The sequence below is a fragment of the Paraburkholderia sp. BCC1876 genome (assembly GCF_902833695.1).
Taxonomy (GTDB): domain Bacteria; phylum Pseudomonadota; class Gammaproteobacteria; order Burkholderiales; family Burkholderiaceae; genus Paraburkholderia.
Map to the genome: position 1 here is coordinate 632,917 of NZ_CADFGI010000001.1, position 115,060 is coordinate 747,976.

General features: G+C 63.0%; 103 protein-coding genes (2 of these 103 running past the window's edge). 54 read left to right on the top strand and 49 right to left on the bottom strand.

Features of this window, described 5'->3' with window-relative positions:
• The 16 genes from HWY05_RS02660 to HWY05_RS02740 all read right to left on the bottom strand — a co-directional run.
• On the bottom strand, positions 1-3,651 hold the 5' portion of the coding sequence (locus HWY05_RS02660; RefSeq protein WP_176057301.1) for a type VI secretion system protein. The gene continues 759 nt to the left of window position 1, outside the view; the window shows 3,651 of its 4,410 coding nt (coding positions 1-3,651); it begins with the start codon at positions 3,649-3,651; its stop codon lies off the left edge, out of view.
• The gene (locus HWY05_RS02665; protein ID WP_176057302.1) at positions 3,648-4,592 is read right to left on the bottom strand and encodes a DotU family type IV/VI secretion system protein; all 945 of its coding nucleotides are present in this window, start codon (positions 4,590-4,592) and stop codon (positions 3,648-3,650) included. The genes HWY05_RS02660 and HWY05_RS02665 overlap by 4 nt, the downstream gene beginning before the upstream one ends.
• Positions 4,579-6,150: a type VI secretion system baseplate subunit TssK gene (gene tssK, locus HWY05_RS02670; RefSeq protein WP_176057303.1), complete on the bottom strand. Its 1,572-nt coding sequence runs from the start codon at positions 6,148-6,150 to the stop codon at positions 4,579-4,581. The genes HWY05_RS02665 and tssK overlap by 14 nt, the downstream gene beginning before the upstream one ends.
• A gap of 82 nt (positions 6,151-6,232) precedes the next feature.
• On the bottom strand, positions 6,233-6,676 hold the full coding sequence (locus HWY05_RS02675; RefSeq protein ID WP_176057304.1) for a hypothetical protein: 444 nt from the start codon (positions 6,674-6,676) through the stop codon (positions 6,233-6,235).
• 35 nt (positions 6,677-6,711) lie between these two features.
• Complete coding sequence (locus HWY05_RS02680; protein WP_035558061.1) at positions 6,712-7,098, bottom strand: PAAR-like domain-containing protein; 387 nt, start codon at positions 7,096-7,098, stop codon at positions 6,712-6,714.
• 4 nt (positions 7,099-7,102) lie between these two features.
• Positions 7,103-7,672 (bottom strand): DUF3540 domain-containing protein, encoded by a 570-nt coding sequence (locus HWY05_RS02685; RefSeq protein ID WP_176057305.1) that lies wholly within the window; start codon positions 7,670-7,672, stop codon positions 7,103-7,105.
• Positions 7,669-8,790, bottom strand: a complete 1,122-nt coding sequence (locus HWY05_RS02690) for a pentapeptide repeat-containing protein (RefSeq protein WP_176057306.1) — start codon at positions 8,788-8,790, stop codon at positions 7,669-7,671. The genes HWY05_RS02685 and HWY05_RS02690 overlap by 4 nt, the downstream gene beginning before the upstream one ends.
• Positions 8,787-11,543, bottom strand: coding sequence for a DUF2169 domain-containing protein (locus HWY05_RS02695; protein WP_176057307.1), 2,757 nt, complete (start codon positions 11,541-11,543; stop codon positions 8,787-8,789). Before HWY05_RS02695 ends, HWY05_RS02690 begins: the two co-directional genes overlap by 4 nt.
• Positions 11,544-11,550: 7 nt before the next feature.
• Positions 11,551-14,259 (bottom strand): contractile injection system protein, VgrG/Pvc8 family, encoded by a 2,709-nt coding sequence (locus tag HWY05_RS02700; protein WP_176057308.1) that lies wholly within the window; start codon positions 14,257-14,259, stop codon positions 11,551-11,553.
• Positions 14,256-15,719: a type VI secretion system baseplate subunit TssG gene (locus HWY05_RS02705; RefSeq protein WP_176057309.1), complete on the bottom strand. Its 1,464-nt coding sequence runs from the start codon at positions 15,717-15,719 to the stop codon at positions 14,256-14,258. The genes HWY05_RS02700 and HWY05_RS02705 overlap by 4 nt, the downstream gene beginning before the upstream one ends.
• Positions 15,683-17,527 carry a type VI secretion system baseplate subunit TssF gene (gene tssF / locus HWY05_RS02710; protein ID WP_176057310.1) on the bottom strand — a complete coding sequence of 615 codons (1,845 nt, stop codon included), beginning with the start codon at positions 17,525-17,527 and terminating at the stop codon, positions 15,683-15,685. Before tssF ends, HWY05_RS02705 begins: the two co-directional genes overlap by 37 nt.
• A complete protein-coding gene (gene tssE, locus HWY05_RS02715) occupies positions 17,524-17,934 on the bottom strand; it encodes a type VI secretion system baseplate subunit TssE (RefSeq protein WP_051980875.1) in 411 nt (136 codons plus the stop codon). The genes tssF and tssE overlap by 4 nt, the downstream gene beginning before the upstream one ends.
• A 50-nt stretch (positions 17,935-17,984) precedes the next feature.
• Entirely contained in the window at positions 17,985-18,551 is a 567-nt protein-coding gene (locus tag HWY05_RS02720) for a type VI secretion system tube protein Hcp (RefSeq protein ID WP_035558075.1), read from the bottom strand.
• 25 nt (positions 18,552-18,576) lie between these two features.
• Positions 18,577-21,123, bottom strand: coding sequence for a type VI secretion system contractile sheath large subunit (tssC, locus tag HWY05_RS38145; RefSeq protein WP_208459072.1), 2,547 nt, complete (start codon positions 21,121-21,123; stop codon positions 18,577-18,579).
• Between the two features lie 520 nt (positions 21,124-21,643).
• The gene (locus HWY05_RS02735; protein ID WP_176057311.1) at positions 21,644-21,889 is read right to left on the bottom strand and encodes a hypothetical protein; all 246 of its coding nucleotides are present in this window, start codon (positions 21,887-21,889) and stop codon (positions 21,644-21,646) included.
• A 49-nt stretch (positions 21,890-21,938) separates the two neighbouring features.
• Positions 21,939-22,940 carry a sigma-54 dependent transcriptional regulator gene (locus HWY05_RS02740; RefSeq protein WP_035558078.1) on the bottom strand — a complete coding sequence of 334 codons (1,002 nt, stop codon included), beginning with the start codon at positions 22,938-22,940 and terminating at the stop codon, positions 21,939-21,941.
• An 870-nt stretch (positions 22,941-23,810) separates the two neighbouring features.
• Between HWY05_RS02740 and HWY05_RS02745 the strand changes: the two genes are divergently transcribed.
• Complete coding sequence (locus HWY05_RS02745) at positions 23,811-24,161, top strand: hypothetical protein (protein ID WP_176057312.1); 351 nt, start codon at positions 23,811-23,813, stop codon at positions 24,159-24,161.
• 65 nt (positions 24,162-24,226) lie between these two features.
• Here the strand turns inward: HWY05_RS02745 and HWY05_RS02750 are convergent, their stop codons facing one another.
• From HWY05_RS02750 to HWY05_RS02760, 3 genes are all read right to left on the bottom strand, one after another.
• Positions 24,227-24,736: a low affinity iron permease family protein gene (locus HWY05_RS02750; RefSeq protein WP_035558081.1), complete on the bottom strand. Its 510-nt coding sequence runs from the start codon at positions 24,734-24,736 to the stop codon at positions 24,227-24,229.
• Positions 24,737-24,858: 122 nt separating this feature from the next.
• The gene (locus HWY05_RS02755) at positions 24,859-26,205 is read right to left on the bottom strand and encodes an MFS transporter (protein ID WP_244146468.1); all 1,347 of its coding nucleotides are present in this window, start codon (positions 26,203-26,205) and stop codon (positions 24,859-24,861) included.
• A 369-nt stretch (positions 26,206-26,574) separates the two neighbouring features.
• Complete coding sequence (locus HWY05_RS02760) at positions 26,575-26,880, bottom strand: hypothetical protein (RefSeq protein ID WP_176057313.1); 306 nt, start codon at positions 26,878-26,880, stop codon at positions 26,575-26,577.
• A 785-nt stretch (positions 26,881-27,665) separates the two neighbouring features.
• Here HWY05_RS02760 and HWY05_RS02765 point away from each other — a divergent pair.
• The gene (locus HWY05_RS02765) at positions 27,666-27,992 is read left to right on the top strand and encodes an H-NS family nucleoid-associated regulatory protein (RefSeq protein WP_081936234.1); all 327 of its coding nucleotides are present in this window, start codon (positions 27,666-27,668) and stop codon (positions 27,990-27,992) included.
• 8 nt (positions 27,993-28,000) lie between these two features.
• Here the strand turns inward: HWY05_RS02765 and HWY05_RS02770 are convergent, their stop codons facing one another.
• From HWY05_RS02770 to HWY05_RS02780, 3 genes are all read right to left on the bottom strand, one after another.
• Positions 28,001-28,474, bottom strand: coding sequence for a protein-tyrosine-phosphatase (locus HWY05_RS02770; RefSeq protein ID WP_051981358.1), 474 nt, complete (start codon positions 28,472-28,474; stop codon positions 28,001-28,003).
• Positions 28,475-28,722: 248 nt separating this feature from the next.
• Complete coding sequence (locus HWY05_RS02775; RefSeq protein ID WP_176057314.1) at positions 28,723-28,926, bottom strand: hypothetical protein; 204 nt, start codon at positions 28,924-28,926, stop codon at positions 28,723-28,725.
• 213 nt (positions 28,927-29,139) lie between these two features.
• Complete coding sequence (locus HWY05_RS02780; protein WP_176057315.1) at positions 29,140-30,711, bottom strand: MFS transporter; 1,572 nt, start codon at positions 30,709-30,711, stop codon at positions 29,140-29,142.
• A 368-nt stretch (positions 30,712-31,079) separates the two neighbouring features.
• Here HWY05_RS02780 and HWY05_RS02785 point away from each other — a divergent pair, with 368 nt between their 5' ends.
• Entirely contained in the window at positions 31,080-31,745 is a 666-nt protein-coding gene (locus HWY05_RS02785; protein ID WP_035558096.1) for a gamma-glutamylcyclotransferase, read from the top strand.
• A gap of 4 nt (positions 31,746-31,749) precedes the next feature.
• Here the strand turns inward: HWY05_RS02785 and HWY05_RS02790 are convergent, their stop codons facing one another.
• On the bottom strand, positions 31,750-32,502 hold the full coding sequence (locus tag HWY05_RS02790) for a J domain-containing protein (RefSeq protein ID WP_176057316.1): 753 nt from the start codon (positions 32,500-32,502) through the stop codon (positions 31,750-31,752).
• A 79-nt stretch (positions 32,503-32,581) separates the two neighbouring features.
• Between HWY05_RS02790 and HWY05_RS02795 the strand changes: the two genes are divergently transcribed.
• Positions 32,582-32,866, top strand: a complete 285-nt coding sequence (locus HWY05_RS02795; protein WP_176057317.1) for a hypothetical protein — start codon at positions 32,582-32,584, stop codon at positions 32,864-32,866.
• A 210-nt stretch (positions 32,867-33,076) separates the two neighbouring features.
• Here HWY05_RS02795 and HWY05_RS02800 read toward each other — a convergent pair whose 3' ends face one another.
• Positions 33,077-33,334, bottom strand: a complete 258-nt coding sequence (locus HWY05_RS02800; RefSeq protein WP_176057318.1) for a hypothetical protein — start codon at positions 33,332-33,334, stop codon at positions 33,077-33,079.
• Between the two features lie 215 nt (positions 33,335-33,549).
• Here HWY05_RS02800 and HWY05_RS02805 point away from each other — a divergent pair, with 215 nt between their 5' ends.
• The 6 genes from HWY05_RS02805 to HWY05_RS02830 all read left to right on the top strand — a co-directional run bounded on the left by HWY05_RS02805 (position 33,550) and on the right by HWY05_RS02830 (position 41,733).
• Positions 33,550-36,309, top strand: a complete 2,760-nt coding sequence (locus HWY05_RS02805; protein WP_176057319.1) for a TonB-dependent receptor — start codon at positions 33,550-33,552, stop codon at positions 36,307-36,309.
• 388 nt (positions 36,310-36,697) lie between these two features.
• The gene (locus tag HWY05_RS02810) at positions 36,698-37,372 is read left to right on the top strand and encodes an NAD(P)H-dependent oxidoreductase (RefSeq protein WP_176057320.1); all 675 of its coding nucleotides are present in this window, start codon (positions 36,698-36,700) and stop codon (positions 37,370-37,372) included.
• A 332-nt stretch (positions 37,373-37,704) separates the two neighbouring features.
• On the top strand, positions 37,705-37,920 hold the full coding sequence (locus tag HWY05_RS02815; RefSeq protein ID WP_035558106.1) for a hypothetical protein: 216 nt from the start codon (positions 37,705-37,707) through the stop codon (positions 37,918-37,920).
• A gap of 277 nt (positions 37,921-38,197) precedes the next feature.
• Positions 38,198-39,652, top strand: a complete 1,455-nt coding sequence (gene iaaH / locus HWY05_RS02820) for an indoleacetamide hydrolase (RefSeq protein WP_176057321.1) — start codon at positions 38,198-38,200, stop codon at positions 39,650-39,652.
• Between the two features lie 145 nt (positions 39,653-39,797).
• The gene (locus HWY05_RS02825; protein ID WP_176057774.1) at positions 39,798-40,526 is read left to right on the top strand and encodes a CDP-diacylglycerol diphosphatase; all 729 of its coding nucleotides are present in this window, start codon (positions 39,798-39,800) and stop codon (positions 40,524-40,526) included.
• Between the two features lie 154 nt (positions 40,527-40,680).
• Complete coding sequence (locus HWY05_RS02830) at positions 40,681-41,733, top strand: fatty acid desaturase (RefSeq protein WP_176057322.1); 1,053 nt, start codon at positions 40,681-40,683, stop codon at positions 41,731-41,733.
• Positions 41,734-41,814: 81 nt separating this feature from the next.
• Here HWY05_RS02830 and HWY05_RS02835 read toward each other — a convergent pair whose 3' ends face one another.
• The 4 genes from HWY05_RS02835 to HWY05_RS02850 form a co-directional block, all read right to left on the bottom strand.
• Positions 41,815-42,366 carry a hypothetical protein gene (locus HWY05_RS02835; RefSeq protein WP_176057323.1) on the bottom strand — a complete coding sequence of 184 codons (552 nt, stop codon included), beginning with the start codon at positions 42,364-42,366 and terminating at the stop codon, positions 41,815-41,817.
• Positions 42,367-42,510: 144 nt separating this feature from the next.
• On the bottom strand, positions 42,511-43,203 hold the full coding sequence (locus HWY05_RS02840) for a hypothetical protein (RefSeq protein WP_244146469.1): 693 nt from the start codon (positions 43,201-43,203) through the stop codon (positions 42,511-42,513).
• Between the two features lie 129 nt (positions 43,204-43,332).
• Entirely contained in the window at positions 43,333-44,148 is an 816-nt protein-coding gene (locus tag HWY05_RS02845; RefSeq protein ID WP_176057324.1) for a TlpA disulfide reductase family protein, read from the bottom strand.
• On the bottom strand, positions 44,145-45,539 hold the full coding sequence (locus HWY05_RS02850; protein ID WP_176057325.1) for an FAD-dependent oxidoreductase: 1,395 nt from the start codon (positions 45,537-45,539) through the stop codon (positions 44,145-44,147). The genes HWY05_RS02845 and HWY05_RS02850 overlap by 4 nt, the downstream gene beginning before the upstream one ends.
• A gap of 352 nt (positions 45,540-45,891) precedes the next feature.
• On the opposite strand from HWY05_RS02850, the gene HWY05_RS02855 reads away from it, so the two are divergent.
• Both HWY05_RS02855 and HWY05_RS02860 read left to right on the top strand, forming a co-directional pair.
• Positions 45,892-46,311 carry a DUF302 domain-containing protein gene (locus HWY05_RS02855; protein ID WP_176057326.1) on the top strand — a complete coding sequence of 140 codons (420 nt, stop codon included), beginning with the start codon at positions 45,892-45,894 and terminating at the stop codon, positions 46,309-46,311.
• A gap of 208 nt (positions 46,312-46,519) precedes the next feature.
• The gene (locus HWY05_RS02860) at positions 46,520-47,503 is read left to right on the top strand and encodes a LysR family transcriptional regulator (protein ID WP_176057327.1); all 984 of its coding nucleotides are present in this window, start codon (positions 46,520-46,522) and stop codon (positions 47,501-47,503) included.
• A gap of 83 nt (positions 47,504-47,586) precedes the next feature.
• Here HWY05_RS02860 and HWY05_RS02865 read toward each other — a convergent pair whose 3' ends face one another.
• From HWY05_RS02865 to cynS, 4 genes are all read right to left on the bottom strand, one after another.
• Positions 47,587-48,603 carry a hypothetical protein gene (locus HWY05_RS02865; protein WP_176057328.1) on the bottom strand — a complete coding sequence of 339 codons (1,017 nt, stop codon included), beginning with the start codon at positions 48,601-48,603 and terminating at the stop codon, positions 47,587-47,589.
• Positions 48,604-49,150: 547 nt separating this feature from the next.
• Complete coding sequence (locus tag HWY05_RS02870; protein ID WP_176057329.1) at positions 49,151-50,596, bottom strand: catalase; 1,446 nt, start codon at positions 50,594-50,596, stop codon at positions 49,151-49,153.
• A gap of 69 nt (positions 50,597-50,665) precedes the next feature.
• Positions 50,666-51,376, bottom strand: coding sequence for an HD domain-containing protein (locus tag HWY05_RS02875; RefSeq protein WP_035558128.1), 711 nt, complete (start codon positions 51,374-51,376; stop codon positions 50,666-50,668).
• Between the two features lie 280 nt (positions 51,377-51,656).
• The gene (gene cynS / locus HWY05_RS02880; RefSeq protein WP_035558130.1) at positions 51,657-52,127 is read right to left on the bottom strand and encodes a cyanase; all 471 of its coding nucleotides are present in this window, start codon (positions 52,125-52,127) and stop codon (positions 51,657-51,659) included.
• A gap of 330 nt (positions 52,128-52,457) precedes the next feature.
• Between cynS and HWY05_RS02885 the strand changes: the two genes are divergently transcribed.
• The 6 genes from HWY05_RS02885 to HWY05_RS02910 all read left to right on the top strand — a co-directional run bounded on the left by HWY05_RS02885 (position 52,458) and on the right by HWY05_RS02910 (position 56,683).
• The gene (locus HWY05_RS02885; RefSeq protein ID WP_035558133.1) at positions 52,458-52,790 is read left to right on the top strand and encodes a DUF2282 domain-containing protein; all 333 of its coding nucleotides are present in this window, start codon (positions 52,458-52,460) and stop codon (positions 52,788-52,790) included.
• Positions 52,791-52,855: 65 nt separating this feature from the next.
• A complete protein-coding gene (locus HWY05_RS02890; RefSeq protein WP_176057330.1) occupies positions 52,856-53,797 on the top strand; it encodes a DUF692 domain-containing protein in 942 nt (313 codons plus the stop codon).
• Positions 53,794-54,771 carry a hypothetical protein gene (locus HWY05_RS02895; RefSeq protein WP_176057331.1) on the top strand — a complete coding sequence of 326 codons (978 nt, stop codon included), beginning with the start codon at positions 53,794-53,796 and terminating at the stop codon, positions 54,769-54,771. The genes HWY05_RS02890 and HWY05_RS02895 overlap by 4 nt, the downstream gene beginning before the upstream one ends.
• A gap of 7 nt (positions 54,772-54,778) precedes the next feature.
• A complete protein-coding gene (locus HWY05_RS02900; RefSeq protein WP_176057332.1) occupies positions 54,779-55,660 on the top strand; it encodes a DNA-binding domain-containing protein in 882 nt (293 codons plus the stop codon).
• A gap of 80 nt (positions 55,661-55,740) precedes the next feature.
• Positions 55,741-56,157: a DoxX family protein gene (locus HWY05_RS02905; protein ID WP_244146470.1), complete on the top strand. Its 417-nt coding sequence runs from the start codon at positions 55,741-55,743 to the stop codon at positions 56,155-56,157.
• A 70-nt stretch (positions 56,158-56,227) separates the two neighbouring features.
• Positions 56,228-56,683, top strand: coding sequence for a DUF3331 domain-containing protein (locus tag HWY05_RS02910; RefSeq protein WP_244146471.1), 456 nt, complete (start codon positions 56,228-56,230; stop codon positions 56,681-56,683).
• Positions 56,684-56,696: 13 nt separating this feature from the next.
• On the opposite strand, the gene HWY05_RS02915 is transcribed toward HWY05_RS02910, so the two are convergent.
• Positions 56,697-57,635, bottom strand: a complete 939-nt coding sequence (locus tag HWY05_RS02915) for an AraC family transcriptional regulator (protein WP_035558140.1) — start codon at positions 57,633-57,635, stop codon at positions 56,697-56,699.
• Between the two features lie 311 nt (positions 57,636-57,946).
• Between HWY05_RS02915 and lpdA the strand changes: the two genes are divergently transcribed.
• Positions 57,947-59,341 (top strand): dihydrolipoyl dehydrogenase, encoded by a 1,395-nt coding sequence (gene lpdA, locus HWY05_RS02920; protein ID WP_176057334.1) that lies wholly within the window; start codon positions 57,947-57,949, stop codon positions 59,339-59,341.
• A 50-nt stretch (positions 59,342-59,391) separates the two neighbouring features.
• On the opposite strand, the gene HWY05_RS02925 is transcribed toward lpdA, so the two are convergent.
• On the bottom strand, positions 59,392-61,044 hold the full coding sequence (locus HWY05_RS02925; protein WP_035563472.1) for a Na+/H+ antiporter: 1,653 nt from the start codon (positions 61,042-61,044) through the stop codon (positions 59,392-59,394).
• A gap of 238 nt (positions 61,045-61,282) precedes the next feature.
• Between HWY05_RS02925 and HWY05_RS38600 the strand changes: the two genes are divergently transcribed.
• Genes HWY05_RS38600 through HWY05_RS02940 form a run of 4 tightly spaced genes read left to right on the top strand, consistent with a single transcriptional unit; the run spans position 61,283 to position 64,352 of the window.
• Positions 61,283-61,405, top strand: coding sequence for a hypothetical protein (locus HWY05_RS38600; protein ID WP_279614068.1), 123 nt, complete (start codon positions 61,283-61,285; stop codon positions 61,403-61,405).
• A 42-nt stretch (positions 61,406-61,447) separates the two neighbouring features.
• On the top strand, positions 61,448-62,191 hold the full coding sequence (locus HWY05_RS02930; protein ID WP_035563476.1) for a (Fe-S)-binding protein: 744 nt from the start codon (positions 61,448-61,450) through the stop codon (positions 62,189-62,191).
• Positions 62,188-63,771, top strand: a complete 1,584-nt coding sequence (locus HWY05_RS02935) for a lactate utilization protein B (RefSeq protein WP_176057335.1) — start codon at positions 62,188-62,190, stop codon at positions 63,769-63,771. Before HWY05_RS02930 ends, HWY05_RS02935 begins: the two co-directional genes overlap by 4 nt.
• Positions 63,768-64,352, top strand: a complete 585-nt coding sequence (locus HWY05_RS02940) for an LUD domain-containing protein (RefSeq protein ID WP_176057336.1) — start codon at positions 63,768-63,770, stop codon at positions 64,350-64,352. Before HWY05_RS02935 ends, HWY05_RS02940 begins: the two co-directional genes overlap by 4 nt.
• Before the next feature lie 31 nt (positions 64,353-64,383).
• On the opposite strand, the gene HWY05_RS02945 is transcribed toward HWY05_RS02940, so the two are convergent.
• The gene (locus HWY05_RS02945) at positions 64,384-65,361 is read right to left on the bottom strand and encodes an AraC family transcriptional regulator (protein ID WP_244146472.1); all 978 of its coding nucleotides are present in this window, start codon (positions 65,359-65,361) and stop codon (positions 64,384-64,386) included.
• A gap of 308 nt (positions 65,362-65,669) precedes the next feature.
• On the bottom strand, positions 65,670-66,560 hold the full coding sequence (locus tag HWY05_RS02950; protein ID WP_035558154.1) for a LysR family transcriptional regulator: 891 nt from the start codon (positions 66,558-66,560) through the stop codon (positions 65,670-65,672).
• 122 nt (positions 66,561-66,682) lie between these two features.
• On the opposite strand from HWY05_RS02950, the gene HWY05_RS02955 reads away from it, so the two are divergent.
• The 6 genes from HWY05_RS02955 to HWY05_RS02980 all read left to right on the top strand — a co-directional run bounded on the left by HWY05_RS02955 (position 66,683) and on the right by HWY05_RS02980 (position 70,203).
• Entirely contained in the window at positions 66,683-67,435 is a 753-nt protein-coding gene (locus tag HWY05_RS02955; protein ID WP_035558156.1) for an SDR family oxidoreductase, read from the top strand.
• 31 nt (positions 67,436-67,466) lie between these two features.
• Positions 67,467-68,060 carry an NAD(P)-binding domain-containing protein gene (locus HWY05_RS02960; RefSeq protein ID WP_176057338.1) on the top strand — a complete coding sequence of 198 codons (594 nt, stop codon included), beginning with the start codon at positions 67,467-67,469 and terminating at the stop codon, positions 68,058-68,060.
• Positions 68,061-68,332: 272 nt separating this feature from the next.
• A complete protein-coding gene (locus HWY05_RS02965; protein WP_176057339.1) occupies positions 68,333-68,746 on the top strand; it encodes a hypothetical protein in 414 nt (137 codons plus the stop codon).
• Positions 68,743-68,952 carry a hypothetical protein gene (locus tag HWY05_RS02970; protein ID WP_176057340.1) on the top strand — a complete coding sequence of 70 codons (210 nt, stop codon included), beginning with the start codon at positions 68,743-68,745 and terminating at the stop codon, positions 68,950-68,952. The genes HWY05_RS02965 and HWY05_RS02970 overlap by 4 nt, the downstream gene beginning before the upstream one ends.
• A 161-nt stretch (positions 68,953-69,113) precedes the next feature.
• Positions 69,114-69,392: a DUF1488 family protein gene (locus HWY05_RS02975; protein ID WP_035558165.1), complete on the top strand. Its 279-nt coding sequence runs from the start codon at positions 69,114-69,116 to the stop codon at positions 69,390-69,392.
• 19 nt (positions 69,393-69,411) lie between these two features.
• Complete coding sequence (locus HWY05_RS02980; RefSeq protein WP_176057341.1) at positions 69,412-70,203, top strand: PhnD/SsuA/transferrin family substrate-binding protein; 792 nt, start codon at positions 69,412-69,414, stop codon at positions 70,201-70,203.
• Between the two features lie 16 nt (positions 70,204-70,219).
• On the opposite strand, the gene HWY05_RS02985 is transcribed toward HWY05_RS02980, so the two are convergent.
• The 4 genes from HWY05_RS02985 to HWY05_RS03000 all read right to left on the bottom strand — a co-directional run bounded on the left by HWY05_RS02985 (position 70,220) and on the right by HWY05_RS03000 (position 76,002).
• Positions 70,220-72,244 carry an acetyl/propionyl/methylcrotonyl-CoA carboxylase subunit alpha gene (locus HWY05_RS02985; RefSeq protein ID WP_176057342.1) on the bottom strand — a complete coding sequence of 675 codons (2,025 nt, stop codon included), beginning with the start codon at positions 72,242-72,244 and terminating at the stop codon, positions 70,220-70,222.
• Between the two features lie 100 nt (positions 72,245-72,344).
• Complete coding sequence (locus HWY05_RS02990; RefSeq protein ID WP_035558173.1) at positions 72,345-73,130, bottom strand: enoyl-CoA hydratase/isomerase family protein; 786 nt, start codon at positions 73,128-73,130, stop codon at positions 72,345-72,347.
• 42 nt (positions 73,131-73,172) lie between these two features.
• Positions 73,173-74,780 carry a carboxyl transferase domain-containing protein gene (locus HWY05_RS02995; protein ID WP_176057343.1) on the bottom strand — a complete coding sequence of 536 codons (1,608 nt, stop codon included), beginning with the start codon at positions 74,778-74,780 and terminating at the stop codon, positions 73,173-73,175.
• 40 nt (positions 74,781-74,820) lie between these two features.
• A complete protein-coding gene (locus tag HWY05_RS03000) occupies positions 74,821-76,002 on the bottom strand; it encodes an isovaleryl-CoA dehydrogenase (protein WP_035558179.1) in 1,182 nt (393 codons plus the stop codon).
• A gap of 314 nt (positions 76,003-76,316) precedes the next feature.
• Here HWY05_RS03000 and HWY05_RS03005 point away from each other — a divergent pair, with 314 nt between their 5' ends.
• The 3 genes from HWY05_RS03005 to HWY05_RS03015 all read left to right on the top strand — a co-directional run bounded on the left by HWY05_RS03005 (position 76,317) and on the right by HWY05_RS03015 (position 79,257).
• Positions 76,317-77,039: a TetR/AcrR family transcriptional regulator gene (locus HWY05_RS03005; RefSeq protein WP_035558182.1), complete on the top strand. Its 723-nt coding sequence runs from the start codon at positions 76,317-76,319 to the stop codon at positions 77,037-77,039.
• Between the two features lie 170 nt (positions 77,040-77,209).
• Complete coding sequence (locus tag HWY05_RS03010) at positions 77,210-77,989, top strand: DUF72 domain-containing protein (protein WP_244146524.1); 780 nt, start codon at positions 77,210-77,212, stop codon at positions 77,987-77,989.
• Positions 77,990-78,138: 149 nt separating this feature from the next.
• Positions 78,139-79,257, top strand: coding sequence for a 3-deoxy-7-phosphoheptulonate synthase (locus HWY05_RS03015; RefSeq protein ID WP_176057345.1), 1,119 nt, complete (start codon positions 78,139-78,141; stop codon positions 79,255-79,257).
• A 169-nt stretch (positions 79,258-79,426) separates the two neighbouring features.
• Here HWY05_RS03015 and HWY05_RS03020 read toward each other — a convergent pair whose 3' ends face one another.
• A complete protein-coding gene (locus HWY05_RS03020) occupies positions 79,427-79,705 on the bottom strand; it encodes an HU family DNA-binding protein (protein ID WP_006049832.1) in 279 nt (92 codons plus the stop codon).
• A gap of 638 nt (positions 79,706-80,343) precedes the next feature.
• Between HWY05_RS03020 and HWY05_RS03025 the strand changes: the two genes are divergently transcribed.
• A complete protein-coding gene (locus tag HWY05_RS03025; protein WP_176057346.1) occupies positions 80,344-82,320 on the top strand; it encodes an EAL domain-containing protein in 1,977 nt (658 codons plus the stop codon).
• Between the two features lie 89 nt (positions 82,321-82,409).
• Here the strand turns inward: HWY05_RS03025 and HWY05_RS03030 are convergent, their stop codons facing one another.
• Complete coding sequence (locus HWY05_RS03030; RefSeq protein ID WP_176057347.1) at positions 82,410-83,141, bottom strand: DUF899 family protein; 732 nt, start codon at positions 83,139-83,141, stop codon at positions 82,410-82,412.
• Positions 83,142-83,494: 353 nt separating this feature from the next.
• Between HWY05_RS03030 and HWY05_RS03035 the strand changes: the two genes are divergently transcribed.
• A complete protein-coding gene (locus HWY05_RS03035; RefSeq protein ID WP_176057348.1) occupies positions 83,495-84,406 on the top strand; it encodes a LysR substrate-binding domain-containing protein in 912 nt (303 codons plus the stop codon).
• 119 nt (positions 84,407-84,525) lie between these two features.
• Positions 84,526-85,776: an MFS transporter gene (locus tag HWY05_RS03040; RefSeq protein ID WP_176057349.1), complete on the top strand. Its 1,251-nt coding sequence runs from the start codon at positions 84,526-84,528 to the stop codon at positions 85,774-85,776.
• A 132-nt stretch (positions 85,777-85,908) separates the two neighbouring features.
• On the opposite strand, the gene HWY05_RS03045 is transcribed toward HWY05_RS03040, so the two are convergent.
• A complete protein-coding gene (locus HWY05_RS03045; protein WP_176057350.1) occupies positions 85,909-86,514 on the bottom strand; it encodes a peroxidase-related enzyme in 606 nt (201 codons plus the stop codon).
• Positions 86,515-86,806: 292 nt separating this feature from the next.
• On the opposite strand from HWY05_RS03045, the gene HWY05_RS03050 reads away from it, so the two are divergent.
• The 3 genes from HWY05_RS03050 (at position 86,807) to HWY05_RS03060 (ending at position 89,647) form a co-directional block, all read left to right on the top strand.
• A complete protein-coding gene (locus tag HWY05_RS03050) occupies positions 86,807-87,826 on the top strand; it encodes a VTT domain-containing protein (RefSeq protein ID WP_176057351.1) in 1,020 nt (339 codons plus the stop codon).
• 100 nt (positions 87,827-87,926) lie between these two features.
• A complete protein-coding gene (locus HWY05_RS03055) occupies positions 87,927-88,460 on the top strand; it encodes a MarR family winged helix-turn-helix transcriptional regulator (RefSeq protein ID WP_176057352.1) in 534 nt (177 codons plus the stop codon).
• Positions 88,457-89,647 carry an MFS transporter gene (locus HWY05_RS03060; protein ID WP_176057353.1) on the top strand — a complete coding sequence of 397 codons (1,191 nt, stop codon included), beginning with the start codon at positions 88,457-88,459 and terminating at the stop codon, positions 89,645-89,647. Before HWY05_RS03055 ends, HWY05_RS03060 begins: the two co-directional genes overlap by 4 nt.
• 26 nt (positions 89,648-89,673) lie before the next feature.
• On the opposite strand, the gene speB is transcribed toward HWY05_RS03060, so the two are convergent.
• The 4 genes from speB to HWY05_RS03080 all read right to left on the bottom strand — a co-directional run bounded on the left by speB (position 89,674) and on the right by HWY05_RS03080 (position 93,587).
• Complete coding sequence (speB, locus tag HWY05_RS03065) at positions 89,674-90,645, bottom strand: agmatinase (protein WP_035558215.1); 972 nt, start codon at positions 90,643-90,645, stop codon at positions 89,674-89,676.
• Between the two features lie 137 nt (positions 90,646-90,782).
• Positions 90,783-92,276, bottom strand: a complete 1,494-nt coding sequence (locus HWY05_RS03070; RefSeq protein ID WP_035558218.1) for an aldehyde dehydrogenase — start codon at positions 92,274-92,276, stop codon at positions 90,783-90,785.
• 89 nt (positions 92,277-92,365) lie between these two features.
• Positions 92,366-92,917 carry a cupin domain-containing protein gene (locus HWY05_RS03075; RefSeq protein ID WP_035558221.1) on the bottom strand — a complete coding sequence of 184 codons (552 nt, stop codon included), beginning with the start codon at positions 92,915-92,917 and terminating at the stop codon, positions 92,366-92,368.
• A 223-nt stretch (positions 92,918-93,140) separates the two neighbouring features.
• Positions 93,141-93,587 (bottom strand): hypothetical protein, encoded by a 447-nt coding sequence (locus HWY05_RS03080; RefSeq protein WP_176057354.1) that lies wholly within the window; start codon positions 93,585-93,587, stop codon positions 93,141-93,143.
• Positions 93,588-93,862: 275 nt separating this feature from the next.
• Between HWY05_RS03080 and HWY05_RS03085 the strand changes: the two genes are divergently transcribed.
• The 11 genes from HWY05_RS03085 to HWY05_RS03135 all read left to right on the top strand — a co-directional run bounded on the left by HWY05_RS03085 (position 93,863) and on the right by HWY05_RS03135 (position 107,659).
• Entirely contained in the window at positions 93,863-94,657 is a 795-nt protein-coding gene (locus HWY05_RS03085; RefSeq protein ID WP_035558224.1) for a gamma-glutamyl-gamma-aminobutyrate hydrolase family protein, read from the top strand.
• A gap of 31 nt (positions 94,658-94,688) precedes the next feature.
• Positions 94,689-96,023 carry a glutamine synthetase family protein gene (locus tag HWY05_RS03090; RefSeq protein ID WP_035563483.1) on the top strand — a complete coding sequence of 445 codons (1,335 nt, stop codon included), beginning with the start codon at positions 94,689-94,691 and terminating at the stop codon, positions 96,021-96,023.
• Between the two features lie 28 nt (positions 96,024-96,051).
• A complete protein-coding gene (locus tag HWY05_RS03095; protein ID WP_035558226.1) occupies positions 96,052-97,488 on the top strand; it encodes an aspartate aminotransferase family protein in 1,437 nt (478 codons plus the stop codon).
• A 71-nt stretch (positions 97,489-97,559) separates the two neighbouring features.
• The gene (locus HWY05_RS03100) at positions 97,560-98,681 is read left to right on the top strand and encodes a polyamine ABC transporter substrate-binding protein (protein ID WP_035558229.1); all 1,122 of its coding nucleotides are present in this window, start codon (positions 97,560-97,562) and stop codon (positions 98,679-98,681) included.
• Positions 98,682-98,891: 210 nt separating this feature from the next.
• A complete protein-coding gene (gene potA / locus HWY05_RS03105) occupies positions 98,892-100,055 on the top strand; it encodes a polyamine ABC transporter ATP-binding protein (RefSeq protein ID WP_176057355.1) in 1,164 nt (387 codons plus the stop codon).
• Entirely contained in the window at positions 100,052-101,023 is a 972-nt protein-coding gene (locus tag HWY05_RS03110; protein ID WP_176057356.1) for an ABC transporter permease subunit, read from the top strand. The genes potA and HWY05_RS03110 overlap by 4 nt, the downstream gene beginning before the upstream one ends.
• Positions 101,020-101,931, top strand: a complete 912-nt coding sequence (locus HWY05_RS03115; protein ID WP_035558238.1) for an ABC transporter permease subunit — start codon at positions 101,020-101,022, stop codon at positions 101,929-101,931. Before HWY05_RS03110 ends, HWY05_RS03115 begins: the two co-directional genes overlap by 4 nt.
• Before the next feature lie 38 nt (positions 101,932-101,969).
• Complete coding sequence (locus HWY05_RS03120; RefSeq protein WP_176057357.1) at positions 101,970-103,559, top strand: DUF3138 family protein; 1,590 nt, start codon at positions 101,970-101,972, stop codon at positions 103,557-103,559.
• 56 nt (positions 103,560-103,615) lie between these two features.
• The gene (locus HWY05_RS03125; RefSeq protein ID WP_176057358.1) at positions 103,616-104,908 is read left to right on the top strand and encodes an FAD-binding oxidoreductase; all 1,293 of its coding nucleotides are present in this window, start codon (positions 103,616-103,618) and stop codon (positions 104,906-104,908) included.
• The gene (locus tag HWY05_RS03130) at positions 104,908-106,230 is read left to right on the top strand and encodes an FAD-binding oxidoreductase (RefSeq protein ID WP_176057359.1); all 1,323 of its coding nucleotides are present in this window, start codon (positions 104,908-104,910) and stop codon (positions 106,228-106,230) included. The genes HWY05_RS03125 and HWY05_RS03130 overlap by 1 nt, the downstream gene beginning before the upstream one ends.
• Before the next feature lie 418 nt (positions 106,231-106,648).
• A complete protein-coding gene (locus HWY05_RS03135; protein ID WP_176057360.1) occupies positions 106,649-107,659 on the top strand; it encodes a DUF2891 domain-containing protein in 1,011 nt (336 codons plus the stop codon).
• Between the two features lie 182 nt (positions 107,660-107,841).
• Here HWY05_RS03135 and HWY05_RS03140 read toward each other — a convergent pair whose 3' ends face one another.
• Positions 107,842-108,267, bottom strand: coding sequence for a PRC-barrel domain-containing protein (locus HWY05_RS03140; RefSeq protein WP_035558253.1), 426 nt, complete (start codon positions 108,265-108,267; stop codon positions 107,842-107,844).
• 171 nt (positions 108,268-108,438) lie between these two features.
• On the opposite strand from HWY05_RS03140, the gene HWY05_RS03145 reads away from it, so the two are divergent.
• Positions 108,439-110,814, top strand: a complete 2,376-nt coding sequence (locus tag HWY05_RS03145; protein WP_176057361.1) for a DNA polymerase II — start codon at positions 108,439-108,441, stop codon at positions 110,812-110,814.
• Between the two features lie 98 nt (positions 110,815-110,912).
• Positions 110,913-111,899: an LLM class oxidoreductase gene (locus tag HWY05_RS03150; protein ID WP_176057362.1), complete on the top strand. Its 987-nt coding sequence runs from the start codon at positions 110,913-110,915 to the stop codon at positions 111,897-111,899.
• 31 nt (positions 111,900-111,930) lie between these two features.
• Here the strand turns inward: HWY05_RS03150 and HWY05_RS03155 are convergent, their stop codons facing one another.
• Entirely contained in the window at positions 111,931-112,761 is an 831-nt protein-coding gene (locus HWY05_RS03155; protein ID WP_051980892.1) for an inositol monophosphatase, read from the bottom strand.
• A gap of 395 nt (positions 112,762-113,156) precedes the next feature.
• On the opposite strand from HWY05_RS03155, the gene HWY05_RS03160 reads away from it, so the two are divergent.
• From HWY05_RS03160 to HWY05_RS03170, 3 genes are all read left to right on the top strand, one after another.
• Positions 113,157-113,903, top strand: coding sequence for an SDR family oxidoreductase (locus tag HWY05_RS03160; protein WP_176057363.1), 747 nt, complete (start codon positions 113,157-113,159; stop codon positions 113,901-113,903).
• 91 nt (positions 113,904-113,994) lie between these two features.
• The gene (locus HWY05_RS03165) at positions 113,995-114,849 is read left to right on the top strand and encodes a DJ-1/PfpI family protein (RefSeq protein WP_244146473.1); all 855 of its coding nucleotides are present in this window, start codon (positions 113,995-113,997) and stop codon (positions 114,847-114,849) included.
• Between the two features lie 129 nt (positions 114,850-114,978).
• Positions 114,979-115,060 carry the beginning of an SgcJ/EcaC family oxidoreductase gene (locus HWY05_RS03170; RefSeq protein ID WP_176057365.1) on the top strand. Its footprint extends 401 nt past the window's final position, so only the first 82 of its 483 coding nucleotides appear in the window; the start codon lies at positions 114,979-114,981; its stop codon lies beyond the right edge, outside the window.

Sequence of the window (115,060 nt, forward strand, 5' to 3'; positions counted from 1 at the left end):
AAACTTCTGATCGTCGTCGAGCTGGTCGAGGAACGCACTGGCCGCCGTGCGCTGCGTTTTCGGCAGCCGCGTCAACTGCGCGCGCAGCACCGCGCTCTGTTGCGCATAGACGGAGAAAAAGTCGCGCACCGCGAGCGGCGACGCTTCCGGCGCGCCCGCGAGACCGAACGGATAACGGCCGCCTAACGTCGCGTCGAACAGCGAGAACAGGTTCTGGAACGCCACGGCGTCGCTACCCTGACACAGCGATTGCGCCACCTTGACCAGGTCGCGGCGACGCGCGGCGAACAGATCGTTGGCGCCGTCGTCGGTGGAACTGGCGGGGTCCTGCAGACGCGCGTTGCAATTCTGCGTCGTCATGCCGTTCAGCCGGTCGACGAACAGCGACGCCAGTTGTCCCATCTGGCTGGCCGGATCGGCCGACGGCACGTAGCGGTTCACTTCGGCGATCGAATTGCCCCAGTACGCGGCGGTCTGCACGTTCGGACTGTTGGCGGGCGCATTGCCGGAGTTTTGCGCAAGCGTCGCGAACGGCGCGGCGTACGCGGCCAGCACCTGGGAACGTGCGACCTGGCGCGCGAGGTAATCGCGCGTCACCGGCACCGTGCCGAGATCGAAAAATTCGCCGCCGGTCGTGTCGCTCTGCGGCTGGTACAACTGGCTCTGCACCGCGAGACTGCCGACCGTGGACAAGCGGTCCGCCGCATACTGCTGCAGGCAGCCGGACAACGCACTGAAGCCCTTGCTGAAGCCGAACTCGCTGTACGCGCGCTCCACCTGGATCAACGGCCCGAGCGTGCGCGACAGATCGCGGCTGGCCTGCGCGAGCGCCTGTTCGTCGAACGGCACCGCACTCAACGCGTTCGACGTCGTCGCGGCCGGCCACACATCCGGGCCCGGCGGCAGCGGACTTTGCGCTTCGAGCAACGCGTCGTTGAGCGCGTTTTCCAACTGCGTGGCGGCGATCTGCGCATACAGCGGACGCGGCCCCGCTGAAGACACCCCCCCCGACGACGTCGGCACCTTGGCCGGCTGAAATCCGAACCGCTGCGCGAAGCGCCGGTATTCGTCGATGTAGGTGGCGGCATCGCCGAGCGGGCCGGCATTCCAGCTACGCGCGCCAGTAGCGCCCGCGCCGTTGATCGAGCACGCGAATGCCGTGCGGCGCTTCGTGACCTGCATGAAATGCAGTTGCGACAGCGCGGCAAGACCGGCGAATTCCTGCATGAACGACGCATTGAACGCGCGCCGACCCTGGTCCCGCACGATCAGCGGGTTATACGGCGGCACCGAAAGCGCGTCGAGCTTCTGATAGACCTCGTCGTCGCATTCGGCCGCGGAGAAGGTGCTCGCGGTCGTCTCCAGCAGTGCGGCGTAGGGTGACGCGCGCGCGGCATCCGTCGCGGTGGTGCCCGGCACATAGCGTCCCGACGACGCATCGACCAGTACCAGTTGACGGATCTGTTGACGCAGGTCGGTGCGAATCTGCCCGCACAGATTGCGTTGCGCTTCCTGCTCGACCGCGCCGAGCCAGTTGTCGCGCGTCCACGCGAGCCACGCGACCAGTTGGCGCGTCTGCGCGGCGGGGTCGCCGTGGCCGGTCTGCAGATTGACCAGCAGTTGCTGGCCGGAGCCGGCCTGCGTCACCAGCGCGTCGCGCAGATCCGTTTCCATCTGCGCAAGCTGGTTCCGGTAGCCGGCGGCAAGATTCTCCGGCAGATCGGGCCGGTAATCGGTCGAGGCCGAACTGAGCGACGCGGCCAGCAACCCGCTGTCGCCGTCGCGCATCACGAGCGACACCGGCAGTCCGTACGCGAAGTTGACGAGCCTCGCGAAGCGCACCACATCCTGTTCGGTCGAGGCGCCGGAAAACGGCTCGGCGATCTTGTAGAAGGTGCCGAGCCCGGCTTCGAGATCGGTCACCTCGCGCAGTTGCCGGTTCAGGCGGCTGCGCGCGTTGCGGGCGTCTTCGCCGGGGTCGCCGGTCATGCGGGGCGCGTCCGTGCCGCGCAAACTCAACGCTTTGGCGCGAACCGCCAACTGGCAACCGAGCCCCGGCAGCACCAGGCCCGCGAAAACGCGCCCTGCCACCACCTGCGCCGCACCGTCGCGCAACGGATGCCAGAACCACGGCCAGGACCACGGATTGGCGAGGTCGAATGAGCGCGTATTCAGTTCGTGCACCGACATCAGCACCGTCGAGATTTCGCTCGCACTCGGACACACGCCGCCGCTGTATGGGCGGATGGTTTGCAACTGGACCAGCGCGCGATCAAGCTGGCCGACCGTCGTGTAAAGCCGCGCGCCGGCAAAACCCAGCGCGATCGTAAGCGCGGCGGCCACGCCGAGCGCGGCGACCTGGAAGCCGCGCAGATAGCGATTGCGCGACCATGCCGAGGCGCGTACCACGCGCGCGTTGCCGCGCTCGGCGAACACCTTGTCGTCGAGCAGGCCGGCCACGAACGAGACGTTCGTGCTCGCGCCGACTCCGGCGCCGTCGAGGTCGCCGGTGAAATAGACGCCGCGGCACAGGTGGCCGGGCCGGTCGAGCGTCGCACGGAACGCGCCCGCGAGCCATTGCGCGAGCGGCGTGCGCAGTTGTTCGAGACGGGCGGGAAACAGCAGCATGCCGTCGCGGTCAACGTCGTTCGCGACCGCTTGCACGCTGGCCGCGGTCGAAATCTGCAACGCGCGCAATTGTTCGATCACCACCCGGAACGCTTCATGACACCAGTCCTGCGGCGTGTCGTTGCTGGCCAGCACCGGCGCGGACCAGCCGAACATCTGCTGGCGCAGCGCGTCGGGCTGCGCACGCCAGAACGGCGCAAAGCCGTCGATCCGGTCGCATTGCGTGACCACCACGCTGACCGGCTGCACGAAGCGGAACGCGTCCTGTACGTCGCACAACTGGCGGTAGGCGTCCGCGGCAAGTCGTTCCCGTTGATCGGGCGTGGCGCTCAGCAGGCTGCGCGCCGATACCGTCAGCACGATGCCGTCGGCCGGCCGTTCGGGACGCAGATCGACGAGCGTGCGCAGCAGCGTCTCCCAGCGCGAACGTGCTTTCTTCGCGTTTCGGGTGGTGACGGGCGGGGTTGGCGATGCGCTCGCGGCGGGGCTTGCGGGCCGGCTTGCTGGCGTGCTCGGGGAGGCGGTGGCGGCGACGTTTGCAGCGGATGCGCCTGAGGCGGCGCTTAAGGTGGCGCCCGCGCTTGCCTGGCCCGTTGCCGCAACGCTCGTCGCCACCGCCGCATGCGCGCCCTCGGACGACACGCTGCCGTCGATATCGATCAGCACGCCACGATTCATCACCGACACCGCGCTGCCCGGAATGCGCAGCGACGCGTAGCGCCGGTCCGGGTTCGACTGCGCGAGCCGCACCGCCGCCGACAGCGCGAAGCTGGTCTTGCCCGCATCGCGTTCGCCGAGCATCAGGATCCACGGCATGCGATAGCGCCACTCGCGACGCGTGCGCGCGTAATCGATCGCGGCGAGCGCGGTGCTGATCCAGCCAGGCGCGACGCTATTGTCCGCATCCGCCGACGACGCGGCGGCGGCCGTGCGCGGCGCATTGCGCGCGCGCCAGATCAGCAGCGCGGCGATCACGCCGAGCACAAGGCCGATAGCCAGCAAGATTTTGAATACCGCACTCACAACACATCTCCCCGTGGCGTGGGCTTCGACGCCGCCGCGTTTGCACCCACACTTGCACCCGCGTTCGCACTCCCCGGCGCCGCGCTGATCGCGCCCGACGTCTCGGTCGGACTGGACCCGGCTTCGCCATCCGCCAACGCCGCTTTACCGATCTGCTGTTCGGCGCGCACGCGCTGCGCGGTAGGGTCGTCGGCGACCAACTGCGTGAACGGACGCATCACGATGAACCAGATCGCCGCCGACATCAGCAGATACGCGACCAGCGCAAGCCGCGCCGCGTTGAACCACGGCGACAGCGGCGCGAGCCGGCAACTCGCCGGCTCGGGGTCCTGCGGGCCGATGGTGTGTTCGTAGGCCTGCTCGAACGCGTGGCCGCCGGCGTCGTCGCCGCGCACGTCGGTGACGAACTTGACCAGTTCGTCACGGCGGGCCGACAACGCGGCCGCTTCATGATCGCCGCGCAGCGCGCCGCGAAAACCCACTTCGAGCGCGCCGAGCAGCACCAGTCCCAACTCGGCGTGCGCCTGCGTCGGCAGCGCCACGACCAGCAAACTATCGATCAACCGATAGAACCGCACGCCCGCATTGCGCGTGTCGAACAGCGTGCTTTCGAGCATCAGGTTGAGCCATTCGCCGCTGCCGGCCCAGCTGACTTCGAGCAGCAGTTGCTCGTCGGCGAGCGCGGCCATTGCGTATTCGGCGTCGCGATAAATCTGCAGCAGATCCGGCGTGCAATCGCGCTGCACCGTGCTGGTTTGCTCGCGCAAACATTCCACGAGGCGTGCGTGGACCACCGCCGCCGTCAGTTCCACGGGCACGGCATGGCCGGCCGGCAATGCCGCCAGCCCATGCTTGATCTCCACCAGCAGCCCGTAGAAATCGCAGAAATAGGTGTAGAGCGGCAGCCGCGTGCGCAGCGCTTCGCGCTCAGTTGTGTGCATGCCCCGCATCCTCGCCGTTGCCGGTTGCCCTTGGCGGCTGCGGCTGGCCTTGCTGCCCTTGCTGCGCCGGTTGCGCCATCTGCCGCGCCGGGTCGTTGTGCGTGACGTGCGTGCCGTGCGTACTGTGCCCGCCATGGCGCCCTTCGCGACCGCCCCGCGCGTCGTGGCTCGCCTGCGCGCCGCCCGGCTCGCGATACAGCACGATCCCGCCCGGCGCATGCGTGGCCGCATAGCGGCCACCGCCGCGGATCGTCAGCGTCTCGCCCGGCGTAAACATGTTGCGCATCACGTTGTCGAAATCGAACGCGGCGTTGCGGATCTCGTAGTACAGCCCCGCCGGATTCAGGCCCTTGCGGCGCGTGTCCGACGACTTCACCGACGCCCCCGGCATGCGCCGGCTGTCGAGCGGATCGAGCAGTTGCGGCTGGCTGATCGTGCAGCTCTCGAGCCAGCGTTCGAGGTCGGCGCGGCTCTGCGCGGCCGACGGCACCACTTCGACCAGCAGGATATCGCCCGCGTCGAGCGGCAGGCGCAGCGAAAATTCGCCGCCGTCGTCGCGCAGGAACGGCAAGCGCTCGAAACTCGGACGGATCGCCTTCACGTGGTCTTCGACAAAGCTGAGCGCGGCATCGAACCCCGGCTGGCAGTCGAAATGATCGTACGGCGGCAGCACCGGCGGATCCGGCAGCGGATCGAGCGCGGCCATCTCGCCGGCCGCGCGCGCGAGCGACAGATACAGCGCGCGCGGCGCGACGTCGGTGCCGAGCCCGAGCACGTCGAGATCGGGCAGGATCGCCGCGAGCCGGCGCGCAGCCAGTGCAAGGAAAGCGTCGCCGATCGCGGCGTTCAGAAACGCGCCCTCGCCGACCTGCGCGATCTCGCGCAGCTTCATGCGCACGCTGTCGCGCAGCGCGCCGACCCGGCGCTGCAAGCTCCTGTCGCGCAAGAATTCCGCAGCGCCGAGCGACGCCATGGGCGGCAGATAGTCGGTGCAGCGATAGGTGCCGAGCGACGTGCGTTCGAGCTGGAACAGCGGGCAGCCGGCCAGCAGATTGGTGCCGCGCGTCCAGCCGGTGTCGAGTCGCAGCGCCGGCTTCAGCCGCGGCACCAGCACCGGCACGCGGCCGGTGTTTTCATCGACAGCGGCCGTGCCCGGCACCGACTCGTAGCGCCGGTTCAGGCTTCCCGTGGTGGCCGCCGTGTCGCCGCGCAGCGGCAGCACGAGGGCGATCTGCGCGCGGTCGCCGGTGGTGGTCAGCGTGCCGCTCACGTCGAGTTCGAGCGCGTGGTCGCGGGACTTGTCGAGCACGATCGGCGTGCCGTCGTCGAGCACGCATTCGAGCGCGCGCACCGTCACGCGTCCCTTGCCGAGCAAGCCCTCGTCGAGTTCGAGATGCCGCACGCCGACGAAATCCGGATTGGCGCGCTCGATCAGATAGCGCAGTTGCGCATGCCAGAAGCGATCGTTCTGTTGCAGATGCTGCGGAGACAGCAACAGCCCTTCCGACCATTGGATGCCATACGGCAGGTCTACGGGCGAGCTCGACTGGGTCATCATTTCCTCGATACGGCAAGTGCTGCGACGATGTTCATTACGGGCGGTTCAGCGGTTCAACATTCCAACGGCGCGAGGCGCGCGATCACTGCGCGCCGTCATACGTGACGGTCTGCGGACCCAGCGTGATCACCACGCGCTTGTACTGCGTCAGATCGGCGACGCCCTGGCCCGCGGGCGCCACGAAATTCACATAGCAATAGACCACCAGCGCCTTCCTGTAACGCGCCGGCAACGGCACCGGCGCGCTGCTCTGGTTCGGCGGCAATTGCACCGACACGGCGTCGACCTTCGGACCGAGCGAGGTCAACAGCGCCGCGCGATGCGCGAACCAGTCCGGCCCGGTGCGCGGCAGCAGGGCGGCGCTGGTCGCGTCGTACACGAAAACGAAGTCGAGCGCGGTAGCGCTGGCGTTGTTCGCGCCGTTCTGCGCGATTACCGTCACGCCGCGCAATGCGGTCTTCGTCGGACCGAACCAGCTACAGCCCGCTGCGAACAGCAGGCACGAACAGACCAGCAGGCGGACCATCGGCCACCCGTTCGCGTGCGGCGTCCACCGGCGCCTCATGACAGCAGGATCACGCGAAACTGCGCCGGCGTGATCGACATGCCGACCGCGTTCGGCGGCATGCCGTTCTGCATCGTCATGGTGGTGAGGCGGGTGGCGAACATCACCCCGACCATCACCTTGAAGCTGCCGAGCAGCGGCCGGTCCGGGCCCATTTCGATCTGCGACACCACGCCGCCTGCCGAGATGTCGCCGAGGCTCAGGGTGCCTTGCGTCATCAGATTTTCCGCAAGACCCCCGCCGAAGATCACGTTGAACACCGACGGAATATGCGTGAACGACAGCGCGAAATTCGGAAACGGAAACGGGATCGGAATGGGCAGCAGTTTGCACACGTCCGGGAACGCAAAATTCAGCACGCCGAGATTGGTATTGGCGAACATGGCATCAACCCATCGAAATGCGGTCGGCGTCGACCTTGACGTCTTTTTCCGCGGTGACCATCACCTGCTTGCCGTGCTGGCGCAGCAGTTGATCGACGTCGAGCAGATAGTGTTCGCCGTGGCCCACGTAGTCCTTGAACGCGTCCACCACGCTCTGCGCGACGCTGCGGAACAGGTCGTTCGCGGTGACGCTCAGCTTGCCGGTGGCGGCCACGATGTCGGCGTCTTTCATCGAGCGCAACGCGGCCCGTTCGGTCGCGACGATATCGATCGACGCCTGCGCGATGGTCAACTTCCGCGCGCCCGGCACGCTCAGCGTCGCTTCGCTTTCCACCGAGCCGGCTTCCGCGTTGCGCGCGAGAATGTGCACGATGTAGCGGCTCGTATCCGCGCGCTCGACCACCAGCACGGCATCGCCGACCCGCGGCTCGATCAGGCAGGTGAGCGCGGTCGACGCGATCCGTCCGTCGTCGAGCAGCACGCGTCCGCTGTCGAGTTCGACCGCGACCGCCGCCTCCTGCAGATGCGGTGCGAGCGGCGCCGCCGGCCGGTGTTTCAGCAACTCGTCGTTCATCTAAGGGTCTCCAGTTGCAACGTAGGGCGCTCGGCATCGAGCAGCGCCGTATCGGTCGACTTCATCCGGTACGTATGCGCGCCCGCGAACGACGCCTGCTCGAAGCACGCGTCGTGCAGGCTCGCGTGTTCGAGCCACGCGCGCTCGAACGAGACGCGCGCGCCGCGCGCATGATCGAATTGCGCGTACGAGAGCCGCGCGTCGTCGAAACTCACGTCGATCAGGCGGCTGTTGTGCCACACCGTCTGTTCGAGTTGCGCGCCGTTCAGACGCACCCGCGTGAGCTGCGCCTTCGCGAGCATCGCGCCAGTGAGCGTGGTATGCGACAGATCGACGTCGCTCAGTTGCGCGTCGAGCAGCAGCGCACGTTCCGCGCGCAAACCGTCCACCCGCGTGCGCGCGAAAATCGCCTGACGGCAATTCGCCTCGGTCAGCGTGGCCTCGCGCAAATCGGCGTCGGTGAAATTGCAGCCTTGCAGCGTGCAGCGCACCAGACTGATCGCGGGCAACGCGAGGCCCGAGAAGTCGCAGTCCATCAGCACGGAGGTTTCCGCACTCAGACCGCTCAGGGTCACGGCGCGCAGATCGGTTTTCGCGAGCGCCGCCTGATCGAGCCGCGCGCCGCTGAAATTCGCGCCCCCGACCTTGCAGTCGAACAGCACGCTGCGCAGCAGCATCGTGCCGTCGAAGCGCGCGCCGGTCAGCGTGGTGGCGGATAGCGTCGACTGTTGCAGGGTCGCGCCGCGCCAGTCGGACCCGGACGCGTGGCATTGCATCAGCGTCAGGTACTGCGCGCTGGCGCCGACCATCTCCAGCGCCGCGCAATCGCAGCCGATCAGCGCGGTGCGCATCAGCGTCGCCGTACCGAGCCGCGCGCCGGACAGATCGCAGTCCAGGAACCTGGCGGCGCTCAGGTTCGCGCCGCTCAGGTCGGCCGCGGCAAGGCAGACGTCCTTGAACACCAGGCCGGACCAGTCCACGCCGCGCAGATCGGCGCGCGTGAGATCGAGGTCGGTCACCGGACGGCCGAGCGAGCGCTGCTTCGCGATCGCGGCGAAGGCGACTGCAAGCGCGGCGGCCGACATCGGCGCATTAACGGACAACGGCTGCGCGCTCATGCGATCGCCCTCCTGCCCGCTTCGAGTTGGACGTCGCGCAAATCGGCGCGGGTGAACAGCGCGTCGCTGGTGTCGGCCTGATAGAGACAGGCGCCGACCAGCGACGCATCGGTGAAATTCACCTCGCGGCACACGGCGCGAAACAGGTTCGCGCGCTCGGCACGCGCGCCCGTCAGCGTCGCCGCGGTGAACAGACAGCCGCTGAACTGGCCGTCCGACAGTTGCGCGCCGGACAGATCGGTGCGACCCAGATCGCACGTGGCGAGCGTTGCACCGCGCCAGTCGCTGCCGCGCAGTGTTGCCCGTTGCCAACTGCAATGTTCGGCGCGCAGACCGGCCATGCGTACGTTCGACCAATCGGCGTCGGCGCCGCCCGTCGGCACGTCGACGAGCGTCGCGCCTTCGAACGAGGCATCGATCAGCTTCGCATCCATCAGCACGGTTTTGCGCAGCGTCGCTCTGGCGAAGCTCGCGCCGCTCAGATCCGCGCGCATCAGCACCGTGGCCGCCAGTTGCGCGGCCTGCCAGTCGCTGGACGGCGCGCTCGCATTGAGCAGCACCGCCTGGGTCGCCGTCACGCGTTGCAGCCGTGCACCGGCGAGACCGATACCCGAGGCGAGGCAATGATCGAGACAGGCGTCGCTCAGATCGGCTTGCGGCCATTGTGCGTCGAGCGCCCACGCGCGCGTCAGATCAGCGCCGCCGAAACCGATCCGCGCGCCGCTGCTATGACACAGGTTCGCGTCAGCCAGCGTGGCGCGGGTGAAGTCCGCGCCGTCGAGTTGCGCGCCGCTCAACACCGCGCGATCGAGGCGTGCGCCGCTCAGCCGCGTATTGCGCAGATCGGCGTTTTCCAGTTGCACTTCGCGCAGATCGGCGTTGGACAGATCGAGACCCGACAGGTCGATGCCGGCCAGGTCGCGGCCCGCAAGCAGCACGCCGGCGCGATGCCATTGCTCGACCTGCATGCCGAGCCAGCGCGCGAGGTCGGGCGCCAACGGACCGTCGGGATCGGTGTAGCGCAAGCTCGCGCGGCGTGCGGCGCGCGCTTGCGCGGGTTGTGCCGCGAGCGCGGCGTCGAGTTGCGGGACGCCGGTGCTTTCCGGTGCGGCGGCGGCGGCCGGAACCGGGGACGCTGCGTTGCGGCTCGGCGGTACGAGGCCGATCACGGGATCGAGCGGTACGAGGTCGACGGCCGCGACGCTGACTCGCGCCCAGGCGGCTTCACGGCGCGCGGCGGGGTCCTGCGTGGCGGTGGTCATCGTGGGCAGTTCCGGTAGCGAAGCCCGCAGGCGGTCTGCTTGCGCGCGTGCTTCGGCGATCATGGTCCGCGCGCCGTCCAGCATCGGCGCAAGGTCGAAATCCGATTCGGCGATGGCCACGCTGTCGAGGCGCGGCAAACGGGTCGGCTTGGCGGGCGCGGTTGGAGCGTCGGTGGCGGCGATCGTCGTGGCCGTGGTGGTCATCGTGGCCGTGGCAGTTGCCGCGCCCGTCGCAGCCGTCCCGGCCGTAGCCTTCGCCACGATCGCGGCCGTGGGCGTGATCCCACTCACCGCGTGAAACTCAGCGAGTTGCGCATCGAGCTGCGCCTGTTCCGCCGCAGCCGCCTGGTCCGCGCGCGCGGCGCTCGCCGCAGCACGCGCGATACGGGTCGGCGCATCAAAATCCGCGGCCAGATCCGACTCATTGAACAGATGCGCGGCGGCCGTCGCCGGATCGGTGCGCCGCGCGAACACCTCGGCGTAATGCGCGAACGAACGCGGCCGGTCGCGATGCTCGTAACCGACCATCACCGCATCGATATCGAAACCGAGCGAATGCGCGTGCGGCGTCTCGCCGTGATACATCGCCACGCCGGTCAGCAGATCGGGAAAGAACCACACCGTGTCGAACCTGAGCGCGACTTCTTCGAGCGACGCCGCGCCGCTGCGCTGAATGAAACCCCGCGCGACCAGCGGCGGCACCTGCCCTTCGATCACCGCGCGCTGCGGATGCATGCCGCACAAACGGTACGGCTCGCCGCCTTGCAGATACGCGGCCAGCCACTGGTCCACCGGTGCGCGCTGGAACAAGGCCGGTGTCGCGCTCGACGAAAACCCCGGCGCTTCCTGCGCTAGCCACTTCGCGCCGTAGCGCCCGGCGTGACGCGAACGCGCCTGCCAGTCGAACGCGAGCGGACCGAAGCCGGCCGGCGCATAGCGAACCCAGTGACGCCGCACCGGCGTGCCCGGCAGTTCGAGGTTCGGCATCGGCCGTGTATTGACGCCCGCCAGCGCGGCGAAGCGGTTGCGCTCGTAGCCGCAGCCCACCGGATTGTCCGGATGGTGCGCGCCGCCGAACGCCTGCGTATACGCGAGCGGCATCGATACGAACGGCTTCGGCGCGTCGATCCGCAACCACGGCGCGTAACGCCACACCCGCTCGCCGATCACGTCGAGCGTCTTGTCGACGCCGGCCGCGCTCAGGCTCACCTGCATCCGATCAACCGGCTTACCTTGCGGCGCATACGCATTGCCGCACAGCAGCAGTTCCGCGCGCGACTTCGGCAGCACTTCGTCGAGCGGCTGCGTGACGCCTTGCGCGGCCAGGGTCTTCAGCACGCCGGGCCATTGTTCGTTTTCCATCGCGAACCGCTGGACCGCTGCCTCGCCGAGCGGAAAAAAGCCCAGCGCCGACACGACGAAACGCCGCTCGCCGCCAATCTGATACGAGCGGGTCAACGTGCCGAGGCTTAACGGTTTGACGATTTTCATCGGCGGCTCACAGGTAGATCTGGATCACGCCGACGATCGTGATCGTCGCATTGGACATCTTGATCTCGGGCACGGCAGCCTCCTCGGAGATCCGCAAGCCCGGACCGGCCAGTGAAATCGTGTGACTCTCCGACGAGATCGTCACCTGGCTCTGGATGCCGGCCAGCGTCACGTCCGACGTCACGCCGGACATGTTGATGCGGCTCGACGCGCCGACCATGCTCACCGAGTTCACCGCGCCCTGCATGTCGACCGAGTTCGACACGCCGACCATGTTGGTCGACGTTTGCACGCCAGTCATCGACATCGACGACGAGATGCCCGTCACGTTGGTGGTGTCCAACATGCCGGTCACGCTCGTGCTGTTCTGGCTGCCGGTCAGCGAACTGGTGTGCGATTTGCCGGTGGTCGAATTCTCGGTCGACGAGCCGACCACGTTAGTACCATGCGATTCGCCGGTGATATTGCTGTTGATCGAGACGCCGGTGGTGTTGCTGCTGGTCGACTTGCCGGTAAGCGAGGTCGACTGGTTTTCCGTGATCGTCGACTTCGACGCGCTAATGCCCGTCACCGTATTCTCGGACGATGAATTGCCGGTCACCGTGCTCAGATTCGTCACGTTGCCGGTGCTGGACGAACTGCCGTAGGTGTCGCCGAACACGTCGTTCACGCTGACGCTGACCGCTCCCGGATCGGGCGACGGTGACGGCTGCACCGCATCCGGACTCGACTTGCCCACCACGCTCTGGTTATACGTGCTGCCGACCGCCGAAAAATTCTGCTGCTGCAACGCCCAGCTATGCCCGTAGCTACTGCCGTAGGAATACGACTGGCTCAGCAGACCCTGCTCCTTTTTTTCCGAGGTCGCATGGCTGTAGCTCGCGCCTTGCGAGAAGCTCGCGTCGCGATACTGCCCGCTCGCATACGCGCTCGTGACCGTATCGATCGCGGTGTCGAGCGTGCTGTCCGTCACATCCGACGACGCCCCGAAACGAATGCTCTTGCTATCGCTGTACGAGGTCGAATAATTGTTGCCGACCGAGGTGTTCGCGGTCCAACCCGACGGCGTGACCACGCGTGAACCGTTCGCGTGCACGATGCTCTGGATCTCCGGCAACTCGGACTCGTCCTGCGCGCGCGCCACCACCACGGTAACGCCCACTTCCGGCACGGTCTGCATATGGCCGGCGAGTTTCACCCACACCGGCTGGGTGGACGCGTTGACCGCGCGGTCGGTCGCGAAGTTCACGTAGACGCCCTTCGCGTTCAGCGTCGACGGGCTCGCATCGCGATCGGTCTGATTGCTCGTGACCATCTCGAAGTTCTGCTTCGTGTAGTAGCGCCAGTCTTTCGGCGCGGTGCTGCCGTCCGAGTCGACCACGATCGCGAGCAGCGAGCCCTGCTGCGTCTGTTCGATCGAGAACGGCGTGATCAGACTCGACGGATCGGTCGCGCTGAAGGTGTTCTGATAGTCGCCGTCGAGGCTCGCTTCGTGCGACACCTGGGTCAGCACGAAGCGTTGTTCGTCGAGCGACGGCTGGATCGTCATGCCGGCCGCGCCGCCCTTCGGCATCTGCAGCGTGAAGTTGTGGCCCACGCGCATTTGCGCGCAACTGCTGGTGCCGGAAAAACGCTCGGCGGAACCGCGCCGCGACGCTTCCGACAAACCTTGCGTCTCGCGCGCCTGCCAGTCGCTCACGCCGTACTGGAACTGACGGTATTGCGTGAACGGCAATGCGCCCGGCTCGGTGGCGCCGGCCGTGAAGGTCTGGAAGGTCGGAATCGCGTCGACGTCCCACGATTCCTGCTGACGCGCGAGCACACACTCGACGCCGGTCGTGACCAGCGACTGCTCGTACGTGTATTGCGACACCACGTCCGCTTGCGCGAGACCGAGCGCGCTGGTGTCGGTCGACGTGTAGCGCAGCGGCCGGTCGAACGGAATCGACGGATATTGCGCGCGGTTCGAGAACACCACCGTGTGGCTGTTGCCGGTGTGCGTGAAGCAGTAGTAAATCTGCGCCTTGCCCATCAGGCGCTGCAATAGCGCGTAGTCCGATTCGCCGGCCTGCATCCAGTCCTGCAGGCGAGTCTGCGCGAGGTTGTGATTGCCGCCGATCCCGTTCAGCGAAAACGTCACGTCGTGCTCGCGCATCAAGGTTTCGATCGCTTGCGCGACGCTCTGCTGCACCAGCATCCGGTAGCGGTTGGTGAGCGTGAGTTTCCACAGCGCGGGTTTGATGCCGGCCTTGTAGACGCCGGGCTCGCTCATCGAGAACGACGTGACGATGCCGTTGAACAGCGACAGCGTCGGGTCCGGCGCGCCGCCATCGAGCGCCGCGGCGAAGCGTTCGTTCGAGGCGCCGGTCAGCGCTTCGAGTGTGCTGTCGGGTGTGCTGTCGGGTGTGCTGTCGGGTGTGCTGTCGTTAGGGAGCCGAAAATCCGGCCGGTCGATGCCGACCGTCACCGGCCGCCCGATCAACTGATCGAAGCGCATGATCGGTGCACCCGACGCTTCCGTATTCGCGCGCAGGTCGAGCTGGAATTCGAACGGCTGCGACACCTGTTCCTGGCCGCTGATTTTCGTCGCGCGAAAGGTTTCCGCGCCGACGGTGTAGCCGCCGGGCAGGAAGATCGCGACGTGCAGGAAGACGGCCGGCGCGGGCCGCTCGACCTTATCGATACGCGTGACGCCGATCGTGTCGAGCGTGCTCATTGCAGGGGTCCTTGCGGGTCGCCCGCGATCGCGTAGCTCACGGTGCGCAGGTCCGAGTTTGAGTCTGACGTTGCGTCGGTCCCCGCGTCGCCGTTCGCCTCCGAGCGCACTGCCAGCCATGCGGTCTGACCGAGACGCAGGCCACGATAGCGCACGCCCGGCGGCAACGCGGCGGTCACGAGCGGAATCGCCGGCGCCGTGACGCCGCTGCCGGGCGTGGCGCTCAGCAGCGACTCCGGCAGATTCGCCGCGGCAATGCTCAGGTCGACGGTGCAGTCGACGCGGCGGTCGAACAGCAGTCGCACCATATCGGCGAGACCGGTGTAACCGTTGAGCGGCGCGTCGTTGTCGGCGGCTGCCTCGGCGGCGCTCTGGTGGTGATGCGGATGGGTTGGCGCGGTCTGGTTGAACGGATCATGCGGCGTTTCCGGCTGCCACGGCGGCGGCAGCAGATTGCACAGCCGCTCGTAATCGACCGCGGGCACGGTCAGGCGCACACCGGCCATCTGATTCCACACCTGCGTGCCGAGCACCGCATCGCTGCCAAGCGTGCCCTGCTTGCCGAGCCCCGACCATTGCGCGGACGACAACGGCCGCCAGTCGCCCACCAGTTGTTCGAGCTGCGTGTCCGGCATGCCAAGGTACTGACGCAACGCGGTGAGCGCTGCGGTGGCGCTGCGGCGCGGATCGGCCAGCGTCGCAGTCATGCCGAGCCATGCGCGGCGCGGCAGCACGATCTGCGCCTCCGCGTCGAGCGACGCCATGCCGGCGATGCTCGCCAGAAAATCGGCCTGCAACGTGTCTTGCGGCAACGCATAGTCGAGCGCGACGTCCTGGGTCGCCTTCAACTGATGCCGCAGCACGTTGATGCGATGATTGAACACGTCGAGAAACGCGGCGAAAGTCCGGTCGTCGTCGCGCAAACGGTCACGCACCCACTCCAGAAACGGCTCCGGCAGCGGCCCGAGTTCGCTCGCCACGCTGTAGTTCGGCGTGCAGATCTCGACCACCTCGCCGTTCTCGACGCTGGTCAGCGCCGTGGTCAACGCGGCGCCGAGCGTCGCGGCGAGCGGCGCGTTGACCGCTGCGTTCACCGGCTCGTTCAGCAGCGCATGCATGGCGCCGTCCGGCAAATGACGCATCGCGGCCCGGCCGCCCGGCGTATCCAGCAGATCGGCGGCGTCGAGGCGGCGACAACCCGTCACCTCGACACCCGGAAACGCCGGCGACAGATCGGCGGTAAAACGCAAGCGGCGCGCGAAGCCGGCGAAACTGCGCGTGTCAGCCTCGCCGCTCATGAGCCGCCACGTCAACAACACCTTGAGGCGTTGCTTCACCGACGGCCGCGACGAATCGCGCACGCGCAACAGGCGCACGAGTTGAAACACGTCGATACGTTCGGGCCGATCGAATAGCAGTTCTTCTACAGAACCGGCTGGAGGCCGACTAGCTGAGGCCATTCGCGCAAAATTCCCTTGATATCGTTGACGCTGATCCGCAGCGCGACCCCGGCGTTGACCGCACCGTACAACGCGAAGAAATGCCGCAGCACTTCACCGAACAGAATCACGCTGCCTTCCGCGAAGCTCGCGCGATCGAGCCATAGATCGACCCGCAAACCGTCGACGAAACCGCGCCATGCATCGTCGCCACGGCGCACCATCACGCGCGCGGTGCGCATGTCGCGGATGCCGTCGATCTGTTTGAAGCCGCTTTCGCCCCGCATGCCGACGTGCTGCTTGAGCAGATCTTTCAAGGCCGGCAGTGCGTGCTGGCCATCGGCGAGCGACAGCCGGTTCAACGCGAGTTGCGCGGCAAGCGCCCAGGGCCGCGCGCCGATCAGCCGCGGGGTCTGATGCGAGCTCACCTGCCCCACGATCGACGCGCCCGAGATCGGCCCCGCGCCTTCGAGCCGCAACAGATCGCCCTGACGCAACTGCTCCGGCAGATTGCGGTTGGTGCAGAGCGCCGAGCCGCCGAGCGTTTCGTCCGCGGGTCGTGCGAGATTGAAGGTGGCGTCCAGAAACGACACATACAACTCGGTGCCCTGCACGTCGCCCAATTGCGCTTCCTCGCGGCGCGTCATGTAGAAATAGTGCTGCGATTGCAGCCGCTGGAAATCGTCCATCGAGAAATACGGCGCCAGCGTGCGCGGCGGCTCGCCGGGCCGCGTCGAGTACAACTCGGTCAGCGAGTACACCTCGCAATAACGGTGATCCCCGGCGTTGCCTTGCAAGCGGTATTCGTAACGCGTGTGATCCAGCGCAATCGGTTCGAGGCGTTGCGGATACAGGTTGATCAACGGGACGCAGTTCAGGCGTAACAGATCGCGCGGCAGCGTGGCGACCACGTCGAGCGGCTGCGTGCCGATGAACATCAGTTCGAAGGCGGCCGCGCCGCTCGTGAACGCGAGACCTTCCACGTCGAAGAACAGGAATTTCTCGGGAAAAGCGAAGTATTCCTGCAGCAGCCGGTAGCCCGGATGCGTATTGGCGCTGACCTGCAACATCGCTTCGTTCTGCGCGAAGCCGCGCCAGGTCAACGCGCTCAACGGCACATCCAGGCGCGCGCCGGACGGTTTGTTGTCAGCGTCGAGCGGTTGCGCGACGATCTTCGCCAGACCGAGCGCGAGCATCTCGTAGAAGGTGTGCAGGTCGTTCGGCGCGCAGTTCAGATAGAAGCGCAGCGTGCCCAGTTGCAGCTCGCTCAATGTGCCGGTGCCGGTGCGCCGGAGCGTCACGCTCAGCACCGAGCGCAGATTCGGGTTCTTCCAGTCGGCCGGATCGAGCGAGCGGCTGCTCGGCGCCACCAGATCGATGTGCATGACCTCGAGCGGCACGAGCGGCGTGTCGTAACAGGTCATGAAGCGGCACGCGACCGGATTGCCGCGCATGTCGCGGCCTTTCGCGGTCATCAGGCGCTTTCGTTCGAGCACCTGGCGTTTGGAGAAATTCGCGCCGTCGGCCTTGACGTCGAGCGCGGCAATCGCCATGGACGGCAACGGCGCCGACAGATGCGGATACAGGTGATCGGTCAGTGCGTTGGGCAGCGACGCCTGGCCGAGATCGAGCTGATAGCGCAGACGTCCGGCAAGAAACGCGAACGACTGCACCAGCAACTCCACCTGCGGATCGGTGGAACGGCCCTGACTCAAACCGAGCGCGCCCGCCGCCGCCGGAAAATTGCGCGAGAAGATCGCCGCGTCGCCGCGCAGCGCCGCCAGTTCCGCATTGAAGTAATCGGCCAGCGTGGTATTGGCAAGCTTCATCGCAGCATCACCTCCAGCGCGGCGCCGGTGGCGGCATCGAGCAGTACGCGAAACGGCTGCGCGTCGGCGCTGCGCAACACACCCGACACGCGCAGCCGGTTCGGCATCAGCGGATTCGCGTCGGGCACGAGCGTCACCTCCACGTTCGCGAGGCGCGGCTCGAAGCGCTCGATCATCCGCTTCAGACGCGCGGCGTAGCGGGTCAGGCCGACCCCGCCGTTAGCCGACACATCCACCACGTTGAGCATGCCGAAGCCGAGCAGATCGCTCGCGTCGCCGGCGCTGCGCGGACGCGTCGCGACCATGCGCTGAATCTGCTCGGCGACGGCCACGCCCAGATCCACGGGCCGGGCATGCGCCGCCGAGGTGGGCGTCGCGTCGGCGAGACGTTCGAACAGATAGCGCATGAAGCGTGAACCTCGTATGAAGCGGAAGCTGACAGGCGGTGCGACCGCGTTCAGTCGGTGAACTGACCGATCGGGCGGTTGCGTGCGATCGACCAGCCGGTCGCGAGATTACCGGCCGGCATGGTGTCCGCGCGCTGCACCGTGTACGTCCACAGAATTTCGGTGAAGTTGAGCTTGAACTGCTCGGTCGGCATGTCGTCCGGATGCGACTGGAACTGGATTTCGCTGATGATCGCGTCGCGCAGCTGGAAGGTCAGAATGTTGCCGGTCAGCTCGCCCGAGTTGCGTGCGATATACAGCTTGGTCGGCTGCGCCTTGCCCTTGCCGAGCGGTTGTGCGCGCAAGCAATACTCGTAGAACTTCACCGAGGTCTTGTCGACGTACTTGGTGCAGGTGAACTCGGTGATGATCGGACGACCCGAGGTCCGCGCCGAATTGCTGACGTCGGTGGTGATCTGCTGTTTCATGCCCTGGTGAACCGACACGAGCTCGATACATTCGCCGAGCGCGAGCACCTTGTCGCGCCAGGTGTCGTCGATCAGGCTGCCGCCGTTGTCCCAGTTGTTCGGGCCGCCGAATACGTCGGAGTCGCCCGGCTGCAACAGAATGAGGTCCATCGTTGTTCCTTAACGTTATGAGCGATCAGCCTGCCTTGGGCAGGTCGGCCACGAGCCGGATCGAGGTGGTCAGTTCTTCGAGCTGGAAATGCGGCTTCAGGAACATGGTTGCCTTGTACGAGCCGGGCGCGCCCGGCACTTCGGTCACCACGATGCTCGCCGAGCGCAGCGGATAGCTGGCCTTGATTTCCTGGGTCGCGTTGTCGTCGAGCAGCACGTATTGCGCGATCCAGGTGTTCAGATACGCTTCGAGCGTCGCGCGATTCTGGAAACCGCCCACCTTTTTTCGCACCAGCACCTTCACGTAATGCGCGAAGCGCGACGCCGCCAGCATGTACGGCAAACGCGCGGACAGTTGCGCATTCGCGTTGGCTTCGTCGGACAGGTACGTGATCGGCTGGTTGACCGTCTGGCCGCCAAAGAACACCGCGTTCGACGAACCCTTGCTATGGCACAGCGCGATAAAACCGAGGTCGCTCAGTTCTTTCTCGCGACGGTCGGTGATCGCGACTTCGGTCGGGCAGAACAGCACCTGCGAACCGCGATCGGTGCGGTACTGGTAGAGCGGCAAACCGTCGACCAGACCGCCACCCTCTTCGCCGCGAATCGCCGCGGTCCACTGATACAGCGCGAACGCGTTGGTGATGCGCTGCGCCAGCGCGTAGGCCGCGTTGCCCCACAGGAACTTGCTGTCCGAGTCGATATCGGCGAACTTCACGCCGTTCTGATCGGCGTTCACGTTGGTCGGATCGGTGCTCGGGCGCTGGCCGTCGCTGGAGATGTCTTCGATGTAATTGAAGCCGACCGGCGCGACGGTGTAGTCGTACGGCAGGCGCAACAACAGACGCGGCAGCACCAGCGTGGCGTAGCGCGAATCTTCGGTCTGACGGAATGCGTTGAACGAAATCCAGTCGTTGCCTTCGAAGATTTTCGCGAGGTCGCGCGGCTTGCCGAGTTGCGAATAGTCGTCGAGGCCGAACATCGAAGGCTGCGCGCCGGCGATCAGCGGCGCGTGCGCCGCGGCGGCCACCTGCGTGACCTTGCTGAGGAACTCGATGTCGAGGAAGGTCTTGCCGATCGGGTAGTCCATGATCAGCACGCTGAACGGATTGCCGCCCAGGGTGCCGTATTCCGCTTCGTACGTGAGCTTGAACATCAGGCTCTGATCGAACTCGACGGCAGTCTCCAGATCGTTCGACAGTTCGTCGCGGCGCGTGTTGAAGACCTTCAGCTTCAGCATCGTGCCGGTCTCGGTGTTCGCCACCAGGTTCGCAATGCTGCGCCAAGTCGCTTCGAGCGTCTGGAACGAATCCGAGTGCAGGATCGCGTCGATGTTCGCGCTAAGCTTGCCGTCGATATCGACGACGGCGGCGTCGATCCACTGCGCCGCGTGCATCACCGGGGCGGGTTGCGGTTGCGGTTGCGGTTGCGTTTGGCTTTGCTGTTGCGCCGGCGGGGCGTCGACCGCGCTGAGCACCACGTCGTTGAAGTAGCCGAGCAAGGCGAGTGCGTCGCCCCAGTCGGGCGGGGTTTCGGCGGTGCCGGTGGTGCCGGTGGTTCCGGTGGTTCCGGTGGTTCCGGCGGCTTGCGTGTTGGCGCCTTGGCCGTTGTCCGCGCCGCCTTGTGCGTTGTCACCGCCCTGGCCGCCCGCTTCGCCACCTTGCGTACCCGTGGTTTGCGTGGCGCCTTGTGTGTTGTTGCCGCCTCGCGTGCCGCCGCTGTTACTGGTCGGAGCAGGCGGTTGCGTCGTCACCAGATGGCCGAGCAATTGCGACAGCACGTTGTCCGGTGTCAACTGGGTAGGCGGCAAGAGCGGCTTGGCGGCCGGCGTTACGCCGAGCGTGCGCCATGCGTCGGACGGCGATGCCTGGGCCGTCCCGGTTGTCCCGGTTGTCCCGGTTGTCCCGGTTGTCCCGGTTGTGCCGGTTGTGCCGGTTGTGCCGGTTGTGCCGGTTGTGCCGGTTGTGCCGGTTGTGCCATTGGCGCCGTTCGCACCATTAGCACCGCTTGAGCTATTCGCACCGCTGGCACCCGCCGTTTGCGCCGACTTGTACTTATCCGCGATCGCCTTGCGCAACGGCACCTGATCCGGCGCACAAGTCCGATCGAGCGCTGCGGCCAGCGCGTCGTCGATCTCGGCACGCGCCTGCAGCATCCGCACATTGGCGCGCGCCGCATTCCGCGCGGCCAGCCGGCCCACTTTTTTAACCACCGAAATCGGCTTGAAGTCGTCGAGCGTCTCGAAGGTCAGCTTGGTCGGATCGTGCTCGACGTCCCCGCCGGGCGTCGTCGGCGGCAACGCCACCTTCGACAGATCGACCATCGCGCCGGCCGCTTTCATGATGTCGAAAATGTTGTCGCGATCGATCTCGATGAACTCGCGCTGCTTGTACGGTATCGGCAGATCCGCACTGCCCGCATCGCCGGAAAGATTCGCGAAGATGCCGACGATGAACGGCAATTGCGTCGCCCGTTGCGCGCCGCCGGTCTCCACCTCGTAGGTGATCTTGACGCGCGGTGGTCGCACGCGCGTCAGCTTTTGCTGGACGTTGTCGTCCTCTATAAACCCCATGTGCTCGCCTCGCTTCAATCGGTTAAGAAAGAGAAGGCGAACCAGACCCAGCCTGATCGGATGCTTCTCTCGTCCATTCTTCATACAAGCTTTGTGCCAGCTTGCGGATGATATGACGCGAGCCTTGCTGCGTGGGGCTCACGGCCACGTGAGGCGGCCGCCGACCGCGTCGCGCGATGAGTACGAATTCACCCACAACGATGGCAAGCACGAGTGCGAAAAAACCCGCTTCGGCACCGTGACGCCTGATCGATCCAGCGGGTTTTCGACCTACAACGTGGTGGGATAAATTCACCTCGCTGTGGGTCGAATCGAACCCTGCGGCAATCGCGAACCGGCGAGCGTCGAGCGCGGACGAGCGTGCTCCCCGCGCTAGCGCTCGATCAGCAAAGTGGAGTCGATGTAATGACCGAACGAACGCTGAAGCGTTGCTTCGCGTCGAGGGGAAATCGGAAGAAGAAGATGACGAAGTGGGCGACCGTGGCCGCTCCAAACGCGTAGTGATAGCGCCAGGCTCAGCTCAACCCAACGCGCCTGAATCGCGCTGTGCGCGCCACAACAGGCGGTTGCCGATCGGCACGCACGCCACCAGCCCTTGCTCGAACAGCAACTCGAGCGCGGCCTGCGTGATATCGGGCGAATTCGCCGCGGCGTCCGTGCCGATCCAGACGAAGTGCACGCCTTCGACAGTATCGGCCGCTGCCGGATGATCGAGCAGATAGCGAAGGATTTGCAGCGCGGCGATTCGCGTCAGATCGTCGATCACGATGCGATCCGTCGATCACTGCGCCGACAGCGCCGGATGGGCCTGTCCGTCAATTCGAGCGGTCACGGGCCAGGCCGTGTTTGCGAACCAGCTTACCGAACGCGCTGCGCTCCTCGCCGGCGAGCCGCGCCGCGAGCGACAGATTGCCGTTCGACTCCTCCAGCAGGCGGCGCAGATAGTTGACCTCGAAGCTGGCAATCGCCGCGGCCTTTTCTGTCTTGAACCCGCGCGGCACGTCGGCGCCGCCGTCGGCCGAACTCGCCAAAGCCGCAATCGCAGCCGCTGCCGCTGCTGACGCCGTTGCCGGGCCGAGCGACACGAGATGACTGTCGGCGAGCAGAAACGCGCGATGGACCGCGTTCTCCAGTTCGCGAACATTGCCCGGCCACGAATGCGCGTGAAGATACGCCAACGACTCGGCGTCGAAGCGCATTTCCTGCCGCGAATAGCGGCTGCGCAAGCGGTCGAGAAAGACTTGCGCGAGTTCGACCATGTCGTCCCCGCGTTCGCGCAGCGGCGGAATGCGCAGCGTGACGACGTCGAGCCGGTACAGCAGATCGCGCCGGAATTGACGCGCCTCGACCAGTTCGGCGAGGTTCGCATTGGTCGCGACGATGATGCGGACGTTCGCCTGGCGGATGCGCGTTCCACCCACGCGGCGATACGTGCCGTCCTGCAGAAAGCGCAGCAGCGACGCCTGCGCCTTGAGTCCGAGCGCGTCGATTTCGTCGAGGAACAGCGTGCCGCCGTCGGCCTCGCCGATCAGCCCCGAACTGTCGAGTTTCGCGTCGGTGAACGCACCGCGTTCATGGCCGAACAATTCGCTTTCCACCAGCATTTCCGGCAACGCGCCGCAATTGACCGGCACAAAGGCGCGTTGCTTTCGCTCGCCGAGATAATGAATCGCCCGCACGGCCATTTCCTTGCCGGTGCCGGTCTCGCCGAGCACCGTGACCGGCACTTCCACGCTGGCGATCTTTTCGATTTGCCGTCTCATCGCATGCATTGCCGCGGACGAGCCTAGCAGATTGAGACGAACGAACGGATCCATGCGCACCCCGGAAGCTGGTCTATAAATTTGGCCGTCCGCGAGCGCCTCGCGGACGACTTCTTTTCTTGTAGAGCAACGCGGCGAGGCCGCAATTTCTTATATAGCGTATAGCTGAATCGGAAGTCGGGAGGCGGATTAGCGCACGCATTTCGCATATCCTCGATATGCGCTCTAAAGCATAACGGCTTTCAATTAACTTTAAAGAAATTGTGCTAATTGCATAACCGATATGTGCCATCCCTGCACCGGTGAATCGCAGCATAACGAATCGCGACGCGCGTAGCCAGAAGAAAAAACCACGAGCGATTACGGTCGGTTAACGGAGTGTGGCCAGGCTGCGGTGCAGTACGAGCGTTGCCTGTGCGCTAGTGGATGGAATTTCGGTGGCTACCAAAATTTAATTAACCGGAGATGACCGTCTGCTACTTCATGTGCGGAGTCGTCAGGATGCGACCAATTCCGGCCACACTATATTTCGCCATCCCGAACATTTCTCTTTCGTTGACACATAACGTTAAGTAGATCGACATGGGCGATCTCCCCCGGAAAACTTCGGCGCACCAGACTCGATAAACGGTGGACTAGATGCCCAATTTTTTCAGCGAGCCGCAAGAGCCATGCAGTCCGCTTTGACGAAAAAGCATGTGTGCGGCGGCACTTCGCGCCCATTGTCGATTGCAGGCGCGGGCAGTTCATCGGGGACCCGGATTGGCCATCCGGCAATCACAGGATTGCGCAAAAACCTGTATGGATGTACAGTGCCTCCCGATGGATGTCCGAACCTGCCCACGAACCGTGGTGCGGGGTCTCGCGAGCCACGCCGCGTAGTCGTGACGCTCCGCAAACGTGGGGCAAGCCCAGGGAGAAAACATGTTTCGATTTGCGATCCGAGGTGCTGTGCTGCTGGCGTTCGCTTCGACAGCGGTAGCCGGCGAGCACTACATCGAGATCTGGAACCCGCCGGAAGCGCGGCTCCCGCAGCCATCCGTTAGCGGCAAGGGTATGGCGGGCAAGACGCCGCTCATTCCCCACCATGTATCGAGAGCAACGCCGCGTCGGGTTGCGGATCCGGTTGCGAGATCCGCTCCGGGCAAACGCGTGGCGGACACCTTTAAAAAGCCCATATCACCACGCCCCACCGACATCCCTCGCATCATGACGCCTGAAGGCAATGTGCTTCGCGTGAACTACACCGGTTCGCCGGTCCGGGTGCTGCGCTGATCGAAACGTCCCTGGCAGCAAGTATCGAAGCTGTGCTCGTCATATGAGTCGCGTTTGAGTCACGTTTATCCCCGCGACTTCACCGGCTTTTCCATGCATGCATCGACGTCGATACTTTCCTGATCGTCACCCTGCGCCCGGCTCGCCAGCCGCAAATAAGCGGCCGCGAGTCGTCGAAGCTCGTCTTCGGATGCGTCTTCAATGCCGATCAATTGATCGTTCGCCGCGCGATGCGACGCGAGCAGTTCATTCAGCTTCAGATGCACCGCCACGCTGTCCTTGTTCTGACTTTGCTGGATCAGAAAGACCATCAAAAAGGTAATGATGGTCGTGCCGGTATTGATCACCAGTTGCCAGCCGTCGGAAAAGTGGAATAGCGGACCCGTCACGCCCCAGACGATCACCGTGATTGCCGCGACGCCGAATGCAACCGGTGAGCCGGCCAGCCGCGTGACCGAACTGGCGAAGGTATCGAAAGCGCGCGTGATGGGGTGGCGTGCCGCGTACGCTGGGCTCGCTGTGTCCGGGACGGTGCTCAGGCTGTCTGCGTAAGAGCCCGGTTTTGCTGCTCGCATGGCTGCCTCCAACGGTTGTGATCCACATCCGCTGGGTAGCATTTTGCGTGCCGTGTGGCTGTGGCATGTGTTGGAGGATCATGCCGCAATGAAGCATGCGGCTACGCACGGCGTCGACGCTGTTAGTCAGTACAGGCGGGACACGCTACCGTTGTCGCTGTGGGCTCGCTGACCGGCTTGCCTGTCGGCTTATTGGCCACATTGTTGGCGACCTTGCTGGCCGAATGATTCACCGCCTCAGCCACCCCAGCCGCAACCGTCGCACCCTGCCCCCCCCGCCCGAAACTCAGCAACACACCGAGCCCCAGCAAGGCGAGCGCGCTACCAAGCAGAAGATCGGCCGAAATCCCGACGTGATCGACCACCATCCCGCCCACCAGCGAGCCGAGTGCGATCGCCACCTGAATGATGCTGACGAACAAAGCCGACCCGGCTTCCGGCGAATCCGGCGTGGCGCGCTGAATCCAGATACTGAAACACAACGGCAATGCGCCGAACGAAACGCCCCACGCGAGCACGAGCGCCGTTACGCCAATCGACGAATGCTGCAACAGCGGCAACGATACCAACGCGACCATCAGCAGCGACACCATCACACCCAGCGAGATCTTCAGATTGCGCGTGACCGTGGACGACACCGCGAAGTTGGAGACGAAACCGATAATGCCGAAACCGAGCAGCAGCCAGGTAATCGTGGACATGTTCAGATTCGCATTGCGCAACAGGAATGGCGTGATGTACGTGTACGACGAGAAATGCGCGCCGAACACCAGCGCCACCATCAGCATGCTTTTACGCGGATGCGAACGGCGCAGCAACGTCACGAGATCGTGCAGGCGCAATGCCGCATTCGACGGCAACGACGGCACGAAGAAGAACTGCGCGACGAGCGCCACCGCAACCAGCACCCCGGTCGCCATGAACGAAGCACGCCACGATGCGAAACTCGCGATGAACGTGCCGAGCGGCACGCCGATCACCGTTGCGCACGTTACGCCAGTCAATATCGTCGCCATGGCGCGCGCGGAATCTTTCGGCCGCACGAGGCGGCCTGACGCCGCCGTAGCCAGCGTCCAGAAACCGCCCAACGCGGCGCCGAGCAACGCACGGCCCACCAGCATGAAAAGGAAATCCGGCGCAAAGGCGGAGATCAGATTCGACGCCAGCAGCAACGCGGTGAGCAGCAGAAAAACGCGCCGCCGATCCATGCGCCCCGCCACCAGCATCAGACCCGGCGCCGAAATCGCCGCGATCACGCCGGGCACGGTGACCATCAACCCGGCAGTGCCCGGCGAGACGCCCAGATCCGCCGCGACGCGCGGCAACAATCCGACCGGCAAAAATTCGGTGGTCACGAAGGCAAAAGCGCCGATTGCAACGGCGCCGACCGCGAGCCACGAACGCACGGACGACGATGCACCATCGTCCGTCGAGGCGTGGCTCGACGGCAGATTATCTTCCATCAACATAGTATTGTTTGCGGGTTACTTAACAACGAGTGGGATTGGAGCGGCAGTGCCGGGCTAATCGAGTCGCGGACTGCCCACCCTGAATAAAAAAGCAGGTCCTGTGGACCTGCCAGAGATTGCGTCACCGGAACTCAGTGAGTGAAAACCAGTATGCGCACACCATAACATCGTATTAAACCGCTCGCTGACCGCCCCGAAAAATCGCAGTCGCGCGTGGGGTTATTGATGCGGTCCTGGCGCGTGGGCATAGCGCTTGCGCAAGCGCACGCGAGCGCTGCTTCTTAACGATGTCATCGGGGGATTTGCATGAAAGCGGTGCGAAGTTGCGATGTCTGTCACCCGCACCGCACCCTCGCCCGCCGGCCCTTTTCATTGACCAAAATAAACCCGGCATAACGGCCCGGAAGAACACGGCTGGCTCTGCCGGCCGCCCATTTCCGATTGCCCCGCGGCCACGCCGCCATAAGACGCGTTCCGCACGCCCTGCACGGGCTGTCCCGCTTCTCCGAACGACATGTCGGTGGTTGCTTGCACCGATTCGTTCGCGTTCTGTTGCATCAGCGTGCGGCCCGACATACCGTCGCCTTCGCCGCTATCCGTCTGCAGCGCGCCGACACTCACCGGCACGAGCAGCAGAACCGCGCTTGCCATTGCGACCCATAGATAAAATTTCATGTCCAGACTCCTCGAATCCGGCGCAGCAGAACTCGTCCTCCCAAAGAATTGATCCGCGAAAAAACGCCTGGCCGCCCAATCGGGCCGACGGACGAGTCATTGCCAATGCATGACTGCTGCGGCGAGTCACCGAACTAAACAAACTACTCATTGCCAGACCTGCAACCGATGTCGGACGCGTTCTCGCGGCGCGCCGGAATCGATCGCCACAGGCTGGAAACGCGGATTTTGGCTCCGCTGTTCCGTTATAGGTCGGCCGCTCAGGAATTCAATCTCCGACTCGCAAGCTATGCGATTTGCCGTCGGACCGGTTCGCTTAGCCGCACTCGCGAACAAAATCCGACAAACCAGCGCGTGCGTTGCCCGCGCAGTGCGTTATGATGCTGCCATAACGTAAAAAAACGGCCCCACGCGAGGCACCGGCGAGAGACGGAAGCGTGGACGTGAAACCAGCCGGACGCACTCAGCGCATCGTCAACATCGTTCGTTCCCAGGCGGCCGCAAGGCTTATCCAGCCTTATCTGCCGTCAGGCAGTGCGCCGGAATACGCGCTGAATGTGCTTGATCGTGCCGATCGGCATAGCTGGTATTAATGGCAGCCTGACCGGACAAATGCAGTACCGCAATTTACGGAGCAACGTTATTTAACGCTGCCAGAAGCATTTCCTTCAATCGATAACCCGACCGCGGGCCGGCCCCATTTAGATGGGCTACAGGCTTACGCGGCTTTTCCTTGCAATCTGTAACTGACAGAACGCCGGACGCTTTAGAAGGACGAATATCTTATGGACGAAAGGAAGCGAGATAGCATGATTGCGTATCTCCGCCATCGCATGGAAGAGTTTGGTATCGAGCCGGAAGATCTGGCCGCGATATTGGCGGCCGAGCCCGCAGCTCAAAAGGACGCACGCTACCGTAGCGCCACCGGAGATAGCTGGGACGGCCAGGGCGACATGCCGCAGTGGCTCAAACAGGCAATCAGCGCCGGGCAATCAATCGACCACTTTGAATTGTCGGCAGCGCCGGCGCCCACCCCGCAGCCGAAGAAAAACGTGGACTGGAAAAACGATCCGTTCGCAGGCAGCCCGTTGGCCCGTTCGAACAATCGTTAATCCGGCGCTCACGCGTTGCAGGTGGTGAGTTGCGGCGGCACTGTGTATTGCGGCAATTGAATGAATGCGCTGATCTGCCGCACGATTTGCCAGAACAGTTTGTCGAACAGCCGCCCGCGTTCCGCCTCCGAAACGTCGTCCGCCAGCGGATCGGCAAAGCTCCAGCGATACAAAGCCGGTTCCCCCGGAAAGACAGGCGCGTAAGGCGCGGCGACGAAGTCGTCCATGGCCACGATGACATCCATTCGCGGTGCCCACTCGCCGGTGAATTCCAGCCAGCTTTTGGCGCCGAGTACGCCGAGTTCCGAAATGCCCGGCCGCAATTGCGCCACGGCAAATGGATGAACCCGCGCGGCCGGTTCCGGCCCCGCGCTGAATGCATCGAAACGGTGTCCCGCCAGTTCCCGCAATAAAGCTTCGGCAATAATGCTGCTTGCTGAATTCTCACGGCAGAGAAACAGCACCTTATATTTTCTGGTCACGCTCACCCCGTACCCATATATTTTTGCTTCTGTGCAGCATTCTGCCGTCGCAGTCTTGCGCCCTCGTGACACTACGATGACCTGGTTGATGGCGCTACGGGAAGTTGTACCAGGGGACTCGACTCTCCGGCGCCGCGCAATGCTTCTGCCCGCCAGTGTAGCAGCGTGAACAACCATGCTTTCATTAAGCTGTCGCTCATGCGCCGATACGCTGCGTTTCGTCACATGACTGCGGCGCATCAATCTCGTCAACTCGCGGCCTCGCTGTCGCGCCTCTCCGACACGATCCGATTGGCCGCGTCGCTGCCTTGCACCGTCGCGGGAAGAGTCGGCTCGAACTGCGTGGCGGCTGCGGCAGGCTTGCTAACTGCCTTGACGCCGTTCGCAATGCCCGGCGCCGCGACGTAGGGAACGAAGGCCGCCACTGCGACGACAATAATGAAAGTGAACATGAGCGTCGTACCTCGTGGAGGGACTGCGTGAAAGACCGCGTGAGGGATTGCCTGATGGTGGAGATCGGTCAGAACGGAACGGCATTCGCTCGACTCGCGTCGCGAACGGTAAGAACGTGTCTTTGATTCTAGAAGCGCGGCTTGCCGCGCTAAAGGCCGAGGTCTCTATCAAATCGGCCTACGTCTATGGTCTGGCGGCCAACCTGTCTTTCGTCACACCACGGCGGATTCTTCGGCCTCTTGCAATGGCTCGTTGTCTTGTTCGTTCTGCTGCGCTCCCGTGCGGCTCAAAAACGCGAACGACGCACACGCGGACAGCAGCGTGATCACGATCAATACGTGCAGCAAACTCGTGAACGCCTGCGTATAGCTGAGCGCGAGTTCGTGCCGGCTGATTTGCGGCAAACTCGCGGCGGCGCTTGCCAAGTCGCCCGTGGTCAAACGCTGCGCGGCTTCGGCAATGCGCTCTGTCATCGCAGGGCTGCCGTCCGCTGTTATTCGCGTAAGGCTGTGTTGCGCGAGGCCCGCGAGTATCGCCGTGACGATCGCGAGCGCAATGCCTTCGCCCGCCACCCGCGTCGTGCTGAAAATGCCCGTGGCCATGCCCGCGCGCTCCTTCGGGACGACACTCACCGATAGTCCGTCCATCAAACCCCATGGCATCCCCGCGCCGATGCCGACGATCAGCATCGGCACAATCGCGGACCCGCGCGATGCGCCAATGTCGACACAGCTCAGCCAGTAAAGTCCCGCTGCGGCGATCAGAAAACCGAGCCCCGACAGCACGCCTGCCGATATCCACCGCGTCAACGCAGCAACCAGCAGCGGCACGGCAAGCAACGGTGCCGACAACGCGATCATCAGCAGGCCCGCCTCCATTTCGCTGAGACCCTCCGCGCCGATAAAACGCAGCGGCAACATCACGATCAGCACGATGTAGCAGTAGCAGGTGCCGACCGGCAGAATCTGCACCCCCACGAAACGCGGATAGCGAAACAGGCTCAGATCCAGCATCGGCCTGGCGACGTGCAGTTCCACCGTCACGAACACGGCCAGCATGACCGCCGACGCGCCCAGCAGGCCGACCACCAGCGCGCTGGACCAACCGGCTTGCGGCGCCTGAATCACCGCGACCGTGAAGAGCCCGAGCGTGCCGGTGAAGCTCAGCGTGCCGGGCCAGTCGAGACCGGTGGCGGCCGGGTCGCGTGTTTCGCGCATGCGCGGCACGCCGAACACGAACGCGAGCGCGCCGATCGCGGCGATCGCCACGAAGATCGCGCGCCAGCCGAAGTGCGTGATCAACGCACCCGCCATTAGCGGACCGAATGCGAGGCCGAGACCGAAACTCGTCCCCAGCAGGCTGAACGCGCGCGTGCGGGCGTGGCCGGTGAATTCCTGCGCAAGCGCCGCGGATCCGCTCGCCAGCGACGCCGCCGCCGCGACGCCCTGCAGCGCGCGCAACGCATCGAGCCAGGCCACCGAAGGCGCCAGACTCAGCGCCACCGACGCCACGATAAAACCGCCCAGCCCGGCCACGAAAAGCCGCTTGCGGCCGAACTGATCGGCGAGCGCGCCGGCCGCCATCAGCAGGCTGCCGAAGCTCAGCATGAAGGCGTTCGTGATCCAGGTGAGCGCGCCCGCGCTGCCGCCCAGATCGCGCCCGATCGCGGGTGTAGCGACCGCGCCGCCCGAGAACGCCAGCGGCAGCACCAGCGCGGATAAACAGACGGCGGCAAGAATCAGCGGTTTGGCGCTGGCCTCGCCGTGTGACGTTACAGTTTTCATCGATCAGTCCTTCCCCGAAATCCGGCCGTGGCATGGCGTGGCGAACCACGAGCGCCGGCCGGACGCGCCCGCGAAGCACCAGCACTCAAAGGCGTCATTCTGGCGACGGCGACGGGGCGGATAAAGAGCCTCCAGGTCGTGACTGAGCGGCCTGAAACGCGACAATCAGCGATGCTGAAGACGTAGCGGCGGCTTGGGGATTCGCTAACTACACGGCAAAAGGTCGGCAGCGATTGTCGCCATCACGGCGACACAGCATTTCCGTCAGACGGATTTTTCCGGGCGGCCGTCACGTTCATACTGGTGGTGATCTTTTACGCCGATGCGGCCTGAACCCCGCGCGCGGCACACCATGACGGGACCATCGGATGTTGAACAGAAACGCCATCAGCTCGGGCGCCTATCTCGAGAGCTTCGATTCGCTGCCCAAAGAAATGCTCTGGACCCAGGAGCGGATCGACGCGTCGCTCGCGCAAACGCTGCGCCAGCGTCCGGACGACGGCGAGGTCTGGGTGTTCGCTTATGGCTCGCTGATGTGGAATCCGATCTCCGACTTCGACTGCCGTCGCATCGCGACACTGCATGGCTGGCATCGCAGTTTCTGCATCCGGCTGATCGCGGGCCGTGCAACGCCTGAACAGCCGGGTCGCATGCTCGCACTCGAACCGGGCGGCAGCACGCAAGGCGTCGCGCTGCGCCTGTGCGGCGCGACGCTCGTCGAAGAATTGCGGATTCTGTGGATTCGCGAGATGGTGACCGGCGCGTATCGTCCGACCTGGGCACCCGTGACGCTCGAAGACGGCACGCAAGTCCAGGCGATCGCCTTCGTGGCCGAGCCGCAGGATCAGCAATACGAAGGCGACGCGCGGGCGTCGACGATCGGCGCGTCGATGGCGGTCGCGACGGGCCTGTTCGGCACCAATGCCGAGTACGTGTTCAAGCTGCAAACCGCGCTCGTCGATTGCGGACTCAACGATCCTTATATCGACGACCTCGCGGCCGAACTGGCGCGACTCACGAACCAGCCCGCGTGATGCGTCAGAACCGCAAGCCGTTCAGGAATTGAAACCAGAGACCCCCGAGTACACCGGCGGGATGCGCGGCGGAAGTGGGGTCGGTGGGTTTGTCTTCATGCTGTTCTTCGCGCTTGTCGTCACGCTTGTCCTCGCGCTTGCCGCGGCCCGCGCGATTCATCGGCGCTTCACGCGTCGCGGCGCCCGGTTGCGCGGAAGCCGAACCTGAAGCCGCCGCCTGCGCCGAAGCAGGCTTTGCGTTGTTGTCGAACGCGGCTTCGGCAGTCGCAACCTCCACGTCAACCTTCGCTGCCGCTTCCGCTTCGCGCCGCGCCCTCTGCAACGCCGCCACGCTGTCCGCGATCTGCGCGGCTCGCCGCGCCTCGCAGCGGCGCCCGAGCAACACGCCGAACAGCACGTCGCGGTTGTGGCCTTCGTCGGCGAAACGCATGGCGAGCGACACCATCTCCGCGTAGGCCACTTCGTCGGCGGCTCGCGCTGCTGCTTCGCGCTCCGCCTGAGCCCGTTGCTGACGCGTACGCTGCGCCTCCCAGCCGCGCATCTGCTCGGCGTAGACCGCGTCGTACACCTTGCGTTGCGCGGCGTCGGAGAGGAGCGCGTACGCGTCCTTGATCTCCTGAAAAGTGGCGCGCGCAACGTCTTCCGCGCCGCTGTTGCGGTCCGGGTGCCACTTCATCGCGGCCTTGCGGTAGGCTCGCTTGATTTCGTCGTCGGTGGCGTGCGTGGGCACGCCAAGCGTTTCATAAAGAGTTGCCATTGCCTGCTCGACCTCGCCGTGAATCGCGTCGCGAATCATCCTAGCATGTGAAAAATGTCAGCCATCTGCATGAGCGCGCATGAACCGGCGTGACCGCGATTTCACGCCAAGGGCTTCGCGCGTCGCACGCGGCCAGCAGAGAGGCTTGGTGGCGCACGCGAAAACCGCCCCGCTTTTCGAACGCTTTCTCGCGAAGCTGTCAGTTCCGGCGATAAAACAGAATACGGTTGGGGCGCAAAATCCCAATCGCACGCGCGATATTCGCGCCGATAGACGACATTCACCGTCGAGCAATATCTCTTCAAAAAACACCGTCGCGCGAGCAACCCCGTCGATTCGATTCCTATCTTCCGCCATTCCATAAAACCAACAGAATTCCACCGATTACTTTCTACAACTCGCTTCAACCGCTTCAGATTTTTTCGGCCCAGCACATTAACCCGCTCACCTCGCGCGCTATTCGCGCAATCGCGACGCATTCGAATCGCATAAATAAAATTACCAATACCTTTCATTTTTCAAATCCGTACTTCCTCTTCATGAAACTTTTTGTATTTTTATCAAAAAAAGTTTGCTATGTAATTTTTTTTCTTGATATCTTCACGATCCCAAGAGGGTCTGTAATGTGCCGCATGGAAAAAAGTATGAAACCTGTCGGACGAAAGTAGGCTGATTGCATATGTTTTTCAGGCCTTTTTATTCCCGAAAACGAGGCTTCAGCATTCCCGCTATACGCCCCCATGCCGCTTGAGCAGACGAAATTGACGTTAAAACGATAGGTCGCAGTTTCGGCCATGCCTGAGTGAGACACGAGAAAACGAAGCACTTTCATTTCTATCACCCGGTAATCCGACACGTTGAAATTTAGCGTGTCCCGTCTGTTCGCCTTCAACTTCGCGCACGGTAAATCAGCGCGAGGCGAAGTGAATGGATGGGACAGCTTTATATGGTGCGGCGCAATATCGCCGCCAATCGTGTGGTGAGGTTCACGAGACCTCGCCAACCATTTTTGGCGTAGCTCTATTTACAAGCGAGAAAGGGGAAAAATTGAAACAGCGTGCATTGGCATTAGCCATAAAAAGAATAATCTGGGCCGAGTTGGCGTTTTCGGCTGCGCTCGCCGTACCGGCATTCGCGCAGAGCCAGCCTACCGCGGCGGGAAATACGGCCGCGACACCGTCTGTCAATAGCGCTACGCCACCGGCCACGAGCCCGGCCACAACCCCGGCGACCGCGTCCAAAGAGAAGGTCCAACAGATCAAGACCTTCGAAGTGACCGGATCGCTGATTCGCAGCGCCGACAAGGTGGGCTTCAATCAGGTTCAGAAGATCACGGCGAAGGACATAGAAAACAGCGGCTATACCAATGTGGCCGACTACCTGCGCAACGTGTCCGCCAATTCGGCCAGCAGCTGGGGCGAGGGATCGACCAACAGCTTCGCGCCGGGCGGCGCGGGCATCGCATTGCGCGGCCTCAGCGAAAAGTACACGCTGGTGCTGGTCGACGGGCAGCGCGTCGCGCCTTACGCATTCGCCGTCAACGGGACCGATCAGTTTTTCGACGTGAATACGTTGCCGTTGAACATCATCGATCGCATTGAAATCGTGAAGACCGGCGCCGTCTCGCAGTACGGCTCCGACGCCATTGCCGGTGTGGTGAACATCATCACCAAGCACAACTTTCAGGGCCTGGAACTGGGCGGCAGCTACGGCGGCGCCACGCAGAATGGCGGCGGCCAGGGCACGACCCGCTTCAGTATCCTGGGCGGTATCGGCGATCTGAATTCGGACCGGTTCAACGTGACGGCCGCGCTCAGTTACTACAAATCGAACGGCTTTCTGGCCTCCGACCGCGATGCGACGCAGAACCAGGATTTCTCGAATCAGCCCGGCGGCCTCTCGAACCAGTCGCCATCGTACTGGCGGCGCGGCAACGGCATCGGCAACGTGCCGCTGAGTCCTTGCCCCAACGGCGGCACGGTCGCGCCGGCCAATGCCAATGCGCAGACTTATGGTTCCGGCGGCACCGTCTGCCAGAACAACACCGCCTACGCGACCTCCCTTTCGCCGTGGACCGAACGCCTGAGCGCGAAGGTCCACGCCGACTTCAAGATCAACGACGCGATGCAGGCGTTCGCCGATCTGTGGGAAAGCAACAATACGACCAACACCAATAATTTCGTCGGACGGTTGAGCTCCAGCACGCAGACTTACGATCCCGCCACCGGCGGCGTCAACCTGATCTCGAACGTTGTGCCTGCAAGCAATCCCTACAACCCGTTCGGCGTGCCGACGCAGCTTCGCTATGCGTTCCCCGCCACGCAGTCGGTGCGCACGAGTTCCAATTTCTGGCGCGCCGCCACCGGTGTCAAAGGCTCGTTCACGACCCCGGGCATTGGAGACTGGGACTGGAGCGCCGCGTATACGCATTCGCAGAACACGGTGTCAAACACCTTTTCCAACCTGATCAACGCGAACGCGCTGACCAACATCATTCAGAACGGTGGGTTCGACTTCGCCAATCCGGCCGCGACGCCGAACGGCCTGAACGGGTTGTACGGCAGCACCTCGACGCAGGCGATCACGAAACTCGACGCGGTTGACGCTACGCTGGCGACACCTCATCTGTTCACGCTGCCCACCGGCGACGTCGGCCTCGGTTTCGGCACCCAGTTCCTGCATCAGAGTCAGTACATCGGCACCGGCGCGGGCTACGTGAACGGCACCTACGTCAATCCGTCGATCCAGTCCGTCGACGGCGAACGCAACGTGGCTGCGGTCTATTACCAGGTGGATATTCCGCTCCTGACGAACCTGACCTTCAGCCAGTCCGGCCGTTACGATCACTACAGCGATTTCGGCGGTGCGTTCTCGCCGCGTTTCGCGCTTCGCTTCCAGCCGGTTCGTCAATTGACGATGTACGGGTCGTACACGCGCGGCTTCCGCGCGCCGACGCTGATTGAAAACACCTCGTCAAAAACGTTCGGTGCCCAGGGAGCGATCGATCCGCACGATCCGAACGATCCGGGCGCTTATGTGTTGCGTGAAGAAATCCAGGCGGGCTCGCGCAACCTGCAACCGGAGCGGACCAGGAACTACAACCTCGGCTTCCAGTTGTCGCCGACCCGCACCACCGACATCGGCTTCGACTGGTACAAGATCCACATCGACAACGTGATCGGCACGGACGATATCCAGTCCGTGGTGAATGAGAACGATCCGTCGAAGGTCATCCGGAACCCGAATGGCTCGATCGCGTATGTTTTGCTGCCGTACCAGAACCTGGCGTCGCTCGATACGGACGGCTTCGAAACGACGTTCCGGCAATCGGTGGCCACCAAAATCGGCACGTTCACCCTGTCCGGAGACTGGACGTACGTGTGGCACTTCAAAATGCCGGTGGGCGGCGTTACGACCGATTTCGCCGGCAACAACGGTGCGCAGAATACGCCGTTCGGCGCCAGCTTCCCGCGCTGGAAGGGCAATACCGATCTGAACTGGAACTACCAGAAGTGGAATGCCACCTTGACCTGGGTTTATACCGGGCCTTACGCGCAAGCCATTCTGCCGCCTGGAAACTATCCCGGCATGAAGGACGGCGTGTCGTCCTATAGCCAGTTCAATCTGTTCTTCAGCTACACGGGGATCAAGCACTGGACGCTCTATGCGGGTGTCGACAACATCTTCAACCGCGCGCCGCCGTTCGATCCGACCTTCATGAACGCGAGCTACCAGTCCGGTTACGACACCTCGCTGTACTCCTACGTCGGGCGTTTTGCCCAGATCGGCGCGACCTACAAGTTCTGACGCACCACTACCGGGCCGCCTGCGGCCCGGTTCTCCACTCCCCACGATAGACGAAAAAAAGGCCTCGCCACTTAACGTAGCGAGGCCGAGTCCCATGTCAAGGAGATGTCATGGAGGAGACGATTCGATCATAGCGTCCGCCCAGTGCGCCCCCAACGAATCGTTCGCCATATGCTTATCCCGCATCGATCCAAGTGCATTCCAGCGCACATTCGCGAGCAGAAAAAAGACCCGCTGCCTCACGCGGGTTATATCGTTAGAACAAAAAGTCGCTTCGCGCAGCAGGCGATGGTCTTTAAGATGACACTTCAAAGTCCGGTTCGTCCCGGCTTCGCTGCGCGCAGCCCCGCGCCGGCAAGCTGTGAGCCGCTACCGAAGGAGCATTTCGTTGACCAGTTTCGATCATCAGCGCCGGCCACTCGTTATCGGCATTGGCGGCACGACCCGCGCCGCCTCGTCGACCGAGCGCGCGCTCGGCTTTGCGTTGCGCGGCGCGGAAGCCGCCGGCGCACAAACCCGCCTGTTCGGCGGCACCTTCCTGCATAGCCTGCCCCACTACGCCCCTGAAAATCCCGCCCGCACCGACGAACAGCTCGAACTGATCGAAGCCGTGCGCCACGCGGACGCGCTGATCATCGCCACGCCGGGTTATCACGGCGGCGTGTCCGGGCTCGTCAAGAATGCGCTGGATACGCTCGAGGAATTGCGCGCCGACGAGCGTCCGTATCTGGACGGCCGCGCGGTAGGCTGTATCGTCACCGCGTACGGCTGGCAAGCCGCCGGTTCGGTGCTGACGTCGCTGCGTTCCATCGTCCATGCGTTGCGCGGCTGGCCCACGCCGTTCGGCGCCGGCATCAATACGCTGGAAACGCGCTTCGACAGCGTCGACACCTGCTCGGATCCGAAAGTGGTCGATCAGCTCGCCACGGTCGGCCAGCAGGCCGCGCAATTCGCACTGGCTTTTGCCTCACATCGCACGCCTTCTGCCGCGCCGGTCTCCGGCGCGCAGAACGAAGCAGCACGCAACGAAACGCAACCCGCGCGCCTGTTGCACGCCGTTTAATCCTCTTCGAAACACGTTGCCTGAACGCCGTGGCGCCGCATTAGCGGTCCACGGCGTTCGCGCTTGTCCGAACCGTGCGCCACATAACAGACCACGGCCCCGCCACGCCGGATAGTGTGTGCGAGCACAACCGATATGGTCCGATGCGGGCGGATGAAGTCCGTTCCCGAACCCCGCTGATTTGCTTACGACGAATGATTCGTTCACCGGCCGCGCAGTGCCCTCTACGCTTGATCCTGCCCGCCGACTCACCAGCCGCCCGACGCTGCCAATACGCGTCCCACGCGCCGGTTTCCTCGACAACGCAAGCGGGCATACTCACTGCCACGACCATGAATTCACATCTCCGCTACAAGGGTTACGAAGTCGCGCCGGTTGCGCAACGCCTGCCCAACGGCCTGTTCGCCGCCAACCTGACGATCGAGAAAACCGCTGCGAACCACGAGCAGGCCTATTCATTCGACGCGCTGGATTACTTCTTCGACGAAGAGCATGCGCTCGCGTACGCGTTCCGCTGGGGACGCATGTGGATCGATAACCACCAGTAACGCCATCCGCTACGGCCTTGCGTCGACCGGCGTCGACGCAAGGCAGGTTGTGCCAGAATAGACGACACCTCGAGCTCGTCCCCTGCACGCCCGCCATGACCGACGTATCGACCGTTGTCGCCGCCCTCCGCTGCCCGCTTTTCCCTGCCCCTTCCTCCCGTACCGATCCGGCGGTCGTAGCCGAATGGCCTGCGTTCGCGCGTGCCGCACTGCGCTCGCTGCCTGCCACCAAACCCATCGCGCCGACCCGGCACCCTAACCTATGGAGACACCGGCCATGACATGGACCGTCGATGAACAACTCGCGCTAACCGCCACCGACGCCATCGCCGCCATCCAGTCGGGCCGCCTCAAAGCCGCCGACTACGTGGCCACGCTGCTCGCGCGCGCGGCGTCGCTTGGGAGCCTCAACGCGCTGACCACGCTCGACCTCGACGGCGCGCTCGCCGCCGCACGACGCATCGACGCGTTGCCGGCCGCCGCGCTCGCGCAATTGCCGCTAGCCGGCTTACCGATCGTCGTGAAGGACAACATCAACACAGCCGGTTTGCAAACCTCGGCGGGCACGCCGGCGCTGGAAGGCTTCATCCCGAAGGCGAACGCGCCCTCGGTGCAGCGTCTGATCGACGCCGGCGCGATCGTGCTCGGCAAGGCCAACATGCACGAACTCGCGTTCGGCATCACCAGCACGAATCTCGCCACGCACGCGGGCCCGGTGCGCAATCCCTACGATCCCACGCGGATTCCGGGCGGTTCGTCGGGCGGCACCGCGGCGGCGATTGCCGCGCGCATCGTGCCCGCCGGACTCGGCACCGATACCGGCGGCTCGACGCGCATTCCGGCGGCGTTGACGGGCACGGCGGGGTTTCGTCCTTCGGTCGGCAATGGCGGCGCTGAACGGCGTTATCACGACCCGGACGCCGTGGTGCCGATCAGCCATACGCGCGATACGGTCGGGCCGATGGCACGCACCGTCGCCGATATCGCGCTGCTGGACGGCGTGATTACCGGCAGCGGCGCGTTGCCGGTAATCACGCTGAGCGGCTTGCGCATCGGCTTGCCCGCGTCGCTGTGGGACGGGCTCGAGCGCCAGGTAGACGACATTGCGCGCGACGCGTTGCGGCGGCTCGAAGCAGCGGGCGTGGTGTTCGTGCCGGTGGCAATGCGTGAGCTCGATCATTTGAACGGCATGGTGGGCGGCCCGATTGCGATCCACGAGGCGCGCGACGACGTGCCCGCCTGGCTCGTCGCGAACGACGCGCCGGTTAAAACCGTCGCCGAACTCGCGGCCCGCATTGCGAGCCCGGACGTCCGTGCGATTTACGACGGCGTGCTCGGCGACGTGCTGGCCGCGCAATACGACGACGCGTTGAATCTGTGGCGGCCGCGTTTGCGGGCGTACATGGCCGCGACCTTCGCCGACGAGCGGCTCGACGCGCTGCTGTTTCCGACCACGCGTCTCGCCGCCGCGCCGATCGACGATGTGTATGGCTCGTCGTTCGTCAGCATCGACGGCGGCGAACCGATCGACACCATGGACGCGTTCCTGCGCAATACCGATCCGGCCAGCACGGCGGGTATTCCGGGGCTGTCGCTGCCTGCCGGCATGACCCCGGGTGGCTTGCCGGTCGGCCTGGAACTGGACGGGCCGCTGGGTGAGGACCGGCGGCTGCTGGCAATCGGCGTCGCGTTCGAGCGGTTGCTTGGTGTGCTGCCCGCACCGACGCTTTGATCCGCGCGCGACCTCCTTTGAAAATACCGACGAAATACCGATGATCGCACCGACAAAAACGCCAACCGATGCACCGTTGAAAACACACACGTCCCGCCTGTCACGGCGGGCTCTTTCGCGCCGCAGCGTCGGCCTGTTGTCTGCGATGGCGGCGCTGACCGTCGCGCTCGCGGCCACTGGCTGCGCACGCCTCGCCACGATCGATTCCAACGCGCTATGGAAAATCGTCGACCTGCGCTGCGTGCCGTCGCAACAGGCAACCGGCACACCGGGCCAATGCACGACCGTCGATCTCGACCAACGCTATGCGATCCTGAAGGACATTGTCGGGCGGTCGCAGCATCTGCTGATTCCGACCGACCGCATCACCGGGATCGAAAGCCCGCTCGTACTGGCGCCGCACGCGCAGGACTATTGGGTCGATGCATGGGATTCGCGCCGTTACGTCGAGCAATCGGTCAAGCGCACGCTGCCCGACAATCAGCTCGGCCTTGAAATCAATTCGAAGTACCGGCGTTCACAGAACCTGTTGCATATTCACATCGATTGCATGCGTGGCGATATCAGCGACGCGCTTGCACGTCACGCGAAAGATGCACCCGGCGAATGGCATTGGGACACGCTCGACGGCAACCGCTACCGGATCATGCGCGTCACCACGCTGACGAACAGCGGCAATCCTTTCCGCGTCGTCGCACGCGATAATCCGGGCGAAGCGGCGATGGCCACGCAGACCATACTCGTGACGGGCGCGGGGCCGTCCGCGCAACAGGACGGCTGGCTGCTCGTGAATAGCGGCACCGAAGTGGACAACGGCAGCGGCACGGCGGAGCCCCTGCTCGATCACGCCTGCCGCGTGGCGGACGCGCATTGACCACCATTGACCGCCGGATCGGGCCGCACGCGCGCTGGCGAGATGTACCCCGCCTAAGCACGTTCGGGCAGATGCATTGCTGAACAAAATGGTTCTGGCGGCGCCCATGGGTCCGTAGGATCGGTCTGAACATGCACTTCGACCGATCAAGCCCATGGCGTTTTACCTCGACGATACGCAGCGCAAAACCCTCGCCCAACTCGCGACAAGCTGGACATGGCGCACGCAGTGGCCGACATGGACGCTGATCGTCACGATTTACAGCGGATGGTTCGGTGTTGCCACCCATGCGCGCGAGCTCGGGTTGCCGCTTACCGTCGCACTGCTGGCTTTGCTCGGCGCGTGGTACATGTCACTGCAGCATGAACTGTTGCATGGTCATCCAACCCGCTCGCGCCTGTTCAATGCAGCACTCGGTATCGCGCCGCTTGCCGTGTGGTTTCCCTATGGCATCTATCGCAATTCGCATCTTCAGCATCATGACGATGCGCATTTGACGCACCCGGAACGCGATCCGGAAAGCTACTTCGTCAATGCATTGGTGTGGCAACGCGCGGGGTGGGCGATCCGTGCGTTGCTGACGTTCCGCAATACGTTTATCGGCAGATTGCTGGTTGGCCCGGCGTTTTCTATTGCAGCAACCGGTGTGGATGCACTCAGCAAAGTCAGGCGCGGTGATTGGCGAGATGTGCCGGTGTGGTTTGCGCACTTTGCGGCGTTGACTGCTTTAACGCTGTGGTTGCGGAATGACTGCGGAATTCCGGCGTGGGCGTTTATTGTGGGTGTGGGTTACGGCGCGTTGTCGCTGGGTTCCATTCGCTCGTTTCAGGAACATCGCGTCGCGCAGGCTTCTGAACATCGTACGGTGATTAACGAAGCGTCGTGGTTCTGGCGGCTGCTGTTTCTGAACAACAACTATCATCTGGTGCATCATGACCTACCGCATGTGCCGTGGTTTGCGCTGCGGGGAATCTATGAGACGTCGCGTCAGCAATACGTTGAGCGCTCAGGTGGCTTTCTGGTCCGGGGTTACAGCGAATGGGTCACGCGCTATGGATTCGCTGCGGTCGCGCATCCCGTGGCGGCCGCTTCGTCCGACGTAGACCGGCGAAATCCGTCGCTCGGAACGCTCGCCAAATTCACGAATGAACGAAAACGCTCGACTCACGCACGAGCGTACCGGCGTCGCCCAACGGGTTTTCGGTGACGACCTCAAGCCGTAACTGACGATGCCGTCTGTGGTGCCATTCAACACCAAAGGGACTCCGGACGCTGATAGCACTCGCGCTCAATTAGCCTTCAGCACATAAGCCGATTGACTATCGGGCCACCAGTTAATAACAAGAAGACGTCCAGTACTGACCTCAAGCGACTTGTTGAACGGGTCCAGAATTCCGGATGAATAATGAAACGCGCTGCCGTCCTTGGTCTTGATGAGAAAGATGACCGGCATCGACCGTAAGTCCTGCGGATTCGTGCACCGGATGATTTCGATGTTTGCCGGGTCCGCGTTTCCGGAGAAGCCGCTTCGCACCCCATCGCCTGGATATCCGCAGGCCGGGAAAGCCCAGCCATCGGGTACTGATGGACCGGTCAACTTCAGATAGCCGGCGGATATACCACCGCCTACATCAGGAGCGCTTCGGAAAAACTTGATCTCCGCGGACTCCGCCTGGAGCGACTGGCGACGCGACTGATCGACCACCTTGTATGAGCCGCTCAAATCGTTCTCATCAGACTGGCTCGATGGAACCGTGGTGACGCATCCCGTCAACAGACATGCCGTGGCAGCTACCGCGAAGACTGCCCGCGCGCCATTATTTTTGAGCGTGTTTTTCATCGTTGTGACCTTGTCTACGTCGTCGGCAAAGTCTGTTTATCGGCATTTTCTTTGTGCGCTTTAGCCACATGCCTCAAAAGGCACGCCGGGTTTGCTCTCGTCCATGCTCCCGCCTTCACCCCATCAGTCCCGGCAATACCCGCATCAAGGCACCCGCGCAATCAATTGATGATGCGCGGTCTCGCCAATTGCGCCGCGCTCGCTGCCGTGCGTCTCGTTGTCGGAGTGATACACCACGAGCACGGCGTTGGCATGGCTCATCCGAGCCGGTGCAACCATGCTGACGTTTGCGAAGCCATTCGAATCGGCGACAAAAGAGTTGCCGTTTCCCGTACCGTCAACCGGCGTGAAACCAGTGGGTTGCTGGTCGAAGTGATTTTCGAAAAGGCTGAATTTCCCACCGGGTTTCAGGCCGTGCAACTGCACCGTTACGTCTTCCCGACCATCCGCGCGCGGCTTCAGCATCACGGTGCCACCGGCTGTGAACCATTGCCCGGCCGTCATCCCCAAGGGCGTACCTTTAGCCGTATAAAGATCCGTTGCGCCGGCATCGTCAATCTGTGCGTTGCGCACACCCGTAACATGTTCGATACCCTGCCAATGGCGCTCCGCCTGGGCGCTTTTGTCATGCACGAAGACCTGCGGGTCGAGAATCGTTGGCGACGTCACCTCGCGGGAAAAATAGGCGGCATGTGTTTCGAAAGGCAGCGTGACCGTCGGGTTGGTCTGCGCGTGCGCGAAGGCCGACAAACAGGAAAAGGCGCCAATGAGAAGAGAGATCAGTCGCATATTCAATGAAAGAACCGGAAGATTGTTATCGAAGAGACGTCGACGCATGGCCCACCAGGTTAAGACGAATTTCCCTATCGCAATGACGCCGGGCCCCTGCCGTTTCGCGCTGAGATCCGGGACCGGGAAGGCCGTGATAAAAATAAACGGCAGCGTAGAGCCGAATTACAAAAGCCGTTAATGAACTGCGCCACGCGCCGTTTTCGGGTAGAGCGTCTCAAGTGCCTGCTCGAACGTTGCTCGCGAGAACGGCCCCAGATGCATTGCCAGCAGCTTGCCGTTCTGGTCGTAAAACAGCGTGGTCGGGAACGCTCTTGCGCCGACTGCGCGCGCCACGGCAAGGTTCGGGTCACGCGCGAGGTTGTGCAGCACAAGCCCGTGCTCCGTCACAAAGTCGTTCACCGTGGCTTCCGACTCCCCCTGATTGATAAACGCGATGTCCACCTGCGTGAAGTCTCTTTGCACTTCGGCCAGAACGGGCATCTCGGCTCGACATGGCCCACACCAGCTCGCCCACAGATTCACGACTAGCGGCTTGCCGTCGTGATGGGCAAGGGGCTGCGGGTTGCCATTCATATCGAGCACCTCTACCGCAGGCAGAAATGCTGCAGGCTCTCTCGCATCGGCGAAAGCCGTCGCCAAACCCCAACTCGCGCAACCGGCAAAAACCGCGAGCATCGCGGCGCGGCGCACGTGTCGCCGCTTCGCGAGCAGCACTAGCAGAACCATCGCGCCGGCTACGGCGCCCGGTACCGGCTCGAAGCCGAGGTCGCGGAAATCGAGCATTTTCAGCACGTCTCCCCGATAGGCCGGCAGGTATTGCCCAACGAACGCGAGTCGGGACACCAACAGTCCGGTCACCACGCTATACAGAATGGTCGTTTCCGCTGCAGCGCCGCCATGGTTGGCCATGCGCGCCACCCAAAGCGCAATGCCGATGCTCGCCAGAAGAATGAGCGGCGCGACCGGGAACGAATAAGGGCCGATGTTCATTGATGGGCGGCGCGTGCCGGAACCTTGCCCAGCAGGATATTCAGGCCTTCGGAGATCAGCGGATGCGCGATGATCGCGTCGCGCACCGCCGTATAAGGGAGCTTGCCGATCATGGCCATCTGTACGGCCGTCACCACGTCGCCGGCGTTCGTGCCCAGCATCGTGAATCCCAGAATCTGGTCCGAATGCTGATCGACCAGAACCTTCATGAAGCCCTTCGTCGCTCCATTCGTGCGGGCGCGCGGCACGACCGCCATCGGAATCTTCGCCACCCGCACGTCGATACCGCGTGCCTTCGCTTCGGTTTCGTTCAGGCCGATGCGGCCGAGTTCGGGTTCGATGAACAGCGCGTAAGGAACGATGCGGTTTTTCGTCGTCATGTTGCCGCCGGCAAGTTGCGACTTCAGGACGCGGTAGTCGTCGAACGATGCGTGTGTGAACATCGGTGTGCCCGCCACTTCGCCGATGGCCCAGGTGTTGGCGGCAGTCGTCGCGAGCCGCTCGTCGACCTTGATGAAGCCACGTTCGTCCGTTTCGACGCCGGCTGCGTCGAGCGCCAAATTCTTCGTCACAGGCGTGCGCCCCGCGGCGACGAGCACGTGCGTGCCCGACACTACCGCGCCGCTTTCCAGTTCGACCGTAACGGCGTGGCCCGACGTGCCCGTCACCTTCACCGGCCTGGCACCGACCAGAATCTCGACGCCCTCTTCGGCCAGCGCAGCCTGAATTTCCGACGTGACGTCTTCATCCTCGCGCATCGCAACACGGGGCGCTTCCTGAATCAGCGTCACGCTGCTGCCCAACCGCCGGAACGCCTGCGCCATTTCGAGTCCGATATAGCCGCCGCCGATCACGATCAAATGGTCCGGCAGCGAATCCAGTTGCAGTGCTTCGACGTGCGTAAGCGGTTGTGCGTCTTTCAGACCCGGCACGTCGGGAATCGCGGCGGTGGTACCTGTATTGATGAAAACGTGCTCACCCTCGATGATCCGGGCAGCGCCTTCGTTCGTCTCGACATGAATCCTGCGCGGGCCGACAAAGCGGCCGGTTCCCAATACCAGATCAAGGCCCGAGCCGAGAAATGCTTTCAGATTGGTGTCCACCATGCCACTCACCACCGAGCGCACGTTACCGAGCACCTTTTTCATATCGGTTTTCGGGCCTTCGGTCACGTCGCTATCGTGCCGATGAGCATTGCGCACATGTGCGATCCGCGCATTCTGAATCAACGCCTTGGTCGGGATACAGGCCACATTGATACACGATCCGCCGATCATTCCGCGCTCGATCAGCGCAACCCGCTTGCCGGCTTGAGCCAGGTCCATCGCGAGTGTTTTGCCGCCCTTTCCGCCGCCGAGGAAAACATATTCATAGTGTTCGACATTCGACATCGCCAACTCCAGTTTGGGTTATCGCCCGGTGCGTTTCAACGGGAAGCGCATCGGCTCGGATCTCAGTGGCTGAATTCTATGAGCCCAACCGGCGTTTGCCGACGCTCGCGACGCTCGAAAACTAGCTCGATCGTCTCAATTGCCGCTATGAGTGTGAATAAAGATGACTTGTCACTCGAGTAACCCAGGCTATCCATGCGTATCGGTCCGGCTCGTTTTCGCGTTTGGGATGACTTGCCGCGTGAGACACTGGACGCTCACTTGCGCGCTATCGCCGGGACCAGTCGATGCTGCGCGATGCGACATTCGTCGTCCGCACGGCGATTTTCTTCAATTTTGGGAGCTACCGGTTATGACCCGTTCCGCCGCTGAATCGTTCGCACTTCCGCCCTACGTGATCAGCTTGCCGAGTAGCGCGGATTTTTCGACCACGGTGGCTCGTATCGAAGCCGCATTCGCGAGCCGCCATATCACTCTTTTCGCCAAGGTGGACCAGGCGCAGGCGGCGGCAGGTTCCGGCGCCGTTCTTCGGCCGACAGTTTTGCTGCTATTCGGCAATCCCGCGGCAGGTACGCCGATCATGGCGGCGAATCCGCATGCCGCGGTTGAATTGCCGTTGAAAGCCGTAGTGTGGGAGGACAGCGAAGCACGTGTCTACGTTGATTACCTCGACGTGACCCAGGTTCTGGCCGATGGCTATGGACTCGATCCCGCCTCGTTCGAAAAGCTCGAGAAGATTCCCGACATGCTGCGCAGCGCGATTACCGTCTGAAGAGGCAAGCGCCCCGCGTGCTTTGCGGGGCGCGTCGCCTTTCGCCTTACCCCTCCCGTCCTTCCACCACACGTTGCTACGGCATACGTTCGTCTAGGGTCGCCTGTCCAAAGACGGCGCGCGGCTAGTCGTTCGTAGAATGGGACTGCAGTGCGTACGCATCTATTCTTGTCATCAAGATTGCAACGTCACAACCGGGAGAAATGAAATGCATACGATCAAGTGTCTTGAGCTATTCAAGGCAGTCGCAGAACATAAAAGTTTTTCGAGGGTCGCCGCTGCAAACAACATCTCTCCCAGTGCGGTGACGCGTGCCATCCAGGAACTCGAAACGGAACTAGGTGTCCGGTTGTTTCACAGAACAACGCGAAAACTTTCGGTAACGGACGTCGGCATGTCGGTCTACAACCGGGCGGTCTCGTTGCTCGACAACTATTCGGAGATCAAAGGCATCAGCGAAGCGTGCGCCGGTACGATGAGCGGAACGGTGCGGGTGGCGATACAAAGGCTTCTTGGATTTGACTCCCTGTCGTTAACGCTGGATCAATACATGCGTTCCCACGATAACGTGACGGTGAGCGTCGATTTTTTCGACGCCGGAGATGACCCCCTCGCCTCTGGAGCAGACCTAGCCATCTCGTTGCAGAGCGAAGTTCGTGATGTCTACATTGCCAGGCAGATTGATTCTTTGGGCATGTCGCTCTTCGGCGGCAAGCGATTTTTGGCGGAGACCCGTGTTTTGTTCCCTTCTGACCTTCTTCCGCAACAGCGCATGTCACCTGGCGGAAGCCACTGGGATCTAATAGCCCGTGGATCAGAAAGGCACCTGGTGCTTCCTTGCAGCTCCCGTTTTCGCTCAGCGAGCCCGCAAGCCATTGCATCGGCTGCTGTACAAGGTTTTGGAGTTGCCTTGCTTTCGTCCGCGATAGCGAATCCTCACGTGAAAGCCGGAGAGCTTTTCCCCGTTTTTGAAGCCTGGAGATCGCTACCAGTGCCGGTGTCAATCAGCTATCGTTCTCGTCAGTTCGTTCCTGAGCGGGTGCGCGGCCTGATTGCTTACATCAGTGACACGATGGGTCTTCGGAATCGTAGTGACCCGTCACTATCCGTCCGTAACCTTATTCAGTCTGCCCAGATTGAGAACGCGGATGAGGTTCTTCAACCTCGCGAGCTTGAGACGTGTAGCCCGTAGGGAACGCGAGAAAGGCTCTGGCGAATGGATAAAGCGACATACGTTCGCGGCTGTCGCTCATCCGGCGCTGATCGCGTCTCCCCCTACACCGACTGTATCGTCCCAAACGAACGTCCAGCGCTCCCCGACCGCAGCGACGACAACTCGGAAGGCAGCGCCGGCACCACGCGAGGCGACGGATTCGACGCCGTGCGTGCCGACCCGTAGGCAAACGCCGCACCCGCCATCCACGATAGCGAGGACGCCGTGCCGTACCAGGCCGCACTCGTCGTATCGTTCTCCGACGACGCACGGACGGACGCCGCCGACAACCCGGCCGCCGCGAGATTCGCTACGCCGCTCGCGATCTGCAGCCCGCGACTGACTCTGCCGCGCGTTCCGTCGAGCGCGGCGTGCGCCATGCTGGTGACCGCGCTCAAGCCCCACGCCGCCGACGACGCATAACCGAGATTCGTCTGGGTGCTGTCCGTGTTGAACACGGACGCGGTACTCAACGCCCCCGCGCTGAAGTTCATGAAGTTGCCGAACGATGCCAGCCGGCTGGAGGGCTGCGTATTGCTCGCCTCCGACAACCCCGCAGCGCCGCCCCATAACAGCCCGCTTACGGCGCCGCTTGCCGTCGATGCGACGGAAGCCGGTACGACTCTCGACGCCACCAGCGACGCCCCCGCAGCCAGGCCATCGACCAGCGGCGCGAATTTGCCCGCTTTTTGCCGTGTGGTTTCGGGGCTCGCGGGCTGTTGCGCCACCTGCTGTATCGCTTGTTGGCCACCCTGTTGCACGAGCGGCTGCACGGGCGGATGAAGCGGTTGCGACGGCGCCAGGTCGATCGCGACATGGTCGGGACGCGGCCCGGAAGCCTCGCTGCCCGACGGCCGATGCAGCATCGGCGACAGCACCGGCGAGTTCGAGCCGCTGGACGGATTGTGCTGCATCGGTGTCAGCCCAGTCCCGCTCGATCGGTTCAACGGCGGAGAACGCATCGGCGATAGCGTCGCCGCACTGTTCTGCGACCGGTTGACGGGCGGTGTGGCCGCACGCTCGGGGCTGCTGTGCGGCGGCGGGGTCATCGGCGACAGCACCGGGCTGCTGGAATGCATACCGATCGGGAGAGGCGGCGGCCTGCCGCTGCCGACCGCTCCGTGCCCAGGGTCGTAGCGGGGCGTCGGCGGATGGAAGACCGGATCGCCTTTTGCGTTGAGCGGCTTCGGGCCTTTACTTCCGTTGCCATCGGATTGCCGCATGAGATTGTCCTGGCGTCAGGTGGGTAAGCTCAAGAAGAAGGCGAACAGACCCAGCCTGATCGAATGCTTCTCTCATCCCTCCTTCAAACAAACTTCGTGCCAGTTGGCCGTCAATGTGGCGCGCGCCTTGCTCCACAAGACCCACGCCGCAATCCGGCGACTCTCGCGCGCGCCGTGCAATGGGCGCAATTTCACCCAGGTCGGCGCTTGCCACGAGGGCGAAACCACACTTCCGTCACGCGTGGGTCCGCGTTGTCCGAGGTTGTTTCGTCGGGTGCAAGATGGGAAAAGATCCACCACCCCTGTGGGTCGAATCGAACCCTGGCGTCATGAGCGATGAATCCCCTTCCCGCGCTCGGCTATTCCAGGCGAACGAGGGAGAAACAAATCTCCCTCGCCACCCTCACTCCCGTTCAAGCGCCTCGATCGCTCCCGCAACACCCGCACCATAAGCAGGATCCGCCTGACTGCAATGCTCGATATGCAACTGCTGCACCGGCTTCGACACGCCATTCAACGCACGCGCCGTGTTATCGAACAACGTCTGCTGCTGCACGGCCGTCATGTTGCGGAACAGCGCGCCCGGCTGCGAATAATAGTCGTCGTCGACGCGATGATTCCAGTGATCGGCCGCGCCTTCTATCGACAAAGGCGGTTCGCGATAGTCGGGCTGTTCCTGCCATTCGCCCCGCGTGTTCGGCTCATACGGCGTGGCGCCGCCCGTATTCGCATCCACCCGCAACAGCCCGTCGCGATGGTAGCTGTGCACGTACTTCGCACCGCGCGGCGCATTCACAGGCACCTGGTGATAGTTGACACTCAACCGGTAACGTTGCGCGTCGCCATAAGAAAACAGCCGGCCTTGCAACATCTTGTCGGGCGAGAAACTGATACCCGGCACCACGTTGGCGGGTGCAAAGGCGGCCTGCTCGACATCGGCAAAGTGATTGTCGGGATTGCGGTTCAACTCCATCACGCCGACTTCGATCAGCGGATAGTCGCGCTTCGGCCAGACCTTGGTCAGATCGAACGGATTGATCGGATAACTGCCTGCTTCTTTCTCCGGCATGATTTGCACAAACAGCGTCCAGCGCGGAAACTCGCGCCGCTCGATCGCTTCGTACAGGTCGCGATGGTGCGTTTCGCGATCGCGGCCCACCAGCGCTTCGGCTTGCGCGTCGGTCAGGTTTTCAATGCCCTGCTGCGAGCGGAAATGGAACTTTACCCAATACCGTTCGTGCGCGGCGCTGATGAAACTGAACGTGTGGCTGCCGAACCCGTGCATATGGCGGAACGTCTTCGGAATGCCGCGTTCGCTCATGACGATCGTGACCTGATGCAGCGCTTCCGGCAATTGCGTCCAGAAGTCCCAGTTGCTCTCCGCGCTACGCAACCCCGTGCGCGGGTCGCGCTTGATCGCGTGGTTCAGGTCCGGGAACTTCAGCGGATCGCGCAGGAAGAACACCGGCGTGTTGTTGCCCACCAGATCCCAGTTGCCTTCTTCGGTATAGAACTTCAACGCGAAGCCACGAATGTCGCGCTCCGCGTCGGCCGCGCCGCGCTCGCCCGCCACCGTTGAAAAGCGCGCGAACATTTCCGTCTTCTTGCCGACTTCAGAAAAAATCGCGGCCCGCGTGTACTTCGTGATGTCGTGTGTGACCGTGAACGTACCGAATGCGCCGGACCCTTTCGCATGCATGCGCCGCTCGGGAATGACTTCACGGTCGAAGTGAGCCAGCTTCTCAAGAAACCATACGTCTTCGAGCAGCGCCGGGCCGCGTGGACCGGCGGTGCGAATATTCTGGTTATCGACGACGGGTGCGCCGAAAGCGGTAGTGAGCTTTTTCATCGGAGATCCTGTATCAAACCGATATGACACGCGTGGTCATGACCGGTGGGGACTGTTCGAATGCTGGCGTCATTCACCCTGTGCCGCTGCCCCGCCTGTGCATGCGCAACCGGCATGATGAGCGTGGTCGGCGCGACTGTCGTCCCATGCCGAGCCGAGAATGATCTGGCAGAAGTTCAGCCGCTTGTACGACGGATCGCGAAGCTCCAGCACGTCGGCCTTGACGTTGCCGAAAGTCGTCTCGGGCTTCTTGATCGTCCCTTGCGCGAACGCGTCGATAATGCCGTTCTTGAAGGTCTTTTCGCGCGGGTGGGCGGCCACCACCTGGTTGCGCTGATCGTCGCTGAACTCGTGGTAGGTCAGACCCAGCACGTCCATCTCGACCCCGGCGGTCACGAGCGCGACCACCGGCTTCATGTGTTCGGGAACGCCCGGCGTCGTATGCAGCGCGATCGAAGCCCACACCTGCTCGATGTCGTACTCGTTCATGCGGTACTGCGTCATGAAATCGCGCGCGGCATTCGCGCCGTCCACTTCGAAGCGATAGCTCTCGCTGCTATAGGCCGGCATCAGGCCCATGTCGTGGAACATCGCACCGAGGTACAGCAGTTCCGGGTCGTACTTCAGGCCTTTGCGGTTGCCGCTCAGCGCGCCGAACAGGAAGACGCGGCGCGAATGGTTGTACAGGAGATCGGTTTCGGTATCGCGAACCAGTTCGGTCGCGGCGCGTGCAATGGCGCTGTCGGGTATTTCGATGCCTGCGATGATGGTGTTAGTCATGTCGGTTCCTTCGCTGATGGGTGGAGGGAGGACACGCACGCCCTCCCGATGTCCGCCTGGTGCGGTGGTTTTGCGTCCAGGCCTCGCGGTGAAACCAGTATTGGCTAACGGCCGCCGGCGGGCAACGAAGATGGGCCGCTGAAGTCTGCCAACGTTGCCGTGTAAGCTGCCATTGGGCTTTGGCACGGCGAGTTGCCAGGCGGAACACCTCGCCTGGCTGGCAGACTTCGGCGGCTATGACGCATCGACTAGACTCGACTTGACCCGACTCGCTTCCCGCTCAGAACGGCTTGGTCGGCAGATACTTGCCGTCGAGCGTGATCACCGCACGCGAACCGCCCTCCGGATCGTCGACCTTCTGGATATCGAGCTTGAAATTGATCGCACTGATAATGCCGTCGCCAAACTTCTCGTGCACGAGCGCCTTGAGCGTCGAACCGTAGACCTGCACCATTTCATAGAACCGGTAGATCGTCGGATCGGTCGGCACGCCGCCCGGAATACTGCCGCGTACCGGCACGGTCTGTAACAGGCGCACGGCGTCTTCATCGAGATCGAGCTTGGCGGCGACGACCCTCGCCGCGTCCGCGGGCAGTGGATGCTGGCCGAGCAGCGCGGCCGTGACGAAGGCGAGACTTAAACCGGTCCCTTCATTGATCTCTTCAAACGTCAGGTTCTTGCGAATCTTCGCTTCGATGACGACATCGGTCAGGTTCTGGCGGGAGCTTGGGTTGACTTGCGATTGGATCATGATGGTTCCTTCGGTTGAAAACACAGGATTCACGCAGCCAGGGAGAGCCGCGCAGGCGTGGCACAGCCATCAGGATACGCGGCGAGCGAAACGAAGCGGTTTGTCGTGCCCCGCCCGGTTCCGGGCGTTGATCGCAATCCCGTACCAAATGGCACAAGACCGTGCAATCTTCGGCCGGGTCTGGTTCCGTATGCTCTCTGTGCAGCGACCCACTATCGCTGGCATACCAGAACGGGGCCGGGCACGACCGTTGTTCATACCGTACACGCGGCATCAGCGTGGTCACCGGGCCTCCAGATCGCTGCTCTCTCTCAACGTTGGAGAAATCGTATGGCCAATTACAAAACCACCACTCTCGTCGTCGGTGCGTTCGCCGCCGCTCTCGCCGCCTTGACGGCCACCTCCGCCAGCGCACAGGAATTCACCGCGGCGCAGAAGAAGATTCAGGCCGAGCATACGGCGCTCGTGAAGTCGGGCAAGGTCGAGCCCTGCTTCGGCACCGCAATGAAGGGGCAAAACGACTGCTACGCAGGGGCGGGCACCACCTGCGCCGGCACCAGCACGACGGACTATCAGGGCAACGCATTCAAGCTGGTGCCCAAAGGAACCTGCACCGGCATCTCCACACCGAGCGGCCCCGGCAGCCTGTCGCCGAAGGCCTAACATCGATCGGCGGCCGGGCTTCGTCGAGCCCGGCCTCGCAGTGCTCACCGCAACAATGGTTCGCCATGTCAGAGTCATTCCCGCACGACGCCCGACAGAGCCTGCCTCAACGCGCCGGGGTTGGGCTTAAGGCGCAGCACTACCACACGATCCTCGAATCGCGGCCGGACATCGGCTTTTTCGAGGTTCATGCGGAAAACTATATGGGCGCCGGTGGTCCGCCACACCGCTTTCTGTCCGCCATACGCGAGCGCTACCCGCTATCGATTCATGGCGTCGGTCTGTCGATCGGCGCGGACCGGCCGCTCGACCGGGATCATCTCCTGCGGCTCAAATCGCTCATGGCCCGCTATACGCCAGGCCTGTTTTCCGAACACCTGGCCTGGTCCAGCCACGACTGCGGCTTTCTCAACGACCTGCTGCCGGTTCCCTACACCGCCCAGAGCCTCGCGCGCGTAGCGGACCACATCGACCAGGTGCAGGAGGTGCTCGGCCGGCCGATGCTGCTGGAAAACCCGTCGACGTACCTCGCTTTCGAGGAAAGCACGTATTCGGAGACCGACTTCATTGCCGCCGTCGCACAGCGCACCGGCTGCGGTCTTCTGCTCGACATCAACAACGTGTACGTCGCGTCGATCAACCAGCAGTGGGACCCGTTGGCCTATATCGACAACTATCCGCTCGCGGCCGTGCAACAGATTCATCTGGCCGGTCACACGCGCGAGGCAGACGAAAAGAACCGTCCGCTGCTGATCGATACACACGATCGTCGCATTGCGGACATCGTGTGGGAACTCTTCGCACGGGCGATCCGCCGGACCGGTCCCCTTCCCACCTTGATCGAATGGGACGCGAACTTACCCGACTGGCCGACGCTCAAGGCGGAAGCCGAGCGCGCCGACAGCGTCGTTCAGACCGTCATGCTACCGGTCGGTATCGACCACGTAAGCAGCCGGCCGCCATTCATCGCCACGCGTCACCCACACACAGAGGTGCAGACAACATGATCAAGCGACAAGTCCTGGTGTATTACGCGTGGAGCCGGCCAGGCGAGAACGGCGCGCCGCTCCATGTAATCGACGACCGGTTTCCGGCGCTCTTCGAAAGTCGCAGGATGGGTTTCCCGCGATTCCATGAATTCTCCGACCCGCGCGTGTTCGATCAGAGCATCACCGGCTTCCTCGACCACATCATGAAGCGCAACTTCACCGCCTTTGTCGAACTGGCGGCGGCGTTGACGGGCCAGAGCGTGATGGAGATCGAGCGCGTCGCGGACGACGGCACCCTCACGCCGCTCGACGCGCATCTTCTGAACGGCGTCGACACGCTGATCGTCATCAGTTTCGACTCGCTGCGCACCGCTCAAACGGCGGGCAGCGATGAGATCGACGCGCTGCGCGCCTTCCTCGGACAAGCCGACCATCTCGCCTTCATCTGCCCGCACCACGATATCGGCGATGTGACGGGGCTGCCGGAAAACGAGTTACTGGATCGTCAGATCGCCGAATTTCATCATCACGGCGACACGACGATTCCACCGCGGCAACGGTTCGGCGGCTTCGCGCGCTCGTTGCTTGCGGCCCTTGGCGTACCGGTGGAAAACCGCTTCGGACTCAGGCCGTTGGCTGAAGCGGATGGAACGCCAACGCCAATCGAAGCGGATACGGCACTCGATCGATTGGGCCTGCTTCAACGAGTTGGCACGTTCAATCTGCACGCGCATTTACCGCAGCTCGAACGACTCGGCGAGGCCGTCGAAAAACTCGATGTACTGGTTCGTCAGCGAATCGATCTCCACGCGCCGCCGCATCCGTTCACCGCTAACCGCTCGACCTTCGATGCCCTCCTGCAGTCTCGACCGGATACGTTCGCCGGCAGCCTGCTCGTTAGCGATACGACGCTCTGGAGTTCAACGGCTGGCGGTGTCGACAGTCTTCGCGAGTTGTGGACGAATGTCGTTCAACGCCCGCTACGAACCTGAGCGCGTAATGGCACACCAAAACTTGTTCCAGGCATCCGCTGAAGCGTCGAGCGGCAGAGCCGACGTCCGCGCGGGTCTGCTGCCCGATTGCTTATGCGACCGGCAGAGGCACTTCGCTGCGGCGCTACTGGATTCGGGTAGCCCCGTTCCTCCCGGCCTGGTCGGCCCCGATCGCGAACCCAGCGAAAAGCGCTTTAACGTCTATCGGAACAACGTCGTGGTTGGCCTCGTCGAGACGTTACGGGCGGCTTATCCTGCCGTGTGCCGCCTTGTCGGCGACGACTTCTTCGCGGCGATGGCGCGCGTCTACGTCGCACTCGAGCCGCCGAGGTCGCCCATCATGCTCAACTATGGCGAAACGTTCGCGGCGTTCATCGAACGATTCGAGCCGGCGAATAGCGTGCCGTATCTGGCCGACGTCGCCCGACTCGAACGGGCGTGGGTCGAGGCATATCACGCCGCGGAGGCGCTGCCGATCGACCCCGCGCGACTCGCCACGATCGACTCGCAAAGCCTGCCTCAGGTCGTCTTTGCGCTGCATCCTTCGTTACGCGTCGTACGGTCGTCGTTTCCCGCCGTGCGGATATGGCAGATGAACATCGACGGCGGTGAGCCCACCGCTATCGACCTATCCAGCGGCAGCGAAAATGCCCTCGTCGTACGCCCGCTTGCCGAAGTGGAGGTTCGCCAGGTGCCGGCAAGCGCAGCGACTTTTATCCAGAGCGTTGCGGCGCACGCGTCGGTCGCCGAAGCGACGACCCTCGCTTTCGACGAAGACGCCAATTTCGATCTGGCCGGCACCCTTCGAGACCTGTTCGCGATCAACGCGATCGTCGGATGGCGTCTTCAGGAAGCCGCCGAATTCAGCCCCACCGAGAGGGTCGCATGAATCAGATTAGCGCACGGACCAAGGGCCGCTTCGAACTGCTGATTTGCACGGCGTTGGAGCACATTCAGGCGCTCGGCTGCATGCTTGCACCGCCCATGCTGCGAATCGCCCTCGCGCTACCGTTCTTTCGATCCGGTCTGACGCGATGGGACGGCCTGCTGTCCATTTCGCCTGCCACGCTTTACCTGTTCGAGAATCAATTCAAGGTTCACGTGTTCGGCGGCGCTTATGGTTTCCCGGCACCCGACACGGTCGCGCTTCTGGTGGCCGTGGCGGAAATAACCTTCCCTATTCTGCTGGTGCTCGGATTCGCGACCCGGTTCGCGGCCTTGGCGTTATTGGTCATGACCGGCGTGATCCAATTGGTCTTCCCCGATGGCTGGGCGAATTTCCATCTCTATTGGGCGGCGCTCGCCGTGGCGATCATGGCGCTCGGTGCGGGACCTGTGTCGCTGGATCGTCTGATAAGCCGCTGGTTCTATTCACGCGATAGCTGACGATCGCATCAATGCCATTGCGCCGGTCAATCCGCACGACTCGCGTTTAGATTCTTTCCAGAGAGAAACAATGGACCACCCCGAGACCGCCGATGCGTGGAAGTACTCTCTCGACTTGCTCATGCGGATGCAGTTGCCGAAACCGCGCTGCGATTCCCGTTCCGTTTCCGGCGCGGACGCGCACGGTTGTGGCAAGCGCACCGATGTTGCCACCCGTGGCAAGCGACGCGCTCGCGTGCTCCGCGAGCGGGCTGTCCATCTGCACATCGTGGAGAAATATTCGAGTTCGGCGATCGCGGTCTGCTGGCGCGACGCGACTTCCGGGTGTTATGGCGAGCAATTGTGGAAAGCCGTCACGGCGCGGGCCGGGGCGACTTGCGCGTTAAGCGGTTTGCGGATTCGTCGCGGCGACGCAGTTTTTCGGCCTTGGGCCCGTGGCTATAAGCCGATCAATGGCGACTCGATGATCCTCGCATCGGCAGTCGAGCAAACCGCTCAGGAGGCGTGCGATTTACTCGCGCAGTAAGCAGGGTTCGACGTTATTCGCGCGCGCCTTTCATCGCACGCCGCCTGCCGTTTTCCCGCGCGAACGCAGCCGGCGTGCAGCCCACGTGACGGTGAAAACGCCGGGTAAAGTGGCTCTGATCCGCAAAGCCCGTCATGAGTGCGATTTCCGAAAGCGGAATGGCGGTTTCCAGAATGAGCGATTGCGCGCGACGAATCCGGCATTGTTCGACAAAGCCGATCGCCGTCATTCCCGTGCTCTGCTTGAACAGGCGCGTAAAGTGGAAACGGCTTACGTTCACTATGCCGGCAAGTTCAATGAGCCCGATCGGTCGATCGAGATTCTCTTCCACATACGCGGTGATCCGCGCCACTTCGACCCGGCTCAACGCCGGCAAAACCTGCGGTACAACGGCTTCAAAGACGTTGTAACTACGAAGCAGGTGGGCCGCGAGCGCAAACGACATCTGATCGACAATGAGCGTCTGCGCGGGATGCGCCTTCCGGTCCAGTTCGCCGATCAGCACCTGCGCGATGTGTTCGATGATGGGATCTTTCGTCTCGAACACATTCCGAATCTCGATCTGCGACGTGCTACGGCGGCCAATCTGCTCGGCGGCCGACTCGATCAGCGCGGTCGGAATACGCAATCTTGCCGTTGCGGAGGCACTCCCCTCCCACAACGAGTCGTATCCGGCCGGCATGAGCATTGAAACGCCTGCCGTAACCAGACTTTCGTGGACGGTCCCGTCGCGGCCCTGCACGAGGCGCGCGCTGCCGGTCGGGCAATAGCAGATCAGATGATGATCGAGCGCGGGATAGCGCTCGGATACGTCGGGGAGCGGAGCGTACATGTCGACCGTGACGCCTGGCCACTCCCGCTCGCGCGTGGTCGCCGTGGGACGATGCGACAAGACATGCACGATCTCGTCGATGGTGACAGGTTTATCCGCGGTTTGAGAAATCGTTGACATGTCACAGTGCCGGATCTGCTTGCTTCGAGCCGAAATGCTAACACGACAATAGTCCCGCTCGGGACGCCGTGAATCACTTTGGAAAACGAAAAATCAGCACACGATCCAGCGTTCCATCATGAACGCCGCGATGGTGTTCTTCAGGCATCAAGTATCAACCAAACTGAGCACGAGTGTTCAATTCAACGCTCGCGCGTTCTGCTACGCTGAAGTCACCTTTCTATGTCGCGACCCATTTCGACTGGCCGCGAGGGCGACCGCCCAATCCCGTTCTTTCCTCCCCGTTCGTGTGAGCTCAGGGCGCTAGCTTGATGAAACATTACGATGTCATCGTCATTGGGTGCGGCGCGGGCGGTTACAACACCGCGATTCGCGCGGCCCAGCTCGGCCTCTCTGTCGCCTGTGTCGAACGAGCGTCGAATGTCGGCGGAGCGGGCATGCGCAGCGGCTGCATTCCGTCGCGATTGCTGCTTCATACTTCCGAAATCTACGAGCTGGCCAGCAAGAATGCCGCGCTGGGCATCGACTGCGCGCCCACGCTCAATCTCGCGCAAATGATGGCGTATAAAGCCGCCACCGTTGAGAAGATGTCGAACGGCGTTCACAAACTGCTGCACAAGCACGGCGTCACGCTCATCTATGGTCACGCGCTGCTTGCCGCCGCCGGACAGGTGGTCGTCAGAAAAGCGGGCGGCGTGCAGCAATCCTTGCGCGGAACCGCCGTTGTGATCGCCACGGGTTCGGAACCCATCCCGCTCCCCTTTGCCCCTTTCGATCACACGCGGATTCTCGATTCGGCCGATGCGCTGTCACTCGATCGGGTACCGCGACATCTGGCGATCATCGGCGCGGGTGCAATAGGCGTGGAACTCGGTTCGATCTGGCGCCGCCTCGGCGCGCGCGTCACGCTGATCGAGCGTCGCGATCGTCTCTGCCATTGGCTCGATCGCGACGTGACCGCCACGCTGGAACGCTCGCTGCGGCGACAAGGTATGGCGATCCGCTTGTCGAGCGACGTGATCGATATCGACAAGCGCACGGACAGTGTTTCCATTCGACTGCGCACGGCGGAATCGGGCGAGATCACCACGCTCGACGCCGATATCGCGCTCGTCGCGATCGGCCGCCGACCGTCGACGGCCGGCCTTAATCTTGCGAGCGTGGGCATGCCCTCCGCGCAGGAAGACGTATTGGCTCAGCAAGGTCTGCTGACCCAGGCTGCGGGAATCTGGGTAGTCGGCGACGCCGCCGCCGGCGCGATGCTCATGTCCAAAGCCGAAGAAGAAGCGATAGCGTGCGCTGAGCGGATTGCCGGTCTGCCCGGCTTCGTCAATTACGCGGCGATCCCCTACGCGCTTTACACGCGCCCCGAGGTCGCGATGATCGGCAAAACCGAGGACGAGCTTCGCGGAAGCGGTGTGGCATATCGCGTCGGTTACTGCCCGATCGCCGGCAACGCGCGTGCCGCAATCGGCGGCACCACCGACGGGTTTGTGAAACTGCTGGTCGACGCGCAGACGAACCTGATTGCGGGCGCTCATCTGGTTGGCCCTGGCGCGGCCGATCTGGTTTCGCAGGTGGCCGTCGCCATGGAAGCCTCAATGCTGTGCGAGGATTTTGCGCGTATCTGTCATCCCCATCCCGTCTGGTCCGAGGCACTGCGTCAGGCAGCCATGGCCGCGGGCGGATGGATGATGCACGCGTAACGCGTAGCGCACGGCATCATGGCGTCATGCATGCCACTACACGCCCAACCTCAGCTTCGCGAGCCGCGGCCGCTAAACCGCGACTCCTGCAGATCGACTTCCCGCACCAGATCTCGCACCAGTTCGTCCGTCAGCTTGCCCGACTGGGCGACGCGATAAAGTTCGTCCCGTTCAGCGCCGAGCGCCAGCAGACGCAGCCGGCGTTCGATCTCATCGATCTGCAAGCCGCGCCTCGCGTCCAGTCCGCTATCGCCGCGCAATGCGATCTGCTCGCGATAGTGTGCGATAAGCCGCGCGCCGGCCTGCGAAAAAAGGTCGGCGTCTTCGCTTGCCTGGCGCGTCTCATGAAGCGCGCGCTCAACAGCAACGATTGCTGCCTGAGCCGCAGCGCCGCGAGCGTCGTCCTCCTGCCGCCGCGCCAAGGTGCCGGGCGGCACCTTGATACCGCCCAGCACATAGGGCAAGCCGACGTTCGCAGCAATCAGGGTAACGATGATCACGCCGGCGGCAAGCAGAATGGCGAGGTCTCTTGCCGGGAACGGCGAACCGTTTTCAACGAGCAACGGTAGCGTCATCACGCCGGAGAGCGAAACCGCGCCACGTACGCCCGCTAACGACGTCGCCGTAATCAGGCGCCAGCCGGACGTGTTGATCGTCTGATTGCCCGGGCCAGTGCGAAACACAATCACGCGCAAGGCAGCCCAGGTCCACAAGAACCGTATGAGAAGTAACGCGCAACTGATTGCGGCGACATAGATCAGCAGCCAGATTTCCTGCTGCCTTCCGGTTTGGCCGATAACTTGCCCACCCCGATCGATCACGCTGAAAAGCTGCTGCCCGAGAAGCACGAAGATCACGCCATTGCCGGCGAATTGAAGCGCATCCCAAACCGCCGCACGGCGAATGCGTGTACTGGCCAACGCCTTTCCCGCCAGCTCCTCGTAACTCATCACGATGCCCGCCGTCACGGCCGCCAGGATACCCGATGCGGCGAGCCGGTCGGCCACGACATACGCGCCGAACGGCAACAGCAAACTGATCAGAATCTGCGTGCCGGTTTCCTCGCCGAACAATCGCGCGGTCCAGTCCTTCGCCGCATTCGCCAGCAGCGTGACCGCCGCGCCTGCCGCCACGCCGCCCGCCACCAGCCACAGGAAGGTGCCGCTCGCTTCGGCGACCGAGAACGAGCCCGTTACCGCGGCGGCAATCGCAAAACGCAGGCAGACGAGGCCCGACGCGTCGTTCAGTAGCGCTTCGCCTGCGAGAACATTCATCAAGCGCTGCGGGATCGGTACACGTTCCGCAATGGCCGACACGGCAACCGCGTCGGTCGGAGAAAGCGTCGCCGCCAACGCAAAGGCCACCGGCAACGGCATGAGCGGAATCAGCCAATGAATGAAGAACCCCGCGCCCAGGACCGTGAACAGAACCAGCCCGAGAGCGAATGCACCGATCGTCCACTTGTCGCGGAACAGGCCTTCTTTCGAAATGCGCCAGCCGTCGAGAAACAGCAAGGGCGACACGAACAACAGCAGGAAAACGTCGGGTGCGAGCGAAACCCGGAACCGGAAGATCTGCGCCATCAGCGCGCCGATGGCGATCTGCACGATGGCAAGCGGGAGCGGAATCCGCGCGGCACGTTTGACGATACTGCTCGCAATGACACACGCGAGCAATACGAGAGTGAGGGTGATCGTTTCCAAGTTCAGCCCGCGGGCTTGCACGCCGGTCAGGAAAGAAGGAATCCAGATAATAGGCTATAAAAAACGGTCTGAACGACTCGATTCGATTCGTTCCCGCTAAAGAGCACCGATCAACAATTTCGAGCAAGAAGGTGCAATCCTCCGCGCGCTCGCGCAAGTATCGTCGCCTCGTGATGTCGTGTCCCGGACAACGCAACTTTCCGAATGCTCCCCGCCTGAACCATGTGGAGAGCCTTCATTGACGTTACTCGTCTTTGGCCTCGTCATCGTCTTTGTCGTCGTGGTGAGGTCGCTGTGGATCATGGCCAACCTCAATCACATGACGATGCCCCTGTCGCCGATCATGAAGATGCAACCCTGACCCGCGCGCGGTCGATCCAACCCTGCCACCGAGAGGCCCATGATGCGCGTTGCCCTGTTTGTGCCTTGCTATGTCGATGCCTTCGAGCCGGAGGTCGGCATCGCCACACTGAACCTGTTACGCCGGTTCGGCATCGATCCGCACTATCCGTTCGACCAGACCTGCTGCGGCCAGCCGATGGTCAATTCAGGCTGCCACGCCGAAGCGAAAGCGACCGAGGAACTGTTCGTGCGCAACTTCGCCGGCTTCGACGCGGTCGTCGTGCCGTCGGGAAGTTGTACGCACCAGATACGCTGTCACATGACCGCGGTCGAGCAGACCGACGAGGTCCGCCATCTACGCGAACGGACCTATGACCTCGTCGAGTTTCTGCACGACGTGCTGGAGGTCGACGGCTTTCCGTGGGCCGAATTTCCGCACAAGGTCAGCTATCACAACAACTGCAACGCGCTGCGCGGTCTCTCCCACGGCAGTATGTCGGAGCGGCGCGAAACGCCCCACTCCAAGCCGCTGGACCTGCTGCGCATGGTGAAGGGACTGGAACTGGTCGAGAAGGCGCGCCCGGACGAATGCTGCGGTTTTGGCGGCACCTTCAGCGTATTCGAACCGGCAGTCTCCGTGAAAATGGGCCAGGACAAAGTCCGCGACCATGCCGCGGCCGGTGCGGACTATGTCGTCTCCGCGGACAGTTCGTGCATGCTGCACCAGAAAGGTTGCGCCAAACACCTCGGCCTGCCGCTCAGGTTTCGCCATATCGCGCAGGTGCTGAACGGAGATCCGACATGAGCGCTCAGGAAAAATCCCGTCACGCGCAAGACGGTTTGCCGGCGCTGCTTCACGACGAACTGCACAGCGACAACGATCATGGCGCCAAGAGCATGGCCGGCGACCGGCTGAGTCATGCGGAAGCCACCTCGCGCCCACTCCAGCCGCCGCCGCACGAGCCCCAGCCACGCGGCGCGGTGCTGCATCGCCGCCAGCCGGTCGATCACAACGAAGCGGCGCAGCGTTTCATCGACGCCCCACGCCATGAAAAGATGCACGACGAGCGCCTGTGGGATCTGCGCCAGAAACGCGACCGGCAAATGCATGCCATGCCCGAATGGGAGGCGCTGCGCGAACTCGCTTCGTCGATCAAACAGCACACGCTGGCTCATCTCGGCGACCATCTCGAACGGTTCGAAGCGCAGGCCCAGGCCAACGGCATCCACGTTCACTGGGCGCGCGACGGCGCCGAGCATAACCGCATCGTCCACGGCATCCTGGCCGATCATCGCGTGAAGCGGCTGATCAAGTCGAAGTCGATGCTTACGGAGGAAACCGGCCTGCGCCACTACATGGCGGGCGTGGGCATCGAGGTCGTGGAGACCGATCTCGGCGAGCGCATCCAGCAACTCGACGACGAGCTGCCCAGCCACATTGTCGTGCCCGCCGTACACAAGCTGCGCGCCGACGTGGCGGAGGTGTTCGCGAGGACGCTCGGCACCGATCCGGCCAACGACGACGTGCACTATCTGGCCGAGCAGCAGCGCGAAAAGACCCGCCCGCTGATTCTCGACGCCGAGGCCGGCATGACCGGCGCCAACTTCGCGGTGGCGGAAACCGGCAGCTTCGTGGTCTGCACCAACGAGGGCAATGCCGACCTTTCCGCGAATGTGCCGCCGCTGCATATCGCTTCGATCGGCATCGAGAAGCTGATCCCGCGCGTCGCCGATCTGGGCGTGTTCATTCGCCTGTTGTCGCGTTCCGCGCTGGGCTCGCCGATCACGCAATACACGTCGCACTTTCGCGGGCCGCGCGACGGCGGCGAAATGCATATCGTGCTGGTCGATAACGGCCGCTCGGCGCGGCTCGGCGAGCCCGAATTCTGGCAGAGCCTGAAGTGCATCCGCTGCGGCGCGTGCATGAACACCTGCCCGGTTTACCGGCGCTCGGGCGGACTCTCGTATGGCGCGACCTACTCAGGACCGATCGGGCTCATTCTCGATCCGACATTCGACCGGCGCCGCTATTCCACGCTGCCGTTCGCCTCGACGCTCAATGGTTCGTGCAGCAATGTCTGCCCGGTGAAGATCAACATTCACGAACAGATCTTCGCGTGGCGCAAGGTGCTGGCGGAGAGTCATGACATCGGCGTGGGCAAGCAGGCATTGATGAAGGCGGCGGGGACGGTCCTTGCCCATCCGAAACTCTATCGCGCGGCCATCGCGGTCGCCGACAGCGCGTTGAAGGTGCTGCCGGACTTCGCGATCGCGAATCCGCTCAACAGTTGGGCCGCGTCGGGGCGCAGCATGCCCGAACCGCCGAAAGAGACTTTCCATCAATGGTACGAGCGAACCCAGGGCGGACGGGAGGACGAACAATGAGCGCACGCGACACCATCCTCGCCACGGTGCGAGCCAACCAGCCGCAGGGCGACTACGCGCTGCCCGACCTGCCGATCTTTCCGTTCGACGACGGCGGCGCACGAAGCACGCTCTTCATCAACAATCTCGAAGCCATGGGCGGAAATGGTTTCGCGGGCGGTGGTATCGCCGACCTTCTGCGGGAGCGGTTTCCCGCCGCGAAAGTCATCGCCTCTGCGGTTCCCGACTACGCCGGGAATCGCGATCCCGGATCGATTGCGGACCCGCGCGAGCTGGCCGATGTCGACGTGGCAATCGTGCGGGCACGATTCGGCGTGGCGGAGACGGGCTCTGTCCTGCTAACCGACGACGCGCTGATATCGAACGCGGTGGCCTATCTCGCGCAGCATCTGATCGTGCTGCTCGCGCCGAACGACATTCTGCCGACGCTTCAGGAAGCCTATCGCCGGGCGGAATTTCACCAGCATCGTTATGCGAGTTTCCACACCGGTCCGTCTGCTACAGCGGATATCGAAGGCGTGCTCATTCACGGCGCGCAGGGCGTCCGCTCGTTGACGGTGATACTGCAGTCAACGCGGTGAATCGACGCGCGTCAGCGATTCCCGCGAACGGTTATGGCTCGCGCTTGCCGATGGACTGCGCCGAGCGCAGCCCCGAGCGTCGTCGTCCCTGCTCGCGCGCAAACACCGCGGGCGTGCAGCCGACATGCCGATGAAATCGCCGCGTGAAATGACTCTGATCGACAAAGCCCACCGTCAACGCGATCTCCGCGAGCGGCCGGTCGGTGTCGGTAATCAGCGATTGCGCCCGGCGAATCCGACACTGCTCGACGAAGCTGATCGCCGTGCTGCCGGTGCTGCGTTTGAACAGCCGGCTGAAATGGAATCGGCTCATATTCACGACCGAGGCCAGATCTTCGAGGCTGATCGTGCGATCGAGATTGTCTTCGATGAATTCCGTGAGGCGCGCGATTTCGAGCTTGCAGAGCGAGCGCTCCGGCGAGACCTCCACCCGTTCGAATGCGTTATAGCCGCGCAGCATATGGGCGGCCAGCGCGGTGGATAGCGCGTCGACGATCAACACCTGAACGGGATGCGCCGGCCGGTCCATTTCCACGAGCAGCGTCTGCGCGAGGCGCTCGATCACGGGATCGCGCACCTGAAACACATTGCGGATTTCCACCTGGCCCGGCCGCTGACCCACCTGCTCCGCCGCCGAGTCGACCAGCGAGGTCGGCACGCGTAGCCGCGCGGACAATCCCGAATCGCCTTCCCACGCCGACTCGTAGCCGGCGGGCATGATATAGGACGTGCCGGCCGTAATGACGCTTGCATGAACGACGCCGGCGCGGCTCTGAACCAGTTTCGCGCTGCCCGACGGGCAATAGCAGATCAGATGATGATCGAGGCCCGCGTGGCGCTCGGCGCAACCGAAGTACGGACGGTGAAGGTCGGCCGTCACGCCACTCCAGCCGCGCTCGCGGGTGGTGGCAATCGGCCGCTGGGGGCGCGCGCTCAGGATCTCGTCGATGGAGATCAATTTCGGATGGGCCAGCGCAGGCAGCCGGTTCTGAGCCACGGTGTTATCCACGAGCAAGGCTCCGTTGACGCCGATAGCCGGACGCCGAAGGTGGTGCATGGCAGGTCGACTGAGCGACCCGGGAGGGCTGTCGCGCCGCTGCGGTGCGTGATGCGAAGCTGGCGGCCATGTGCGCCTCCCTTACGTGTCATGCCTGCAGGGCGAACGCCCGTATCCTGCGGCGATCCTGACGTTTTATTGTGTCACAAGTTTCAACAGCGCAGAGAGCATACGGAAGCGGAGCCCGCGGAAGATTGCATGGTCTTGTGCCATTTGGTATCGGATTGCGATCGACGCGCAGCCATGGCACGCGAGCTCGTCTAAATACGCGGTGGGAGCGCTGCGGCAAAGAATTCCGTCGCGCGGCGCACGCGTGCCGGTATGAAGCGGCGTTTCGGCCACACGAGGCTGACGTCTCTGACGTCGCTGATGAAGTCGTCGAGAATCGTGATCACGTCCGGATGCCGCAGTTCATCGGCGAGCGAGAGCTTCGCGAACAGACCGATTCCCACCCCGGCCAGCACACCCGCGCGGATCGTTTCGACACTGTTCGACGACAGATTGCCGCGCACGGACACACTGAAGCGACCTTCCGGTCCGACAAACGGCCAATTCGCCGATTCCAGTAAACCGCCGTACAGCAAGCAATTGTGATCGACGAGTTCGGCGGGCGTTTGGGGGACGCCGTGCTGCTCGAAGTAATGGCGCGAACCGACGCAAACGAGCGGCGTGCAAGCCACACGTTTGACGACCGCATCGGGATCGTCGACCGGACCCACGCGGATCGCCAGATCGATTCGATCGTCCACCATGTCCCGCACGAAGTCCGAAAGAATCAGATCGACCTGAAGGCCGGGATTGAGCGACAACAGCTCGGGGATGAGCGGCAGAACGTGAAGACGGCCGAACGTCGAGGCCACCGCGATCCTGATCGGACCCGAGACCTCCAGCGTGCTGCTGGTCAGTTCGCCGTCGGCTTCATCCATCTCGTCGACCAGCGGTTTCGTACGGTCGTAGTAGCGCTGCCCCTGATCGGTCAGCGTCACGCTGCGCGTGCTTCGGTTGAAGAGCCTCACGCCGAGGCGTTTCTCCAGCGCGCCGATGGCCTTGCTGGTCGCGGACTGGGATTCGCCGGTTCTGCGTGCCGCGGCGGAAAAACCGCCCGCTTCGACAACGGCGATGAAGGCATTCAATTCCTGAAACCGGTCCATCGTGGCCTGCTCCTCGATTAATTCTCTCGAAGAATAAACCTTATGAACCATCCGCTGATTATCAATGCGGGGACCCGCCACTACGATGGTCTCAACATTCACGAACACACAGAAGGTGTCTCATGTCCTCTCTTCTCCAAGACAAGATCGCCGTGATTAGCGGCGGCACGACCGGTATCGGTCTGGCGATTGCGCAACGCTTCGTCGCCGAAGGTGCTCATGTGGTGATCTTCGGCCGCCGGCAAGCGCAGCTCGACGAGGCCGTCGAACGGATCGGCCGCAACGTCACCGCGATTCAGGCCGACGCCACGAAGCTCGACGATCTCGACCGGGTCGTGGCGGCAGTCAAGCGCGAACGCGGTGTCGTCGATATCGTCGTGTCGAATGCGGCGCTGGTGGAGCAGGCTTCGATCGATACGCTCACGCCCGAGCATTTCGACCGGACCTTCAATCTCAATGCGCGCAGCCCCGTGTTTCTGGTGCAGAAGTTATTGCCGCTCATGACGCGTGGCGGATCGATCGTGCTGGTGTCGTCGGCGATGCACGTTATGGGTATTCCGGGTCATACGACCTACGCGGCGACGAAAGCGGCGTTGCGGTCCTATGCGCGCACATGGGCAGCGGAATTCAAGGATCGCGGCATTCGCGTGAACACGCTGAGTCCTGGCGTGACCGACACGCCGATGCTCGACTCGCAAGGCACCTCGCCGGAAGACCGGGAAGCGTTGGTGAAGATGTACCTGAGCATGATCCCGATCGGACGACTCGCGCAGCCCGAGGAGATGGCTAACGCGGCGGTTTTTCTCGCGTCCGAGCAGAGTTCCTATATGACCGGCGCGGATCTGATGAACGACGGTGGCGTCGGGCAGGTTTGAAAGAACCGACAACTTATTCATGGAGAGATCAATGAGCTACGCAATCATCGGACTTGGCAAGATCGGTACGGCCATCGCTCACACATTCGCCCATCAGGGAATCGAAGTCATCGTGGCCGGCCGGCGGCCGGTGGACACGCTCGCGGCGCAGATCGGGCCGTCGCTCGTGCCCAGGCATATTGAGGACGCGGTCAAGGCCGATGTCGTCATCCTGGCGGTGCCTTTCGCCGCTCATCGGGACATCGGGCGGATGGCAGACCACTGGCAAGGGAAGATCGTGATCGACGCCACCAACGCATTCGGCGTGCCGCCGGAAGAGCTGGACGGGTTGCCCTCTACTGCCGCTGTGGCGAAAGCGTTTCCGGGGGCGAAGGTGGTGAAGGCCTTCAACCACGTGGCGGCCGCGACGCTGGCGCAAGGGCCGACAACACCCGCAGGCGGCCGGCAAGTCGTGTTTGTTTCCAGCGACGACGACGCGGCCAGCGCATCGGTGGCGGCGCTCGCCGAGCGGCTTGGCTTCGCGCCGATCGAACTGGGGAAAATCGGCGAGGGTGGGCTGCTTGTTCAGGCGCGAGGCCGCACGTGGGGGCGGCTTATTTTTCAGGATCTGGTTAAGTTTGATTGATGATCAGGCGTTCGGATAAATCGCGAATTCGGTAGCGACACGTCTGATAACGATGCTCATTTTCAACCCGATCGATTGAGCATCAGGAAAATTCTCGACTGAATCGCAGACAACGGCCTGGGCTGGCATGCGGGCCGCATTAACTTCTTTGTCTGACCGTCAATCGCGGCGATTTTCGCTATTTGTCAGTTAAACTCGCCGCTCTTTGCCTTTGCACTGAGAGCTTTATGGCCGTTGTCTGAGGTGATTTTGGAAAAGCATTTGAACAGAATATGAATGCGCTGGGTTTGCCGGCTCCATCGAGTCTGTTCGGGACCATTCAGGCCGCGACATCGAATGTCGCCACGATGTTAGCCGCGCTGAAAACGCCAGGACCTGGCGCGACGATCGCCGAACTCATTGGCGCGACGACCGCACTTGAGTTGCTGTCCGTAGTCGGCGCGCTATCGGCGTCGTTTTATGCGGGCGCATGCATCGGTTCGTTGATCGTCGCCTCCAATACCGCCATGAAATGCACAAGCCGAGCTACTGTCGCTTCAACGCTCCAGACGTGGGTAGGTCGAAATAGGCGGGTTATCCCGCACTCCATACTCGTATTTATTCAACGTCATCCCGAAGTGCTGATTGATACGCCGTCGCGGCGCAACTACGCATTTCTGGCATCGCACCAGCGGGTAACGGCATGAAGTTTATCTACGATAAAGCAGCGCTTCTGCTAGCGGCCCTCGCCTGCGCCGGCGCTGCGTGGGGGCTCATTCACTACTCGGGCCAGTGGTTCTACCTGCTGCTGTTCGTTCTGGCCTTTGCCGGGTTGTTCGCCGACAACCAGCGCTTGCGGGCACGTTTGAGAGACCTGGGCGAAGATCCAGCCCGCAAACCCCGCCGCGACTAGATCGAAGAGGCTTCGGCGCGCACAAATAGCCGACCGGATTTTTCCGACCAGATCCAACTTGCGTCGGTCGCCTCCAATTCACCCCGAATGCCGGTTCCCCCACATACCTCCGCCTTACGATTTGTCATCCTGACACTTCGGGCGTGTGTGGGGAGGTCGCCATGTCGGTCTATGTCGATGAAGGGTTTCGGCCCTGTGTCACGGAATGCGCGACGGTCGCGTTCCGGGTCTGCTGCGATGATCGCGTGCAGATCTTCGAAGTCAGTGCAGAAGCGCTGATCACCTTCTGCGGCGCGGCCAGCAAGCGCAAGCAGGACCTGCTGATCGCGTTCGAAGACGCGCAGCAGGAAATCCTGTCCGTCGCCGCACACAAATGGACGTTCAGACCGACCGAGGCGGTGCGGCTCGGCCTAGACGAATTCCGAATGGTCAGACATTAGGTGTGCCAGAATCGCGCTCATGACCTGGATCGCCGCCCTGCCGATGTATAACGTCACGCCCGCTCTCGCCTTCGAATGGCGCGAGTGGCTGGCCGACGTGTTGCTGCGGGTCAAGCCCGCCTGCCGCATCGTCGAACCCGACGAAGAATTGCACGGCTTCTGGCGTCGCCCCAACCTGCTGATCTCGCAGACCTGCGGCTATCCGCTGATGCATGGCTTGCACGAGCAGGTTCAGTTGATCGCCACGCCGCGTTACGACGCGCCGGGTTGCGAAGGCGCGGACTATTCGAGCGTGCTGGTGACTCGCTTCGACGCGCCGTTCGACACGCTGGCCGCCTGCCGCGGCGCGCGCGCCGCCTACAACCAGGACGACTCGAATAGCGGCATGAACGTGTTTCGCCACGCCGTAGCGCCGCTCGCAGACGGCGGCGCATTTTTCAGCGCCGTGGTGCGGACCGGTTCGCATCTCGGTTCGTTGCGCGCGGTTGCGGAAAATCGCGCGGACGTCGCCGCGATCGACTGCGTGACGTTCGCGTTTATCGCCGATGAAATGCCGGAACTCGCGCGGCAAGTGCGCCGGATCGGCGTGACGGCGCCGTCGCCGGGACTACCGTTGATCGCGTCGAACACGGTGCCGTCGCAGACTATCGAAGCACTGCGCGACGCGCTGAACGACACGCTGCTCAATCAGCCCGAACGCGTAAAACGCCTGCGTTTGCAGGGCTTTTCCACACTGACGTTCGCCGACTACGCACGCATCGAACAACTCGAAGACGAAGCGCGCGCCGCCGGTTATCCGCGCCTCGCCTGAGCATTACCTCTGAGCGTTACGCCGACTTCACGTCCAGCACCAGAAGCTGCGCGCCGTCGGCCACCTGATCGCCCACCGCATACAACACTTCCGACACCGTTCCCGCGGCCGGCGCGCCGATCGTATGCTCCATCTTCATTGCTTCCATCACGATCAGCGGTGTGCCCTTCTCCACCACCGTGCCCGGTTCGACCAGCACCGCGATCACCTTGCCCGGCATCGGCGCGGTCAGACGGCCTTCGCCGCCTTCCGCATCCGCGGCATGCGCGAGCAGGTTCTGCCACTCGAACGCCAGCGTTTCGCCGAGGCAGAACACGTGGAACGTATCGCCATCCACGAACACGCGGCCGGTTGCCCGCGCGTCGCCGATAGTCGCGCGAAACTCATGCTCGCCCGCGCCGGCCGACCAGCTGAAGCCTTCGCGCACGCCGTCGTGTTCCAGCGTTTGCGTGTCGCCGTCGCGAGCGAAAGTGACGATGAACGCGCTTTCGTCGTCGAGATTGCGCCAGCCGAGCGTCTGCGTGTAGCCGCTATTCAGCCGCCAATGCGACAACGCGTCCCACGGCGACGCGCCATGGGCGGTGCCGCCTTCGCGCGTCAGCAGCGCGGCGCAAGCGAGCGCCAGCGCTTCCTTGAATGGCTTCTTCACCAGCGCGAACAACGCATCGTGATGACGCTCGATCAAGCCGGTATCGAGATCGCCCGTGGCGAATGGCTCGCTCGTGACAATGCGCTGCAGAAACTCGACGTTGGTATGCGGGCCGACCACCTCGCACGCATGCAGCGCGCGGCTCATGCGCGCCAGCGCTTCCTCGCGCGTGGCGCCATGCACGATCAGCTTGGCGATCATCGGATCGTAGAACGGCGTGATGGTGTCGCCTTCGCGCACGCCGCTGTCGATCCGCACCGGTGCCTTGCGTCCCGCCTCGCCCATGCCGATCACGAACTCCACGCCTTCCGGCATGCGCAGATGCCTGAGCGTACCCGTGGACGGCAAAAAGCCGCGCGCCGGATGTTCCGCGTAGATTCGCGCTTCGATCGCGTGGCCGTCGAGCTTGAGTTGTTCCTGCGTGAGCGGCAGCGGTTCGTCGCCCGCGACGCGCAGTTGCCATTCCACCAGGTCTTGCCCCGTCACCATTTCGGTCACCGGATGCTCGACCTGCAGGCGCGTGTTCATTTCCATGAAGTAGAAATCGCCGCTGGCGGTCATGATGAACTCGACCGTGCCCGCGCCGACGTAATTCACCGCGCGCGCCGCGGCCACGGCCGCCTCGCCCATTTCGCGTTTGATTTCAGCGGACAAACCGGGCGCCGGCGCTTCTTCCAGCACCTTCTGGTGACGCCGTTGCACTGAGCAATCGCGATCGAACAGATACACCGCGCCGCCGTGGCGATCCGCGAACACCTGCACTTCCACGTGACGCGGCCGCGTCAGATACTTTTCGATCAGCACGCGATCGTTGCCGAAGCTGCTCGCGGCCTCGCGCTTGCACGACGCCAATGCCGCCACGAAATCCTCGCTGCGTTCGACCACGCGCATACCCTTGCCGCCGCCGCCGGCGCTCGCCTTCAGCAGCATCGGGTAGCCGATCGCATCCGCCTCACGGTGCAACAACGGCGGATCCTGATCGTCGCCGTGATAGCCCGGCACGAGCGGCACAGCCGCTGCATGCATCAGCGCCTTCGCGGCGGCCTTCGAGCCCATCGCGGCAATCGCCGCGACCGGCGGTCCGATGAAGACGATGCCGGCCGCCTCGCACTGCTGCGCGAAGTCTTCGTTTTCCGACAGGAAGCCGTAGCCCGGATGCACCGCTTGCGCACCGGTGGCGCGCGCGGCTTCGATAATGCGCTCGACGCGCAGATAGCTTTCTTTCGCGCTCGATCCGCCGATATGCACCGCCTCATCGCAGGCGGCTACGTGTTTCGCGTTGGCGTCCGCATCGGAATAGACCGCCACGCTCGCGATGCCGAGCCGCTTGCAGGTCGCGGCGACGCGGCACGCAATCTCGCCGCGGTTGGCTATCAGGATCTTGTTGAACATGAAATGTCTCGATGAAGTGTGCCGTGGTTCGGGGCTGTTGTTCTGGTCAGAACCGTGCGGCGCCCTGGAGAAGATGCGGCGCTCACGGGTTCGTGCTGTTTCAATCGCGCCAGGACGGCGTGCGTTTTTCGAGGAACGACGCGACGCCTTCGCGGCCTTCCGCGCCGGCCCGCGTGCGCGCGATGCGCGCCGCCGTGTCTTCGATCAGCGCGTCGTTCAACTCGCGGCCCGCGATGTCCTGGACGAGCTGCTTGCACGCGCGCACCGCCTGCGGTCCGTTCGCGCAGAGCGTGCCGGCGATCTGCTGCACGGTCGCGTCCAGTTGCTCCGCGCTCACCGCTTCGCTGACCAGACCGAGGCGCAACGCCGTCGCGCAATCGAACTGCTCGGCAGTCGTGAAGTAGCGCCGCGACGCCTGCTCGCCCAACGCGCGAATCACGTACGGCGCGATGGTCGCGGGAATCAGGCCGAGACGCGCTTCGGACAGACAGAAACGCGCGCTCTCCACCGCCACCACGATATCGCACGCCGAAATCAGGCCCATGCCGCCCGCGTACGCGTCGCCGTTCACACGCGCGATCACCGGCTTGTTGCAGCGATAGATCGACGCCAGCATGTTCGCCAGCAGCATCGCGTCGGCGCGGTTCTCGTCGTCCGAGTAACCGGCCATTTTCTTCATCCAGTTCAGGTCGGCGCCCGCGCAGAAGGCCTTGCCGTTCGCGGCGAGCACCACCGCGCGCACGTCGTCGCGCGTGTTCAGCGACGTGAAGGCCGAGGTGATCTCGGCAATCATCGTTTCGTTGAACGCGTTGCGCACGTCCGGGCGATTCAGCGTGACCGTGGCGATCTGGGCGGACACTTCAAGCGTCAGCGTTTCGTATTGCATCGTGGCTCCTGCGCGGGGTTGCGTGACTGTGCTGTGCGCGCGTCACATTCTGAACACGCCGAAACGCGTTTCTTCGATCGGCGCGTTCATGCTGGCGGACAGACCGAGACCGAGCACGTCGCGCGTTTGCGCCGGATCGATCACGCCGTCGTCCCACAGCCGCGCGCTCGCGTAGTACGGGTGGCCCTGATGTTCGTACTGGTCGCGAATCGGCTGCTTGAACGCTTCCTCTTCTTCGGCGCTCCATGCGCCGCCCTTGCCTTCGATGCCGTCGCGCTTGACCGTGGCCAGCACCGACGCCGCCTGCTCGCCGCCCATCACCGAGATGCGCGCGTTCGGCCACATCCACAGGAAGCGCGGCGAATACGCACGACCGCACATGCCGTAATTGCCCGCGCCGAACGACCCGCCGATGATCACCGTGAACTTCGGCACCTTCGCCGTAGCCACGGCCGTCACCATCTTCGCGCCGTTACGCGCGATGCCTTCGTTTTCGTATTTGCGGCCCACCATGAAACCGGTGATGTTCTGCAGGAACACCAGCGGAATCTTGCGCTGGCAGCACAGTTCGATAAAGTGCGCGCCCTTGAGCGCCGACTCGGAAAACAGAATGCCGTTGTTCGCGATGATGCCGACCGGGTGCCCCCAGATATGCGCGAAACCGCAGACGAGCGTGGTGCCGTAGCGTGCCTTGAATTCATCGAAAGCGGAGTCGTCGACGATCCGCGCGATCACTTCGCGGATATCGAACGGCTTGCGTGTATCCACCGGAATCACGCCGTACAGGCTCTTCACGTCGTAGCGCGGCGGCTTCGGTTCCTGCAACGCGACCGGCACCTGCTTCACGCGATTCAGATTGCCGACGATGCTGCGCGCGATCCCCAGCGCATGCGCGTCGTTCTGCGCGAGATGATCGACCACGCCGGAGAGACGCGTATGCACGTCGCCGCCGCCGAGGTCTTCCGCGCTCACCACTTCACCGGTAGCGGCTTTCACGAGCGGCGGGCCGCCGAGAAAAATCGTGCCCTGATTCTTGACGATGATCGACTCGTCGCTCATGGCCGGCACATACGCACCGCCCGCCGTGCACGAGCCCATCACCACGGCGATCTGCGGAATGCCTGCCGCCGACAGATTCGCCTGGTTGAAGAAGATGCGGCCGAAGTGATCGCGATCGGGGAATACGTCGTCCTGATTCGGCAGATTCGCGCCGCCGGAGTCGACCAGATACACGCACGGCAGATGATTTTCCGCGGCGACTTCCTGCGCCCGCACGTGCTTTTTCACGGTGACGGGATAGTACGTGCCGCCTTTGACCGTTGCGTCGTTACAGACGATCACACACTCCTGCCCCGCGACCCGGCCGATGCCGGTGATCACGCCCGCGCCCGGCGCGTCGTTGTTGTACATCTCGTACGCGGCGAGTTGCGAGAACTCGAGAAACGGCGTGCCCGGATCGAGCAGTTGCGCAATGCGCTCGCGCGGCAGCAGTTTGCCGCGGCCCGTGTGTTTGTCGCGCGCGGCCTGGCCGCCGCCCAGCGCGAGCTTTTCGATCTTCGCGCGAAGATCGGCGACCAGCGCTTCGAGCGCCGCCGAGTTGGCGCGGAAGTCGTCCGAGCGCGGATTCAGCTTTGATTCGATGATCGGCATTGCGAGTCTTCTCCAGTTGCCGCGAAAGATGGGCTAGCGCTTACGCCGTCTCGGCAAACAGCTCACGGCCAATCAACATGCGGCGGATTTCGCTCGTGCCCGCGCCGATTTCATAGAGCTTCGCGTCGCGCCACAAACGGCCGACCGGATACTCGTTGATATAGCCGTTGCCGCCGAGAATCTGGATCGCCTCGCCGGCCATCCACGTGGCTTTTTCAGCGGTGTAGAGAATCACGCCGGCGCAATCCTTGCGCATCTGGCGCACGTGTTCGGCGCCGAGCGTGTCGAGTTGACGGCCCACCGCGTACAGATACGCGCGACACGCCTGCAACGTGGTGTACAGATCGGCCACCTTGCCCTGAATCAACTGGAATTCGCCGATGGATTGACCGAACTGCTTGCGGTCGTGGATATACGGCACGACCGCGTCCATGACCGCGACCATGATGCCGGTCGGGCCGCCCGCGAGCACCGCGCGTTCGTAGTCGAGGCCGCTCATCAGCACCTTCACGCCGCCGTTGAGCTGACCGAGAATATTTTCTTCCGGCACTTCGACGTTCTCGAACACGAGTTCGCCGGTGTGCGAGCCGCGCATGCCGAGCTTGTCGAGCTTCTGCGCGACCGAGAAACCCTTCATGCCCTTCTCGACGATAAACGCGGTAATCCCACGCGAATTCGCTTCGGGATCGGTCTTGGCGTAGACGACCAGCGTGTCGCAATCGGGGCCGTTGGTAATCCACATCTTGGTGCCGTTCAGCACGTAGTGGTCGCCCTTCTTTTCCGCACGCAGCTTCATGCTGACCACGTCCGAGCCGGCGTTCGGCTCGCTCATGGCGAGTGCGCCGACGTGTTCGCCGGAGACCAGCCTGGGCAGGTATTTCTCTTTTTGCGCGGTGGTGCCGTTGCGGTGAATCTGGTTGACGCACAGATTCGAATGCGCGCCGTACGACAAACCGACCGACGCCGACGCCCGCGAGATTTCTTCCATTGCGATCATGTGGGCGGTGTAGCCCATGTTCGCGCCGCCGTATTCTTCCGAGACCGTCATGCCCAGCACGCCCAGATCGCCGAATTTACGCCACAGGTCCATGGGAAACTGGTCCGTGCGATCAATTTCCGCTGCGCGCGGAGCGATTTCTTTGGCAGCGAATCCCGCGATGCTGTCACGCAGCATTTCGATTTCTTCGCCGAGCGGGAATTGCAAACCGGGCAGGTTGCGCATTGCGGTGTCTCCAGAGTTCGTTGGCGGCCGGGCAGCCAGGTCAGGCTGCCGGCGGATCCGAGTGCGGCTCGGCGGACGGCGGCGGCCTTGTGAGCCGCCCCAGTCGTCACGCACGAGGCGCGAAACGTTCAAGCCGCATTTCACGCTAGATTGACGTAAGCGTCAATAGGTATTTTTGAGTGTCACTCAGAAATCATCCGGAGCGCATCCGAAGCGGGCATGGCGTGATAGCATCGGCATAGACAGGCTGATCCGGCCTGCGTTCCGGCCGTGCTTCCGGCCGCTTCCGCCTCCCAAATCTGAACTTGACTCATATGACGGTTGCCCTGAAGGCCGAGTTACCCGCCTCGCGCCGCCAGCCGGCCGGGCGCAAGTCGCAGCAGCGCGTGAAGGAGATTCTTCAGGCGGGGCGCGACGTGTTCTCGGAGAAAGGCTACGAGCGCGCCACGACCGCGGAGATCGCGCAACGCCTCGGCATTTCCGAGGCGACCGTGTTCAGCTACTTTCGCGGCAAGCGCGAGCTGTGCGCGCGGGTGATCGGCGACTGGTACGACGAGATCATCGAGGCGATCGAATCCGGCCTGCCGCGCGACGGCAACGTGCGTCAGCAGTTCGCGTTCATCGTGCGTACGCATTTACGGCTGATGCTGGTGAACGGCACCGATCTGTGCGCGCTGGTGCTGTCCGAAGGGCGCGCGCGGCATCACGAGTTGAGCGAGGCGCTCACCGAGTTGCAGCGCCGCTATACCGCCCCGTTGATGCGCGTCCTCGCGCAGGGCCAGGAGAGCGGACAGATTCGCGCCGACATGCCGTTGCGCCTGCTGCGTTCGATGGTGTTCGGGCCGATGGAACACGTACTGTGGGACGCCACGCTGGCGAACCGGCATATCGACATCGACGCGACCGCCGATCAGTTGATCGACGTGTTGTGGGCCGCGCTCACACCGCCGGACCTGGCGGTTAGCGCGTTGCAGCAGTTCCGGGTGGAAGTGGCGGAGGCGAACCGGCGGTTCGAGGCGGCGGCGAAAAAACGCTAATCTACGGCTTCCGAGTTGAAGCCTGAAGGAGCGTCCACGTGCCTGAAGCAAAACCCGCAAAGCCCGCAACGCCGGCCAAGGCAGCCAAGCCGGCAAAAACCGCTAAACCCGCAAGCCCTGCCACGCCCGACAAAGCCGCCAAAGCCTCTAAAACCACCCCGGTCGCCAACATCCGCGTCGGCATCGGCGGCTGGACCTACGCGCCGTGGCGCGGGCCGTTCTACCCCTCGGATCTCACGCAAAGCCGCGAACTCGACTACGCGAGCCGGCACCTCACGTCGATTGAAATCAACGGCACGTTTTATGGTTTGCAAAAGCCGTCGAGCTACGAGAAGTGGTATCAGGAAACCCCGGACGATTTCGTTTTTTCGCTCAAAGCCCCGCGTTACGCGACCAATCGCAAAGTACTCGCGGACGCCAGCGAAACGATCGAGCGTTTCCTTGCGAGCGGCGTGCTGCTGCTCAAACAGAAACTCGGCCCGATCAACTGGCAATTCGCGACGACCAAGAAGTTCGATCCCGAAGACTTCGAAGCCTTTCTGAAACTGCTGCCGGCGAGCATTGAAGGACAATCGCTGCGCCACGCCATCGAGGTCCGCAACGACAGCTTCAAGACGCCGGAATTCATCGCGCTCGCCCGGCAATACAAAGTCGCCATCGTGCTGGCCGGCGACAGCGATTACCCGCAGATCGCGGACCTGACCGCGCCGTTCGTGTACGCCCGCATCATGGGCACCACCGACAAACACGCCAAAGGCTACGCCACGAAAACGCTCGACGCCTGGGCCGAACGCGCACGTCAACTTGCTGCGGGCACGACGCCCGACGATCTGGAAACCTCCGCCGAACCGCCATCGAAACTCGCCGCCCGCGACGTCTATCTCTACGTGATCAGCGGCTTCAAGGAACGCAATCCGGCCGCCGCCATGGCGCTGATCGAACGGCTCTGAGCGGCCTGCCCTGGCCCGTGCCTTAGCCGCGTCCTCGCCAGCATGCTGGCCGTCATGCGCGAGTGTCATAATCCCGGCAGCGAATCCGCCCCCCCCACTCACATACACAGGCCGTGAGGCTGTCGCCTCACCCGGTCCGGGAGAATATCTTGAGCGCCCTCGACAATCCCCTGCACGATCAGGAAGTCGGCTCGGCCGACGCCACCCAGGACACCACGCGAATCGACGACACGCGCATCGGCGCGGTCCGTCCGCTGATTTCCCCCGCGCTGCTGCAAGACGAATTGCCGGTGCCGCCTTCGGTGCAGACGCTCGTCGAAAAGACCCGCGCGGAAATCGCCGACATTCTGCATGGCCGCGACGACCGGCTCGTGCTGATCGTCGGTCCGTGTTCGATTCACGACCACGATCAGGCCATCGAATACGCCCGCAAGCTGAAGCACGCCGCCGAGTCGTACAAGGACGATCTGCTGATCGTGATGCGCGTCTACTTTGAAAAACCGCGCACCACGGTAGGCTGGAAAGGCTATATCAATGACCCGCGTCTGGACGGCAGCTTCCGCATCAACGAAGGCCTGCGTCTCGCGCGGCAACTGCTGCTCGACATCAACGGTCTCGGCTTGCCGACGGCCACCGAGTTTCTCGATCTGCTGAGTCCGCAATACATTGCCGATCTGATCGCGTGGGGCGCGATCGGCGCGCGCACGACGGAGAGCCAGAGTCATCGGCAACTCGCTTCGGGCTTAAGCTGCCCGATCGGTTTCAAGAATGGTACGGACGGCGGCGTGCAGATCGCCGCGGACGCGATCGTCGCCGCGCGCGCGAGCCACGCGTTCATGGGCATGACGAAAATGGGCATGGCCGCGATCTTCGAAACCCGCGGCAACGACGACGCGCATGTGATCTTGCGCGGCGGCAAGCAGGGACCGAATTACGACAGCGCGTCGGTGGACGCGACTTGCGTTGCGCTCAAATCAGCCGGCCTGCGCGAGCAGGTGATGATCGACTGTTCGCACGCAAACTCCGGCAAATCGCATTTGCGTCAACTGGATGTGGTGGAAAATCTGGCGCAACAATTGACGCAGCATGACCGCCGCATTATCGGCGTGATGCTGGAAAGTCATCTGGAAGAAGGCCGTCAGGATCTGAAAGCCGGGGTGCCGCTGCGTTACGGCGTGTCGATCACGGATGCGTGCGTGAGCTGGACGCAAACCGAACCGGTGCTGGAAACATTGGCCGCCGCCACCCGCAAGCGTCGCGCGGGCTGACGACCGGGACTAACAACACGGGCTGACGACAAAAACCCACGCGCCGCACCAGCCACCGATGGTTGATCTCACCGAGGGTTGGGCAGCGCGTGATTCCTCACGCCCGATGTTTCGCTAGTCACGCGCAAAGACTGCGCGCGCGCAAAACTCCGGCGCGAAGCGCGTTGCATTACGACGCGTTGACAGCTTCCTTGAAAGCCTTGCCTGCGGTGAACTTCACCGTCTTGGCCGCTGCGATCTGGATCTCAGCGCCCGTCGACGGATTGCGGCCCACGCGAGCTGCGCGCGCGCCGGTCGAGAAAGAACCGAAACCGACCAGTTGCACCGTATCGCCACCCACCACGGCTTTGGTCACCGCTTCGACGATTGCGTCGATGGTTTGGCCGGTGGCCGCTTTGCTTTCGCCCGTCGCTGCGGCGACTGCATCAATCAGTTCCTGTTTGTTCATAGCACTTCCCGTATGGTAATCATGGAACCGGCGCCACATCTGTTGCGCCGGGACCGACACACTAACGCATAGGCGCATATTCGCGCAAACCTTGGGTGTAAGCCTTGTATCACCCGCCCAGCGGCAATTTGACGATTTTTTTTGGCAAAGTGCCATAAGAATCGTGCGCTTACGTGATTCTCGCGTCCGGCAAGCGTTAAATCCGAATCACAATCCGTTGCAATTTCAGTGCTTTAGCGCGACACAAGCCGATGTCGACGGGCTTTTTTACTATGTTATGGTGGATCGCCTGAAACACGGCCAGAACCGGTGGCAGCGCCCGGTAGTAAAGAATTCGGGAGAATAAAAAAATGAAATTTCGCCATATTGCAACATCCGCACGGCTCGTCCTGGCGCCCTGCGGGGCCGCTGCGGCCGCCGCAAGCGGTTGCGCGAGCCTCGTTACGGCTACCGGTTCGACGTCGCTGGACTCAATCAATATGCATTAATCGACGGGCGGCACAATTGACATATCGCCCGTTTTCGGCAGGTCGGAGTTACCGCACCGGATTTATTTCTGCGTTAATCACCCTCAAGCTTGCCCCAGTCCTGCCGATATACAAAGCTGCGTTGGCGGCGCAAACGTTAAAAGGACGGGCATGGTTCGACTAGCCAGATTGAGGGAGGCGCTATCTGTCGCGGAAGGCGACCCGGAGCTCGTGCGTTCGCAGCTTCAGGCGTTCGGTCGACAGATCCCGTTGCTCTATTTCATCCTGCTGGTCAACACCATGGCCGTCGCGATCACTCATGTGAATTGCGCGCCGGCCTGGCTGTCCATCTATGCTCCGACCGCCCTCTGCGCGCTGTGCGTGATTCGTTGCGTGCGCTGGTGGCGCGCCCGCCACCGCGTGCTGACTCACGACAAAGCCGTGCCCGAGTTACGCAAGCTGATCTGGCTGTCGAGCATTTTCGGCATTGCGTTCAGCACCTGGTCGCTGCTGCTGTTTCCGTACGGCACCGCATATGAACAGGCGCACGTCGCGTTCTATATCGCGACCACCGTGATGGGCGGTGTGTTCTGCCTGATGCATCTGCGCGCGGCGGCTTTGCTCGTGTTGTCGATCGTGATCCTAAGCTTCGCGACTTTCATGGTGTTCACCGGCTCGCCCGTGTTCATCGCGATGGCGATCGACATGACGCTCGTCGGCATTGCCCTCGCGTTTATCGTCGAGCAGTATTACCGCACGTTTACCGGTGTGGTTCACGCGCAGAGCGAATTGCTGGCAAGCCAGCAGAAAACCCAGCGTTTGAGCGACGACAATTTCCGGCTCGCGAGCATCGACAGTCTGACCGACCTGCCCAACCGGCGCAGCTTCTTCGCGTCGTTGCGCGCGCTGTCCGAACAGGCGCTTGGCAGCGGCGGCGGTGGCTTCAATGTGGGGCTGATCGATCTCGACGGCTTCAAGCAGGTCAACGATATCTACGGCCACGCGAGCGGCGATCTCGTGCTGCAGGAAGTGGGCGTGCGTCTGCTGGCGCTGGCCGAACCCGGCATCTTCTTCGCGCGGCTCGGTGGCGACGAATTCGGCGTGCTCGCGCAGCACAAGCAGTCGAACGAAACACTGGTCGAATTGGGGCAGCGCATTTGCGACGCGCTGAGCCAGCCATACCGGGTGGCCGGCAATGTCGCGGAACTGTCGGGCACGATCGGCTGGGCCGCGTTTCCCGAAGCCGGCACCACGGTCGCGCAGGTATTCGAACGCGCCGACGCGGCGCTGTACGTCGGCAAGGAAAGTCGTCGCGGCACGCCGGTGATTTTCTCCACCGAACATGAAACGCGGATTCGCCGTTCGAGTCTCGTGACGCAGGAACTCCGCCACGCGGATCTCGACGCGGAACTGTTTCTGGAGTTTCAGCCGATCTACGACGTGATCTCGCAGCGCACGATCGGTCTCGAAGCGTTGGGACGCTGGCACAACGCGCGGCTCGGCGCGGTCAAGCCGGAGGAATTCATCCGGATCGCCGAGCGCACCGAACTGATTTTGCGCATCACCGAAGTGCTGTTGCACAAAGCACTCGACGAAGCCGCGCGCTGGCCCGCCGAGCTTTATCTGTCGTTCAACCTGTCCGCGATCGACATCTGCACGTCGGCGCGCGCGCGCCGTCTGATCGACATCGTGCAGGCGAGCGGCGTGCCGCCGCACCGCGTGTCGTTCGAAATTACGGAAACGGCCGTGACGCGCGATTTCGAACAGGCCCGCGCCTCGCTGACCATGATCAAGAAAGCCGGTTGCCGTGTGTCACTGGATGACTTCGGCACGGGGTATTCGAGCCTGAGCTATGTGCACCGGCTGCCGTTCGATACGATCAAGATCGACCGTAGTTTCATGACGGATGTGGATACGAACAGCGCGTCCAAAAAGATCGTCAAGTCGGTGCTCGATTTGTGCCGCAATCTTGGGCTCGAATGTGTCGTGGAAGGATTGGAGACGTCGTCGCAAGCGGCCGTCGTGACCGCGCTCGGCGCGCGCGCCGTGCAGGGCTATCTGTTCAGCCGGCCGATGCGGGCGAGCGCCATCGCCGCTTATTTGCAGACGGCGCTCGGACAGGGTTATGCGGTTGAGGGACAGGCGTAGTTAAGTTGTGCGCCTGGCGGCCGCGGCTGAACGGCGGCTGCGGCTGAACGGCCGCGACTACGCATCTTGCAGCCTGACCCGAACCGCGGCTAACCCGGCGGCGCCGGATAGTCCAGCTTCGGATACCAATCGCTTCCCCGTCCGCCCGGCGTCATATCGAGCACGGTCCAGATCGGCATCACATCGGGCGCGCCGCGCGGGTCCTGTCCGGGATCGGCGGTCGACGGTCCCATCTCCTCCGCCCAGAAGTGCCGCACCGTGCCATCCGCGGCGCGCGTGAACACGTTGAACGCCGGGTTGTCGTCGCCCGCGGGATCTTCCGCCGCGTAGTCGCGATTGAAGGTGTTGCCGCCCGACGACGCCAGCCGCAAGTGCCGCCAGCCCCGCTCTTTCTTGAACGCGACGAGCTTCTCGATCGGCGCGCGGCCGATCACGACGAACGCCACGCGCTGCAGGATGTCGGGCATTTCGCCGTCGTATGCGCTCAGCAGCGACGTGCACATCGGACAAGGCCGCGTGCGCTGCGGACCGAACATCCAGTTATAAGTGACGAGCGTGTCGTGCGCGCCGAACAGGCCGGATAAGGTCACCGGCCCCGCTTCACCGTCGAAGCGATAGTCCTCCGGTACGATGCCGCCTGGCGGCAGCGCGCGGCGCTGCGCGGCGACCCGTTCGATATGGCGTCGCAGCTCGATTTCTTCGGCGAGTAAATCGTTGCGCGCACTACGATAGGCCGCGCTCTCGTTCGGAAAGCGCGGCGGCGAATCGGCCAGCAGGCGCGCCGGCTTCAGTGTCTGTGCGGATGTGTTTGCTTCGGTCATCAGCTATCTCCCATGCACGATCGTTGCGGTTGCGGGAAAGGATCAGAGGTGAGTTACAAAGAGCAAACGACCCGGTTTGACTTTACTTCTCGCTCAAATCACGGCGCCGTCATTGACTCGCCCCCTATCCACACGACGAACAACGCGACAGCAAATCGACAACCCCAGTCCATTTTTTGCATTCCATCAGCTTTAACGTTGCCCTCTCCGGCACGAGCTGTCGACGCATCGCGCCAGGCGCCCAACAACCGGCCGCCCCCCGCAAGGTATCCTTCTGCCCAGAAACAGCCCGCGCGCCCGCTGCGCAACGGCACTGCCACGGCGCGCCACACGCCGTCCTGAGAGGATGCATCATGCCGCTTCGTCTGCCGCCTCTGCCGGCGCTTCGCCTGTTCGAAGCCGCCGGCAGGCATCAAAGTTTCAAGCTCGCCGCCGCCGAGCTGCACGTCACGCCGAGCGCGGTGAGTCATGGCATCGTCGGGCTGGAAGAAGCGCTCGGTGTCCAGTTGTTCGTGCGCGAACCGCGCGGCATTTCGCTGACCGCGACGGGCGCGGACTATCTGTCCTACGTGTCCGAGGCGTTCTCGCTGATCGCGATCGGCACGCAGCGTCTGCCGAACCATCGCGCGAATCGTCCGATCGCGCTGAGCTGCGCGCCGACCTTCGCGTCGCGCTGGCTGCTGCCGCGCCTCGCCCATTTTCGCGCGCATTGGCCGAATGTAAATGTGAGCGTCGACACCTCGCATCGGCAGGTGGGTTTCCCCGTCGACGGTTTCGATTTCGCGGTCCGCATGAGCCGTTCGCCGGTTGCCGGCGCGGCGTGGACGCGGCTGTTCGGCGAGCGCCTCGTGCCGGTATGCAGCCCCGCGTACCTGGAGAATCTGCGCGACGCGCACGGCCATCTCGACCTGCGACGCGCGACGTTGATTCACGTGAACGCCGCGAGCGAAGACTGGCAAGCGTGGCTCGACGCGACCGGTGCGGACGATATCGAAACCGCCGATGGCTTACGCGTCGACACGATTCAACTCGCGTTCGAAGCCGCCGGCATGAGCCTTGGCGTCGCACTCGGACGCCGGCCGCTGGTGGATAGCGATCTCGCTAGCGGGGCGCTGGTCGAAGCCCGAGCGGAAACGATCGCGTCGGACACAGCCTATTGGCTGGTCAGCGCGGAAAACGCGGAACGTCGCCCGGAGTTGCTTGATTTCAGACGCTGGCTGGTCAGCGAGGCGCAACAGTTCGACGCGCAATCCGAAGCCGCCTGATACCAGCCACGAACCACGCCGCAAACGAACAAGTGAGCCCCACTCACCTGTCATCAAAATCTTTTCTTTTGCCGCTTCTGATGCTCGCTGCGACCATGGGGTCGAAGGAGATCAGAACCATGTCCACGACCCACAGCAAACGCTACGCCCCCGTCTTCAACCCGACGACTCTCGTGATCCTCGCCGGCGCGCTCGTGCTGAGCGCGGCGATGGGCATCCGCCAGACCTTCGGGCTCTTCATCGGGCCATTCTCGTTCGACCGCGGCCTGCCCGTCACGCAAATCGCGTTCGCCATCGCGCTGCACAACCTGGTGTGGGGTTTCGCCCAACCCTTCGCGGGCGCCGCCGCGGATCGTTACGGCTCGACGCCCGTGGTCGCATTCGGCGCGACGACATTCGCCGCGGGTCTGGCGTTCGCCGCGGTCGCACCGAGCGGCGCGATGCTGATCATCGGTATGGGATTGCTGGTCGGCATTGGTGTGAGTTGCACGACCTTCGGCGTGGTATTGCCGGCGGTGAGTCGCATCGCCACGCCGGAAAAACGCAGCATGGCGATGGGCCTGGTCAGCGCCGGCGGTTCTGCGGGCCAGGTGTTGATGGTGCCGCTCGCGCAAGGCGTGCGGCTCAGTTGGGGCATCGCCGCGTCGCTGTTCGTGCTGGCCTTTCTGATGCTGCTGGTCGCCCCGCTCGGCATGGTGCTCGACCGTCGCCAACGCACTGGCATGCCGGTGCGGGAAACAGCCGCCGAACCGCTGCGCAAGGTGCTGGGTCTCGCGGTCCGGCATCGGGGATACCGGCTGTTGACGCTCGGTTTCTTCACCTGCGGATTTCAGCTCGCGTTCATCGCCACGCATTTGCCCGAGTATCTGACGCTCTGTCATATGCCCGTCGGTCTCGGCGCGACCGCGCTCGCGTTGATCGGCCTGTTCAATATGGCGGGCAGTTGGGCATGCGGCTGGCTGGGCGGACGCTACCGTCAGCATCATGTGCTCGGCTGGCTGTATCTGATCCGCAGCGCGACGATCGGCACGTTCTTCGCGCTGCCGAAAACGTCCACGTCGGTGATCGTCTTCGCGGCGGTGATGGGCCTGACCTGGCTCGGCACCGTGCCGCTCACCAGCGGACTGGTCGCGAAAGTGTTCGGCACGCGGCATCTCGGCAGCCTGTTCGGCGTCTGCTTTCTGAGCCATCAGATGGGCTCGTTTCTCGGCGCGTGGCTCGGTGGCCTGGTGTTCGATCTGACCGGCTCGTATTCGCTGCTGTGGGAAGCCACCGTCGCGGCCGGACTGTTCGCCGCGATCCTGCACTTCCCGATCGACGACGCCACGGTCAACGCGCCCACGTTGCGCGCCGAACCGGCTAGCGCGTGAGCGGGCGGAGGAAAAGCGGACGGCTGCGGCTGCGGCTACAGCTACAGCTACAGCTACAGCTACAGCTACAGGCTTACAGCTACGGCTAAAGCTACGGCATGGCCGCGGTCGGCGCGCGGAGGACGGCCCGCGCTACGCCGTCGTCTTCTGCCCCGCCGCTTTCGGCACGCGCCCCATCAAAAAGAACTCATCATTCGGCCGCATGGAAATCACATTCGCCATGCGGTTCGACAGACCGAAAAACGCCGTGATCGCGGCAATATCCCAGATGTCTTCGTCGGTGAAGCCCTGCTCGCGCAGCGCCTGAAAGTCGCTTTCGTCGACGCTGCCTGACGCGCGGCACACCTTCAGCGCGAAATCGAGCATCGCTTTCTGGCGCGCGCTGATATCCGCCTTGCGGTGATTCACGGCGACCTGATCCGCCAGCAAAGGCGATTTTTCGTAAATGCGCAGAATCGCGCCATGCGCGACCACGCAATACAGGCACTCGTTCACCGCGCTGGTGGCGACCACGATCATCTCGCGCTCGCCTTTGGTGAGGCCGCCCTCCTTCAGCATCAACGCGTCGTGATAGGCGAAGAAAGCGCGGAATTCGTCCGGCCGATGCGCGAGCGTCAGGAACACGTTCGGCACGAAACCCGCTTTCTCCTGCACCTCGAGGATGCGCGCGCGGATATCGTCCGGCCAGTCGTTCGGTTCGGGCACGGGATAGCGGCTGATCGGGCTGGCTTGGGTCATGGCATGTCTCCGTTGTATTCGCGTGGTATTCGCGTGGTATTCGCTTACCTACGGCGACGATTCTAGCAACCGCCGTTCGCCCCGTCGCGCACGCCGCGTCGGGCAAGCTCGCAGCACCCTTTTCCCGCCTGTGCTTAAATCGGCCTTTGCCGTGCCGTGCCATGTCCGCGTAACGACCGAGCGGGTACACTGCACGCCGTCGTGCGGGAACGGAACCTGCGCGGCGGGTCACGGCGCGCCGCCAGGGCGTGGCCGGTTACACCTTCCTTAATGCATTCCGAGGAGCGCGGTTGTGTGGCATTTTCCAGTGGCGATTCCACCCTCGCTCGGCGTTTGGGCCGTTTTCATGAGCGTGCTCGTCACGCAGCTCGGCCTGCCGGTTCCGGCCGCGCCGATGCTGATTCTCGGCGGCACGATGGCGGCCATGGGACAGACCTCGTATGCGAGCGTCGTGTTCGCCGCCGTGGCCGCCACGCTGATCGCCGATTCGCTCTGGTTCTTCACCGGCCGCGCCTACGGCCGGCGTCTGCTGAACTATCTGGTGCGCTTCTCGCTGTCGCTCGATACCACGGTGCGGGTCGCGCGCAACACGTATGAACGGCACGGCGCGCCGATCCTCACGGTCGCCAAGTTCCTGCCGGGGCTCGGCCTGATTTCCGCGCCGCTGCTCGGCACGACCGCGATCAACGTCAGCGTCTTTCTGCTGTGGGACCTGATCGGCGCGACGCTGTGGGCGAGCGTATGGGTGATCGGCGGCGCGGCGCTGCACGACCAGATCGTGCAACTGATGCTGCTCGTGCGGCAGAACGGCGGCACGATCGTCGACGCGTTCGCGGCGATCTTCGTCGCCGCGCTGCTCTATCGCTGGGTACGCCGTCTGCAATTTCGCCGCTGGCTCGCGCACACGCGCATCTCGCCGGATCAGCTCGACGAATTGATGAAGTCGAATGAGCCGCCGCTGATTTTCGACGCCAGACCGCACAGCGTGCGCGAGAAGGAATCGCACCGGATTGCCGGCGCCCTGCCGCTGGATCTCGACTCGCCCGAGCCGATTCGTCCCGAACTGCTGAAGCGGCCGATTGTCGTCTACTGCGTGTGTCCGAACGAAGCGACCGCCAAGCGGATCGTCAACCAGTTGCATCGCAAGAATATCCACCATATTCGCGCGCTCAAGGGCGGCCTCGACGCGTGGGAAAAGCGCGGCTATCCCGTGGAACCGCTGCCGCACGATTTCTATACTGCGAAGGCTCATCTGATCGAAGATGAAGGCAACGAGGGCGAATATACGGTGCGCGCAAGACTCGCGGACTAAGCGGCCGTTCGCCATGTCGCCGCGCTAAGAATCCCCTTGCGCCCATCACACAATGTGTGCAACATGCATATATGCACGTTGCACACATTGAGGTATCCCCATGACGCAGCGCACAGAAAACCTGCTCGGCGTGCTCGCCCTGCTGGTCACCGACGAGATGAACGCACCGCCCGACGCGGCGGCGCTCGCTGGCCCCACCGCGCGCGCCATGCTCAACGCGATCGGCCAATATCCGGACTCATCGATTGAAGTACTGCGCGAGGCGGTCGATCTGTCGCATCCCGCCGCCGTGCGCGCCGTGGCAGGATTGGTCGACGCGGGCCTCGTCGAGAAAAACGCCGGAGCGGACAAACGCGCCGTCGCCCTTTCCTTGACCGCGGACGGCAAACGCGAGGTCAAACGCCTGCGCACGGCGCGCGACAGGATGCTGCAACGCGTGGTCGGGCGGCTCGACGACCGCGAGCGCGACGTGCTGGAAAACCTGCTGATCAAGATTCTCTATAGCGAGACACGCGACCCCGCGCACGCCATGCAGTTGTGCCGCCTGTGCGACGACGGGCCGTGCCTGAAGGCCGGCTGTCCGGTGGAATGCCGCGAACAGGGCCTGCCGATGCCCGAACGGAGCGGTGCATGACTGCCCCCGCGCCCACGGTGCGCTGGTCGGCGATCGCCGCGCTGACCGCCGTGTCGGCGTTGGCGCAGATCGGCCAGTTCGGCATCGGCTTCATGGTGCTGCCCGTCTGGCTCGCGCAGCGCGGCCTGGATGCGCCGCGCGCCGGCCTGTTCTCGGCTGCGCAATGGGCCGGCATGCTGGGCGGTTTGTTGCTGGCGCCGTGGCTCATTGCGCGCATCGGCGCAAAGCGCACCGTGTCGCTCGGGCTCGCGGCCACACTCGTTGCGTTCGCCACCGTCGGCGAGTTGGGGTGGCCGCTGTGGCTCGTGCCCGGACTGCTGACCGGGCTCGGCATCGGCTTGCGCTGGATCGCCAACGAAACCTGGCTCTATCGCCTCGTGCCGCCGGCATCGAGCGGACGTGTGGTCGGCGTGCATGAGGCGCTGATCGCCACGGCCGGTGTCGTCGGTCCCGCGTTGGCCGCCTGGTGCGCGGTCGACGAACGCGTCATCTTCGCGGCCGGCGCGGCCTTCACGGCCGCTGCGGCGCTGCCGCTGTGGCTGACCGCATCGGACGACAAACGGCCTGCTGGCGAGCCGTTAAAGCCCGCACAAAGCGACCGGCGCGTGCCGATCGGTCCACTGGTCAGCCTCGGCATGGTGGTCGTCGCGGCCGGCGGCATCGGCGACGGCGCGCTGTACGGCCTGTTTCCCCTGTTCGCCCACGCGCACGGTCTCTCTTCCACGCAAACGGCAACGCTGCTGATGCTGTTCGGCGTCGGCGGCATGGCGCTGCAATTTCCGGTGGGCTGGTTCGCGGATCGTGCCGGGCTCGCCGCCGCCGTAATCGTCTGCGCGGCGCTCAGCACGCTGGCGATCTGCGGGTTCGCGACCGCCGCGCCGGCATCGGCGCTTGCAGCCGCGAGCGCGGTGCTGCTCGGCGGCATGAACAGTTCGTACATCACGCTTGGGATGGTCGCGGCAGCCTGCGGCGAAAAGGCCGCGTTGACGCGCAATATGCGGTTGGTGTCGCTCACATTCACCGCGAGTTCGATCGTCGGCCCGCTCGCCGCGGGATTCGCAATGAAAGCGCGCGGCAGCGACATGCTGATGTGGCAACTCGCGCTGATGAGCGGCGCGCTGGCGGTCTACACGCTGGGTTTACGCGAAGGCCGGCGCCAGCCTGGTCGATCTTCATCGATGGGCTAACGCCGGGCTTATCGCAACAACAACGCCTACGCGACGCGTGCGGCGCCTACTTTGCGCTGCCGCCACAAACACAGCAGATCGCAGGCGATATGCGCGGCGGCGATCGCCGTGATTTCGCTCTGGTCGTAAGCGGGCGCCACTTCCACGACGTCCGCGCCCACCAGATTCAACGCGCCGAGTCCGCGCACGATGGCCAGCCCCTGCGCCGACGACAATCCGCCCGCCACCGGCGTGCCCGTGCCCGGCGCGAACGCGGGGTCCAGACAGTCGATATCGAAGGTCAGATACGCAGGCCGTTCGCCGACAATCGACGTGATCCGCTCCACCGCCGCGCGCGTGCCGTGTTCGTGAACCCATGCGGCGTCGAGCAGATTGATGCCCATGAAATCATCGTTCCACGTCCGAATGCCGACCTGCACCGAGGTCTTCGGATCGATCAGACCGTCCTTCACCGCCTTGTAGAACATCGAGCCGTGATTCAGGCTGTCGGGACTGTCGTCGGCCCAGGTATCGCAGTGCGCGTCGAAATGAATCAGCGAAAGCGGCTTGCCGTACTTCTCCGCGTGCGCGATCAGCAGCGGATAGGTGATGTAATGATCGCCGCCGAGCGTCAGCATCTTCGCGTCGGAACGCAGAATCGTGCGCGCATGCTCGACGATCGATTGCTTGATCGTCAGCGGGTTGTGCGCGTCGAACCAGCAATCGCCGTAATCAGTCACGGCGAGATCGTCGAACGGATTGAAACCCCACGGATACGGATGCAGCTCCGACAACTGCACACTGGCCGCACGCACCGCCGCGGGACCGAGCCGCGCGCCCGAGCGGAACGTGGTGGCCAGATCGAGCGGCACGCCGGAAACGACAACGTCGACGCCGTCGAGTTCGCGGGTGTACTTGCGGCGCATGAAAGACAACACACCCGCATAGGTGTTTTCGATCGACGAGCCATAAAGCGACGAACGGCGGATTGCGCCGTCGCCATAGACGAGTTCAGTCATGGATGACCTGACACCTGATAAACATACCGGCGCCACGCGCGAAGCTTCCCGTTGTGCGCGCAACCGCCGGCTTCGGATTCATTGGGAACGCGGCGGCGTGCCTCACACGCACGCCGCCGCGCTGGCTTGCGAATCCTTTAGCGCAGCCGCACCAGCGTGGACTTCAGCTCGGTGTACTTCTCCAACGCGTGCAACGACTTGTCGCGGCCGTTGCCCGATTGCTTGTAACCGCCAAACGGGAAATTCATATCGCCGCCTTCGTCGTAGCAATTGACCCACACCGTGCCCGCGCGCAGTTTGCGCGACACTTCATGCGCGGTCGTGAGATTCGACGTCCAGACCGCGGCGGCCAGACCGTACTCGCTGTCGTTGGCGATCTTGATCGCCTCTTCGACCGTGTCGAACGTGATCACCGACAACACCGGCCCGAAGATTTCCTCGCGCGCCACCTTCGCACCCGTGGCCGGGATCTCGAAGATGGTCGGTTCGATATAGAAGCCGCCCGTCTCTTCCTTCACGCGCGCGCCGCCCAGCAGCAGCCTGGCTTCGGCACGGCCCGCTTCGATATAGCCGAGCACGCGCTCGAGTTGGACCTTGTCGACGATCGCGCCCATCGACGTTTTCGGATCGAGCGGATTGCCCGGCGTATAACTACGCGCCGCCGCGATCAGCTTGTCGAGGAACGCCTCCTTGATGTCGCGATGCACGAGCAGGCGCGAGCCCGCCGTACACATTTCGCCCATGTTGTAGAAGATCGCGCCGGCCGCCGCATTCGCCGCGCGGTCCATGTCCGGGCAATCCGGCATCACGATGTTCGGCGACTTGCCGCCGAGTTCGAGCCATACGCGCTTCAGGTTCGACTGGCCGGCGTACTGCATGATCAGCTTGCCGACATTCGTCGAGCCGGTGAACGCGAGACAGTCCACGTCCTGATGCAACGCGAGCAGCTTGCCCGGTTCGCCCGCGCCCGGCACGACGTTGAACACGCCGGCGGGAATGCCGGCGTCGAGTGCAAGTTGGGCGAGACGGATCGCCGTGAGCGGCGACTTCTCCGACGGTTTGAGCACCACGCTATTACCCGCGGCCAGCGCCGGGCCAAATTTCCACGACGCCATCAGGATCGGGAAATTCCACGGCACGACCGCCGCCACCACGCCGATCGCCTCGCGCGTGACCAGCCCGACCAGATGATGATCGGCCGGCGCGACTTCACCGCCCACCTTGTCGATCGCTTCGGCGAACCACTCGACGCAATACGCGGCGCCCGGCACGTCGACCGTGGTGGTGTCGGCGATCGGCTTGCCGGCGTCGAGCGTTTCGAGCAGCGCCAGTTCGTCGGCATGTTCGCGGATCGACGCGGCCCAGCGCAGCAATACCGCCTTGCGCTTGCGCGGATTCAACCCGGACCACACGCCCGAGTCGAACGCACGGCGCGCGGCGGCGACGGCCGCGTCGACGTCGGCCGCGCCGCTGTCGGCGACTTTCGCGAGCAGCTTGCCGTCGATCGGGCTCTGACAGTCGAACGTGCGCCCGCCTGCCGCGTCACGGTATTCGCCGTCGATAAACGCACGGCCTTCGATTGAAAGCGTAGCGGCTTTGTCTTGCCAGAAAGCGAGAGATTGCTTGTCCATCAGGATGCCTCAATGTTATGCGCTCGACGCAGACCGGCATCGACTTCATGCACGGTTGAACTGCGGCGTGGCGCGTTGGCGCGGAGTCTTCAGAACGTGGGCGGCGAATTGGCCGACACGACCTCGCAGAGATGCTCCGCGCTAGGATTGCGAAAACGGTGCGGCAAACGGCTTTCGAAGTAATAGCTGTCGCCGGGATCGAGCAGCCACGTAACGCCGTCCACCGTCAGTTCGAGTTGCCCGCGGACCACCACGCCGCCCTCGTGCCCCGCGTGCTCCAGCATTTCCGGCCCGGTGTCCGACAGCGGCTGATAGACCTCGCGCAGAATGCCCATGTTGCGGTCTTTGATGCTCGAGCCCGCCAGATAGAACTCGATCGACTCATTGCCGAGGTTCGGCATGTCCGCGCGGCGCGATACGACCGATCGTTCTACTTCCACCTCGAAGGTGAAGAACTCGGCGAGACTCATGGGTATGCATTCGAGCAATTTCTTTAGCGAGCCGACCGAGGGGCTTACACGGTTCTGCTCGATCAGCGAGATCGTGCCGTTGGTCACCCCCGCCCGTTTCGCGAGTTCACGCTGGGACAAGCCGTTCTTCTTGCGGATGTACTGCAGACGGGTTGCTACTTCTATGGACATCGCTAGGTTCTCTGACATGGAAGACGATCGGGGCGCGTGGACTCGGGCAACATGTGCCCGCGAGTGTTGAATATTCTAGTCACTTTAATCGTTGCGCCGCTGGGGAAAACCCTGAAAGGATTCCGAAATACGACTTGCGCAACGAATGTTCCCACCGGCTGGGATTCTAGCTAGCCCCCCGGGAAAGCCCTGATAAATCTTTTATAAAAATGATTTGACGGCATTATTGGCTCGTATATGCTGGTTCACAGGCGATCTTCATACCAACGTCACAGAACCCGAAAGGGTGTTTGCGGCGCAGCGAACCCGGTTCGCACCGGTAAGAGAAGATCATCCCAGCGTCCTGTTTCTTTAAACGCCTTGTGCGGATTTCGAGCAGGCCGTTCAATACTTTCAACGTCGCCAGTCGAGTGTAATCGTGAGAGTCCGAGGCCCTTTGGTGAGATGGAATCGAAGTCAGGCGAGTTGTCCTCGCGCTGACGGCGCCATCGCCGACGGCAGCAACGGCAGCCTTGCGTTCCGCCGCTTCCTGTCCGTCTTCACGATCCTGTCCCGCCGTTCCGTTCGACGTCACAACTCTATCTCCGCGCGCGCCTTCATTGCCGTTCGCACGGACGAAGTCGCGTCGCTGCTGCCGTAGCGCCTCCCTCCTTTTCGTCGTTCGATTCATCCGTTTGCGTGAGCGCGCTCTCAAGAGTCCTGCGTTCCCGCGTGTGCGGTGCTGTCTGCCGCCCATGCATTTCACGCGACTCCGGGTGCTGGTGCACCGCAACGGATTGAATCGAACGACCCGCCCCAAGACCACGCGCGGCGCGTTTTCGCAAACGCCCACCGCCTGCACCACCCCGGTGGCTTGACGCTCTGCGTCCGGCTGCGGAATCGTGCCGCGCTGTGTTTAACGTTGTTCGTGCCGCGTCCCGCGGGGAACACACACGTCTATCTGTTATGCGAAACAAACCCCTGGTCGGCATTAGCGCCGACAGAACGATGATGGGAGTCCACCCATCGCACGTGGTCGGCGAAAAGTACGTCGCCGCGATCGTGGACGGCTCGCAGGCGCTGGCCATGCTGCTGCCGGCGCTCGGCGAACGTCAGTCCGTCGCCGAGGTCCTGGCGACGGTCGACGGCCTGTTCTTTACCGGCAGCTATTCGAATGTCGAACCGCACCGCTACGGCGGCGAGCCCAGCGCGCCGGGCACGTTGCACGACGCCGCACGCGACGCGACGACGCTGCCGCTGCTGCGCGCGGCGATCGCCGCCGGTGTGCCGGTACTCGCCGTATGCCGGGGCTTCCAGGAAATGAACGTGGTGTTCGGCGGAACGTTGCATCAAAGCGTTCACGCGGTGGCCGGCTTGAACGACCATCGCGAGAACAAGGAAGACGACCTCGACGTGCAATACGCACCCTCGCATTCGATCACGCTGACGCAGGGTGGCTTGTTGCAGCGCCTCGCGGGCGGCACGAATGAAGCGCGTGTGAATTCATTGCACGGTCAGGGCGTCGAGCGGTTAGGCGCCGGCCTCACGGCCGAAGCCATCGCGCCGGACGGCTTGATCGAAGCGGTGAGCGTAAGCGGAGCGCGTGCTTTTGCGCTGGGTGTGCAGTGGCACCCGGAATGGAAGCATGCGAACGACACGTTATCCACCGCGATCTTTCGCGCGTTCGGCGACGCCTGCCGCGATCGAATGCGCACCAAGGCCGGCTATGGCGCGGCATCCGCCGCTGCCACGCATGCCTGAGCCGGTCGCGCACCAAAACAGAGAGATAAAAATGCATGAAATCGACGATTTTCTGAAGAAGAACCGCGTCACCGAAATCGAAGCGATCATTCCGGATATGGCCGGGATCGCACGCGGCAAGATCATTCCGCGCAGCAAGTTCGAATCCGGCGAGTCCATGCGCTTGCCGCAGGCGGTGATGATCCAGACCGTCACAGGCGACTATCCGGAAGACGGCACGCTGACCGGCGTCACCGATCCGGACATGGTCTGCGTTCCCGATGCCAGCACCATTCGCATGATTCCGTGGGCCATCGACCCGACCGCCCAGGTGATTCACGATTGCGTTCACTTCGACGGCACGCCCGTCGAGATCTCGCCGCGCCGTGTACTGCGCCGTGTGCTCGAACTCTACAAGGCCAAGGGCTGGAAGCCGGTCATCGCGCCCGAACTGGAGTTCTATCTGGTCGACATGAACAAGGACCCGGATCTGCCGCTGCAACCGCCAATTGGCCGTACGGGTCGCCCGGAGACAGGACGTCAGGCGTATTCGATCGAAGCGGTCAACGAGTTCGACCCGCTGTTCGAAGACATCTATGCATACTGCGAAGTGCAGGAACTGGAAGTCGACACGCTGATTCACGAAGTCGGCGCCGCGCAGATGGAAATCAACTTCATGCACGGCGATCCGCTGAAGCTGGCCGACAGCGTGTTCCTGTTCAAGCGCACGGTGCGGGAAGCCGCGCTGCGCCACAAGATGTACGCGACCTTCATGGCCAAGCCGATGGAAGGCGAACCCGGTTCGGCGATGCACATGCATCAGAGCCTGGTCGACGAAGAAACGGGTCAGAACCTGTTCACCGGTGCGGACGGCAAGCCGACTTCCATGTTCACCGGTTATATCGCCGGTTTGCAGAAGTACACGCCGGCGCTGATGCCGATCTTCGCACCGTATATCAACTCGTATCGCCGTCTGTCGCGCTTCATGGCCGCGCCGATCAATGTGGCGTGGGGTTACGACAACCGTACGGTGGGTTTCCGGATTCCGCATTCGGGCCCGGCTGCGCGCCGCATCGAAAACCGCATTCCGGGCGTGGACTGCAATCCGTATCTGGCGATCGCCGCCACGCTCGCCGCCGGTTATCTCGGCATGACGCAGAACCTCGAAGCCACCGAGCCGCTGCTCAGCGACGGCTACGAATTGCCGTACCAGTTGCCGCGCAATCTCGAAGAGGGCCTGACGTTGATGGGCGCCTGCGAGCCGATCGCCGAAGTACTCGGCGAGAAGTTCGTGAAGGCTTACCTCGCACTGAAAGAAACCGAATACGAAGCGTTCTTCCGCGTGATCAGTTCGTGGGAACGCCGGCATTTGCTGCTGCACGTCTAAGGCAAACGCAAGAAAAACTGGAGGCAGTATGAGCTACAGAACAGAAGAAGTCGCTTACGTCCAACCGGCCGTGCAGGCGAGCGCGCCGGCCGCGCAGCAACAACGCAGCACCGCCGAATACCGCGCGCTCGACGCCGCGCACCACATCCATCCGTTCTCGGATATGGGCGCGCTGAACCGCAGCGGCAGCCGCGTGATCGTCAAGGCCGAAGGCGTGTATCTGTGGGATTCGGACGGCAACAAGGTGATCGACGGGATGGCCGGCCTGTGGTGCGTGAACGTGGGGTATGGCCGCAAGGAACTGGCCGATGCCGCGTATAAGCAGATGCAGGAACTGCCGTTCTACAACACCTTCTTCAAGACCACGCACCCGCCGGTGATCGAACTGTCGGCGTTGCTCGCCGAACTCGCGCCGGCGCCGTTCAACCATTTCTTCTACTGCAACAGCGGCTCGGAAGGCAACGACACCGTGCTGCGCATCGTCCACCATTACTGGGCGGCGCAAGGCAAGCAGTCGAAGAAGGTCGTGATCTCGCGCAAGAACGGCTATCACGGTTCGACCATTGCGGGCGGCACGCTCGGCGGCATGGGTTACATGCACGAGCAGATGCCCTCGAAGGTCGAGAACATCGTGCATATCGACCAGCCGTATTTCTTCGGCGAAGCGCAAGGCAATCTGACGCCGGAAGAATTCGCTCTGGCCCGCGCGCAACAACTGGAAGCGAAGATTCTCGAAATCGGCGCGGACAATGTGGCCGCGTTTATCGGTGAGCCTTTCCAGGGGGCGGGCGGTGTAATTTTCCCGGCCTCCACGTACTGGCCGGAAATTCAGCGCATCTGCCGCAAGTACGACATTCTGCTCGTCGCCGACGAAGTGATCGGCGGGTTCGGCCGCACCGGCGAATGGTTCGCGCATCAGCACTTCGGTTTCGAGCCGGATCTGATCACGATGGCAAAGGGTTTGACGAGCGGCTATGTGCCGATGGGTGCGGTCGGTCTGCATGACCGCGTCGCCAAAGTCATCATCGAAGGCGGCGACTTCAACCACGGCCTCACCTATTCGGGCCACCCGGTTGCGGCCGCGGTCGCTGTCGCCAACCTCAAGCTGCTGCGCGACGAGAAGATCGTCGAGCGCGTAAAAACCGACACGGGTCCGTACTTCCAGAAGAAGCTGCGCGACACCTTCGCCAATCACCCGATCATCGGTGAAATTTCCGGCGCAGGTCTGGTGGCCGGTCTGCAACTCGCGCAAGACCCGCAGGCGCGCAAGCGTTTCGCGAACGGCGGCGACGTCGGCACGATCTGCCGCGACTTCTGTTTCAACGGCAACCTGATCATGCGCGCCACCGGCGACCGCATGCTCCTGTCGCCGCCGCTGGTGATCAATAAGCTGGAAATCGACGAGATCGTCACGAAGGCCAAAAAAGCCATCGATGCGACCGCACAACAACTCGGTATTTCGTAACGGCAGTCCGTTCCGGCATGGGCACCCACATCTCACGCTCATGCCGGTTCTTCACATCAAGGGAAAAAACCATGAGCGTTAGTCATCTTCGTCATGCGGTCGCGGGGGCCGCGCTGCTCGCCTTCGCGGGTTTTACGGCGCTGTCGGTTACGCCGGCCCTTGCGGCCGACACGGAACTGAATGTGTATAACTGGTCGGATTACATCGCGAAAGACACGATTCCGAACTTCGAGAAGCAGGACGGCATCAAGGTCAAGTACGACAACTACGATAGCGACGACACGCTGCAGGCCAAGCTGCTCGCAGGCAGTTCCGGTTACGACATCGTGGTGCCCACGTCGAACTACATGGCCAAGCAGATTCAGGCGGGCGTGTATCAGAAGCTCGACAAATCGAAGCTGCCGAACCTCGCGAATCTCGACCCCGTGCTGATGAAGATGATCGCCGACGCCGACCCGGGCAACCAGTACGGTGTGCCCTGGGCCTACGGCACCGACGGTATCGGCTACAACGTGCAAGCCGTGCAGAAAGCGCTCGGCGCCAATGCACCGGTGGATAGCTGGGCCCTCGTGTTCGATCCGGCCAACCTCTCGAAGCTGAAAGGTTGCGGCGTATCGTTCCTCGACCAGGCTGTCGACGTATTCGCCGCCACGCTGCAATACATGCATAAGGACCCGAACAGCACGAACCCCGCCGACTATCAGGCTGCGTTCGAAGTGCTGAAGAAAGTCCGCCCTTATATCACCCAATTCAACTCGTCGGGTTACATCAACGACCTCGCCAATAACGACGTGTGCGTCGCAGTGGGCTGGTCCGGCGACGTCGGCATTGCGAGCCGCCGCACCGAGGAAGCGAAACGCTCGTACCAGATCAAGTTCTCGAACGTGAAGGAAGGCGGCTTGCTGTGGTTCGACGTGATGGTGATTCCGAAAGATGCGCCGCACGCCGAAGCCGCTCTCAAGTGGATCAACTACATTGAAGATCCGAAGGTCAACGCAGCGATCACCAACGAAGTGTTCTACCCGACCGCGAACAAGGCCGCGCGCCAGTTCGTGACGCCGGCAGTCGTCCAGGACAAGACCGTTTATCCGGGCGACGACGTACTCAGCAAAATGACGCTGATGAAACCTATGCCGACCGATATTCTGCGCCTTGAAAACCGTCTTTGGGCACAGCTTAAAACCGGTCATTGATTAAACCAGTCTGATAAAACCTCGATCCCGCGCTCAGGGATCGCTCGAACCCTGAGCGCATGAATGGCAGTAACGGCAGTCAGCCTGCGCGCTATAGCGTCCCAGCCGCGCGCAGTCCCATGTATTCCGATCGCAGCGTACGTTGCGAGGCGCTTCCCGCGTCTCGTAGGGAGACACTTGCGCTCGCGATCCGCAAGGAATGGTTACATCATGAACTCGACGACTTCAAAAAGCGCAGCCGGCGCCACCCAGATGGCCCGCCCCGCAGTAGCGACAAAATCGAAACCGGAGGAGTTCGTCCGCATCGAAAACGTCGTGAAGAAATTCGGCGACAGCACCGCTGTCGACAATGTCAATCTGAGCATCGCCAAGAACGAACTGTTCGCGTTGCTCGGCAGCTCAGGCTGCGGCAAGTCCACCCTCCTGCGCATGCTCGCGGGGCTCGAGACGGTTACGTCCGGGCGCATTTTCGTCGACGGCGAGGATCTCGCCGCGATGCCGCCGTACAAGCGGCCGGTCAACATGATGTTCCAGTCGTATGCGCTGTTCCCGCACATGAGCGTGGAGGCGAACATTGCCTTCGGCCTGAAGCAGGAAGGCACGCCGAAGAACGAGATCAAGGAACGCGTCGCCGACGTGCTGCATCTCGTGCAGATGAGCAAGTACGCCCAGCGCAAGCCGCACCAGTTATCAGGCGGCCAGCAGCAGCGTGTGGCGCTCGCCCGTTCGCTGGTCAAGCGCCCCAAGCTGCTGCTGCTCGACGAGCCGATGTCGGCGCTCGATAAAAAGATCCGTCAGAAGACCCAGCTCGAACTGGTGAACATCATCGAGAAGGTCGACGTGACCTGCGTGATGGTCACGCACGATCAGGAAGAAGCGATGACCATGGCCGGCCGCCTCGCGGTGATGAGCGAAGGCCGCATCGTGCAGATCGGCTCGCCCAGCCAGGTGTACGAGTTTCCGAATAGCCGCTTTTCCGCCGAGTTCATCGGCTCGACCAATCTGTTCGAAGGCACGGTGGTCGCGGACGAACCGGATCACATCTTCGTGGAAAGCGAAGAGCTCGAATCGCGCATTTACGTGAGCCACGGCATTACCGGCCCGCTCGGCATGCCGGTGGGCATCTCGGTGCGCCCCGAACGCGTGAAGGTGTCGCTCGACAAACCGTCGACGCCGCACAACTGGGCACGCGGCGTGGTCTCGGATGTGGCCTACATGGGCAGCTATTCGCTGTATCACGTGCGCCTGCCGAGCGGCAAGACCGTCGTGTCGAATCTCTCCAGCTCGCACCTGATGAGCGAAGGTGCGCCGTCCTATAACGACGACGTGTTCGTCTACTGGTCGCCGGCTAGCGGCGTGGTGCTGACGCAATGAGCCATCCCACCTCCTCCCCCGCGGCGCTCGGCGCGCCGTCCGGCAGCCGGCTGTCAGGCTCGCTGAAAAAACGCCTTGCGATGTTCGTGCCGTCGGGCCGCACGACCGTGATCGGCGTGCCGTTCCTGTGGCTCACGCTGTTCTTCGCGTTGCCGTTCGTGCTGGTGCTGAAGATCAGTTTCGCCGATCTGCGTCTGGGCATTCCGCCCTACACGGATCTGATGACGATCAAAGACGGCATCGTGCACTTCGCGATCCAGTTGGGCCACTACGCGTTCCTGCTGCAGGACGATCTGTATGTGGCGACCTATATCAGCTCGCTGAAGATGGCCGCCGTCTCGACCTTCTTCTGCCTGCTGCTCGGCTACCCGATCGCGTATTACATCGCCCGCTCGGAACCCGCCAAACGCAACCTGCTGATGATGGGCGTGATGCTGCCGTTCTGGACGTCGTTCCTGATCCGCGTCTATGCATGGATCGGCATCCTGAAAGACGACGGTCTGCTCAATCACACGCTGATGGCGATCGGCGTGATTCATTCGCCGTTGCGCCTCTACCACACGGATATTGGCGTCTATATCGGCATGGTCTATTCCTACCTGCCCTTCATGGTGATGCCGTTGTACGCGCATCTGGTGAAGATGGACCTGACGTTGCTCGAAGCGGCCTACGACCTCGGCTGCAAACCGTGGACCGCCTTCACACGCATCACGTTGCCGCTGTCGAAGAACGGCATTATCGCCGGCAGTCTGCTGGTGTTCATTCCGGCGGTCGGCGAGTACGTGATTCCCGAACTGCTCGGCGGCGCCGACACGCTGATGATCGGCCGTGTGATGTGGGATGAATTCTTCAACGATATGGACTGGCCGATGGCATCCGCCGTCACCGTCGCGATGGTCTTGCTGCTGCTCGTGCCGATGGCCGTGTTCCAGTACTACCAGGTCAAGGAACTGGAGGACGCGAAATGATCAAGCCTAATAGAGCGCTTTCCAATAGCGTGCTGACGTTCGGGTTTCTCTTTCTGTATATCCCGATCATCAGCCTGATTGTCTATTCGTTCAACGAGTCGAAGCTCGTCACCGTCTGGTCCGGCTTCTCGCTCAAATGGTACGGCGCGCTGCTGCAGGACGACGAACTGCTGAACGCCGCGTGGCTCTCGATGAAAATCGGCCTGCTCACCGCGTTCGCGTCCGTGGTGATCGGCACATGGGCCGGCTTCGTGCTGGCGCGTATGGGCCGGTTTCGCGGCTTCACGCTGTTCGCCGGCATGATCAACGCGCCGCTGGTGATTCCCGAAGTGATTCAGGGCATCTCGCTGTTGCTGCTGTTCGTTGCGCTTGAACAGATGCTCGGCTGGCCGAAGGGCCGTGGTCTCTTCACGATCTGGATCGGCCACGTGATGCTGTGCGTCTCTTACGTGGCGATCATCGTGCAGTCGCGGGTGAAAGAGCTCAACAAGTCGCTCGAAGAAGCCGCGCTCGATCTCGGCGCCACGCCGTTCAAGGTGTTCTTCCTGATCACGCTGCCGCTGATCTCGCAAGCCCTGATGTCCGGCTGGCTGCTGTCGTTCACGCTGTCGTTCGACGACCTCGTGCTGTCCGCGTTCCTCTCCGGCCCGGGTTCGACCACGCTGCCGCTGGTCGTGTTCTCGCGGGTCCGTCTCGGCCTGAATCCGGAAATGAATGCGCTCGCCACGATCTTCATCACCACGGTGACGATTGGCGTGATTGCCGTGAACCGCTGGATGCAGCTCCGCGAGCGTAAGCGCAATCGCGACATGCAGCAGGCGTTCGCCCTCGCCGAAGCCGCCGACCCTTTACCTTCCGCACCACAACAAGCCGCCGTACGGAAACCGCTCGATACGGCACGCGCATAAGAAGTCCTTTTGCAATACGACCAATAAGGAGAATTTGCATGAGAAAGAAGCTCATCTGTCTGTTGGTGGCGGGGAGTTTGCCTGGCATGGCCATGGCAGACGCCACCAGCGACCAGATCAAGGCGCTCCAGGCCCAACTCAACGCACTGCAAAAGGAAGTGAAGCAGTTGCGCTCGGAAGTGGCGACCAAACCGAAGGCCAACGCGGCGATAGTGGCGGCTCCGGCACCTGCCCCGGCCATGGCCGAGGCGCCGGTCGACATTTCGTCGCCTGACTATGGCAAGTCGCGCGCCGCGTTGACCAACGACCAGGTCGACACGATGAAGCAGCAGATCGCCAACCAGCAACTGAAGGTCGATTCGCTGGTCGATGCCGCCAACACCGGACCGCTCGCGGGCCTGTCGGTCACCGGCTATATCGATCCGACCTACATTTACAACCGCGCGGCTAGCAGCTCGTCGTTCCTGTTCGCGAACCACGAAAGCAGCTACAACTATTTCAACAGTACCTTCGGCGATCTGTACCTCGACATCAAGAAGACCTTCGGTGTCGGCCCGATGGCGCCGTCGGCCGAAATCACGTTGATGCCGAACCGCGGCAACGGCATCACGTTGCTGCAGAACGAGCACGGCAATATCGGCAACAACATCCTGAACACGGCCGTTGTGACGATTCCGATGACGGCGACCACGACCTTCGTGGCCGGCCTGATGCCGAGCTTCGGCGGTTATGAAGTGCAGCAGTCGAATCAGATGCTGACGCTCACGCATAACCTGCTGTACGACTTCTCCGATCCGGGCAGCTATCTCGGCGTCGGCCTGAACTACACGGGCGACGGCAGCAACTGGGCATGGAAGTTCATGCTCGGCAACGAGCAGTACCGCACGTACGGTTCGGTGGTGCAGACCGGCACCAATGCGCTGGGCGATCCGATCACGAGCAGCAACAAGATCCCGACCTTCACGGCCCGCGTCGACTACACCTGGTCGAGCGCGCTGGATATCGGCGGCTCGTTCAATATCGGTCGTCAGACGCTCTCCGCCGCGACGCAGAACGTGAACGGCAACACCATTCCGGTCTATGGCGTGGGCGGTCAGGCGTCGAGCGCATTCGGCACGTTCTTCTTCGGCGAAGCGGATCTGGCTTATACGCAGGCGGACGTGCAGTACAACGCCGAAGTCGACTACGGCCAGCAGCAGAATGCCGCGTTCAACGGCGGCCAGGCGCAGTGGTACGGTCTGTCGTTGCTGGCGCATCGCAAGTTCTCGATGCCGGGCCTCGGGCGCATGGGTTTCACCGCGCGTTATGACGTGCTGGTCGACAGCAAGAACGGTGGTGGTGGTGGCGGCGTCGCGTTGAACGCGAATGGCATGGACACCGCGGACGGCTTCGGTATCGGCGCGGACTGTCTGGCCAATTCGAAGGGTAACGGCGGCCTCGGTTTCGAATGCAAGGGCGCCACCCATCAGGACGTCTCGCTCGACCTGTTGTTCTACCCGACCCAGCAGGTGACGGTGAAGGTCGAATACCGGCACGATTGGGCCAACAAGCAGGTGTTCCTGAAGAACGACGGCTCGTACGGCAAGTCCAACGACCTGCTCGGCACGCAGCTGATTTACTCGTTCTAATCCGCACGGCCTGGGCGCGCGCCGCGCGCTCAGGCACTCTACCCCGCACACTGCCTATGCTCCGCTTCTCGAACCAGCCTCACGTACCTTCGTACTACGCCGCTACGGCCAACGACAACACGCGCCATCCCCCGCTGGACGACTCGATCACGGTCGACGTCTGCGTGATCGGCGCGGGACTGACCGGCATTTCCACTGCGCTGAACCTCGCCGAACGCGGCCACACGGTCGCGGTGCTCGAAGCGTCGAAAGTCGGCTGGGCGGCGAGCGGCCGCAATGGCGGCCAGTTGATCGGCGGCTTTGCGTGCGATATCGACACGTTCGCGAAGTTCATGCCCGCGGACGACGTGAAGCGGGTCTGGGCCATGGGCCTCGAAACGCTCGACATCGTCAAGGAGCGAATCGCGAAGCACCAGATCGACTGCGATCTGACGATCGGTTATCTGACCGCGGCGAACAAACCGCGCGATACGGATGCGCTGCAAAAATGGCGCGACGAAGCGCAACGCCGCTTCGGCTATGACCGCTTCAGTTATGTCGACGCCGACGGCATTGGCCAGTACGTGCAATCGCAGCGCTATCTGGGCGGTCTGTTCGACGCGGACAGCGGCCATCTGCATCCGTTGAATTACACGCTGGGTCTTGCGCGCGCGGCGCGCGAGGCCGGCGTACAGATTTTCGAAGACAGTTGCGTGACCGCGCTGCGTGAAGAAAACGGCCGACATGTGGCCGAAACCGCGCGCGGCAAGGTGCATGCACAGTTCGTCGTGCTCGCCTGCAATACCTATCTCGGCCAGCTCGCGCCGGAGGTGGCGAGCAAGATCATGCCGGTCGGCACCTATGTGATCGCCACCGAACCGCTCGATGCCGACCGCGCCGAAGCGCTGATGCCCGCCAAAGCCGCGGTTTGCGACAGCCGCTTCGTGCTCGACTACTTCCGGCCCGCGCCCGATAATCGCCTGCTGTGGGGCGGCAAAGTCAGCTATTCGAAATTCGCACCGCGCAACCTCGGCGAAGCGATGCGCCGCGATATGCTGAAGACTTTCCCGCAACTCGACGATGTCAAAGTCGACTATGCGTGGGGCGGTTTCGTCGACATCACGATGAACCGCGCGCCGCATTTCGGGCGCCTGTCGCCCACCATTTATTTTGCGCAGGGCTTCTCTGGGCATGGCGTGAACACAACGGGTCTCGCCGGTAAGTTGATCGCCGAGGCGATCGACGGCCAGGCGTCGCGCTTCGATCTGTTCGGCAAGATCCGCCACCTCGACTTTCCCGGCGGCGCTACACTGCGCACCCCTGCCCTCGTACTCGCGATGGCCTGGTATCGAATGAAGGACCTGCTTTGATGAATGCACCGACTCCCGGCTTCAACACACTCGACCTGCGCGCCGACGCGCTGATCGCCAACTCCTACTACGAGGCCAGCGCGCCCCGTCCGGCCGCCGACGATCCCACGCTAGACGGCGTGCTGGAAGCCGACGTGTGCGTGATCGGCGCGGGGTTCGCCGGCTTGTCGGTGGCGCTCGAATGCCGTGCGCGCGGCCTTTCGGTGATCGTGCTCGATGCACACCGGCCGGGCTGGGGTGCGTCGGGCCGCAACGGCGGCCAGACGCTGGTGGGTTTCGCGAAAGACGAGGTCCTCGAGAAACAGCTCGGACTCGACGGCGCACGCGCCGCGTGGGCCATGTCGGTGGAAGGTGTGGCACTGGTGCGCGAGCGCATTGAACGCTATGGCATCGAGTGCGATTTCACGGCCGGTTATTTAACGGTGGCGACGAAACCGAAACGCGTACCTGATTTGCGTGCGTGGATGGAATCGGCGTCGCAACGTTGGGGCTACACAAAACTCTCGTGGCTCGATACCGATGAAATCCGTTCGCGAGTCGCGTCGCGTCGTTATCTCGCCGGCGTTTACGATCCGTTTTCCGGCCATCTGCATCCGCTCAAATACTGCCTCGGTCTCGCCGATGCCGCGCGCCGCGAAGGCGCACAACTGTTCGCGCATTCGCCGGTAATCGATGTGGTGCGCGGCGCGCGGCCGGTCGTGCGAACCGCGCGCGGCGAAGTGCACTGCCGCTTCGTCGCCGCATGCGGCAACGCGACGATCGGCGACGTTCTACCCGCGCCGATCGCGGCGCGCATCGCACCGATCGCGTCGTATATCGTCGCCACGGAACCGCTCGGCAAAGCACGCGCGGACGCGCTGATCCAGCAGCGCGAAGCGATCTGCGACAACAACTTTTTCCTCGACTATTTCCGCTTGTCGGCGGATCACCGCGTGTTATTCGGCGGTCGCGCGAGTTCGACGGGCGCGTCGCCGGTGCAACTCGGCGCGGAGATTCGCGAGCGCATGATCGGCGTGTTCCCGCAACTCGCCGACGTGAAAATCGACTATGCGTGGGGCGGTTTCGTCGACGTGACGCGCAATCGCGCGCCCGATTTCGGTTCGATCGATCCGAATTACTTCTACGTGCAGGGCTTTTCAGGGCACGGCGTGGCATTGACGGGCATCGCCGGGCGCGTCGTCGCCAAGGCCATGGCCGGCGAGACGGCGGCGTTCGATCTGTTTGCGCAGTTACGGCACGCGCGCTTTCCCGGCGGCCCGGCGTTGCGCGGCCCCGCGCTCGAACTCGGCATGATGTATCACCGGATCCTCGAACTGTTCTAGGCGGTTTCGAAGTCCTCCAGAAATAAGGCGGCGGCCGTTGCAACGACGGCCCGCTGATCGCGGTATACGGTGCTTCTTCGCCCCTCATCCCCCACCTGATCGACCCGCGAGCGCGCTGTAAGTCCTCTAAGCCGGCGCGACTCGGCGTTTACCCTCAGCACACACTTTGTTGACTATTTATCGATAATTTATCGTGTTACATTTCCTCGCCGTCATGAGTGGCGTCACCTGTACAGGCTGACAGGTTTGATGTTCACCGCATTCGCGCTATTAATCTGCGTGACGGCCGGCGTCGCGATTACGCGGGTGTCGACCGTAACAGCGCGATCTAAAACGTCATGGCCGCCCGCTTTACTATTTTTTATCGTCACCGCCATACTGGCGTGTCCGTTCGTATGCCACTTCTGAGGAGGCGCCGATGACCCTTCTACTGACTCCCGAACTCGCTTCCCGATTCGCCAATCTCGCGCTCGCTCACCTCACGCGCGAATATCCGAACAAGCTGACGCACTCGCTGGATGGACCGCAAGACGTGCAGGGTCCGCGCGCATTGCACCCAATTTTTTACGGCAGTTACGACTGGCATTCGTGCGTGCACGGCTACTGGTTGATCCTGCATCTGCTCGAGCGTTTTCCCGATCTACCGGAAGCGGCGCGTATCGTCGCCGTGGTCGATGAACATTTCACCGCGGCCAATGTGGCCGGCGAGCGCGCGTATCTCGATCTGGCGCATAACCGCGGATTCGAGCGTCCCTATGGTTGGGCGTGGTTGCTGGCGCTCAGCGCGCAACTCGAATCGCTGAAACTCTCGGACGCCGCGCGCTGGGCGAAAACTTTCGCGCCGCTCACCGAGGTCTTTGTCGAACGTTTCGAAGAGTTTTTACCGAAGGCCACTTACCCGTTGCGGGTCGGCACGCATTTCAACATGGCGTTCGCGCTGTCGCTCACGCTGGATTTCGCGCGGCAAACCTCGCGCGGATCGCTTGAGGCGTTGCTCGTCAGCACGGCGGAACGCTGGTTTCTGAACGACGTGGGCTGTCAGGCATGGGAGCCTGCAGGCGATGAGTTCCTGTCGCCTTCGCTCATGGAAGCGGAGTTGATGCGGCGCGTCTTGCCGCCGGCGCAATTCGTCGACTGGTTCGGACGCTTTCTGCCGGACATTGGCGCGAAAAAGCCCGCTACGCTGTTCGAACCCGTTACCGTAACGGATCGCACCGACGGCAAGATCGCGCATCTGGATGGCCTGAATCTGAGCCGTGCGTGGTGTCAGCGCTCATTGGCACGCGCGCTGCCCGCCGGCGACATTCGCCGCACGGTGTTGTTCGAGGCGGCCGAGCGGCATTTGCATAGCGCGCTGGCGCATGTGGCGGGCGACTATATGGGCGAGCATTGGCTGGGCACGTTCGCGACGCTCGCGCTGGAAGCGTGATGGCGGAGTTGGGGTGAGTTAAAGCTCGATCGCCCATTCAAGCGAGTAAAAAAATAGCGGCGCCCTCAGCGCGAAACGGTTTGACCTTCTACCGTTTCGCGCCACGAGCGCCGCTTTTCTATTACTGCATCAGTTTGGACGCGTTGGCTGCGCCCAGCCGGCGATCACGCCGGCTTATTGCATTACTGGGCCGTCAGCTTCTTCGGCTTCGGCGGCGCCTGAACCTTGTTGTACTGGAACTCGGGCGTTGCCTTCAACGCGTCTTTCGTCGCGCCGGCCAGATAGAAATTGCCGCCGCGAATATCCAGCGCAGCGATAGGCACCGCGACGTCATGCGACGCCACGCCGAGGAATCCGCCTGCGGAGACGATGGCCGCCGACAGCGAACCGTCCGGCGCTACCACCAGATCGCGCACCGTACCGATCTTCTCGTTCTGATCGTTGTACACAGCCTTGCCGAGAATGCTCTTCTTCACGCTCCAGCCGCTCAACAGCGCGGTGGATTGTTCGACCGTGACGCTCAACGGCTGCGAGCCGGCGACTTGCGCCTGCGCGCCCAGGCTGGTTGCAGCAACTGCGACCGCAATCACAAGCTTGCTCAAAGTCATATCGTTTACTCCGTTCTTAGTAGACTTGACCGGCGCGGAATCCGCGCCGAAGGAATCGCTGCATGACGATGATACAGACTGCGCGACGCGGTTGCACCCAGCGTGCCAGGACACCATGCGCATAGCGGTAAAATTATGCACGGCGATGACGCCCGCATTAAAGGTGGCAGTTTGACTGAGCTTGAACAGGGTTTCATATTGACCCGGCATTGGCGTGACACGCCCGCCGGCACGGAAGTCGATTTCTGGCTGGCAACAGACAGCGGGCCTCGTCACATCCGCTTGCGGCCGCAACCATCGGTCGCGTTCATTCCCGCGGAGCATCGCGAGCGCGCCGAAACGGTGCTGCGCCGCGAAGCGCCGCTCGATCTGCGTCCGCTCGAATTGCGCGACTTTCAGCATCGGCCGGTCATGGGGCTTTACTGTGCGCAGTACCGGCAATTGACGGGCTTCGAAAAGCGCCTGAAACAAGGCGGTGTCGACGTTTACGAAGCGGACGTTTTTCCGCCCGAGCGCTACATGATGGAGCGTTTCATCACGGCGCCGGTGTGGTTCGGCGGCGAGGCGCAAAACGGCGGTCCGCTGCTGAATGCGGAACTCAAACCGGCCACGGATTACCGGCCACCCTTAAAACTGGTCTCACTCGATATCGAAACCAGCGCGCATGCCGAGTTGTATTCGATCGCGCTCGAAGGATGCGGGCAGCGCCAGGTGTATATGCTCGGGCCGCCGAATGGTGATGCGGGTAATAAAGACGAACTCGACTTCGACCTCGACTACTGCGAAACCCGTGCGCTGTTACTGGAAAAGCTGAACGCGTGGCTGGAGAAGCATGATCCCGATGCGATCATCGGCTGGAATCTCGTGCAGTTCGATTTGCGGGTGCTGCAGCAGCACGCCGAACAATATCGCGTACCGTTGCGGCTCGGTCGCGGCGGTGCGGTAATGGAATGGCGCGAGCACGGTCTCAAGCAAAACCACTTTTTTGCGGGCGCTGCGGGGCGTTTGATTATCGACGGCATCGAGGCGCTGCGTTCCGCGACATGGAGTTTCCCGTCGTTCAGTCTCGAACACGTGTCCCGCTCGGTGCTCGGCGAAGGCAAGGCGATCGACAATCCGTATCAGCGCATGGACGAAATCCAGCGCCGCTTCGACGAGGACAAGCCCGCGCTCGCGCGCTATAACCTCAAGGATTGCGAGCTGGTCACGCGTATCTTCGCGAAGACCGAGTTGTTGCGCTTTCTGCTGGAGCGTGCCACGGTGACCGGTTTGCCCGCGGATCGCAGCGGCGGCTCGGTCGCGGCGTTCACGCATCTGTATATGCCGCGCATGCATCGGCAAGGCTACGTCGCACCGAATCTCGGCGACGTGGCGGGCGCCGCGAGTCCCGGCGGATTCGTGATGGATTCGCGGCCGGGGCTCTACGATTCGGTGCTGGTGCTCGACTACAAGAGTCTGTACCCGTCGATTATCCGCACGTTTCTGATCGACCCCGTCGGCCTCGTGGAAGGCATGCTGAATCCCGCCGACGATCAATCCGTGCCCGGCTTTCTCGGCGCCCGTTTCTCGCGGTCACGCCATTGTTTGCCGTCGATCGTCGAACAGGTCTGGCAGGGGCGCGAAGTCGCGAAGCGCGAGCACAACGCCCCGCTTTCGCAGGCGCTGAAGATCATCATGAACGCGTTTTACGGCGTGCTGGGTTCGACCGGCTGCCGCTTCTTCGATCCGCGCCTCGCGTCGTCAATCACCATGCGTGGCCATGAAATCATGCACGCCACGCGTGAGTTGATTCAGGGCCAAGGCTATGAGGTGATTTACGGCGACACGGATTCCACCTTCGTCTGGCTCAAACACGCGCATAGCGAGGAAGACGCGAGTCGCATCGGCCGCGCGATCGTCGAGCATATCAACGCGTGGTGGCGGGAGAATCTGCAAGCGCGGTTCGGCATCGATAGCGCACTCGAACTGCAATTCGAGCGCCACTACCAGCGTTTCTTCATGCCGACCATTCGCGGCGCCGAGGAAGGCAGCAAGAAACGCTACGCCGGTCTGACGATCCGACCGGACGGTAGCGAAGACATCGTTTACAAAGGGCTCGAAACCGTGCGCACCGATTGGACGCCGCTCGCGCAGCAGTTTCAACAGGAGCTCTACCGGCGCATTTTCAAGCAGCAGCCGTATCAGGACTATGTTCGCGATTACGTGCGCGATACGCTCGCAGGCAAGCTTGACGATCAACTGGTGTATCGCAAGCGCCTGCGCCGGTCGCTCGGCGACTATGAGCGCAACGTACCGCCCCATGTGCGCGCGGCGCGCGTGGCCGACGAGTTCAATCGTCGTCAAGGGCGGCCGCTGCAGTATCAGAACGGCGGCTGGATCAGCTATGTGATGACGATCGCCGGACCCGAGCCGCTCGAAACGTTGCGCTCGGCGATCGACTACGAGCACTATCTCACGCGACAATTGCAGCCCGTTGCCGATGCAATCTTGCCGCTGCTGCGCGATGATTTTACGAGGTTGGTGTCGGGGCAAAGGCAGTTGTTTTGAGGCGGTGCTAGCATCGGGTACGGAGTCATACGATCAACAGTCGTCGCGATTGAATCTGCGGTGTCCGGCAGAAGCGGCCTACGTGAAGGAGTCGAACGTTGCAAACGGCAGACGAACCACAGCACGACGCGGCGAGCACGGCGGGTCGTGTATTTGCAGACGGCGCGCTCAGTATCGGACTCACGCTGCCCTTGCTGCGTCCGGGCACGATCGTGGCCGATTTCACGGAACAGGTCGCGCTCGCGCGCCTCGCCGATCAGCGCGGCTTCCGCGCACTCTGGATCCGCGACGTGCCGCTCAATAGCGCCGATTACCCGGACCCGGTCGGACACCTCGACCCGTGGGTATTGCTCGGCGCGCTCGCCGCGAGCACACAGCGTATCGCGCTCGCGAGCGGCGCGATCGTGCTCACGTTGCGGCATCCGTTGCATATCGCCAAGGCGGCACTGTCCGTCAACACGCTGAGCGGCGGACGCTTCATTCTGGGTCTCGGTTCAGGCGACCGTCCGCCGGAATACGCGGCGTTCGGCCGACACGCCGACGAACGGCGCGAACTCTATCGCGACCACTGGGACACGGTGGCCGCGGCTTTGGGCAACCCTTCCCGCGTGATACCCGATCAAACGCCCGAAGGCGCGCCGACTTTCAATCTGCTGCCCGAGTCTACCGACACGGTGCCGTTGCTTGCGGTGGGTTCGGGTGGACAGAGCGTCGACTGGATTGCTCGCCATTCGTTGGGGTGGATGACTTATCACCGCGAGCCCGATGCACAGCGCGCCCGCTACAGCATGTGGCGCGCGGCTGTCGAACGCGCGGCGCCCGGCGCGCTCCGCGCGTTCGGTGTCGCGATGCGGCTCGAACTCAGCCACGACCCGCATGAGCCGGTGCAACCTCTCTCGCTCGGTTATCGAACCGGACGGCATGCACTCGTTGCGATATTGAACGAGATGCGGGCCGGGGGCACGCATCATGTGACGTTCAATCTGTCGCCGGAACGGCCTGTTGCCGAGGCCATCGAGGAACTGGCGGACGAGGTGCTGCCGCTGTTTCATTTCGAAGGCCAGGATCGCATCGCAGACGCCTGAGCGCTCGCCGGTCTTCGAGTCGCTAGCAGAATCAATCCACACGCCCGTCGATAAGCGCCGTCAACGGCCGATACAGCGCGCTACCCGCGGCGATGATCGGATTACCGCGTAACAGTCCGCCGTTCGCGAGGAAATCGTTCACCGTGCCGCCCGCCTCGCGCACCAGCACGATTCCCGCGAGGCAGTCCCACGAATTGATGTGCGGCTCGTAATAGCCGATCAACCGCCCCGCCGCGACATACGCCAGCATCAACGCGCCCGAGCCGTTGCGAATGAACATGCCGCCGTCGCCAAGTAGCCGATCGAGAAACGGCAAGAACGCCTCCCGCTTCAGCCGATGAGAAAAGCCCACGCCTAACAGGCCTTCGCGAACGTTACGCGCCGGACTAGCGTTTAACGGCGTCTCGCCGACAAACGCGCCGCGTCCTCGCGCGGCATGAAACAACTCGCCGCTGTTCGGATCGAACACCACACCGATTAGCGGCTCGCCGTCCACCAGAATGCCGATCGACACGCACCACGCGTACAGGCCATTCAGAAAGCAACTCGTACCGTCGATCGGATCGACCACCCAGACCACCCGCTCGCTCGACAACGTAGCGGATGCACCGGCCGCGCTTTCTTCGCCGAGAAACGCGTCGTCTGGAAATGCTTCGCTCACGGCTGTCCTGACAATGCCCTCCACCTCGCGATCGGCAATGCTGACGAAGTCTTGCACGCCCTTATGCTCGACTTCGAGCGCGGCACGGTTGCGGAACATCTGCAGCGCGCGTTCGCCGGCTTGCTGGGCGATCTTGCGCGCAAGCGTATAGCGGGCGTCGAGCTCGATCGGGAGTGGTGTCGGCGATTCAATGACCGTCATGCGTGCGCTCCAGCAAGTGCCAGGCTGTGAGTTTTGAACGGCAAATCGACCCGCATTTCACGCGAGAAAAACTGATTCAGACCATGGCGCACGACAAAGCTCTCCGGGTTCCGATTGAATGTTGTGGCTGGCGCGACGGGCACCCACTGCGTTCCAGAAGCGCCTCTGTTACCTGCGCCTGCACACGCGTGCAAACATGGGCACCGAGCATACCACGCCCGGTTAACACCCGCGATCACGTCGGTTTTTTCAGCGTCGCGTGACGGCGTTTTTTGAGGGATATACGACCTTTTCGCCATCCGCGTCGCCTTCCATAATTTGCCTCGAAGATCAAACCGGTTGCGCTTTCAACCTTCGGCTTGATCAATCACGAAGCAGCAGAAAAGGACTTAACGATGAGACTTAAGAACAAGTCAGCTTTGATTACAGGCGGTACGAGCGGCATCGGTCTGGCGACGGCCAGACTCTTCATTGCAGAAGGCGCACGTGTCGCGGTTACGGGTCGAGACGAGGCCGCATTTAAGCGCGTGAAAACGGAGCTTGGCGAGAATGCGCTCGTTCTCAAGGGCGATGTCCGCTCGATAGAAGACATGCGGTCAATTGCCGCGGAGGTGAAAGAGAAGTTCGGCGGCCTGGATATCGTGTTCGCCAATGCGGGTTGGGCATTCCCGTCCCCGGTCAACGACATCGACGCACAGCTCTATGACGAGATCATGGACGTCAACGTCAAAGGCGTGGTGTTCACACTTCAGGCGGTGTTGCCGGACTTGAGAGAAGGCGCCTCCGTCATTCTCAATACGTCGTTCGTTGCGCAGACCGGCAAGCATGGCATCTCGTTGACCGCGGCGGCGAAGGCCGCCGTTCGGTCGCTTGCGCGCAGTTGGTCCTACGAGTTTCTCGACCGCAACATCCGCTTCAACGCGATTGCGCCCGGCGCGATCGACACGCCCCTGCTCGGCAAATGGGGAATGCCCGACGAGCAGGTTCGCAGCCTCAAGACCGAGTTCGCCAAAACCATTCCGGTGGGCCACATGGGCAAGGCCGACGACATTGCCTACGCGGCGCTCTATCTCGCCAGCGACGAATCCTGCTACGTCGTCGGCACCGAACTTGTCGTCGATGGCGGCGCCTCGCAACTTTGAGGCTTCGGCTCTCGATTCGAGAACGCTCCCCGTCATCCCGGCCCGACCTGGCTGCGCTTGCAGAGAAGGCCGAAGCATAGGAAAAAACACTGTGACAGACCCCATCGACCACAACGCCTTCCCGGCGCAATCGATCAACACGCGCCCTTCCCGCCGCGATGTTCTCAAGCTCGGCAGTCTCGCCACACTCGGCGCCCTGCTGGGAGGCGGCGCCCTACTTGGTCGCGCCACGCCTGCTCTCGCCGAGGCGGCCAGTACAGGAATACTTTCCCCGACCGAACCGCTCGACATCGTCATCGCGGTGTATCCCAACGGAACGCTTCTCGATTTTGCCGGCCCCAGCGAGGTTTTCCACTGGCTGCCCAATACCAACATTCGCTACGCAAGCCTGGATGGAGGGCCTGTGACCCTCGAATATGGCGTGGTGTATGGCAAGACTGAACGGCTCGCCGATGTTGCCAAGGCCGATCTGATCATGGTTCCCGGCGGCTCCGATCTGACGGCGCCGATGCAGCCGGCGTATCAGGCGCAGATCCGGCGTCTGGCGGACGGCGCCCGATATGTGACGTCGGTTTGCAATGGCTCGCTCGTGCTCGCCGCAACGGGCATTCTCAAGGGTAAGCGGAGCGCCTGCCATTGGGCCTTTATCAACGACCTGAAGGAATATGGCGCTATCCCCGTTCCGGACCGCTTCGTGGAAGACGACAACGGCCGGTTCATGAGCGGCGGTGGTATTACGGCGGGCATCGACTTCGCACTGCGCGTCGCCGCGAAACTACGCGGTCAACAGGTCGCCGAATTCGCGCAACTCCTGATCGAATATGATCCCGCGCCGCCGTTCCATTCCGGTCATCCCAGGGACGCTCGGCCGGAAATCGTTGCGATGGTCGAAAAAGAACTGCCCGGTGCATCCAAAGGGCTCGCACGCATTCCGGGCATTCGCTGAAACACCTGCAGGCAATCTGCACGAGGCCACACTGCTGGCCTCGATGAAGGCCGCATCCGACATTGCCTGATTCGCCTGCCCAATCGGGTGCGGCCCTCTCCCACTCACCTCCGGATTTAAATTCATTCAATGCGACAGACTCGTCTTTGTGCCGCTGCCCTTGCAGCCTGCTTCTCCCTTTTCGCCTTTGCGGCGTCCGCCACGTCCAGTG

Coding starts and splice junctions, on each gene's coding strand:
- HWY05_RS02760 (WP_176057313.1), bottom strand. CDS start 26,880: ATGAAATTTTATCTATGGGTCGCAATGGCAAGCGCGGTTCTGCTGCTC.
- HWY05_RS02990 (WP_035558173.1), bottom strand. CDS start 73,130: ATGCAATACGAAACGCTGACGCTTGAAGTGTCCGCCCAGATCGCCACG.
- HWY05_RS02780 (WP_176057315.1), bottom strand. CDS start 30,711: ATGAAAACTGTAACGTCACACGGCGAGGCCAGCGCCAAACCGCTGATT.
- HWY05_RS02930 (WP_035563476.1), top strand. CDS start 61,448: ATGCGCGTTGCCCTGTTTGTGCCTTGCTATGTCGATGCCTTCGAGCCG.
- HWY05_RS03125 (WP_176057358.1), top strand. CDS start 103,616: ATGCTCCGCTTCTCGAACCAGCCTCACGTACCTTCGTACTACGCCGCT.
- HWY05_RS03030 (WP_176057347.1), bottom strand. CDS start 83,141: ATGACCGAAGCAAACACATCCGCACAGACACTGAAGCCGGCGCGCCTG.
- HWY05_RS03040 (WP_176057349.1), top strand. CDS start 84,526: ATGTCCACGACCCACAGCAAACGCTACGCCCCCGTCTTCAACCCGACG.
- HWY05_RS02915 (WP_035558140.1), bottom strand. CDS start 57,635: ATGTCAACGATTTCTCAAACCGCGGATAAACCTGTCACCATCGACGAG.
- HWY05_RS02955 (WP_035558156.1), top strand. CDS start 66,683: ATGTCCTCTCTTCTCCAAGACAAGATCGCCGTGATTAGCGGCGGCACG.
- HWY05_RS02940 (WP_176057336.1), top strand. CDS start 63,768: ATGAGCGCACGCGACACCATCCTCGCCACGGTGCGAGCCAACCAGCCG.
- tssF (WP_176057310.1), bottom strand. CDS start 17,527: ATGAAGCTTGCCAATACCACGCTGGCCGATTACTTCAATGCGGAACTG.
- HWY05_RS02665 (WP_176057302.1), bottom strand. CDS start 4,592: ATGCACACAACTGAGCGCGAAGCGCTGCGCACGCGGCTGCCGCTCTAC.
- iaaH (WP_176057321.1), top strand. CDS start 38,198: ATGACATGGACCGTCGATGAACAACTCGCGCTAACCGCCACCGACGCC.
- HWY05_RS02855 (WP_176057326.1), top strand. CDS start 45,892: ATGACCCGTTCCGCCGCTGAATCGTTCGCACTTCCGCCCTACGTGATC.
- HWY05_RS02865 (WP_176057328.1), bottom strand. CDS start 48,603: ATGCATTCCAGCAGCCCGGTGCTGTCGCCGATGACCCCGCCGCCGCAC.
- HWY05_RS02895 (WP_176057331.1), top strand. CDS start 53,794: ATGATCAAGCGACAAGTCCTGGTGTATTACGCGTGGAGCCGGCCAGGC.
- HWY05_RS02885 (WP_035558133.1), top strand. CDS start 52,458: ATGGCCAATTACAAAACCACCACTCTCGTCGTCGGTGCGTTCGCCGCC.
- HWY05_RS02950 (WP_035558154.1), bottom strand. CDS start 66,560: ATGGACCGGTTTCAGGAATTGAATGCCTTCATCGCCGTTGTCGAAGCG.
- HWY05_RS02905 (WP_244146470.1), top strand. CDS start 55,741: ATGCTTGCACCGCCCATGCTGCGAATCGCCCTCGCGCTACCGTTCTTT.
- HWY05_RS03090 (WP_035563483.1), top strand. CDS start 94,689: ATGCATGAAATCGACGATTTTCTGAAGAAGAACCGCGTCACCGAAATC.
- tssK (WP_176057303.1), bottom strand. CDS start 6,150: ATGATGACCCAGTCGAGCTCGCCCGTAGACCTGCCGTATGGCATCCAA.
- potA (WP_176057355.1), top strand. CDS start 98,892: ATGAACTCGACGACTTCAAAAAGCGCAGCCGGCGCCACCCAGATGGCC.
- HWY05_RS02845 (WP_176057324.1), bottom strand. CDS start 44,148: ATGAACATCGGCCCTTATTCGTTCCCGGTCGCGCCGCTCATTCTTCTG.
- HWY05_RS03095 (WP_035558226.1), top strand. CDS start 96,052: ATGAGCTACAGAACAGAAGAAGTCGCTTACGTCCAACCGGCCGTGCAG.
- HWY05_RS02800 (WP_176057318.1), bottom strand. CDS start 33,334: ATGAAAGTGCTTCGTTTTCTCGTGTCTCACTCAGGCATGGCCGAAACT.
- HWY05_RS02755 (WP_244146468.1), bottom strand. CDS start 26,205: ATGTTGATGGAAGATAATCTGCCGTCGAGCCACGCCTCGACGGACGAT.
- HWY05_RS02825 (WP_176057774.1), top strand. CDS start 39,798: ATGGCGGCGCTGACCGTCGCGCTCGCGGCCACTGGCTGCGCACGCCTC.
- HWY05_RS03025 (WP_176057346.1), top strand. CDS start 80,344: ATGGTTCGACTAGCCAGATTGAGGGAGGCGCTATCTGTCGCGGAAGGC.
- HWY05_RS03080 (WP_176057354.1), bottom strand. CDS start 93,587: ATGAATCGAACGACGAAAAGGAGGGAGGCGCTACGGCAGCAGCGACGC.
- HWY05_RS02785 (WP_035558096.1), top strand. CDS start 31,080: ATGTTGAACAGAAACGCCATCAGCTCGGGCGCCTATCTCGAGAGCTTC.
- HWY05_RS02690 (WP_176057306.1), bottom strand. CDS start 8,790: ATGAGCGCGCAGCCGTTGTCCGTTAATGCGCCGATGTCGGCCGCCGCG.
- HWY05_RS02765 (WP_081936234.1), top strand. CDS start 27,666: ATGGACGAAAGGAAGCGAGATAGCATGATTGCGTATCTCCGCCATCGC.
- HWY05_RS02790 (WP_176057316.1), bottom strand. CDS start 32,502: ATGGCAACTCTTTATGAAACGCTTGGCGTGCCCACGCACGCCACCGAC.
- speB (WP_035558215.1), bottom strand. CDS start 90,645: ATGACTGAACTCGTCTATGGCGACGGCGCAATCCGCCGTTCGTCGCTT.
- HWY05_RS02745 (WP_176057312.1), top strand. CDS start 23,811: ATGTTTCGATTTGCGATCCGAGGTGCTGTGCTGCTGGCGTTCGCTTCG.
- HWY05_RS03100 (WP_035558229.1), top strand. CDS start 97,560: ATGAGCGTTAGTCATCTTCGTCATGCGGTCGCGGGGGCCGCGCTGCTC.
- HWY05_RS02740 (WP_035558078.1), bottom strand. CDS start 22,940: ATGGATCCGTTCGTTCGTCTCAATCTGCTAGGCTCGTCCGCGGCAATG.
- HWY05_RS03035 (WP_176057348.1), top strand. CDS start 83,495: ATGCCGCTTCGTCTGCCGCCTCTGCCGGCGCTTCGCCTGTTCGAAGCC.
- tssC (WP_208459072.1), bottom strand. CDS start 21,123: ATGGGGTTTATAGAGGACGACAACGTCCAGCAAAAGCTGACGCGCGTG.
- HWY05_RS02890 (WP_176057330.1), top strand. CDS start 52,856: ATGTCAGAGTCATTCCCGCACGACGCCCGACAGAGCCTGCCTCAACGC.
- HWY05_RS03120 (WP_176057357.1), top strand. CDS start 101,970: ATGAGAAAGAAGCTCATCTGTCTGTTGGTGGCGGGGAGTTTGCCTGGC.
- HWY05_RS02850 (WP_176057325.1), bottom strand. CDS start 45,539: ATGTCGAATGTCGAACACTATGAATATGTTTTCCTCGGCGGCGGAAAG.
- HWY05_RS03160 (WP_176057363.1), top strand. CDS start 113,157: ATGAGACTTAAGAACAAGTCAGCTTTGATTACAGGCGGTACGAGCGGC.
- HWY05_RS03075 (WP_035558221.1), bottom strand. CDS start 92,917: ATGTCCATAGAAGTAGCAACCCGTCTGCAGTACATCCGCAAGAAGAAC.
- HWY05_RS03130 (WP_176057359.1), top strand. CDS start 104,908: ATGAATGCACCGACTCCCGGCTTCAACACACTCGACCTGCGCGCCGAC.
- HWY05_RS02910 (WP_244146471.1), top strand. CDS start 56,228: ATGGACCACCCCGAGACCGCCGATGCGTGGAAGTACTCTCTCGACTTG.
- HWY05_RS02965 (WP_176057339.1), top strand. CDS start 68,333: ATGAATGCGCTGGGTTTGCCGGCTCCATCGAGTCTGTTCGGGACCATT.
- HWY05_RS03140 (WP_035558253.1), bottom strand. CDS start 108,267: ATGACTTTGAGCAAGCTTGTGATTGCGGTCGCAGTTGCTGCAACCAGC.
- HWY05_RS02980 (WP_176057341.1), top strand. CDS start 69,412: ATGACCTGGATCGCCGCCCTGCCGATGTATAACGTCACGCCCGCTCTC.
- HWY05_RS03115 (WP_035558238.1), top strand. CDS start 101,020: ATGATCAAGCCTAATAGAGCGCTTTCCAATAGCGTGCTGACGTTCGGG.
- HWY05_RS02795 (WP_176057317.1), top strand. CDS start 32,582: ATGAACCGGCGTGACCGCGATTTCACGCCAAGGGCTTCGCGCGTCGCA.
- HWY05_RS02720 (WP_035558075.1), bottom strand. CDS start 18,551: ATGGACCTCATTCTGTTGCAGCCGGGCGACTCCGACGTATTCGGCGGC.
- cynS (WP_035558130.1), bottom strand. CDS start 52,127: ATGATCCAATCGCAAGTCAACCCAAGCTCCCGCCAGAACCTGACCGAT.
- HWY05_RS03055 (WP_176057352.1), top strand. CDS start 87,927: ATGACGCAGCGCACAGAAAACCTGCTCGGCGTGCTCGCCCTGCTGGTC.
- HWY05_RS02775 (WP_176057314.1), bottom strand. CDS start 28,926: ATGTTCACTTTCATTATTGTCGTCGCAGTGGCGGCCTTCGTTCCCTAC.
- lpdA (WP_176057334.1), top strand. CDS start 57,947: ATGAAACATTACGATGTCATCGTCATTGGGTGCGGCGCGGGCGGTTAC.
- tssE (WP_051980875.1), bottom strand. CDS start 17,934: ATGCGCTATCTGTTCGAACGTCTCGCCGACGCGACGCCCACCTCGGCG.
- HWY05_RS02840 (WP_244146469.1), bottom strand. CDS start 43,203: ATGCGTCGACGTCTCTTCGATAACAATCTTCCGGTTCTTTCATTGAAT.
- HWY05_RS03070 (WP_035558218.1), bottom strand. CDS start 92,276: ATGGACAAGCAATCTCTCGCTTTCTGGCAAGACAAAGCCGCTACGCTT.
- HWY05_RS02685 (WP_176057305.1), bottom strand. CDS start 7,672: ATGAACGACGAGTTGCTGAAACACCGGCCGGCGGCGCCGCTCGCACCG.
- HWY05_RS02985 (WP_176057342.1), bottom strand. CDS start 72,244: ATGTTCAACAAGATCCTGATAGCCAACCGCGGCGAGATTGCGTGCCGC.
- HWY05_RS02975 (WP_035558165.1), top strand. CDS start 69,114: ATGTCGGTCTATGTCGATGAAGGGTTTCGGCCCTGTGTCACGGAATGC.
- HWY05_RS02875 (WP_035558128.1), bottom strand. CDS start 51,376: ATGACTAACACCATCATCGCAGGCATCGAAATACCCGACAGCGCCATT.
- HWY05_RS02700 (WP_176057308.1), bottom strand. CDS start 14,259: ATGAGCACGCTCGACACGATCGGCGTCACGCGTATCGATAAGGTCGAG.
- HWY05_RS02900 (WP_176057332.1), top strand. CDS start 54,779: ATGGCACACCAAAACTTGTTCCAGGCATCCGCTGAAGCGTCGAGCGGC.
- HWY05_RS02815 (WP_035558106.1), top strand. CDS start 37,705: ATGAATTCACATCTCCGCTACAAGGGTTACGAAGTCGCGCCGGTTGCG.
- HWY05_RS02750 (WP_035558081.1), bottom strand. CDS start 24,736: ATGCGAGCAGCAAAACCGGGCTCTTACGCAGACAGCCTGAGCACCGTC.
- HWY05_RS03110 (WP_176057356.1), top strand. CDS start 100,052: ATGAGCCATCCCACCTCCTCCCCCGCGGCGCTCGGCGCGCCGTCCGGC.
- HWY05_RS02835 (WP_176057323.1), bottom strand. CDS start 42,366: ATGAAAAACACGCTCAAAAATAATGGCGCGCGGGCAGTCTTCGCGGTA.
- HWY05_RS02830 (WP_176057322.1), top strand. CDS start 40,681: ATGGCGTTTTACCTCGACGATACGCAGCGCAAAACCCTCGCCCAACTC.
- HWY05_RS03155 (WP_051980892.1), bottom strand. CDS start 112,761: ATGACGGTCATTGAATCGCCGACACCACTCCCGATCGAGCTCGACGCC.
- HWY05_RS03060 (WP_176057353.1), top strand. CDS start 88,457: ATGACTGCCCCCGCGCCCACGGTGCGCTGGTCGGCGATCGCCGCGCTG.
- HWY05_RS02995 (WP_176057343.1), bottom strand. CDS start 74,780: ATGCCGATCATCGAATCAAAGCTGAATCCGCGCTCGGACGACTTCCGC.
- HWY05_RS02705 (WP_176057309.1), bottom strand. CDS start 15,719: ATGGCCTCAGCTAGTCGGCCTCCAGCCGGTTCTGTAGAAGAACTGCTA.
- HWY05_RS02870 (WP_176057329.1), bottom strand. CDS start 50,596: ATGAAAAAGCTCACTACCGCTTTCGGCGCACCCGTCGTCGATAACCAG.
- HWY05_RS03020 (WP_006049832.1), bottom strand. CDS start 79,705: ATGAACAAACAGGAACTGATTGATGCAGTCGCCGCAGCGACGGGCGAA.
- HWY05_RS03135 (WP_176057360.1), top strand. CDS start 106,649: ATGACCCTTCTACTGACTCCCGAACTCGCTTCCCGATTCGCCAATCTC.
- HWY05_RS03000 (WP_035558179.1), bottom strand. CDS start 76,002: ATGCGCAACCTGCCCGGTTTGCAATTCCCGCTCGGCGAAGAAATCGAA.
- HWY05_RS02860 (WP_176057327.1), top strand. CDS start 46,520: ATGCATACGATCAAGTGTCTTGAGCTATTCAAGGCAGTCGCAGAACAT.
- HWY05_RS02960 (WP_176057338.1), top strand. CDS start 67,467: ATGAGCTACGCAATCATCGGACTTGGCAAGATCGGTACGGCCATCGCT.
- HWY05_RS02675 (WP_176057304.1), bottom strand. CDS start 6,676: ATGGTCCGCCTGCTGGTCTGTTCGTGCCTGCTGTTCGCAGCGGGCTGT.
- HWY05_RS02970 (WP_176057340.1), top strand. CDS start 68,743: ATGAAGTTTATCTACGATAAAGCAGCGCTTCTGCTAGCGGCCCTCGCC.
- HWY05_RS03005 (WP_035558182.1), top strand. CDS start 76,317: ATGACGGTTGCCCTGAAGGCCGAGTTACCCGCCTCGCGCCGCCAGCCG.
- HWY05_RS02935 (WP_176057335.1), top strand. CDS start 62,188: ATGAGCGCTCAGGAAAAATCCCGTCACGCGCAAGACGGTTTGCCGGCG.
- HWY05_RS02695 (WP_176057307.1), bottom strand. CDS start 11,543: ATGAAAATCGTCAAACCGTTAAGCCTCGGCACGTTGACCCGCTCGTAT.
- HWY05_RS03045 (WP_176057350.1), bottom strand. CDS start 86,514: ATGACCCAAGCCAGCCCGATCAGCCGCTATCCCGTGCCCGAACCGAAC.
- HWY05_RS02680 (WP_035558061.1), bottom strand. CDS start 7,098: ATGTTCGCCAATACCAATCTCGGCGTGCTGAATTTTGCGTTCCCGGAC.
- HWY05_RS03085 (WP_035558224.1), top strand. CDS start 93,863: ATGCGAAACAAACCCCTGGTCGGCATTAGCGCCGACAGAACGATGATG.